At 54.5% G+C, this 114,770-nt stretch carries 109 protein-coding genes, 4 tRNA genes and 1 other annotated feature (1 of these 114 running past the window's edge); of the genes, 66 read left to right on the top strand and 47 right to left on the bottom strand.

Annotated elements, in window-relative coordinates; all coding sequences use genetic code 11:
- From BH714_RS10845 to ugd, 3 genes are all read left to right on the top strand, one after another.
- On the top strand, nt 1-1,148 hold the 3' portion of the coding sequence (locus BH714_RS10845) for a glycoside hydrolase family 1 protein (protein WP_080765208.1). It extends 325 nt beyond the left edge of the window; only the last 1,148 of its 1,473 coding nucleotides appear in the window; its start codon lies off the left edge, out of view; its stop codon occupies nt 1,146-1,148.
- A 148-nt stretch (nt 1,149-1,296) separates the two neighbouring features.
- Entirely contained in the window at nt 1,297-2,703 is a 1,407-nt protein-coding gene (gene gndA / locus BH714_RS10840) for an NADP-dependent phosphogluconate dehydrogenase (RefSeq protein WP_040017938.1), read from the top strand.
- A 227-nt stretch (nt 2,704-2,930) separates the two neighbouring features.
- Complete coding sequence (ugd, locus tag BH714_RS10835; RefSeq protein WP_040017937.1) at nt 2,931-4,097, top strand: UDP-glucose 6-dehydrogenase; 1,167 nt, start codon at nt 2,931-2,933, stop codon at nt 4,095-4,097.
- 53 nt (nt 4,098-4,150) lie between these two features.
- On the opposite strand, the gene BH714_RS10830 is transcribed toward ugd, so the two are convergent.
- Entirely contained in the window at nt 4,151-5,155 is a 1,005-nt protein-coding gene (locus BH714_RS10830) for an NAD-dependent epimerase (RefSeq protein WP_040017935.1), read from the bottom strand.
- Between the two features lie 193 nt (nt 5,156-5,348).
- On the opposite strand from BH714_RS10830, the gene wzzB reads away from it, so the two are divergent.
- Nucleotides 5,349-6,329 (top strand): LPS O-antigen chain length determinant protein WzzB, encoded by a 981-nt coding sequence (gene wzzB / locus BH714_RS10825; RefSeq protein WP_040017934.1) that lies wholly within the window; start codon nt 5,349-5,351, stop codon nt 6,327-6,329.
- Nucleotides 6,330-6,370: 41 nt separating this feature from the next.
- Here wzzB and hisIE read toward each other — a convergent pair whose 3' ends face one another.
- From hisIE to hisL, 9 genes are all read right to left on the bottom strand, one after another.
- A complete protein-coding gene (gene hisIE / locus BH714_RS10820; RefSeq protein WP_014170795.1) occupies nt 6,371-6,982 on the bottom strand; it encodes a bifunctional phosphoribosyl-AMP cyclohydrolase/phosphoribosyl-ATP diphosphatase HisIE in 612 nt (203 codons plus the stop codon).
- A complete protein-coding gene (hisF, locus tag BH714_RS10815; protein WP_014170794.1) occupies nt 6,976-7,752 on the bottom strand; it encodes an imidazole glycerol phosphate synthase subunit HisF in 777 nt (258 codons plus the stop codon). Before hisF ends, hisIE begins: the two co-directional genes overlap by 7 nt.
- Complete coding sequence (gene hisA / locus BH714_RS10810) at nt 7,734-8,471, bottom strand: 1-(5-phosphoribosyl)-5-[(5-phosphoribosylamino)methylideneamino]imidazole-4-carboxamide isomerase (RefSeq protein WP_032678506.1); 738 nt, start codon at nt 8,469-8,471, stop codon at nt 7,734-7,736. Before hisA ends, hisF begins: the two co-directional genes overlap by 19 nt.
- Nucleotides 8,471-9,061, bottom strand: a complete 591-nt coding sequence (gene hisH, locus BH714_RS10805) for an imidazole glycerol phosphate synthase subunit HisH (protein WP_020883288.1) — start codon at nt 9,059-9,061, stop codon at nt 8,471-8,473. Before hisH ends, hisA begins: the two co-directional genes overlap by 1 nt.
- Nucleotides 9,061-10,128, bottom strand: coding sequence for a bifunctional histidinol-phosphatase/imidazoleglycerol-phosphate dehydratase HisB (gene hisB / locus BH714_RS10800; protein WP_040017933.1), 1,068 nt, complete (start codon nt 10,126-10,128; stop codon nt 9,061-9,063). Before hisB ends, hisH begins: the two co-directional genes overlap by 1 nt.
- Entirely contained in the window at nt 10,125-11,186 is a 1,062-nt protein-coding gene (hisC, locus tag BH714_RS10795; RefSeq protein WP_040017932.1) for a histidinol-phosphate transaminase, read from the bottom strand. Before hisC ends, hisB begins: the two co-directional genes overlap by 4 nt.
- Nucleotides 11,183-12,487: a histidinol dehydrogenase gene (gene hisD, locus BH714_RS10790; protein WP_040019050.1), complete on the bottom strand. Its 1,305-nt coding sequence runs from the start codon at nt 12,485-12,487 to the stop codon at nt 11,183-11,185. Before hisD ends, hisC begins: the two co-directional genes overlap by 4 nt.
- 5 nt (nt 12,488-12,492) lie before the next feature.
- Nucleotides 12,493-13,392 (bottom strand): ATP phosphoribosyltransferase, encoded by a 900-nt coding sequence (gene hisG / locus BH714_RS10785; RefSeq protein WP_000886595.1) that lies wholly within the window; start codon nt 13,390-13,392, stop codon nt 12,493-12,495.
- A gap of 46 nt (nt 13,393-13,438) precedes the next feature.
- Nucleotides 13,439-13,562 (bottom strand) — a sequence feature (His leader region).
- Nucleotides 13,538-13,588, bottom strand: coding sequence for a his operon leader peptide (gene hisL, locus BH714_RS24070; RefSeq protein ID WP_001364200.1), 51 nt, complete (start codon nt 13,586-13,588; stop codon nt 13,538-13,540). It overlaps the preceding feature by 25 nt.
- A 174-nt stretch (nt 13,589-13,762) precedes the next feature.
- On the opposite strand from hisL, the gene BH714_RS10780 reads away from it, so the two are divergent.
- The 4 genes from BH714_RS10780 to plaP all read left to right on the top strand — a co-directional run bounded on the left by BH714_RS10780 (nt 13,763) and on the right by plaP (nt 17,187).
- Entirely contained in the window at nt 13,763-14,587 is an 825-nt protein-coding gene (locus tag BH714_RS10780; protein ID WP_014170788.1) for an SDR family oxidoreductase, read from the top strand.
- Nucleotides 14,588-14,628: 41 nt separating this feature from the next.
- Nucleotides 14,629-15,558 carry a LysR substrate-binding domain-containing protein gene (locus BH714_RS10775; protein ID WP_014170787.1) on the top strand — a complete coding sequence of 310 codons (930 nt, stop codon included), beginning with the start codon at nt 14,629-14,631 and terminating at the stop codon, nt 15,556-15,558.
- Nucleotides 15,559-15,776: 218 nt separating this feature from the next.
- The gene (gene yoeI / locus BH714_RS24065) at nt 15,777-15,839 is read left to right on the top strand and encodes a membrane protein YoeI (RefSeq protein ID WP_099458931.1); all 63 of its coding nucleotides are present in this window, start codon (nt 15,777-15,779) and stop codon (nt 15,837-15,839) included.
- Entirely contained in the window at nt 15,829-17,187 is a 1,359-nt protein-coding gene (gene plaP, locus BH714_RS10770) for a putrescine/proton symporter PlaP (protein WP_014170786.1), read from the top strand. The genes yoeI and plaP overlap by 11 nt, the downstream gene beginning before the upstream one ends.
- Before the next feature lie 58 nt (nt 17,188-17,245).
- Here the strand turns inward: plaP and sbcB are convergent, their stop codons facing one another.
- Nucleotides 17,246-18,682 carry an exodeoxyribonuclease I gene (gene sbcB / locus BH714_RS10765; protein WP_416436516.1) on the bottom strand — a complete coding sequence of 479 codons (1,437 nt, stop codon included), beginning with the start codon at nt 18,680-18,682 and terminating at the stop codon, nt 17,246-17,248.
- Nucleotides 18,683-18,880: 198 nt separating this feature from the next.
- Here sbcB and dacD point away from each other — a divergent pair, with 198 nt between their 5' ends.
- The 4 genes from dacD to BH714_RS10745 all read left to right on the top strand — a co-directional run bounded on the left by dacD (nt 18,881) and on the right by BH714_RS10745 (nt 22,307).
- The gene (gene dacD, locus BH714_RS10760) at nt 18,881-20,047 is read left to right on the top strand and encodes a serine-type D-Ala-D-Ala carboxypeptidase DacD (protein WP_014170783.1); all 1,167 of its coding nucleotides are present in this window, start codon (nt 18,881-18,883) and stop codon (nt 20,045-20,047) included.
- A 131-nt stretch (nt 20,048-20,178) separates the two neighbouring features.
- Nucleotides 20,179-20,652, top strand: a complete 474-nt coding sequence (gene sbmC, locus BH714_RS10755) for a DNA gyrase inhibitor SbmC (protein ID WP_040017929.1) — start codon at nt 20,179-20,181, stop codon at nt 20,650-20,652.
- A gap of 92 nt (nt 20,653-20,744) precedes the next feature.
- Nucleotides 20,745-21,803: an FUSC family protein gene (locus BH714_RS10750; protein ID WP_040017927.1), complete on the top strand. Its 1,059-nt coding sequence runs from the start codon at nt 20,745-20,747 to the stop codon at nt 21,801-21,803.
- Between the two features lie 168 nt (nt 21,804-21,971).
- The gene (locus BH714_RS10745) at nt 21,972-22,307 is read left to right on the top strand and encodes a DUF496 family protein (RefSeq protein WP_008499467.1); all 336 of its coding nucleotides are present in this window, start codon (nt 21,972-21,974) and stop codon (nt 22,305-22,307) included.
- 49 nt (nt 22,308-22,356) lie between these two features.
- On the opposite strand, the gene BH714_RS10740 is transcribed toward BH714_RS10745, so the two are convergent.
- Together BH714_RS10740 and BH714_RS10735 are read right to left on the bottom strand one after the other, a co-directional pair.
- Nucleotides 22,357-22,689 (bottom strand): gamma-glutamylcyclotransferase family protein, encoded by a 333-nt coding sequence (locus BH714_RS10740; RefSeq protein ID WP_014170780.1) that lies wholly within the window; start codon nt 22,687-22,689, stop codon nt 22,357-22,359.
- 53 nt (nt 22,690-22,742) lie between these two features.
- Nucleotides 22,743-22,818: transfer RNA gene (locus BH714_RS10735), tRNA-Asn, on the bottom strand.
- A gap of 190 nt (nt 22,819-23,008) precedes the next feature.
- On the opposite strand from BH714_RS10735, the gene emmdR reads away from it, so the two are divergent.
- Together emmdR and BH714_RS10725 are read left to right on the top strand one after the other, a co-directional pair.
- A complete protein-coding gene (gene emmdR, locus BH714_RS10730) occupies nt 23,009-24,487 on the top strand; it encodes a multidrug efflux MATE transporter EmmdR (RefSeq protein ID WP_425462589.1) in 1,479 nt (492 codons plus the stop codon).
- Nucleotides 24,488-24,567: 80 nt separating this feature from the next.
- Nucleotides 24,568-24,643, top strand: a tRNA-Asn gene (locus BH714_RS10725).
- Between the two features lie 119 nt (nt 24,644-24,762).
- Here the strand turns inward: BH714_RS10725 and BH714_RS10720 are convergent.
- The 3 genes from BH714_RS10720 to shiA all read right to left on the bottom strand — a co-directional run bounded on the left by BH714_RS10720 (nt 24,763) and on the right by shiA (nt 29,398).
- Nucleotides 24,763-26,535 (bottom strand): aminopeptidase P family protein, encoded by a 1,773-nt coding sequence (locus BH714_RS10720; protein ID WP_040017926.1) that lies wholly within the window; start codon nt 26,533-26,535, stop codon nt 24,763-24,765.
- 18 nt (nt 26,536-26,553) lie between these two features.
- On the bottom strand, nt 26,554-28,008 hold the full coding sequence (locus tag BH714_RS10715) for an AMP nucleosidase (RefSeq protein ID WP_014170778.1): 1,455 nt from the start codon (nt 28,006-28,008) through the stop codon (nt 26,554-26,556).
- A 73-nt stretch (nt 28,009-28,081) separates the two neighbouring features.
- A complete protein-coding gene (shiA, locus tag BH714_RS10710) occupies nt 28,082-29,398 on the bottom strand; it encodes a shikimate transporter (RefSeq protein WP_020883300.1) in 1,317 nt (438 codons plus the stop codon).
- A gap of 191 nt (nt 29,399-29,589) precedes the next feature.
- Here shiA and ldtA point away from each other — a divergent pair, with 191 nt between their 5' ends.
- Nucleotides 29,590-30,489 carry a L,D-transpeptidase gene (gene ldtA / locus BH714_RS10705; RefSeq protein ID WP_040017923.1) on the top strand — a complete coding sequence of 300 codons (900 nt, stop codon included), beginning with the start codon at nt 29,590-29,592 and terminating at the stop codon, nt 30,487-30,489.
- Nucleotides 30,490-30,550: 61 nt separating this feature from the next.
- On the opposite strand, the gene BH714_RS10700 is transcribed toward ldtA, so the two are convergent.
- Nucleotides 30,551-30,626 (bottom strand) — tRNA-Asn (locus tag BH714_RS10700).
- A 320-nt stretch (nt 30,627-30,946) separates the two neighbouring features.
- Between BH714_RS10700 and nac the strand changes: the two genes are divergently transcribed.
- Together nac and cbl are read left to right on the top strand one after the other, a co-directional pair.
- Nucleotides 30,947-31,864 (top strand): nitrogen assimilation transcriptional regulator NAC, encoded by a 918-nt coding sequence (gene nac / locus BH714_RS10695; RefSeq protein WP_014170773.1) that lies wholly within the window; start codon nt 30,947-30,949, stop codon nt 31,862-31,864.
- Nucleotides 31,865-31,960: 96 nt separating this feature from the next.
- A complete protein-coding gene (gene cbl / locus BH714_RS10690) occupies nt 31,961-32,911 on the top strand; it encodes an HTH-type transcriptional regulator Cbl (protein ID WP_025203722.1) in 951 nt (316 codons plus the stop codon).
- Nucleotides 32,912-33,197: 286 nt separating this feature from the next.
- Here the strand turns inward: cbl and BH714_RS10685 are convergent, their stop codons facing one another.
- Nucleotides 33,198-33,806, bottom strand: a complete 609-nt coding sequence (locus tag BH714_RS10685; protein WP_040017921.1) for a glutathione S-transferase family protein — start codon at nt 33,804-33,806, stop codon at nt 33,198-33,200.
- Between the two features lie 170 nt (nt 33,807-33,976).
- Here BH714_RS10685 and BH714_RS10680 point away from each other — a divergent pair, with 170 nt between their 5' ends.
- Nucleotides 33,977-34,885 carry a LysR substrate-binding domain-containing protein gene (locus BH714_RS10680; protein WP_040017920.1) on the top strand — a complete coding sequence of 303 codons (909 nt, stop codon included), beginning with the start codon at nt 33,977-33,979 and terminating at the stop codon, nt 34,883-34,885.
- Nucleotides 34,886-34,928: 43 nt separating this feature from the next.
- Here BH714_RS10680 and BH714_RS10675 read toward each other — a convergent pair.
- The 6 genes from BH714_RS10675 to BH714_RS10650 form a co-directional block, all read right to left on the bottom strand.
- A tRNA-Asn gene (locus tag BH714_RS10675) sits at nt 34,929-35,004 on the bottom strand.
- 164 nt (nt 35,005-35,168) lie between these two features.
- Nucleotides 35,169-37,358, bottom strand: a complete 2,190-nt coding sequence (locus BH714_RS10670; protein WP_014170770.1) for a TonB-dependent siderophore receptor — start codon at nt 37,356-37,358, stop codon at nt 35,169-35,171.
- 26 nt (nt 37,359-37,384) lie between these two features.
- Complete coding sequence (locus BH714_RS10665; protein WP_020883310.1) at nt 37,385-38,710, bottom strand: lysine N(6)-hydroxylase/L-ornithine N(5)-oxygenase family protein; 1,326 nt, start codon at nt 38,708-38,710, stop codon at nt 37,385-37,387.
- Nucleotides 38,707-40,449, bottom strand: a complete 1,743-nt coding sequence (gene iucC, locus BH714_RS10660; RefSeq protein WP_040017918.1) for an IucA/IucC family protein — start codon at nt 40,447-40,449, stop codon at nt 38,707-38,709. Before iucC ends, BH714_RS10665 begins: the two co-directional genes overlap by 4 nt.
- Nucleotides 40,446-41,393 carry a GNAT family N-acetyltransferase gene (locus tag BH714_RS10655; protein ID WP_040017917.1) on the bottom strand — a complete coding sequence of 316 codons (948 nt, stop codon included), beginning with the start codon at nt 41,391-41,393 and terminating at the stop codon, nt 40,446-40,448. The genes iucC and BH714_RS10655 overlap by 4 nt, the downstream gene beginning before the upstream one ends.
- The gene (locus tag BH714_RS10650) at nt 41,393-43,135 is read right to left on the bottom strand and encodes an IucA/IucC family protein (RefSeq protein WP_040017916.1); all 1,743 of its coding nucleotides are present in this window, start codon (nt 43,133-43,135) and stop codon (nt 41,393-41,395) included. Before BH714_RS10650 ends, BH714_RS10655 begins: the two co-directional genes overlap by 1 nt.
- Before the next feature lie 138 nt (nt 43,136-43,273).
- On the opposite strand from BH714_RS10650, the gene BH714_RS10645 reads away from it, so the two are divergent.
- Nucleotides 43,274-44,485: an MFS transporter gene (locus BH714_RS10645; RefSeq protein ID WP_040017915.1), complete on the top strand. Its 1,212-nt coding sequence runs from the start codon at nt 43,274-43,276 to the stop codon at nt 44,483-44,485.
- On the opposite strand, the gene mtfA is transcribed toward BH714_RS10645, so the two are convergent.
- Entirely contained in the window at nt 44,482-45,279 is a 798-nt protein-coding gene (mtfA, locus tag BH714_RS10640; protein ID WP_014170764.1) for a DgsA anti-repressor MtfA, read from the bottom strand. The two genes, BH714_RS10645 and mtfA, sit on opposite strands and share 4 nt — an antisense overlap.
- Nucleotides 45,280-45,855: 576 nt before the next feature.
- Here mtfA and BH714_RS10635 point away from each other — a divergent pair.
- The 3 genes from BH714_RS10635 (at nt 45,856) to BH714_RS10625 (ending at nt 48,543) form a co-directional block, all read left to right on the top strand.
- A complete protein-coding gene (locus BH714_RS10635; protein WP_025203729.1) occupies nt 45,856-46,236 on the top strand; it encodes a tail fiber domain-containing protein in 381 nt (126 codons plus the stop codon).
- A 340-nt stretch (nt 46,237-46,576) separates the two neighbouring features.
- Nucleotides 46,577-47,782: a conjugal transfer protein TraF gene (locus BH714_RS10630; protein ID WP_040017913.1), complete on the top strand. Its 1,206-nt coding sequence runs from the start codon at nt 46,577-46,579 to the stop codon at nt 47,780-47,782.
- 89 nt (nt 47,783-47,871) lie between these two features.
- A complete protein-coding gene (locus BH714_RS10625; RefSeq protein WP_040017912.1) occupies nt 47,872-48,543 on the top strand; it encodes a class I SAM-dependent methyltransferase in 672 nt (223 codons plus the stop codon).
- A 131-nt stretch (nt 48,544-48,674) separates the two neighbouring features.
- On the opposite strand, the gene BH714_RS10620 is transcribed toward BH714_RS10625, so the two are convergent.
- Genes BH714_RS10620 through fliE form a run of 8 tightly spaced genes read right to left on the bottom strand, consistent with a single transcriptional unit; the run spans nt 48,675 to nt 55,628 of the window.
- Nucleotides 48,675-49,085, bottom strand: a complete 411-nt coding sequence (locus tag BH714_RS10620; protein WP_040017911.1) for a flagellar protein FlhE — start codon at nt 49,083-49,085, stop codon at nt 48,675-48,677.
- On the bottom strand, nt 49,082-51,175 hold the full coding sequence (flhA, locus tag BH714_RS10615) for a flagellar biosynthesis protein FlhA (protein WP_040017909.1): 2,094 nt from the start codon (nt 51,173-51,175) through the stop codon (nt 49,082-49,084). The genes BH714_RS10620 and flhA overlap by 4 nt, the downstream gene beginning before the upstream one ends.
- Nucleotides 51,175-52,320: a flagellar biosynthesis protein FlhB gene (flhB, locus tag BH714_RS10610; protein ID WP_040017908.1), complete on the bottom strand. Its 1,146-nt coding sequence runs from the start codon at nt 52,318-52,320 to the stop codon at nt 51,175-51,177. The genes flhA and flhB overlap by 1 nt, the downstream gene beginning before the upstream one ends.
- Nucleotides 52,321-52,338: 18 nt before the next feature.
- Nucleotides 52,339-52,980: a protein phosphatase CheZ gene (gene cheZ / locus BH714_RS10605; protein ID WP_040017906.1), complete on the bottom strand. Its 642-nt coding sequence runs from the start codon at nt 52,978-52,980 to the stop codon at nt 52,339-52,341.
- Between the two features lie 2 nt (nt 52,981-52,982).
- Nucleotides 52,983-53,369, bottom strand: a complete 387-nt coding sequence (gene cheY, locus BH714_RS10600; RefSeq protein ID WP_025203737.1) for a chemotaxis response regulator CheY — start codon at nt 53,367-53,369, stop codon at nt 52,983-52,985.
- A gap of 12 nt (nt 53,370-53,381) precedes the next feature.
- Nucleotides 53,382-54,437, bottom strand: coding sequence for a protein-glutamate methylesterase/protein-glutamine glutaminase (locus BH714_RS10595; protein ID WP_025203738.1), 1,056 nt, complete (start codon nt 54,435-54,437; stop codon nt 53,382-53,384).
- On the bottom strand, nt 54,434-55,288 hold the full coding sequence (locus BH714_RS10590) for a CheR family methyltransferase (protein ID WP_025203739.1): 855 nt from the start codon (nt 55,286-55,288) through the stop codon (nt 54,434-54,436). Before BH714_RS10590 ends, BH714_RS10595 begins: the two co-directional genes overlap by 4 nt.
- Before the next feature lie 16 nt (nt 55,289-55,304).
- Nucleotides 55,305-55,628 carry a flagellar hook-basal body complex protein FliE gene (fliE, locus tag BH714_RS10585; protein ID WP_040017905.1) on the bottom strand — a complete coding sequence of 108 codons (324 nt, stop codon included), beginning with the start codon at nt 55,626-55,628 and terminating at the stop codon, nt 55,305-55,307.
- Nucleotides 55,629-55,892: 264 nt separating this feature from the next.
- On the opposite strand from fliE, the gene fliF reads away from it, so the two are divergent.
- The 13 genes from fliF to fliR all read left to right on the top strand — a co-directional run bounded on the left by fliF (nt 55,893) and on the right by fliR (nt 66,310).
- Nucleotides 55,893-57,572 carry a flagellar basal-body MS-ring/collar protein FliF gene (gene fliF, locus BH714_RS10580; RefSeq protein WP_040017904.1) on the top strand — a complete coding sequence of 560 codons (1,680 nt, stop codon included), beginning with the start codon at nt 55,893-55,895 and terminating at the stop codon, nt 57,570-57,572.
- Nucleotides 57,572-58,558 carry a flagellar motor switch protein FliG gene (gene fliG / locus BH714_RS10575; RefSeq protein WP_025203742.1) on the top strand — a complete coding sequence of 329 codons (987 nt, stop codon included), beginning with the start codon at nt 57,572-57,574 and terminating at the stop codon, nt 58,556-58,558. Before fliF ends, fliG begins: the two co-directional genes overlap by 1 nt.
- Nucleotides 58,545-59,249, top strand: a complete 705-nt coding sequence (locus BH714_RS10570; RefSeq protein ID WP_040017901.1) for a flagellar assembly protein FliH — start codon at nt 58,545-58,547, stop codon at nt 59,247-59,249. The genes fliG and BH714_RS10570 overlap by 14 nt, the downstream gene beginning before the upstream one ends.
- Nucleotides 59,246-60,610 carry a flagellar protein export ATPase FliI gene (gene fliI / locus BH714_RS10565; RefSeq protein ID WP_040017900.1) on the top strand — a complete coding sequence of 455 codons (1,365 nt, stop codon included), beginning with the start codon at nt 59,246-59,248 and terminating at the stop codon, nt 60,608-60,610. Before BH714_RS10570 ends, fliI begins: the two co-directional genes overlap by 4 nt.
- 13 nt (nt 60,611-60,623) lie before the next feature.
- Nucleotides 60,624-61,073 (top strand): flagellar export protein FliJ, encoded by a 450-nt coding sequence (gene fliJ, locus BH714_RS10560; protein ID WP_040017899.1) that lies wholly within the window; start codon nt 60,624-60,626, stop codon nt 61,071-61,073.
- The gene (locus BH714_RS10555; protein ID WP_040017898.1) at nt 61,070-62,119 is read left to right on the top strand and encodes a flagellar hook-length control protein FliK; all 1,050 of its coding nucleotides are present in this window, start codon (nt 61,070-61,072) and stop codon (nt 62,117-62,119) included. The genes fliJ and BH714_RS10555 overlap by 4 nt, the downstream gene beginning before the upstream one ends.
- 129 nt (nt 62,120-62,248) lie before the next feature.
- Nucleotides 62,249-62,755, top strand: a complete 507-nt coding sequence (locus tag BH714_RS10550) for a flagellar basal body-associated FliL family protein (RefSeq protein ID WP_025203747.1) — start codon at nt 62,249-62,251, stop codon at nt 62,753-62,755.
- Between the two features lie 5 nt (nt 62,756-62,760).
- Nucleotides 62,761-63,753 (top strand): flagellar motor switch protein FliM, encoded by a 993-nt coding sequence (fliM, locus tag BH714_RS10545; protein WP_040017897.1) that lies wholly within the window; start codon nt 62,761-62,763, stop codon nt 63,751-63,753.
- A 7-nt stretch (nt 63,754-63,760) separates the two neighbouring features.
- Nucleotides 63,761-64,144: a flagellar motor switch protein FliN gene (gene fliN / locus BH714_RS10540; RefSeq protein WP_025203749.1), complete on the top strand. Its 384-nt coding sequence runs from the start codon at nt 63,761-63,763 to the stop codon at nt 64,142-64,144.
- Nucleotides 64,144-64,515: a flagellar biosynthetic protein FliO gene (fliO, locus tag BH714_RS10535; protein ID WP_040017895.1), complete on the top strand. Its 372-nt coding sequence runs from the start codon at nt 64,144-64,146 to the stop codon at nt 64,513-64,515. The genes fliN and fliO overlap by 1 nt, the downstream gene beginning before the upstream one ends.
- Nucleotides 64,512-65,252 carry a flagellar type III secretion system pore protein FliP gene (gene fliP, locus BH714_RS10530; RefSeq protein ID WP_040017894.1) on the top strand — a complete coding sequence of 247 codons (741 nt, stop codon included), beginning with the start codon at nt 64,512-64,514 and terminating at the stop codon, nt 65,250-65,252. Before fliO ends, fliP begins: the two co-directional genes overlap by 4 nt.
- Before the next feature lie 9 nt (nt 65,253-65,261).
- Entirely contained in the window at nt 65,262-65,531 is a 270-nt protein-coding gene (gene fliQ, locus BH714_RS10525) for a flagellar biosynthesis protein FliQ (RefSeq protein WP_025203752.1), read from the top strand.
- Nucleotides 65,531-66,310, top strand: coding sequence for a flagellar biosynthetic protein FliR (fliR, locus tag BH714_RS10520; RefSeq protein ID WP_040017892.1), 780 nt, complete (start codon nt 65,531-65,533; stop codon nt 66,308-66,310). Before fliQ ends, fliR begins: the two co-directional genes overlap by 1 nt.
- 5 nt (nt 66,311-66,315) lie before the next feature.
- Here the strand turns inward: fliR and BH714_RS10515 are convergent, their stop codons facing one another.
- Both BH714_RS10515 and BH714_RS10510 read right to left on the bottom strand, forming a co-directional pair.
- A complete protein-coding gene (locus BH714_RS10515) occupies nt 66,316-66,840 on the bottom strand; it encodes a hypothetical protein (protein ID WP_049866880.1) in 525 nt (174 codons plus the stop codon).
- Nucleotides 66,806-67,612 (bottom strand): winged helix-turn-helix domain-containing protein, encoded by an 807-nt coding sequence (locus BH714_RS10510; RefSeq protein WP_040017891.1) that lies wholly within the window; start codon nt 67,610-67,612, stop codon nt 66,806-66,808. The genes BH714_RS10515 and BH714_RS10510 overlap by 35 nt, the downstream gene beginning before the upstream one ends.
- Nucleotides 67,613-68,063: 451 nt before the next feature.
- Here BH714_RS10510 and BH714_RS10505 point away from each other — a divergent pair, with 451 nt between their 5' ends.
- The 4 genes from BH714_RS10505 to BH714_RS10490 all read left to right on the top strand — a co-directional run bounded on the left by BH714_RS10505 (nt 68,064) and on the right by BH714_RS10490 (nt 72,484).
- Nucleotides 68,064-68,555: a DoxX family protein gene (locus BH714_RS10505; protein WP_040017889.1), complete on the top strand. Its 492-nt coding sequence runs from the start codon at nt 68,064-68,066 to the stop codon at nt 68,553-68,555.
- 113 nt (nt 68,556-68,668) lie between these two features.
- Complete coding sequence (locus tag BH714_RS10500) at nt 68,669-69,832, top strand: PDC sensor domain-containing protein (RefSeq protein ID WP_040017887.1); 1,164 nt, start codon at nt 68,669-68,671, stop codon at nt 69,830-69,832.
- A gap of 52 nt (nt 69,833-69,884) precedes the next feature.
- Nucleotides 69,885-71,780, top strand: a complete 1,896-nt coding sequence (locus tag BH714_RS10495; RefSeq protein ID WP_040017886.1) for a methyl-accepting chemotaxis protein — start codon at nt 69,885-69,887, stop codon at nt 71,778-71,780.
- Nucleotides 71,781-72,166: 386 nt separating this feature from the next.
- Complete coding sequence (locus BH714_RS10490) at nt 72,167-72,484, top strand: hypothetical protein (RefSeq protein WP_418251704.1); 318 nt, start codon at nt 72,167-72,169, stop codon at nt 72,482-72,484.
- Between the two features lie 188 nt (nt 72,485-72,672).
- Here BH714_RS10490 and BH714_RS10485 read toward each other — a convergent pair whose 3' ends face one another.
- Complete coding sequence (locus BH714_RS10485; protein WP_040017885.1) at nt 72,673-74,181, bottom strand: flagellin N-terminal helical domain-containing protein; 1,509 nt, start codon at nt 74,179-74,181, stop codon at nt 72,673-72,675.
- A gap of 303 nt (nt 74,182-74,484) precedes the next feature.
- Between BH714_RS10485 and fliD the strand changes: the two genes are divergently transcribed.
- The 3 genes from fliD to BH714_RS10470 are packed head-to-tail and all read left to right on the top strand — an operon-like array spanning nt 74,485 to nt 76,720.
- Nucleotides 74,485-75,954, top strand: coding sequence for a flagellar filament capping protein FliD (fliD, locus tag BH714_RS10480; protein WP_040017884.1), 1,470 nt, complete (start codon nt 74,485-74,487; stop codon nt 75,952-75,954).
- A 45-nt stretch (nt 75,955-75,999) separates the two neighbouring features.
- Nucleotides 76,000-76,407, top strand: a complete 408-nt coding sequence (fliS, locus tag BH714_RS10475; protein ID WP_025203762.1) for a flagellar export chaperone FliS — start codon at nt 76,000-76,002, stop codon at nt 76,405-76,407.
- Nucleotides 76,400-76,720, top strand: a complete 321-nt coding sequence (locus BH714_RS10470) for a flagellar protein FliT (RefSeq protein ID WP_040017882.1) — start codon at nt 76,400-76,402, stop codon at nt 76,718-76,720. The genes fliS and BH714_RS10470 overlap by 8 nt, the downstream gene beginning before the upstream one ends.
- Before the next feature lie 132 nt (nt 76,721-76,852).
- Here the strand turns inward: BH714_RS10470 and BH714_RS10465 are convergent, their stop codons facing one another.
- From BH714_RS10465 to flgA, 3 genes are all read right to left on the bottom strand, one after another.
- Nucleotides 76,853-77,296, bottom strand: a complete 444-nt coding sequence (locus BH714_RS10465; protein WP_040017880.1) for a flagella synthesis protein FlgN — start codon at nt 77,294-77,296, stop codon at nt 76,853-76,855.
- 17 nt (nt 77,297-77,313) lie between these two features.
- The gene (gene flgM, locus BH714_RS10460) at nt 77,314-77,613 is read right to left on the bottom strand and encodes a flagellar biosynthesis anti-sigma factor FlgM (RefSeq protein WP_025203765.1); all 300 of its coding nucleotides are present in this window, start codon (nt 77,611-77,613) and stop codon (nt 77,314-77,316) included.
- A gap of 72 nt (nt 77,614-77,685) precedes the next feature.
- On the bottom strand, nt 77,686-78,384 hold the full coding sequence (gene flgA / locus BH714_RS10455; protein ID WP_040017879.1) for a flagellar basal body P-ring formation chaperone FlgA: 699 nt from the start codon (nt 78,382-78,384) through the stop codon (nt 77,686-77,688).
- 225 nt (nt 78,385-78,609) lie between these two features.
- Between flgA and flgB the strand changes: the two genes are divergently transcribed.
- From flgB to psrA, 20 genes are all read left to right on the top strand, one after another.
- Nucleotides 78,610-79,044 carry a flagellar basal body rod protein FlgB gene (gene flgB / locus BH714_RS10450; protein WP_040017877.1) on the top strand — a complete coding sequence of 145 codons (435 nt, stop codon included), beginning with the start codon at nt 78,610-78,612 and terminating at the stop codon, nt 79,042-79,044.
- Between the two features lie 6 nt (nt 79,045-79,050).
- Nucleotides 79,051-79,455, top strand: coding sequence for a flagellar basal body rod protein FlgC (gene flgC, locus BH714_RS10445; RefSeq protein WP_040017872.1), 405 nt, complete (start codon nt 79,051-79,053; stop codon nt 79,453-79,455).
- An 8-nt stretch (nt 79,456-79,463) separates the two neighbouring features.
- Nucleotides 79,464-80,171, top strand: coding sequence for a flagellar hook assembly protein FlgD (locus tag BH714_RS10440; protein WP_040017870.1), 708 nt, complete (start codon nt 79,464-79,466; stop codon nt 80,169-80,171).
- Between the two features lie 23 nt (nt 80,172-80,194).
- Nucleotides 80,195-81,397 carry a flagellar hook protein FlgE gene (gene flgE, locus BH714_RS10435; protein ID WP_040017868.1) on the top strand — a complete coding sequence of 401 codons (1,203 nt, stop codon included), beginning with the start codon at nt 80,195-80,197 and terminating at the stop codon, nt 81,395-81,397.
- A 9-nt stretch (nt 81,398-81,406) separates the two neighbouring features.
- Complete coding sequence (locus tag BH714_RS10430; protein ID WP_040017867.1) at nt 81,407-82,144, top strand: flagellar basal body rod protein FlgF; 738 nt, start codon at nt 81,407-81,409, stop codon at nt 82,142-82,144.
- Nucleotides 82,145-82,165: 21 nt separating this feature from the next.
- Nucleotides 82,166-82,948: a flagellar basal-body rod protein FlgG gene (gene flgG, locus BH714_RS10425; protein WP_040017866.1), complete on the top strand. Its 783-nt coding sequence runs from the start codon at nt 82,166-82,168 to the stop codon at nt 82,946-82,948.
- A 49-nt stretch (nt 82,949-82,997) separates the two neighbouring features.
- Complete coding sequence (locus BH714_RS10420; RefSeq protein WP_025203773.1) at nt 82,998-83,711, top strand: flagellar basal body L-ring protein FlgH; 714 nt, start codon at nt 82,998-83,000, stop codon at nt 83,709-83,711.
- A 7-nt stretch (nt 83,712-83,718) separates the two neighbouring features.
- Nucleotides 83,719-84,840, top strand: coding sequence for a flagellar basal body P-ring protein FlgI (locus BH714_RS10415; protein WP_025203774.1), 1,122 nt, complete (start codon nt 83,719-83,721; stop codon nt 84,838-84,840).
- Nucleotides 84,840-85,760, top strand: a complete 921-nt coding sequence (gene flgJ, locus BH714_RS10410; RefSeq protein WP_040017863.1) for a flagellar assembly peptidoglycan hydrolase FlgJ — start codon at nt 84,840-84,842, stop codon at nt 85,758-85,760. The genes BH714_RS10415 and flgJ overlap by 1 nt, the downstream gene beginning before the upstream one ends.
- A gap of 108 nt (nt 85,761-85,868) precedes the next feature.
- Nucleotides 85,869-87,512 (top strand): flagellar hook-associated protein FlgK, encoded by a 1,644-nt coding sequence (flgK, locus tag BH714_RS10405; protein WP_040017861.1) that lies wholly within the window; start codon nt 85,869-85,871, stop codon nt 87,510-87,512.
- Between the two features lie 10 nt (nt 87,513-87,522).
- Nucleotides 87,523-88,416 (top strand): flagellar hook-associated protein FlgL, encoded by an 894-nt coding sequence (gene flgL, locus BH714_RS10400; protein WP_040017860.1) that lies wholly within the window; start codon nt 87,523-87,525, stop codon nt 88,414-88,416.
- Nucleotides 88,417-88,491: 75 nt separating this feature from the next.
- On the top strand, nt 88,492-90,120 hold the full coding sequence (locus BH714_RS10395) for a methyl-accepting chemotaxis protein (RefSeq protein ID WP_040017858.1): 1,629 nt from the start codon (nt 88,492-88,494) through the stop codon (nt 90,118-90,120).
- 158 nt (nt 90,121-90,278) lie between these two features.
- Nucleotides 90,279-91,004 carry an RNA polymerase sigma factor FliA gene (fliA, locus tag BH714_RS10390; protein WP_040017857.1) on the top strand — a complete coding sequence of 242 codons (726 nt, stop codon included), beginning with the start codon at nt 90,279-90,281 and terminating at the stop codon, nt 91,002-91,004.
- Between the two features lie 359 nt (nt 91,005-91,363).
- On the top strand, nt 91,364-91,714 hold the full coding sequence (flhD, locus tag BH714_RS10385; RefSeq protein WP_025203780.1) for a flagellar transcriptional regulator FlhD: 351 nt from the start codon (nt 91,364-91,366) through the stop codon (nt 91,712-91,714).
- Between the two features lies 1 nt (nt 91,715).
- Complete coding sequence (flhC, locus tag BH714_RS10380; RefSeq protein WP_025203781.1) at nt 91,716-92,291, top strand: flagellar transcriptional regulator FlhC; 576 nt, start codon at nt 91,716-91,718, stop codon at nt 92,289-92,291.
- A gap of 84 nt (nt 92,292-92,375) precedes the next feature.
- The gene (motA, locus tag BH714_RS10375) at nt 92,376-93,272 is read left to right on the top strand and encodes a flagellar motor stator protein MotA (protein WP_025203782.1); all 897 of its coding nucleotides are present in this window, start codon (nt 92,376-92,378) and stop codon (nt 93,270-93,272) included.
- A complete protein-coding gene (gene motB / locus BH714_RS10370) occupies nt 93,269-94,174 on the top strand; it encodes a flagellar motor protein MotB (RefSeq protein WP_040017855.1) in 906 nt (301 codons plus the stop codon). Before motA ends, motB begins: the two co-directional genes overlap by 4 nt.
- On the top strand, nt 94,161-96,095 hold the full coding sequence (cheA, locus tag BH714_RS10365) for a chemotaxis protein CheA (protein WP_040017853.1): 1,935 nt from the start codon (nt 94,161-94,163) through the stop codon (nt 96,093-96,095). The genes motB and cheA overlap by 14 nt, the downstream gene beginning before the upstream one ends.
- Nucleotides 96,092-96,598, top strand: coding sequence for a chemotaxis protein CheW (locus BH714_RS10360; RefSeq protein ID WP_025203785.1), 507 nt, complete (start codon nt 96,092-96,094; stop codon nt 96,596-96,598). Before cheA ends, BH714_RS10360 begins: the two co-directional genes overlap by 4 nt.
- Before the next feature lie 134 nt (nt 96,599-96,732).
- Nucleotides 96,733-97,632 (top strand): L-proline-binding transcription factor PsrA, encoded by a 900-nt coding sequence (gene psrA, locus BH714_RS10355; protein WP_040017852.1) that lies wholly within the window; start codon nt 96,733-96,735, stop codon nt 97,630-97,632.
- Here the strand turns inward: psrA and BH714_RS10350 are convergent.
- The 3 genes from BH714_RS10350 to BH714_RS10340 all read right to left on the bottom strand — a co-directional run bounded on the left by BH714_RS10350 (nt 97,607) and on the right by BH714_RS10340 (nt 101,308).
- On the bottom strand, nt 97,607-98,395 hold the full coding sequence (locus BH714_RS10350) for a substrate-binding domain-containing protein (RefSeq protein WP_040017851.1): 789 nt from the start codon (nt 98,393-98,395) through the stop codon (nt 97,607-97,609). The two genes, psrA and BH714_RS10350, sit on opposite strands and share 26 nt — an antisense overlap.
- A complete protein-coding gene (gene tcuC, locus BH714_RS10345; RefSeq protein WP_032680672.1) occupies nt 98,392-99,705 on the bottom strand; it encodes an MFS transporter in 1,314 nt (437 codons plus the stop codon). Before tcuC ends, BH714_RS10350 begins: the two co-directional genes overlap by 4 nt.
- A gap of 295 nt (nt 99,706-100,000) precedes the next feature.
- On the bottom strand, nt 100,001-101,308 hold the full coding sequence (locus BH714_RS10340) for a serine hydrolase domain-containing protein (protein ID WP_040019048.1): 1,308 nt from the start codon (nt 101,306-101,308) through the stop codon (nt 100,001-100,003).
- Between the two features lie 95 nt (nt 101,309-101,403).
- On the opposite strand from BH714_RS10340, the gene BH714_RS10335 reads away from it, so the two are divergent.
- A complete protein-coding gene (locus BH714_RS10335; RefSeq protein WP_040017849.1) occupies nt 101,404-102,309 on the top strand; it encodes a LysR family transcriptional regulator in 906 nt (301 codons plus the stop codon).
- On the opposite strand, the gene fumA is transcribed toward BH714_RS10335, so the two are convergent.
- Together fumA and BH714_RS10325 are read right to left on the bottom strand one after the other, a co-directional pair.
- Complete coding sequence (fumA, locus tag BH714_RS10330) at nt 102,298-103,947, bottom strand: class I fumarate hydratase FumA (protein WP_025203790.1); 1,650 nt, start codon at nt 103,945-103,947, stop codon at nt 102,298-102,300. The genes BH714_RS10335 and fumA overlap by 12 nt on opposite strands.
- Nucleotides 103,948-104,002: 55 nt before the next feature.
- A complete protein-coding gene (locus tag BH714_RS10325; protein ID WP_080765207.1) occupies nt 104,003-105,511 on the bottom strand; it encodes an anion permease in 1,509 nt (502 codons plus the stop codon).
- A gap of 611 nt (nt 105,512-106,122) precedes the next feature.
- Here BH714_RS10325 and BH714_RS10320 point away from each other — a divergent pair.
- Together BH714_RS10320 and BH714_RS10315 are read left to right on the top strand one after the other, a co-directional pair.
- Entirely contained in the window at nt 106,123-108,903 is a 2,781-nt protein-coding gene (locus tag BH714_RS10320) for a flavocytochrome c (RefSeq protein WP_040017846.1), read from the top strand.
- Between the two features lie 65 nt (nt 108,904-108,968).
- On the top strand, nt 108,969-109,931 hold the full coding sequence (locus tag BH714_RS10315) for an FAD:protein FMN transferase (RefSeq protein WP_040017845.1): 963 nt from the start codon (nt 108,969-108,971) through the stop codon (nt 109,929-109,931).
- Here BH714_RS10315 and dcuR read toward each other — a convergent pair.
- Together dcuR and BH714_RS10305 are read right to left on the bottom strand one after the other, a co-directional pair.
- Complete coding sequence (dcuR, locus tag BH714_RS10310) at nt 109,912-110,631, bottom strand: two-component system response regulator DcuR (RefSeq protein ID WP_020883322.1); 720 nt, start codon at nt 110,629-110,631, stop codon at nt 109,912-109,914. The genes BH714_RS10315 and dcuR overlap by 20 nt on opposite strands.
- The gene (locus BH714_RS10305) at nt 110,628-112,244 is read right to left on the bottom strand and encodes a sensor histidine kinase (RefSeq protein WP_040017843.1); all 1,617 of its coding nucleotides are present in this window, start codon (nt 112,242-112,244) and stop codon (nt 110,628-110,630) included. The genes dcuR and BH714_RS10305 overlap by 4 nt, the downstream gene beginning before the upstream one ends.
- A 164-nt stretch (nt 112,245-112,408) precedes the next feature.
- Here BH714_RS10305 and BH714_RS10300 point away from each other — a divergent pair, with 164 nt between their 5' ends.
- Nucleotides 112,409-113,272: an N-acetylmuramic acid 6-phosphate etherase gene (locus BH714_RS10300; protein WP_020883324.1), complete on the top strand. Its 864-nt coding sequence runs from the start codon at nt 112,409-112,411 to the stop codon at nt 113,270-113,272.
- A gap of 57 nt (nt 113,273-113,329) precedes the next feature.
- Here BH714_RS10300 and ompC read toward each other — a convergent pair whose 3' ends face one another.
- On the bottom strand, nt 113,330-114,496 hold the full coding sequence (gene ompC, locus BH714_RS10295) for a porin OmpC (protein WP_040017840.1): 1,167 nt from the start codon (nt 114,494-114,496) through the stop codon (nt 113,330-113,332).
- Nucleotides 114,497-114,770: the final 274 nt, after the last annotated feature.

The raw sequence follows: 114,770 nt of genomic DNA, 5'->3' as shown, positions 1-114,770 counted from the left end.
CAGATGGAGTTACAGTAAATCAGAAGGGGTTGGCTTATTATAATCAACTGATTGCTGATTTAAAAGATGCCAATATTGAGCCTGTCATTACACTTTACCACTGGGATATGCCACTAGCGCTGTATGAAAAAGGTAGTTGGTCTAATCCTGAATCACCTGTCTGGTTCGAAAAATATGCTGAAGTAATTTTTAAAAACTTTGGTAATAAAGCTCATGATTTCATCACCTTTAATGAGCCTGAAGGTTATGTTTTTACTCTGGAACCTCTTGCTGAGAATCTCATTGCAAAAAAAACGGACGGATATCGTGACGTTTTGTCTGCAGCTTCACGCGGAAAGCAAGCGGTAGCACTGCATAATCTTTTGATTGCGAATGCGTTAGTGGTACGTAATTACCATAAGGCGAAATATGATGGTCGCGTTGGTATTGCTTTAAACTTATCTCCATGCATCGACAGTGGTCAACCAAACAGTCCTACTGAACAGTTATGTAACGATCTCCATAATAACTGGATCCTGGATGCGCTTTATAAGGGGAAATATCCAGATACAGTATTGAAAATGTATCAGTCTGCATATCCTCAATTCAAGCCTACCTCTCAGGATATGCAACTTATTACCCAAGGCAAACCAGATTTTATCGGCGTAAATTATTATGGCCCTACGTTGGTCAAGCATGATAAAACTGAAGCGTTTGAAATAGGGAATGTTCCTAATCCTGATAAAAAACCCTCTGTCAACGGTCCGGTTTATCCAGAAGCACTGGTTACGATGATGGAAAAGATCGATGCTAAATACGCCCATCCTACCTTTATTATTACTGAGAATGGGGCTGGTTTTGGTCCAGATGATGAAAAACTTAAAGACGGCGTCATTTCTGATAAGTTGAGAGCCGACTATCTCGTTAGACATGTGTCTGCAATTATGGAAGCAAAAAAGGATGGCCTGGATATCCAGGGCTATCTTTTCTGGAGTTTACTCGATAATTTCGAATGGCTCTGGGGCTACAAAAATAGGTTTGGCATAATTGGTGTTGATTTTGAAGATAAGACATTAAGACGAACGCCAAAGTTAAGTTATTATAATTATCAAGAAATCATTAAAGAATATAAAAATAAAAACTCATGTGTCTCATCGACGAAAAAATAATCGCACGTTAAAGCCTTGCTTTTGGTATGGCTTAAATGGATTAATGACCATAAATACCTACCTCTGCTCTCGTTTTCTGAGTTAAGATAATTCAATATTATATCCGCCGGGAAGTACCCGGCGGGACCACACCTGACAGGAGTATGTAATGTCCAAGCAACAGATCGGCGTTGTCGGTATGGCAGTGATGGGGCGCAACCTGGCGCTCAACATCGAAAGCCGTGGTTATACCGTCTCCGTTTTCAACCGCTCCCGTGATAAGACCGAAGAAGTGATTGCCGAAAACCCGGGCAAAAAACTGGTTCCGTTCTATACGGTGAAAGAATTTGTTGAGTCCCTGGAAACGCCTCGTCGTATCCTGTTAATGGTGAAAGCGGGCGCGGGTACTGATGCAGCTATCGACTCCCTGAAGCCTTACCTCGAAAAAGGTGACATCATCATTGATGGCGGTAACACCTTCTTCCAGGACACCATTCGTCGTAACCGTGAGCTTTCTGCTGAAGGTTTCAACTTCATCGGTACCGGTGTTTCCGGTGGTGAAGAGGGCGCACTGAAAGGCCCATCTATCATGCCTGGTGGTCAGAAAGAGGCATACGAACTGGTTGCGCCAATCTTGACCAAAATCGCTGCTGTTGCGGAAGATGGCGAGCCGTGTGTGACCTATATTGGTCCAGACGGTGCAGGCCATTACGTGAAGATGGTTCACAATGGCATCGAATACGGCGACATGCAGCTGATCGCGGAGGCTTACTCTCTGCTGAAAGGCGGCCTGAAACTCTCTAACGAAGAGCTGGCAGAAACCTTTACCGAGTGGAACAAAGGCGAACTGAACAGCTACCTCATTGACATCACCAAAGATATCTTCACTAAGAAAGATGAAGAGGGTAAATACCTGGTCGATGTGATCCTGGATGAAGCAGCGAACAAAGGCACCGGTAAATGGACCAGCCAGAGTTCTCTGGATCTGGGTGAACCGCTGTCTCTGATCACCGAATCCGTATTTGCGCGTTACATCTCTTCCCTGAAGGAGCAGCGCGTTGCGGCATCCAAAGTGCTGTCTGGCCCACAGGCTAAACCCGCGGGTGACAAAGCTGAATTCGTCGAGAAAGTTCGCCGCGCTCTGTACCTGGGTAAAATCGTCTCCTACGCGCAGGGCTTCTCTCAGCTGCGTGCCGCGTCAGACGAGAACAACTGGGATCTGAACTACGGTGAGATCGCGAAGATCTTCCGCGCAGGTTGCATCATTCGTGCACAATTCCTGCAGAAAATCACCGATGCTTATGCGGAAAACGCGGGTATTGCTAACCTTCTGCTGGCGCCATACTTCAAGAAGATTGCCGACGAATACCAGCAGGCGCTGCGTGACGTTGTGGCCTACGCTGTGCAGAACGGTATTCCTGTTCCGACCTTCTCCGCAGCAGTGGCGTACTACGACAGCTACCGTGCTGCCGTTCTGCCTGCGAACCTGATTCAGGCACAGCGCGACTATTTTGGTGCGCATACCTATAAGCGTACTGATAAAGAAGGTGTATTCCATACCGAATGGATGGAATAAGTTAAATAACGCGTTGTAATTAAGGCCCGGAGCTCGTCTCCGGGTTTTTTTTACGCAAAATTTGGCTCGCGATACTCGAAGTAGTCTGAATGTCATCCTGCGAGCAGGGATTACTCCTGGTTTGCCTTGACAGTTCTGTTGGCCAGGAGGTACAAAGCCCAACAGTCAGGTTTATCGCGATGGTCAGGCGGCCATCAGTACAGTTAACTCACAGAAGTCATTAGCGAATGAAAATAACAATCTCCGGAACAGGCTATGTCGGTCTCTCAAACGGCATTCTGATTGCCCAGAACCATGAAGTGGTTGCGCTGGACATCGTACAGTCCAAAGTGGATATGCTGAATCAGAAGAAATCGCCGATTGTAGACAAAGAAATCCAGGATTACCTTTCGAACAAACCGCTGAATTTCCGTGCTACCACCGATAAAGACGATGCTTATCGTGATGCGGACTTTGTCATCATTGCGACCCCAACAGACTACGATCCAAAAACCAACTATTTCAACACTTCGACGGTTGAAGCGGTGATCAAAGACGTTATCGCGATTAACCCGAATGCAGTGATGATCATTAAGTCGACCATTCCGGTCGGTTTCACTAAATCAATCAAAGAAGAGTTGGGTATTGATAATGTCTTCTTCTCGCCAGAGTTTCTGCGCGAGGGCAGGGCGTTATACGATAACCTGCACCCATCCCGTATCGTGATCGGTGAGCGCTCTGAGCGTGCGGAGCGTTTTGCTGCTCTCCTTCAGGAAGGCGCAATCAAGAAAGATATCCCGGTGCTGTTTACCGATTCCACTGAAGCCGAAGCGATCAAGCTGTTCGCGAATACCTACCTGGCAATGCGCGTGGCTTACTTCAACGAGCTGGACAGCTATGCCGAGAGTCTGGGCCTGAACACCCGTCAGATCATCGAAGGTGTTTGCCTTGACCCGCGTATCGGTAACCATTACAACAACCCGTCGTTTGGTTACGGCGGCTATTGCCTGCCTAAAGATACGAAACAGTTGCTGGCGAACTATCAGGCTGTGCCAAACAATTTGATTTCAGCGATTGTTGATGCAAACCGTACGCGTAAAGACTTCATTTCTGATTCCATTCTCGCGCGTCAGCCGAAAGTGGTGGGTGTATATCGCCTGATCATGAAGAGCGGTTCTGATAACTTCCGCGCCTCTTCCATTCAGGGGATCATGAAGCGTATTAAGGCCAAAGGCGTTCAGGTAATTATTTATGAGCCAGCGATGCAGGAGGATGAATTCTTCCATTCTCGTGTGATTCGTGACTTGGATGCGTTCAAGCAGGAAGCGGATGTGATTATCTCTAACCGTATGGCGGAAGAACTGGCCGACGTGGCGGATAAAGTGTATACCCGCGATTTGTTTGGTAGCGACTGAGTCTCTGCTTAAGGGGCATAAAAAAACCGGCCAAGTGCCGGTTTTTTTTGTTTTTATACTTTGTAGAAGTCGCGATACCAGTCAACAAAATTCTTCACGCCTTTTTTAACGGAAGTCTGCGGTTTGAAGCCAATAACCTCATACAGCGCTTTAGTATCTGCGCTGGTTTCTAGTACGTCACCCGGCTGGATTGGCATCATATTCTTCTCTGCCTCTGTCCCGAGCGCCTCTTCAAGAGCCGTAATGTAATCCATCAGTTCAACCGGAGAGCTGTTTCCGATGTTATAGACGCGATAAGGCGCAGAGCTGGTTGCCGGTGAACCGGTTTCAACGGTCCAGTTTGCATCGGCCTGAGGGATAACATCCTGCAGACGGATAATGGCTTCGGCGATATCATCAATGTAAGTGAAGTCGCGCTTCATCTTACCGTAGTTGTAGACATCAATGCTTTTGCCTTCAATCATCGCTTTGGTGAATTTAAACAGCGCCATATCCGGACGACCCCACGGACCGTACACGGTAAAGAAACGCAGGCCCGTCGTGGGCAGGTTGTACAGGTGGGAATAGGTATGCGACATCAGTTCATTGGCTTTTTTGGTCGCGGCATAAAGTGAGACAGGGTGATCGACCGAATCGTCAGTCGAAAAAGGCATCTTGCGATTCAGACCGTAAACGGAGCTGGAAGATGCATACAGAAGATGTTGTACCTTGTGATGGCGACAGCCTTCCAGCACGTTGAGGTGCCCTACCAGGTTGGCATCTGCATAGGCGTGAGGGTTTTCAAGCGAGTAGCGTACACCTGCCTGTGCGGCCAGGTGGATGACGCGATCAAATTTCTCACGGGCGAACAGTGTGGCCATGCCTTCACGGTCGGCCAGGTCCAGCTTGTGGAAGGCGAAACTGTCAGATGTCAGCAGATCCAGACGTGCCAGCTTAAGATTGACATCATAGTAGTCATTCAGGTTATCAATACCGACGACCTGATGACCGGCATCCAGGAGCCGTTTGCTGACATTTGCGCCGATAAAGCCTGCTGCACCCGTTACCAGAAATTTCATATCTTCCCTCATAAACATGTGTTCTTACTGATGCCATCACGCATCACATTGCGTCTATCATAGCGCGGCGGATGCCAGTTACATAACCCATCTTTCCGATTTAACTCATCGGATTCTTATAGAAAAATCTGTAGCAACAGATACACTATGCAAACACAATTGTTTTTGCCCTTTTTCATCTGTTAGGGATTGTATGACGCAGAACAACTATAGCCAGGTCAACCGAAGCAATGACCCGGAGCAAATTGATTTAATTGATTTAGTGTTGCAAGTATGGCGTGGGAAGTGGACTGTGGTAGCTTTTGTCGCTCTGTTTGTCGTGCTTGCGGGTGTTTATATTACGGTTGCAAAAGAGAAATGGACATCATCCGCCATCATCGCTCAACCTGATGCGGCTCAGATTGCTACTTACTCAAATGCATTAAATATCCTTTATGGCAGCGCAGCCCCTGCTATGCTCGATATCCAAACGCGAGCAATTGGACGTTTTAATTCCTCATTCTCAGCCTTAGCACAGGCTCTGGGAAATCAGGAACAACCTGAGAAACTGTCCATCGGGCCTACAGTCAAAAATCAAGAATTGCCCCTGACTGTGACTTATGTCGCGGAGTCCGCTGAAGCTGCTCAAAAGCAACTAGCACAGTACATCCAGCAGGTTGATGAGCAAACTGCAAAAGAACTTTCCGTTGATCTTAAAGACAATATCAAAGAGCAGATTAAAACCCTGAACGACTCTCTAGAGAACCAGGAGAAGGTCGCTCAAGAGCAAAAAGATCTGCGCATTAAACAGATTACGGAAGCGCTGAAGAACGCAGAGGCAGCGAAAATCACCTCTCCGCAAATTCAGCAAACTCAGGACGTGACGCAGGAAACTATGTTCCTGCTTGGCAGCGAAGCGCTGAAGTCAATGATTGAAAACGAAGCGTCTCGTCCGTTGGTGTTCTCAGGTGCGTACTATCAAACTAAGCAAAATTTGCTGGATATCGAAAAACTGAATGTCAACCCTGACACAATCCACGTATATCGCTATGTTATGAAACCGGATCTTCCAGTCCGACGTGACAGCCCGAAAAAGGCAATTATTTTAACTTTGGCAGTCCTGCTTGGCGGGATTATTGGTTCGGGTGTGGTTCTCGGCCGCAACGCATTGCGGAACTACAAACCAAAAGCGTGATTCTCATCAGATAAAAAAACCGGGGACATTCCCCGGTTTTTTTATTTATGTCTCTTACGTAGATTCTCAATCACCGCCGTCAAATCAAGCTCCTGATCCTGCAGCAGCACCAGCAGGTGATACATCAAATCCGACGCCTCGTTCGTCAGCTCCTCGCGGTCATGCACGGTCGCGGCCAGCGCTGTCTCAACGCCTTCTTCCCCCACCTTTTGCGCGATACGTTTGGTTCCGCTGGCGTAGAGTTTCGCCGTATACGAACTTTCAGGATCCGCCGTTTTACGCTCAGCGAGTAACTGTTCCAGCTGATACAGGAACAGCCACTGGTGGCTTGCGTCGCCGAAGCAGCTGCTGGTGCCCTTGTGGCAGGTTGGGCCGATCGGATTCGCCAGTACCAGAAGCGTATCGTTATCGCAGTCCGGCGTAATGCTGACTACATTCAGGAAATGGCCAGAGGTTTCCCCTTTGGTCCACAAGCGTTGTTTGGTACGCGAGAAAAAGGTGACCTTGCCGCTGTCGATGGTTTTGGTTAGTGCATCCTGGTTCATATATCCCAGCATCAGCACTTCACCTGAGACGGCATGCTGTACAACCACCGGCAGTAATCCGTCAGTTTTTTCCCAGTCCAGTTGTGCCTGTTGTTGCTCTGTTAACATACCCTGATCTCCACGCCCTGGTCGGCCAGGTACGTTTTTAACTCACCAATATTGATAATCTGTTTGTGGAACACAGAGGCCGCCAGCGCGCCGTCAACGTTTGCATCGCGGAAGGCTTCAAGGAAGTGTTCCATGGTGCCTGCACCGCCGGAAGCAATCAGCGGTACGTGGCAGACCGCGCGGACTTTTTTCAGCTGCTCAAGGTCATAGCCGTTACGCACGCCGTCCTGGTTCATCATGTTCAGCACAATTTCGCCTGCGCCACGTTTCTGGACTTCCTGCACCCAGTCCAGCGTCTCCCATTGGGTTACACGGGTCCGGCTTTCATCGCCGGTGTACTGGTTGACATGGTATTTACCCGTTGCGGCGTCATACCAGGTGTCAATCCCCACGACAATACACTGTACCCCAAAGCGATCGGCCAGACGGGTAATCAGCTCCGGGTCTGCCAAAGCAGGGGAGTTAATGGAAATCTTATCGGCACCAAAGGAGAGGATTTTTGCCGCGTCTTCCGCAGATTTAATCCCACCTGCCACGCAGAAGGGAATATCAATCACTTCTGCCACGCGCGCCACCCAGCTTTTATCCACGACGCGGCCATCGCTGGAGGCGGTGATATCGTAAAATACCAGTTCATCTGCGCCTTCTTCAGCGTAGCGTTTTGCCAGCGGGACGATATCGCCAATGATTTCGTGGTTGCGGAACTGCACGCCTTTCACTACCTGGCCGTCACGTACGTCCAGGCAAGGGATTATCCGTTTTGCCAGCATTGAATCGCCTCCGTCACAGTAAATTTACCTTCCAGCAGGGCCCGGCCCACAATCACGCCCTGTACACCCGTTCCGCGCAGCGCGGCAATATCAGCGATATCACCAATACCCCCCGATGACTGGAAGGCCACCTGCGGATAACGCGCACAGACTTCTTGGTATAAAGAAACGTTAGAGCCTGCCAGCGTGCCGTCGCGGGAGATATCGGTGCACAGCACGTGCTTCAGGCCAACGGGCAGATACCTCTCGACCAGCTCTTCCAGCGTCACCCCGGAATTTTCCTGCCAGCCGCTGACTGCAACCTGCTTGTTACCCTGTTCGTCGATACGAACATCCAGCGCCAGCACCAGCGCGTCAGCGCCAAAGCGGCGGAACCAGGCTTTAACCTTTTCAGGATCGTTAACGGCAGTCGAGCCGACGACCACCCGCGCCACGCCAGCGTCCAGCAGCGCCGCAACGTCATCTTCCGTACGCACGCCACCGCCTACCTGGACCGGCACATCTACGCCGGCCACCAGTTTTTTAAGAAGTGGGATTTGACGTTTTGTCGGATCTTTTGCGCCAGTCAAATCCACCAGGTGCAGCACCTGCGCGCCCTGGGCAGCATAATCCTGCAGACGTGGCAAGGGGTCGTTACCGTAGTCGCGTTGCTGCCCGTAATCGCCCTGATGGAGACGGACAACCGTGCCGTCGATTAAATCTAAAGCGGGAATAATCATTACATCTCCAGGAAGTTTTTCAGCAACTGTGCGCCTGCGGCACCCGAACGTTCCGGGTGAAACTGCACGCCGAAGAAGTTATCTTTCTGCACCGCCGCGGTAAATGCTTCGCCGTAATTGCACTGGGCAATGGTGTACGGATTTACCGGCATGGCGTAGCTGTGCACGAAGTAAAAATAGGCCCCGTCTTCAATGCCGCGAAACAGTCTGTCACCGGCTTTGGCATAAACACGGTTCCAGCCCATGTGCGGCAGAGGCAGACCGTGATCGGTCATTTTCGGCACGTCTTCGTCAATAATCCCGAGCAGATCAACGCCGTTGCTCTCTTCACTGCGTCGGCCCAAGAGCTGCATGCCGAGACAAATTCCCAGCACCGGTTGAGTACAGGCTTTGATGAGACTCACCAGCTCGCGCTCGTGGATCTGATCCATCGCCGCCTGCGCTGTCCCTACGCCGGGCAGAAAAAGCTTATCGGCGCGCAGTACGACGTCAGGGTCGCGACTCACGTCCGGCGCATAGCCGTGACGGGCAATTGCCGATTTTACGGAGTTCAGGTTGGCGCATCCGGTATCCAGAATCACCACATTCATTACAGCACTCCTTTCGATGAGGGCAGGGCGTCACCTTCCACACGAATCGCCTGGCGGAGGGTACGGCCAAAGGCTTTGAACAGGCTTTCCACGCGGTGGTGGTCGTTCTTGCCCTTGGTCTTGAGGTGCAACGTCAGGCCCATGGTGTAGGACAATGAACGGAAGAAGTGTTCAACCATTTCGGTGCTGAGGTCGCCCACGCGCTGGTAGGTGAAATCCGCTTTGTATTCCAGGTGTGGGCGCCCGGAGATATCCATTGCGCAGCGCGCCAGGCACTCGTCCATCGGCAGCACAAAACCAAAACGGTTGATGCCGCGTTTGTCGCCGAGTGCCAGCTTCAGCGCTTCACCCAGCGCCAGGCCGGTATCTTCCACGGTGTGGTGATCGTCGATATACAAATCGCCTTTCACGGCGATCTCCATGCGGAAACCACCATGGGTCGCGATCTGGTCCAGCATATGGTCAAAGAAACCCACACCGGTGTGGATCTTGCTGCCGCCTTCACGATCCAACCAGACCTTAACGTCGATTTGCGTCTCTTTGGTGTTGCGCTCAACGTGCGAGTAGCGGTCACGCTGGGTCAACTGCTCACCAATTTTTGCCCAGTTAAGGGTGGAACGGTCATAGCGCAGCCCGGAGATACCCATGTTCTCCGCCAGTGTAATATCGGTCATGCGATCGCCAATGACATAGCTATTGGCTTTATCCAGCACGTCATCCGTCAGGTAGCGTTCGACCAGCTTTACCTTCGGCTTGCGGCAGTCACATTCATCGGCAGGCAGGTGTGGGCAGATCAGCACCTCATCAAATTCAACGCCCTGAGACGTCAGCACCTGCATCATCAGGTTATGCGGGCCGTCAAAATCCGCCTGCGGGAAACTGTCGGTACCTAGCCCGTCCTGGTTAGTGATCATCACCAGCTTATAGCCGGCTTTCTGCAGCTTGAGCAGCACCGGGATTACATCGGGTTCAAAAGCCAGTTTGTCGAAACGATCGACCTGAAAATCGGTTGGCGGCTCCGAAATAAGGGTACCGTCACGATCGATAAAGAGGGTCTTCTGGCTCATACTTTCTCCGCTTTCAGGGCGTCAATCACGCGCTGACTCTCTGCACGGGTGCCTACGGTAATACGCAAACAGCCGCTTAAGGATGGTTGTTTATTTTGGTCTCGTAAGATAATGCCCTGATCCCATAAAGATTTAAATACGGCACTCGACGCGGTAAAGCGTACCAGGATGTAGTTGGTTTCAGAGTCGAATACCTGCTCCACGCAGGGAATATCTTTCAGGGCAGTGACCAGATACTGCCGTTCTTCAAGGATTTGTGCCACGCGTTCGCGCATCGCCTTGATCCCCTGAGGGGCCAAAGCCTGCGCCGCAATGTCGGCAACCGGCGTAGAGAGTGGATATGGCGCAATCACTTTCATCAGCAGGTCGATGACTTCTTTATTGGCCAGCGTAAAGCCGCAGCGCAGGCCAGCGAGAGCGAAAGCTTTTGACAGCGTACGCAGTACAACCAGGTGCGGGTACTCCTCGAGCCAGCCTGTCAGCGTCGCCTGCGGGCAGAACTCAATATAGGCTTCGTCAGCCACCACCAGCGCTTTACCGCGCGTCATCTCCAGCAGGGTTCGAATGTCCTGCGGGTTGATAATCTGCCCGGTCGGGTTATTTGGACTGCAGACGAACACCACTTTCACGCCGTCAAGATTGTCGGCAATCCCCTGCAGATCGAGCTGCCAGTCTTCCAGCGAAAGCACGTTACGGCACGCCACGCCAAAAGTTTCTGCGCTGACGCTGTACATTCCGTAGGTTGGCTGGCAGTACATCACCGCGTCTTTACCCGGTTCGCAGAAGGCTCGGATCAGCAGTTCAATGCCTTCATCTGCACCCCGGCTGACCAGCACCTGCTCAGGCTTTACGCCTGCGTACCGGGCGTAATTTTCGATAACCGCTTTCGGCTGGCATTCCGGATAGCGGTTCAGCGTTTGCTGCGATAGCTCGAACTGTACGGCCGTCGGGTATTCGTTAGCGTTCAGCCAGACATCACCGTTGCCACCCAGACGACGAGCAGACTGATAAGGCGTCAGGCGACGGACATTTTCGCGGGCTAATTCTTCAATGCTCATGCTTGCTCCTTCAGGGCTGCAACGCGCAGCGTAACGGCGTTTTTGTGGGCGGTCAGACGTTCGGCGGCGGCCAGGGTCTCAATGGTGGAGGCCAGAGAGGCAAACCCCTCGCGGGACAGCTCCTGTACGGTCATGCGTTTCTGGAAATCCGCCAGCCCGAGGCTCGAACAGGTTGATGTATAGCCGTAGGTTGGCAGAACGTGGTTGGTGCCGGAAGCGTAATCGCCGGCGGATTCCGGTGACCAGTCGCCAAGGAAGACCGAACCTGCGCTGGTAATGCTGTCAACCAGATCGCGCGCATTGCGGGTCTGGATAATCAGGTGTTCCGGGCCGTACTGGTTGGAGATGGCAATGCACTGCGCCAGATCGCGCGCCACAATCAGGCGGCTTGCTGAGAGTGCCTGGCGTGCCGTGTCGGCGCGCGGCAGGTCGGCAAGCTGACGTTCAACGGCTTCACCCACGCGTTTTGCCATATCCGCATCCGGCGTCAGCAAAATAACCTGTGAGTCCGGGCCATGTTCTGCCTGGGATAACAGATCGGAGGCGACGAAGTCCGGCGTTGCACCGCTGTCGGCAATCACCAGCACCTCAGAAGGACCGGCAGGCATATCAATCGCGGCACCGTCCAGACGCTGGCTGACCTGACGCTTTGCTTCGGTCACATACGCGTTGCCCGGGCCAAAAATTTTATCCACTTTAGGAATGGATTCGGTACCAAACGCCAGCGCGGAAATTGCCTGTGCACCCCCCACTTTATACACCGCCTGTACGCCACACAGTTTTGCCGCATAGAGAATTTCATCGGCAATCGGAGGCGGCGAGCACAGTACTACTTTCTGACAACCGGCGATGCGTGCCGGGGTTGCCAGCATTAATACGGTAGAGAACAGCGGGGCGGAACCACCGGGGATGTAAAGCCCCACCGACGCAACCGGACGCGTGACCTGCTGGCAGCGTACGCCGGGCACGGTTTCCACATCGACCGCCTGCAATATCTGCGCGGTGTGGAAGGTATCAATGTTTTTCACCGCGACGGCCATCGCCTGTTTGATCTCGTCACCGAGGCGGCTTTCCGCGTCCGTGATTTCCTGTTCAGTTACCTTTAAAGCGTCAACCTCGGTTTTATCAAATTTTGCGCTGTATTCCCGCAGCGCATTGTCGCCACGGGCTTTGACGTTATCAAGGATCTCGGCCACGGTGCGGGTAATGCTTTCTGAGGCGGAAATCGCCGGACGCATCAGCAGCGCGCGCTGTTGTTCTTGCGAACAATCGTTCCAGTTGATGATTGTGTTAAAGCTCATGGCCATCACTCCATCATCTTCTCAATTGGCAGCACCAGAATTGAGCTTGCGCCCAGCGCTTTCAGTTTTTCCATGGTTTCCCAGAACAGGGTTTCGCTACTGACCATGTGCATGGCGACGCGCTGCTGGTCACCGGCCAGAGGCAGGATGGTCGGGCGCTCTGCGCCTGGCAGTAGGGCAATGACCTCATCAAGACGTTCGGTTGGCGCGTGCATCATGATGTATTTCGATTCACGGGCCTGAATCACGCCCTGAATACGGGTCAGCAGTTTGTCGATCAGCTGTTGTTTCGCATCGGCCATTTCGCCGTCGCGCTGGATAAGGCACGCTTTGGAGCGGTAAATCACTTCCACTTCGCGCAGACCGTTCGCTTCCAGCGTGGCGCCCGTAGAGACGAGGTCACAGATGGCGTCAGCCAGACCCGCGCGCGGTGCCACCTCAACAGAGCCGTTCAGCAGGCAGGATTTAAACTGCACGCCTTTCTGATCCAGGTAACGTTTTAACAGGTGAGGGTAGGAGGTGGCGATACGCTTGCCGTTCAGCGCGGCCGGGCCGTCCCAGGCTTCATCGACAGGCGTGGCCAGCGACAGGCGGCAGCCGCCGAAGTCCAGACGACGCAGGGTAAAATAGCGTGGATCTTCACCCTGGGCACGGCGGGTCAGGAGCTCTTCTTCCAGCACGTTTTCACCGATGATGCCGAGGTCAACAACGCCATCCATCACGAGGCCGGGAATATCGTCATCACGCACGCGCAGAATGTCGATGGGCATATTTTCAGCCAGGGCAATCAGGCGCTGGGTGTGCAGGTTGATTTTAATCCCGCAGCGGGCGAGCAGTTCGCGTGAATCATCACTCAAACGGCCTGATTTTTGAATAGCTATGCGTAAACGTGAGTTATCTAACATTCTGTTTTCCTCGTTAACCTGTTTTAACCTGTCTGAATTTGGTCCAAAAAAAAAGCCCCCGGAAGAAGATCTTCCGGGGGCTTTTTCATGCGTTCATGCACCACTGGAAGATCCAAACGTCTTCCAGCACACATCGCCTGAAAGACTAGTCAGGATGATGGTGATGATGGTGGTGTTTAAATTGAACGCGTGTCATAAAATTCTCGATGAATGCTTATTCATTTGATGTCTTTTAACCTAAACCAGTTGTATGACTGATTGCAAGGGCTTTTTTTGATCATTAATTCATTTCATATTGACGCTATGAATTGTGTGTTCTGTCGGGCTGGCGTAGCCTTAAGAAAGACGAGTAAAAGTCAGGAGAATTCGCATGAAAAAGGTCGCGATTGTCGGTTTAGGTTGGCTGGGAATGCCGCTGGCGATGTCATTGGCCGCAAAAGGCTGGCAGGTGACCGGAAGCAAAACCACGGCGGATGGGGTAGAAGCGGCGCGCATGTGCGGTATTGACGGCGTCGAGCTGCGTCTGGAACCTGAACTGGTGTGTGATGCTGACGATCTGGATACGCTGATGAACGTTGATGCGCTGGTGATTACGTTACCGGCACGGCGCAGTGGCCCGGGCGAATCATTTTATCTGCAGGCGATGCAGGAGATTGTCGACAGCGCGCTGGCGCATCACGTCCCACGCATTATTTTTACCAGCTCAACCTCGGTCTACGGCGATGTTGACGGCGTGGTGAAAGAGACCTCTGAGCGTCATCCCGTTACCGCGAGCGGTAAAGTGCTGAAAGAGCTGGAAGACTGGCTGCATCATCTTCCCGGCACCCAGGTCGATATCGTACGGCTGGCAGGTCTTGTTGGCCCCGGGCGACATCCAGGGCGCTTCTTCGCGGGAAAATCCGCGCCAGACGGACAACATGGCGTCAATCTTGTGCATCTTGATGACGTAATTGCCGCAATAGAACTACTCTTACAGGCTCCAAAAGGTGGGCACATCTATAATATATGTGCGCCTTCTCATCCAGCGCGTAGCACGTTTTACCCGCTGATGGCACGCCAGCTGGGTCTGGTTCCGCCTGTTTTTGGTGAAGCAAAGGACGAAAGTAAAGGCAAAATTGTTGATGGCAATCGCATTTGTCATGAGCTGGGGTTTGAGTATCAATATCCCGATCCGCTGGTGATGCCGATGGAATAAGTTTCTCAGCGGAAACGATCGCACACCGGAAGGGGGCGAACATGAAACCGCTGCTGGATGTTCTTATTATTCTGGATGCACTGGAAAAAGAGGGGAGCTTTGCCGCTGCTTCGGCAAAGCTCTTCAAAACCCCGTCGGCGCTGAGCTATACCGTTCATAAACTGGAAAGCGATCTTAATATCCAGATCCTCGATCGCTCTGGTCACCGCGCCCGTTTTACCCGTACCGGGCAGATGCTGCTGGAGAAGGGGCGCGACGTCCTGCATACCGTTCGCGAACTGGAAAAACAGGCCGTCAAACTGCACCAGGGATGGGAGAACGAACTGGTCATCGGCGTTGATGATACTTTTCCGTTTTCTCTTCTGACGCCGCTGATTGAGGCGTTCTATCAGCACCACAGCGTAACCCGGTTAATCTTCATTAATGGCGTGCTGGGCGATTCATGGGATGCCTTAACTCAGGGCAGGGCAGATATTTTTGTCGGTGCGCTGCATGAACCGCCCCAGTTAAGCGATTTCGGTTTCGCCCGGCTGGGTGTGCTGGAGCAGGTTTTCGCCGTCGCGCCACACCATCCGCTCGCGCAGGAGCCGGAACCCCTTAACCGGCGCACGATTAAAGGCTACCGCGCCATTGTGGTCGGTGACAGCTCGCGTCCCGACTGTGCGGCCTCCACGCAGTTGCTTGATGAGCAGGAGGCGATCACGGTGTTCGACTATAAAACCAAGCTAGAGCTGCAAATCAGTGGCCTGGGGTGCGGCTATTTACCCCGCTATCTGGCGCAGCGGTTTTTAGACAGCGGTGCGCTTGTTGAAAAACAGGTGCTTGCACAAAGCAGCAATGAATCGGTGTGGGTCGGCTGGAATGAACAAACTGCGGGGCTGGCAAGCGCCTGGTGGCGGGACGAAATTTTAGCAAATAGTGCTATTGCTGCCGTTTACTCGCAAAGCAGCGTCGAGAAATCAGCCAGTTAGAAAAAAGAAAATCGCCCCGGGCGTTGCAAAGTATTGCCTTTTGTATCCGATGTGAGGCAAAATGCGCCGCTGCAACCAAATGAATAATCGACGATATAAAAGGCGTCGGTTATTTTTTTTTGCACGTATGAAACGAAACTAAAAACCAAGAGGCCGGGCTTCGTACCGGATAGATATTTACTAAAATCCGACAGTTGTTGTCGCTGAGGAATACAGAAATGGGGCAATTTTTCGCTTACGTGGCGGTTATCACCGTAAAGGAGAATAACTATGTCGCATAACGCAACTCCAAACACCTCTCGCGTGGAATTACGTAAAACCCTTACGTTAGTTCCGGTTGTTATGATGGGCCTTGCCTATATGCAGCCAATGACGCTGTTCGATACATTCGGTATCGTATCAGGCCTCACAGACGGTCATGTGCCGACGGCTTACGCCTTCGCGCTGATTGCGATCCTCTTTACCGCGCTGAGCTACGGTAAACTGGTCCGTCGCTATCCGTCTGCCGGTTCCGCCTACACCTACGCCCAGAAATCCATCAGCCCGACCGTTGGCTTTATGGTGGGCTGGTCTTCGCTGCTCGACTATCTGTTCGCGCCGATGATCAACATTCTGCTGGCTAAAATTTATTTTGAAGCACTTGTGCCGTCGATCCCTTCGTGGATGTTCGTCGTGGCGCTGGTGGCCTTTATGACGGCGTTCAACCTGCGCAGCATCAAGTCCGTTGCGAACTTTAACTCCGTTATTGTTGTGCTTCAGGTCATCCTGATTGCCGTGATTCTGGGCATGGTTATCTTTGGTGTCTTCCACGGTGAAGGCGCAGGTACCCTGGCGAGCAGCAAGCCGTTCTGGTCTGGTGATGCGCATGTGATCCCGATGATTACCGGCGCAACCATTCTGTGCTTCTCCTTTACCGGTTTTGACGGTATCAGCAACCTGTCTGAAGAGACCAAGGACGCAGAGCGTGTTATCCCGCGTGCTATCTTCCTGACGGCGCTGATTGGTGGTCTGATCTTTATCTTTGCGACCTACTTCCTGCAGCTGTACTTCCCGGATATCTCTCGCTTTAAGGATCCGGATGCCTCTCAGCCAGAAATTATGCTCTACGTGGCGGGTAAAGCGTTCCAGGTTGGCGCGTTGATCTTCTCCACCATCACGGTACTGGCATCCGGCATGGCCGCGCACGCAGGCGTTGCACGTCTGATGTACGTAATGGGTCGTGACGGCGTATTCCCGAAAAGCTTCTTCGGCTACGTTCACCCAACCTGGCGTACGCCGGCGATGAACATCATCCTGGTCGGCGCTATTGCTCTGCTGGCGATTAACTTTGACCTGGTGATGGCAACTGCGCTGATTAACTTCGGTGCGCTGGTGGCGTTCACCTTTGTTAACCTGTCGGTTATTTCTCAGTTCTGGATCCGTGAAAAGCGTAATAAAACGCTGAAAGACCACTTCCAGTATCTGTTCCTGCCGATGTGTGGTGCGCTGACCGTGGGTGCGCTGTGGGTTAACCTGGAAGAGAGCTCCATGGTGCTTGGCCTGATTTGGGCGGGTATCGGCCTGGTTTACCTGGCGTGCGTCACGAAGAGCTTCCGTAACCCGGTTCCTCAGTACGAAGACGTTGCGTAAGAGCTAAGTAAAAAAAACCGGAGACCATCGCCTCCGGTTTTTTTTCGCCCAAAATCTGTCAGACGATTTCCTGCGCATACTGATACAGCGCTTTTAACAGCGCCTGCTTTTCAGCATTTCCTTCATACTGGCTATACAGCATCTCCAGCTCCTGCGCGTAGCTCTGCAGAAACTCCGGTGTAAACACATGACGACGATGCTGAAGCCAGCGCGCCTGTTCTGTTTCATCCAGCGTGCCCGGATAATTGCGCGCGCGGTAATTAAACATCAGTTTTTCGATACGTGCGTCCGCGAAGGTAATATCCAGCGCGGGTAAGTTACGCGGTTCGGTTTGCAGAACAATATTCATTGCCGCACGGTCTGCGTCGCTGAAAAAGCCGTTGTACAATTGTGCATCGACGTTGTCTGACGGAACAAAGGGTTCGGCTTCGGCAAAGATCGCCACCGCTTTCTCACGTACCTGCGGGTTTTCACGCAGCACCTTGAGGTTATCCAGGCAACGCTGACGGTTAATCCCCAGCCTGTCGGCATCCTCCGCGCGCAGAGTATTGGCCTGGGCCAGGACCGGACATTTATTGATATGGACCAGTTTGACCGGCACCGCGGGCAGATCGCCGAGTTCATCTTTTGGGGTATAGAGCCGTTCGCGCAGCGTATCGCTGTCGAGATCGAGCAGCGGTGTAATATCACCGGCTAAATCCACCATAATCACGGCATTACGGTTATCCGGATGCCAGGCCAGCGGAGCGACCCAACTGGTGTTGCCGCGCCAGGCGCCAAACATACCGGAGATATGTACCAGCGGTTTCATCTGCGGCACATCAATCAGCGTGGTGAGTTTCTGCTTGCTGCGGTGGCTCAGCAGATAGTCAAACAGCCGTGGCTGAGCAGTTTTCACCAGCTTTGCCATAGCAATGGTGGCGTAGACATCGGCCATCGCATCGTGGGCATTACTGTGCTCAATACCGTTCGCGCGCGTCAGGTGTTCCAGTCTGAAGCTCGGCAGCCCTTCATCATTCTCAGGCCAGTTGATGCCTTCCGGGCGCAGTGCATAGCAGGCACGCATAATGTCGAGCAAATCCCAGCGCGAGTTGCGGTTCTGCCAGCTCCAGGCATAAGGATCGTAGAAGTTGCGGTAGAAGATATTGCGCGTCACTTCGTCATCGAAACGGATGTTGTTGTAACCGACCACGCAGGTATTCGGGACGGTGAAGAGGTCGTGAATGCGCCGGGCGAATGCGGCCTCGTTCACGCCTTTGTCCCGGGCTTCCTGTGGGGTGATCCCGGTGACCATTACCGCGCTGGGCTGGGGCAGGTAGTCATCGGCCGGCTTACAGTAAAAGACCTCAGGCTCGCCAATGATGTTGAATTCATCGTCGGTACGGATGGCCGCAAACTGTGCCGGTCTATCCAGCGCCGGGTGGGTGCCAAAGGTTTCGTAGTCGTGGAACAAAAATGTAGGGCGCGCGGCTGAATCAGACACCAGTAATACCATCCTGTTAAAAAATGACGTCTCTATGGTAAACGATCGTGAAGGTCAGTCCGAATAAAAAGCGCCATCACCGTGCAAATTTGCGAGGCCGCTTCAGCGTAAAATCTGCTTTCTGTCACATTTTTTTGCAATTAAGCCAGGTAACGACAACAGAACTCCCGTAAAAAGGTCATCGATTTTTAATGACCTGAGGATATACCGTTGAAACGCCGTCTGTTTATTGCTGTTTCTTTACTCGCTTCGAGTGTCTCTTCTGCCTTCGCGGCCGATCCGCTGGATTTTTCGCCGCAGCCTCCGGCCATTCAGGCGGGCTCCTGGGTGCTAATGGATTACACGACTGGTCAGATCTTAACGGCGGGCAACGAACATCAACAACGTAATCCGGCGAGCCTGACCAAGCTGATGACGGGCTACGTTGTCGATCGGGCCATCGACAGCCACCGCATTACCCCGGATGACATCGTTACCGTTGGCCGCGACGCGTGGGCAAAAGGAAACCCGGTGTTTGAAGGATCGTCGCTGATGTTCCTGAAAGAGGGCGATCGCGTCTCGGTGCGCGACCTGAGCCGTGGTCTGATTGTGGATTCCGGTAACGACGCCTGCGTGGCGCTGGCGGATCACGTAGCGGGTGGTCAGCCGCAGTTTGTGAAGATGATGAACGACTATGTACAAAAGCTGAACCTGCGCGATACCCACTTTGAAACCGTCCACGGTCTGGACGCGCCGGGCCAACACAGCTCTGCCTATGACCTGGCCGTGCTCTCCCGGGCTATCATTCACGGCGAGCCAGAGTTCTACCACATGTACAGCGAAAAGAGCCTTACCTGGAACGGGATCACCCAGCAAAACCGTAACGGCCTGCTGTGGGATAAAACCATGAACGTTGATGGCCTGAAAACAGGGCACACGTCGGGAGCGGGCTTTAACCTGATTGCGTCAGCGGTTGACGGTCAGCGTCGTTTAATCGCTGTGGTGATGGGCGCTGACAGCCCGAAAGGGCGTGAGGAACAGGCCCGGAAGCTGCTGCACTGGGGGCAGCAGAACTTTGATACGGTGCAGATCCTGCATAACGGCAAAAAAGTGGGAACAGAGCGTATCTGGTACGGCGATAAAGAGCAGGTGGAACTGGGCACCGACCAGGATTTCTGGCTGGCCTTGCCTAAAACAGAAGTTCCTAACATCAAAGCCAAGTACGTGCTGGATAAAAAAGAGCTGGAAGCGCCGATTGCGGCTCATCAGCGGGTAGGGGAGATCCAGCTTTACGACCGTGACAAAGTCGTGGCGCACTGGCCTCTGGTGACGCTCGAAGCGGTGAATAAAGGCGGCCTCTTCTCCCGTCTGAGCGATTATCTGCATCACACGCTGTAACGGCCTGCGTTAAAGCACATGAGCAGACTGGCGCGGTTGCGAGTCTGCTCACATAATAAACACTCCTCGTTTGCTGAACAGTTAAAACCTGCTTTATAGTGTATAAATATACAGTAATAAAAGGAGGCAGCATGGACTACAGCATCAAGCAGCAACAGAAACGTAAAATCGCCGGCTTTCATCTGGTCGGGCCGTGGGACAAAACGGTTAAACAGGGCTTCGAACAGTTAGTCATGTGGGTGGATGGACTTCACATTCAGCCGCTGGAGTGGGTTGCGGTTTACTACGATAATCCGGACGAGGTCCCGGCAGAAAAATTGCGCTGTGACACGGCCGTAACGGTCCCGGACGATTTTGTCATTCCTGAAAACAGCGAAGGCGTCATGATGACGGAAATCGCCGCTGGAGAGTATGCGGTGGCGACGGCGCGCGTTGAAAACCATGACTTCGCGACCCCATGGAACCAGTTCTTTAATTCCCTCTTGCAGGATAACAGCTACCAGATGGCCCCTAAACCCTGCTTCGAGCGCTACCTTAATGATGGTAACGCGGACGGTTACTGGGACATCGAAATGTATATTGGTGTAGAGCACAAAGCCGGTTAAGCCTGGTTATTACAGGGTTTTTCAGCTGGGTGTGATCCGCCCGGCTGAAAACACAGTACAATTGTGATTTGCCGTGTAGCTGGAGAGCGGGTGTGCGTCCCGACAAATCATTAACCCCTTTTGAAATTCGTCTGTACAAACACTACCGCGTGGTACATGGGTGCCGTATCGCGCTGGCCTTTGTGTTGACGTTTGTGCTGGTTCGTTTGCTGGATGTTCCTGAGGGAACATGGCCGCTTATCACGCTGGTGGTCGTGATGGGGCCTATTTCGTTCTGGGGGAACGTTGTTCCACGCGCCTTCGAGCGCATTGGCGGTACCGTTTTAGGCTCTGCCCTGGGGCTTATCGCGCTGAAGCTTGAGCTTATCTCGTTTCCGGTTATGTTGGTCTGGTGCGGTGCCGCGATGTTCCTTTGCGGTTGGCTGGCATTAGGCAAAAGGCCCTATCAGGCGCTGCTGATTGGTATCACGCTGTCGGTGGTGGTCGGTGCCCCGGCAGGGGATATGACGACCGCCCTGTGGCGAAGCGGGGACGTGATCCTCGGCTCATTGCTGGCTATGCTTTTTACCGGCATCTGGCCACAGCGTGCTTTTCTGCACTGGCGTATTCAGATGGCTAACTATGTCACCGCGTTCAACCGCGTCTATCAGGCCGGATTTTCCCCTAACCTGGTTGAGCGCCCCCGGCTGGAAAAACACCTGCAAACGATCCTCAACGATGTGGTCAGGATGCGCGGGCTGATTACTCCGGCCAGCAAAGAAACCCATATCCAGAAATCCATTTTTGAAGCCATTCAGACGGTTAGCCGCAATCTGGTATGCATGCTTGAGCTGCAAATCAACGCGCACTGGGCTTCTCGTCCCAGCCACCTTTTAATGCTCAACGCCCATACCTTAAAAGAGACGCAGCAGATGACGCAGCAAACGCTGCTCACCATCGCCCACGCGCTTTATGAAGGTAACCCGCAGCCCATCCTGGCGAACAGTGAACGTCTGAATGAGATCGTTGCGGAGCTGAAGCAGTTAATGAATGAGCGTCAGAGCGATAACGTCGCGGAAACGCCTATTCATGGTTATGTCTGGCTGAGCATGGAGCTGGCGCGGCAGCTGGAGCTACTGTCGCATCTCATTTGCCGGGCGCTGCGCAAATAAAGAGCAGCTATCTCCATATGTGACGCCTGCTGCTTCGATTCAGCATCAATTGGGGTTATGATAGCTTTAAACGATATACTCATTGTCATTCGCAGCCGCTGTCAGTAAGGTTATTGTTACAACGGTTGCTTTAACGAATCCGAATCTCACATTATCAGGGGTGTAAAAATGGAAACTACCAAGCCTTCGTTCCAGGATGTTCTGGAATTCGTCCGCCTGTTCCGCCGCAAAAACAAACTGCAGCGTGAAATCCAGGACGTTGAGAAGAAGATCCGTGACAACCAGAAACGTGTCCTGCTGCTCGATAACCTGAGCGACTACATCAAGCCAGGCATGAGCGTTGAGGCTATTCAGGGCATCATCGCCAGCATGAAGAGCGACTACGAAGACCGCGTTGATGACTACATCATCAAAAACGCTGAGCTGTCTAAAGAACGCCGTGATATCTCCAAGAAACTGAAAGTAATGGGCGAAATCAAAAACGGTGAAGCCAAAAGCGAGTAATCGCCGTTGAATACAAAAAAGGCTCTCTGGTGACAGAGAGCCTTTTTTATTACGCAGTACGCGGCTGTAGCTGATAAATCCAGGCGTTGATCTGTTTTCCATCCGGCGTGGTCACATTGACCTCAACCCGATCGTAGCCGTCTTCAAATTCGTCCAGCATTGGCCAGTGTGCACTCAGGCTATCAGAAATAAACAGAAAGCCCTCCACGCGTGGGCCGTCCGGGTGCAGCACTATCCCCGGAAAATCTGCCGCCGCGCCCCAGCCACGTTCGTAAAACGTCCCGGTGACAAAACCGGCCTGCCATTCGCCACCGATGTTTTCAAGAATATGTGCATTCGCGTGACCCGGGCGTAGCGTGCCGTAGACAAACAGAGCGTTCATTTTCCCTCACCAGCAAAGCAAAAAGCCTGCTATAAAAGCAGGCTTTTTAAATTTGGCTCCTCTGACTGGACTCGAACCAGTGACATACGGATTAACAGTCCGCCGTTCTACCGACTGAACTACAGAGGAATCGTTGTGGAGGCATATCTTAGCGGCGAAAAAAGTTTTGTCAAACCTGATCTTAGCGATTAGCAATCGATTGATGATTCTGTCGACAGTTTGTTGTAAATCCACACATCTTTTTATGGAAAATACTTTGCAGGTTTAGCATTTCTCCCCCATCATTTGAAATGGAGTTTCAACTTTCTCGTTAAGGTCCATTTTGAACGTCACTGCCCCCCTACGCCAGGCGATTATGCGCACGCCATGGTATGCAAAGCGTAAAAGCTATCGTGTTCTGTTCTGGCGTGAAATCACCCCCCTTGCCGTGCCTATTTTCCTGGAAAACACCTGCGTTCTGTTGATGGGGGTGCTGAGTACCTTCCTGGTCAGCTGGCTGGGTAAAGAGGCGATGGCCGGTGTCGGGCTGGCGGACAGCTTTAACATGGTGGTTATTTCGTTCTTTGCTGCCATTGACCTCGGGACGACGGTTGTCGTCGCCTTTAGCCTCGGCAAGCTCGATCCTAAACGTGCGCGCGAGGCTGCCCGACAGTCGCTGATGATCATGACCATTTTCTCGATCGTGCTGGCGGCGGTGATCCACTATTTCGGCAGGGAAATTATCGATTTTGTCGCCGGTGAGGCCACAAATGAAGTTAAAGACCTGGCGCTGACCTACCTGGAAATGACGGTCCTGAGTTATCCGGCTGCAGCCATCGCGCTGATTGGCAGCGGCGCGCTGCGCGGCGCGGGCAACACCAAAATTCCGTTGCTGATAAACGGCGGGATGAACATCCTGAATATTATTATCAGCAGCGTGCTGATCTACGGCGTCTTCTCCTGGGACGGGCTCGGGTTCGTGGGTGCCGGGCTGGGGTTAACGATTTCACGTTATATCGGTGCGGCCGCCATTCTCGGGGTGCTGATGGCGGGGATCACGCCGTCACTGCGCCTTACGCTGAAGAGCTATTTCCGCCCCTTTAACTTCGCCATTATCTGGGAAGTGATGGGAATTGGTATTCCCGCCAGTATTGAATCCGTGTTGTTTAACGGGGGCAAGCTGCTGACGCAAATGTTTGTCGCCGGGATGGGGACTGACGTTATCGCCGGTAACTTTATCGCCTTCTCCATTGCCTCCCTGATAAACCTGCCGGGCAACGCCCTCGGTTCGGCGTCGACCATCATCACCGGTAAACGGCTGGGAAAAGGGCAGATAGGGCAGGCGGAACGGCAGTTGCGGCACGTCTTCTGGCTGTCAACCATTGGCCTGACGCTGATCGCCTGGGGAAGCGCCCCCTTTGCCGGGCTTATGGCCTCTTTTTATACCCACGAAGATGATGTCAAAGAGGTCGTTAAGATCCTGATCTGGCTGAATGCGGCCTTTATGCCCATCTGGGCGGCTTCATGGGTTCTGCCTGCCGGGCTGAAAGGGGCACGCGATGCACGCTTCGCGATGTGGGTGTCGATGCTCGGCATGTGGGGTTGCCGTGTGGTGGTGGGTTACACGCTCGGGGTCATGCTTGGCATGGGGGTAGTCGGCGTCTGGCTGGGGATGTTCCTTGACTGGGCGGTGCGTGGGGCGTTGTTCTACTGGCGTATGGTCAGTGGGCGCTGGCTCTGGAAATACCCGCGAATAAAACAGGAGCCAACGACCACAGAATCAACAGAATGCCTGACAAATGCGCGAAGTGGAGAATAATTCGGCAAACAGTCAGAAATATGCATTCTGCCTTTGACATCATCGGGGAGCATCGATAATATGCGCCCCGTTCACACGATTCCTCTGTAGTTCAGTCGGTAGAACGGCGGACTGTTAATCCGTATGTCACTGGTTCGAGTCCAGTCAGAGGAGCCAAATTTAAAAAGCCTGCTTTTATAGCAGGCTTTTTGCTTTTCTGCGTTCTGAAAAGGCCCGATGCGACGGGCTTACAGCCGGGTCAGGCGAAACCGCCGCCCGGCACCCACCTGATATTTCTAGTGGTTAACCCCAACCGGCATCGTCGCCTCAAGCAACCAGTGCCGCGCGTCGCTATCGACCAACGGTAACAGGGCCTCACGCACCTGCTGATGATAATCATCCAGCCACTGTTTTTCCTGTTCGTTCAACAGCTGTAACTCGACCTGGCTCAGGTCGATCGGGATCAGCGTCAGTGAGGAAAACGTGCAGAATCCCGGACGGCTTTCGACAATCTCCACCTGGTTTTCAATGCGGATCCCATGGCTGTCCGCCAGATAATATCCAGGCTCGATAGTCATGATGGTGCCGGCCACCAGGGGCCACGGATTAACCTTTTTGGCGAGACGATGCGGGTTCTCATGGATAAGCAACTGATGTCCTACCCCATGCCCTGTCCCGTGATCGTAATCCAGCCCCATTTCCCACAGCGGGCGACGCGCGAAGGCATCAAGCTGATGGCCCTGGCTGCCGGAGGGAAACTGTAAGGTTATCAACGACAGGAACCCTCTCAGTACTGCGGTGTAGTGCAACTTCTGCTGTGGCGGCACGCTACCCCATGCCAGCGTACGCGTGGCGTCAGTGGTGCCGTTATGGTACTGACCGCCGGAATCATTAAGGTAAAAATGATGATGACCGATGGGCTTATTGCTGGCTTCGCTTGAGTGATAGTGGCACATCGCCGCATTACTGGAGGAGGCGGAGATGGTGGCAAAACTTTGCTCAATAAATCCAGGCTGCTGTTTACGGAACGCAAGCTGCTGCGCCTGCGCTTCCAGCTCCGTCAGCGGTTTTCCCGCCGCCTCACGCAGGGGGACTTCACGGCTTAGCCAGGCCAGGAAATTCACCCAGGCAGCACCGTCGTGGTGATGACACTCGCGGTACCCGGCAAGTTCGACCGGGTTTTTAGTGGCTTTCATCAGAGTGATGGGATCGGTTCGCCAGACTATTTCGCCCTCGGGCTCAATGGCAAAGCGCAGGGCGACCGGCGCGGAATCGGCATCAACCATCACCCGCTTACCTTGTGACAGTCGCTGGCAGCGTTCGATAAAGGCATCCTGTGGCGCAATCCTGAACGCGTTTCTCACGCTCTCGGGTAGCTCGCTGAGCTTATTGTCGTTAACAAACCACTCCACGCTACCGTCACGGTCAAGAAGGGCAAAGGAGAGGGGAACAGGACTGGATGGGATGTCGGCGCCACGCACGTTCAACAGCCAGGCGATGTTATCCGGCAGAGTCACGGCCAGATAATCGGCATCGTGTGCGGCCAGCACGGCGGCAACGCGCTGGCGTTTGGCGAGGCTGCTTTCGCCACTGACCTCCACCGGCATTTCTCGAATACGTCCCGCCGGCGCGGCAGGGCGATCGTGCCATAAGGTATCAAACGGCGACTGACTGAGCGGAACCAGTTCACAGGGTGTTGCAGACAGTTGCCCGAACTCCGTATTGGTCATCAGCAGTGCTTCAAACCCAATACGCATGCCGGCCCCGGCGTTGGCTGTGAGCCATTCGGCCAGCGGTTCATTGTGCAGATGGTGGATTTCAATTTCATCCATATTGACCTGAAGGCGAGCCTGAACCTGATAGCGGCCATCGACAAACAGCAGCGCTGTGTTTTTCAGTATCAGTGCCAGACCTGCGGAGCCATCAAAGCCCGTCAGCCAGGCCAGCTTTTCATCGTACGGCGCGCAATACTCACTCTGCCAGGCATCCGCGCGCGGCACGATCATGCCATCAAGATTGTTTTCCTGTAGCCACCGGCGCAGGGCCGATAAGCGTGATGGGGTGTGCATGGTGATTCCTTGTTCTGGTTAGCGGAATGGCGGCTCGTTGAAGGTACGTAATTTACGGGAATGCAGCCTGTCACCTTCCGCACGCAGCAAATCAATGGCGCGAATGCCGATTTGCAGATGTTCGGAGATTGCCCCTTCATAGAAACGGTTGGCCTGACCCGGAAGCTTAATTTCGCCGTGCAGCGGTTTGTCGGAGACGCACAGCAGCGTGCCGTAAGGGACGCGGAAGCGATATCCCTGTGCGGCGATGGTGGCGCTTTCCATATCAATCGCGACGGCACGGCTGAGGTTGAAACGCAGCGCGGAGGCGGAGTAACGCAGTTCCCAGTTGCGGTCATCCGTCGTCACTACCGTACCGGTACGCAGACGCTGTTTAACCTCTTCACCCGGCATACCGCTCACCTCTTTGGTGGCGTCATACAGCGCACGCTGCACTTCGGCGATGCTCGGGATAGGAATATCCGGTGGAAGCACAGCGTCAAGCACATGGTCATCACGCAGATAGGCGTGGGCCAGCACGTAGTCGCCAATCAGCTGGCTTTCACGCAGGCCGCCGCAGTGTCCAATCATCAGCCACACGTCCGGGCGCAATACCGCCAGATGGTCGCAGATGGTTTTGGCATTTGACGGACCAACCCCGATGTTAATCAAGGTGATCCCCTGGCCGTCAGCGGTGATCAGGTGCCAGGCAGGCATCTGGTGCTTTTTCCACGCCAGGTCGGAGATGGCCTGCTCGGGTGCCTCGGTTTCCGCGGTGATCCAGATCCCGCCGGCGCAGGACAGCGCGATGTAAGGGCTATCCGGGTCGAGGATCTGGCTACAGCCCCAACGGACAAACTCGTCGACATAGCGGGTGTAGTTGGTAAACAGTACAAAGGGCTGGAAATGGTCGACGGGCGTCCCGGTGTAGTGACGCAGGCGCGCCAGAGAGAAATCCACGCGGCGGGCATCAAAGTGCGACAGCGGTGAAAATTCTGCCGGGTGGTAGATACCATCCGCCGTCTCATCGCCAATCTGCGACAGCTCGGTGGTCGGGAAATGGCGCGTCAGTCCCGCGCTCATGGAGCGGTCAAGGGTTAATGCCGAACCGTCAATCACATACGGATACGGGATCTCATGCTGTGAAGGTTCAACGGCAATGTGCGCACCGTAATCCTGATACAACAGCGTGAGTTGCTCTTCAAGATAAGGACGGAACAGTGCAGGGCGGGTGACGGTGGTGCTGTAGCAGCCGGAGTGGGTAAAGCGTGCGTAGGCGCGCGTTTTCGGCGTGTTAGTCGCGCTGCCGTCCCAGGTGACGGAAAGCGATGGATAAACAAAAAGGCCCTTACTTCTGGCCTTTTCGTCGGGGAGTTTCCCTGTTTCGATATACTCACTGATGGCGCTGCGCAGCGCGTTGACGGACTGTTCATACAGTGCATCGAGTTTTTCCAGTGCCTGAGCCGGGGTCAGGCTGGAGCCCTTATTATTCATCTCTGTCTCCTTGTTCCACAGGTGTGCGACTCTACCCGATAGTATGTCACACGCCTGTGAAACAAAAGTGAGATCAGGTGTGGCTCGTCTCTTTCATCAAGAGCGCCGTCGCCGCTGACAGCAGGCAACCGGCCAGCAGATAAAGTGCCACACTATGCCAGTTGCCGCCGGAGAAGGTCACCAGCGCGGCGGCAATAAATGGCGTAAACCCGCCGCCGACCACGCTTGCCACCTGATAGCCTACGCCCGCGCCGCTGTAGCGATAGCTCGCCCCGAACAGTTCGGTAAACATGGGCTGCTGCACGCAGACCACCATATCGTGGGCGATGTTAGCGAGCATGATGGCAAAGAAGACAATCCAGAAGATCGACTGTGCCTCCAGCGCCATGAAGAACGGCCAGGCGCTGAGGGTGCCAATCAGCGCCCCGGTGATATAGACGCGACGGCGACCAAACCTGTCCGCCAGCCAGGCGAAGCTGGGGATAGTCAGGCAGCTGATCCCGCCGACCAGCAGGCCAATGTTCAGGAACAGCTCGCGGGGCAGACCGAGATTTTGCGTTGAATAATTGAGGGCAAATGCGGTCACGATATACATCGTCAGCAGTTCGCACAGGCGCAGGGCGATAATTTTCAGAAAAGCGCCAGGATGCCGGACAAGCGCTTCCATCACCGGCAGTCGTTTTCTGGCAACGGGCGGTTCTTGCCGCTGTTGTTCGAACTCAGCAGATTCCTCCATGCCGTTGCGGATCCACAGGGCAGCGACAACCAGCACGATGCTGAAGATAAACGGAATGCGCCAGCCCCAGCTCAGGAATTGTTCATCGGTGGTGAAGTGGCTCATCAGCGACACCAGCCCGGTGGAGAGCAGCAGACCTACGCCATAGCCCACCTGCACGCCGCTGCTGTAAAACGCTTTCTTATTCTTCGGGGCACTCTCAACGGATAACAGCGCCGCGCCACCCCATTCTCCGCCTACCGCGAAGCCCTGAATGGCGCGCAGCGTAACCAGCAGCACCGGCGCCCACCAGCCAATGGTGGAAAATGAAGGGAGAACGCCAATCAGCGCGGTGGCGATGCCCATCATCCAGACGGTGAGCATCAGCATGCGTTTGCGACCGAGACGGTCACCAAAGTGGCCGAAGATCACTCCGCCCAGTGGACGAAACAGGAAGCCGACGCCAAAGGTAGCAAACGCGGCGAGCGTACCCATTGCCGGGCTAATCTGGGGGAAGAATTCGCGGTTAAACACCAGCGCGGCAGTAATGCCGTAAAGCAGAAAATCATACCAGTCGACGACGGCACCCGCGAAGCTGCCGAGGGCTGCGCGGCGGGCACGATTGAGCGAAGGTGTCTCCTCGTTGGGATGTGTGGAGGTGAGAGTGGAGTCCATAGTTGTCCTGTCTGCACGTATTTCTAATTATTGGTATAAGAAAAGGTCACTCACATAGCCACCGTCATATAAACGGAACGTATGAGACTACCGCGCCAGGGCGCGTGTGCAAACTGATTTTATTTCCTGATGGGTAATGCAAAGCGGCTACGCTATGCTTAGCAAATCAAGGTGCGACTGAGGAAGGGAATATGTGTCGTATAAATGTGTTGAGTTGTCTTGCTGCATTACTTATCAGCCAGAGCGTTCAGGCGGTAAGTTATCCTTTACCGCCGACAGGCAGTCGGCTGGTGGGCACTTCGCAAACCATTACCGTGCCGGATCACAATACGCTACCGCTCGAAGCGTTTGCCGCGCAATACGGGCAGGGTCTGAGCAATATGCTGGAAGCGAACCCGGGCGTGGATCCTTTTTTGCCTAAATCCGGTACGCAACTGGTGATACCCCAGCAGCTGATTTTGCCTGACACCGTCCGCGAGGGAATTATCGTTAATGCGGCAGAGATGCGCCTCTACTATTACCCACCGGGCAGCAATACCGTTGAAGTGTTACCCATCGGCATTGGTCAGGCCGGGCGCGAAACCCCGCGAAACTGGGTCACGGCGGTAGAACGTAAGCAGGAAGGCCCCACCTGGTCTCCTACGCCGAATACGCGCCGTGCCTATGCGGCAGAGGGGAAAACGCTGCCTGCATTCGTGCCCGCCGGGCCCGATAACCCAATGGGCCTGTATGCGATTTATATTGGCAGGCTGTATGCCATTCACGGGACAAACTCCAATTTTGGCATCGGACTGCGGGTGAGCCAGGGGTGTATTCGTCTGCGCAATAACGACATTAAATATCTTTTCGATAACGTCCCGGTAGGCACCCGTGTGCAGCTTATCGATCAGCCCGTTAAAGTGACGACAGAGCCGGACGGCAGCCGCTGGGTAGAGGTACATGAACCGTTATCACGGAACCGGGCGGAATTTGAATCGACCCGGAAAGTGCCTTTGCCGATATCTGCCTCGCTGCGAACCGAGCTTGTCAACGAGGGGGCGGGCGCGGAACTGGAACGTCGGTCAGGGATGCCGGTTAAGCTCGGCAACTGAGGGCAATTTTACCTGCCCCAGAAAAGCAAAAAGCCTGCTATAAAAGCAGGCTTTTCAAATTTGGCTCCTCTGACTGGACTCGAACCAGTGACATACGGATTAACAGTCCGCCGTTCTACCGACTGAACTACAGAGGAATCGTGTGAACGGGGCGCATATTATCGACGTCAGCCGGCCTTGTCAAAGGGTGGATCAACGCCTTTTGATCGTTTGCTGACAAAATCAGCAAAATGGCGTTTTTGACGCCGGAATGCACCGTAATGGTGCGCACATACCTCTAATGGGGCAGATCATAAACTGCTGTTTCAGTAATAAAACCGCTGCTTATGATTAGCTTTCCTTATTTTCAGCCGCTTAGCGACAAATCAGACCTCTTCGTAAAACTGGCATTCATATTGCAAAACCCTATCAACAATGAAAAGCCAGTACCGGCACAGCATTTCGAACAGGGGGCAAAATGAACTTAAGACGACTGAAATACTTCGTAAAAATCGTCGATATCGGCAGCCTGACTCAAGCGGCGGAAGTGCTGCATATCGCGCAGCCTGCGCTGAGCCAGCAGGTGGCTACTCTGGAAGGCGAGATGGATCAGCAGCTGTTGATCCGCACCAAACGTGGCGTGACGCCAACGGAAGCAGGCAAAATCCTTTATACCCATGCGCGCACCATCCTTCGCCAGTGCGAACAGGCGCAGCTGGCGGTGAATAACGTGGGCCAGACGCTGAGCGGCCACGTATCCATTGGGCTGGCTCCTGGAACGGCCGCATCCTCTATTACCATGCCGCTGCTGCAGGCCGTCCGCGCAGAGCTGCCAGAAGTACTGGTTTACCTGCATGAGAACAGCGGTTCTGTGCTGAATGACAAACTTCTTAGCGGCCAGCTGGATATGGCGGTGCTGTACGACCGCTCACCGGTGGCCGGGATCACCAGCCAGCCGCTGCTGAAAGAAGATCTCTACCTTGTGGGCACCCGCGACTGTCCGGGGCAGAGCGTCGATCTGACGGCCGTAGCAGAAATGAATCTTTTCCTGCCACGTGACTACAGCGCGGTGCGCGTGCGTGTGGATGAAGCGTTCTCCCTGCGCCGCCTGACGGCAAAAATTATCGGTGAAATTGATTCCATCTCCACGCTAACCGCCGCTATAGCCAGCGGTATGGGTGTGACCGTCCTGCCTGAATCCGCAGCACGTTCGCTGTGCAGCGCGGCAAACGGCTGGATGGCGCGCATCACCACGCCTTCGATGAGCTTACCGCTGTCGCTGAATATGTCCGCGCGCGGATCGCTGTCACCTCAGGCGCAGGCGGTAAAAGAGATTCTGATGTCGCTGGTCAGCAAACCGTCTCTGGAGAACCGTGAGCTGCAGCTGGTGAGTTGATATTCCATAAAAGCATAAGATGCTGGTTTTTATTATTTGTTCTGCAGGTCGGCTGACTCTAACAATAGCGTTATGTCAGATGCGCCGGAGTGAATCGTGAATTTCCAGCAACTTAAAATTATCCGTGAGGCGGCCAGGCGGGACTACAACCTGACCGAGGTCGCCAATATGCTTTATACCTCTCAGTCCGGCGTCAGTCGCCATATCCGCGAGCTGGAAGAAGAACTGGGTATAGAGATTTTTATCCGTCGCGGCAAGCGTCTGCTTGGCATGACGGAGCCGGGAAAAGCCTTGTTGACCATCGCTGAGCGGATCCTCAACGAGGCCAGCAATGTGCGTCGCCTGGCGGATCTCTTTACCAATGACGCCTCGGGCGTCCTCACTATCGCCACCACCCACACCCAGGCGCGTTACAGCCTGCCGCCGGTGATTAAAGCCTTCCGTGAACTTTTCCCTGACGTCCGTCTGGAGCTTATCCAGGGCACACCGCAGGAAATTGACGTGCTGTTGCAAAACGGTGGGGCAGATATCGGCATTGCCAGTGAACGCCTGAGCAACGATCCGCTGCTGGTGGCTTTCCCGTGGTTTCGCTGGTACCACAGTCTGTTACTTCCCGTCGACCATCCGCTGAATCAGGTTACGCCCCTGACGCTGGAAGATATCGCGAAATGGCCGCTGATTACCTACCGGCAGGGTATTACCGGACGCTCGCGCATTGATGAAGCCTTTAACCGCAAAGGCTTAACGCCGGATGTGGTGCTGAGTGCACAGGACTCTGATGTAATCAAAACCTACGTCGAGCTGGGGCTGGGCATTGGTCTGGTGGCGGAACAGTCCGGTGGTGAACGCGAGACGGAGAACCTGGTACGACTGGATACGCGTCATCTCTTTGATGCCAATACCGTATGGCTCGGCCTGAAGCGTGGACAACTGCAGCGCAACTATGTGTGGCGCTTTATCGAACTCTGCAACGCCGGGCTGTCGGTAGATGAGATTAAACGTCAGGTGATGGAGCCAGAAGAAGTGGCGATTGATTATCAGATTTAAGCCCCTTATAGCACCCGTCGCCGTCGACAAGAAGCACAAGCCTGCAATTAAAGCAGGCTTTTTTATTGAAACCGTTTAATTTCCTGACCGCTGGTTCTCAAGAATACCCTGATGAATAACGATACCTTGTGACGTCATAAGATTGCTTTATATTGAAATGTTTCTCATATTTTTCATTGGGTTACATATAAGAATAAATAAAGAAATATGATTCTTTTAGATGAGGATAATATTCCCGTGCGGCAAAAAAAGGGCTGAAAAGCCCCATAACACGCCGAGCGAAGCGTTAACTAAAAGGGTATTTTTTAAATGCCGCCTGGTTTTCGAAAACGTCGGCTACCGCCTGAATTCTTTTAAAATCCCCGGCGTTAACGACGTGAGGGATCATTGACTGAATAAATGTCCAGATAACCGTACTGGTGACAGCAACCTGATCGGCCACCGCATTTTCCGGACGGGCTTCCAGCAGCGCGTTCCATTCCCGACAGGCAGCCAGCAGCTGGACGGTAATACGTTCTATCCACGGATTATGTTGTTTCTCCGCCGGGCGCAGGTTGTGTTCGTACACATTTTGCACAGCTTTCTCCGCGGCGGCGAGGATAAAGCCCTGCGTCTGGAGATCGTTCGCCAGTGCATCCGGCGTCACGGGCAGGAGTCTCCGTTCAGGCGCGGCCTGAGCCTCAAAATAATTCAGTATGAGAGACGAGTCCATCAGACGTGTTCCATTCTCCAGAACCAGCGTTGGCGCTTTTACCGCAGGGTTAATCCGGGAAAATTCCTCAAATGTGCTGAATACGGACAACGGCTGGCTTTCAAACGCAACGCCATAAAGTTCCAGGGAGACCGCCACGCGGCGTACATAAGGAGAATCCATCATGCCAATCAGCTTTATCATGATTCCCGTTTTCCTGTCTGTGTGAAAAAACGCTTCATTGAAGATGATAAACAGACATTACAATAAATTCGTTATGGCGAATATCATCAGTATCTTACGGCCTGAGTGAGTATTACTGACAGATTGGCCGGTTAGCGTTTATCAGATTCAGTGTATGAGGGCATGGTTTCATGTCGGATTTTCCACCTATCGCAAGTTTGCGTAGTTTTGAAGCTGTGGCTCGCCTTGGCAGCGTAACGCTTGCGGCGAAAGAGCTTCACGTTACCCATTCCGCCATCAGCCAGCAGATTAAAGTGCTGGAGGAAATGGTGGGGGTGAAGCTGTTTATCCGTTATGGGCGAGGGGTGCAGATCAACGAAGAGGGGCGTCTCTACGCGTTACAGGTGCGCGAAGCACTGAATCATATCGCAGATGCCACCCGGTTAGTGCAGGTGAAACCGAGAATACTGGAACTGACGCTGGCGATGGTGCCGTCTTTTGGTTGTCACTGGTTGTTGCCGCGTCTGGCGCGGTTTCGGGAAAAATATCCACACATCACGCTGCGGATCCAGGCCAGTCTGACGATCACCCGCATGCAGCAGGAAGGGATAGATGTGGCGATACGCATGGGGAAAGGTAATTGGGAAGGAAGCGACTGCCATTATCTTTTTTCAGATGAACTGATTGTGGTTGCAGCACCCGGTTATAACGGCGGCGTCCTCCCGGTAACGCCAACTGAGGTGGCGAAGAGTAAAATCATATTCTCCATGGAGTCGTGGAAAACCTGGTGTTTCAATGCGGGACTGGAAAAAGATATTGTGCCCGCCGGGTTATGCATTAACGACTCAAATTTAGTCCTTGAGGCTGTCAGACTCGGTAAAGGTATCGCGCTGGAGCGTCGCTCTCTGATACAGGATGCCATCACCCGGGGCGAGCTGGTCCAGCTTACCTCTTTCACTGCACCTTATCCCTGGCCTTACTGGCTGGTGACATCGCAGTTAACGGAAGCGAAACCGGAGGTGGCTCTCTTTAGTGAGTGGCTGGATGAGGAAGTGGCGGCCTGGCGTCAGTTGACAGGGGCTGTGGAAAGTAATGGCTAACAGAAAAGCAAAAAGCCTGCTTTAAAAGCAGGCTTTTCAAATTTGGCTCCTCTGACTGGACTCGAACCAGTGACATACGGATTAACAGTCCGCCGTTCTACCGACTGAACTACAGAGGAATCGTGTGAACGAGGCGCATAGTATCGACCTCAGTTCGTCTTGTCAAAGGGGGAAAACGCACTTTTCGTTCGTTTGCCGACAATTTCAGCAAATCGCTGATTTTATAGCAAATTCGCGCTGAAATTACACAGTAAATTGCGCCGCCCGCAGGCGGCGCGCAGGATTAGAACAGTACGGAGTAGTTCAGACCAAACGTACGGCCACGGCCTTTATAAGTATACAGACCTGGTGCACCGTAGGTTGGGCTATACAGCCCCGGCGCACGCTGACCCCAGGCGGTGGTGTAGTCTTTGTCCAGCACGTTTTCCACGCTGAAGCTCACTTTACCCACCGGCAGGTCGTAGCTGCCCAGGAAGTCGACCGTGTTATAGCCATCGATCTTCTTACCGTCGGCATCTGACACGTCAAAGGTCTGCGTACTCTGCACGCGCAGGGTCCAGTCGCCCGGTGCCCAGTTGACCCAGGCGCTGGCTTTCGACGGGCTGGCGCTGTCTACAGTCAGCTTCTCCCATTTACCGTTTTCGCGGGTTTCAGACTTAATGGCGTTAAAGTTCGCGCCGGTGCTCCAGTCGCTGTCGGTGAAGAAATAGTCCACCTGGCCTTCAATCCCGTAGATACGACGCTTGTCGTCTTCGAGGTTGATGGTCATGTCCGTCTTGTTGATGGTGATGGTTTTGTCCGAGAGCGAGTAATACGCCGCAACCTGCGTGCGCAGGTTATCGCCGGTGTAGCGCCAGCCCAGCTCATACGCGTTAACCTTAATGCCGTCCAGCGTCGAGTCGTTAACGTTCACGCTGTTCAGCAGGCGATAGTGCCCGTCGACAAGCTGGTAGGTACCGGAGCCGTAATACTTCGCCAGGTCCGGAATTTCGAAGCCCTGGGAGAAATTAAACCACAGCTGCTGCTGTTCGGTCAGACGGCCAAGGATCCCGGCGTTGAACAGGAAGTTGTTGTAATTGGTTTTCCCGCCCGGTACCGCATCAGCCGATGTGGCTTTCCCGTTAGCGATGGCCTGTTGCTGGGTATAACCAACGAAGTCATCCACCTTGTTTTCGGTGTACTGATAGCGCACGCCGCCGCTCAGGGTAATGGCATCAATGTCGTAGCTGGCCTGCAGGAACGGGGCGAGGTTGGTAATGCTGTAACCCGGGTAACGGCCCACGTTATAGGCGTTCTCCAGATCCATACCGCCGCTTGCTGCCGCTTTGTCCAGATTGAAGAACTGCTGGTTAGCGTCGAAGGTTTCGTGGTCAGCATCCACACCCCAGGTCAGCGTTAAATCATCCATCGGTTTGCTGTTCAGCGTCAGCTTGCCGCCGTAAAAATCGGTTTTCTGCTGCGACGCACCGATGCTGCTCACCACGCCTTTGGTCAGTGTCGGGAACGGGTAGTAGGTCAGGCTTTCGTCACGATAGTAAATCTGTGCGACCAGATCCTGGCCCCAGAAATCGGTGTTGGAGTACTGCAGGTTAATCAGATGCCGCTCTGTGCCCGGCAGGCGGTCAGAGTTCAGGTTGCCTTTATTGTAGGCTTTGGCATCACCCGTAACCGCGGAGAAGTTTTCCCCGAGGAACAGGCCGTGCTTCCCGTCAGACTCGCTCTTGTAGTATTGCGTCGTAAGCTGCAGCTGCTGGTGATCGTCGATGTTGAGGGTGCCTGTTCCCATCACATCCAGACGGTCGGAATATTGTAATCCGGTCTGGGTGTTATCAATAATCACCTCGTTGCCTTTGCCGTCGTACCAGCCGCCGTAGCGCTGATACGATACTGACAACCGGCCAGAGGCATTGTCGTTGCCGCCGCTCACCGCGGCTGACACGTTCTCATCGTGATCGTTATGGCTGTTAAAGCCACTCTTTGCTCCGGTCTGGAACTCCACTTCGGTATCAGGCTGGCCTTTTTTGGTCACGATATTCACCAGACCGCCGGTGCTGCCGCCGCCGTAGAGGGACGTGGCGCCGGAGATCACTTCGATACGGTCAATGTTGAACGGATCGATAGAGTCAAGCTGGCGGCTGTCGCTGCGGGACGAGTTAAGACGCACGCCATCCACCATCACCATCATCGAGCGGCCGCGCAGGTTCATACCGTAGTTGGTGCGGCCCTGGCTGCTGACGTCCATGCCCGGGATCAACTGCGCCAGCACCTCTTTAATCTCTTTTCCACCCTGAACCTGCTGTTCAATCTCAGCACGCTCAATAACCCAAGTAGTCTGCGCCATCTCCGCCACGCTGCGGTGCGCGCGGCTGGCGGAGACAACAATATTTTCTTCCTTTTGTTCTTCCGCCCACGCAGAGGTAGAAAGCATTGCAAGCAAGCAAGGATTTAAAACCCAAAGATGAGAACGTTTCATTGTTATGTAGTTCCTGAATGTGTGTGTCAGTACTCGGTGGTTCTTGCTAAAGATTGATAAACCTGGCTGCTGTCCGGGCGGGGAGTGCTTCGCCAGTGGATCACGCCAGGGGTGGTGGCCAGCTCAAACGGCTCGTCGTCGTGCGCGCGATTCAGAATTCGCGCGGCGCGCCAGGCCATCAGGCTGAGCTGGGGTTCGGCAATGCCAAGACGGTGCATCCCGGCATTCACGGCGAACAGGCGGTTGCTCTGCGGGCCGTCCCATTCAAGGGTGAAATCATTGTTGATGCAGAAGGTTTCGTCGGCGTCCAGACGCAGGCGATGGGAGAGCGGTGCCAGAAACGCAGGCTGCACGGTGCGATAGCCGGTCGCGAAAATCACCACGTCGGTATCAAGTTGTTCACGGCCACCGTCAAGGTGATGCTGTAACGTCAGGCGCTTGCCGTTCTCCTGCTGCGCGATCGCGGTGACCGAGCGAGAGGGCAGGAGGTGTGCCCACGGTTTTTCCCGCAGCACTTCGAAGCGGTGATACATGGCGCGATAAATCGCCAGCAGAGACTCCGTGGTGATGCCGTCGGAGGTCATCTTCTGTTCGTGCAGCATCTGACGACGCGCCTCTTCGCCAAGCGTGGAGAAGCTGTCTACATATTCCGGCGTGAAATACTCGTTGGCGAAAGCCGCTTCATCCAGCGCGTTATAATTGTTGCGTCGGGAAACCCAGTTCAGGCTCAGTGGCTGACCCCACTCCCCGCGGAAGATATTCAGAAACAGATCTGCACCACTCTGACCTCCGCCGACGACGGTGACGCGCTTGCCCGCTAAGTCCGGCGTGCGCAGCATCATCTCGCTGGCGTGGAAGCAGCTGTCATCCTGCGCCGGAGCGCAGTCAGGCAGGTTAATCTGTTTGCCAATTCCTACGCAGACGTGACGCGCCAGGAAGCGATCGCGCTGAGTCACCACGTCGAACAGACCGTTTTTTTCATCAAAACTGACCTGCTGTACCTGCTGGCTGAAGGACAGGTTAGTGAGATTTTCCGCGGCCCAGCACAGGTAATCGGCAAACTCTTCGCGAGAAACGGTACGCTGCTCGGTGGTCAGAAAACGATAGAACTTTTTACGCTGCACCAGATAGTTAAGAAAACTGTGGCGATTGGTGGGTTCCACGGCGCTCACCAGATCTTTCAGGAAGCTGGTTTGCATATGGCAGTCCGGCACCATCATGCCAGGGTGCCAGGAAAAATGCGGCTTGCGTTCAAGAAACAGTGAACTAAAACCGTCCAGTCCCTCAGCCAGTGCGGCGATGCTGAGGTTAAACGGGCCAATACCAATGCCGATGAAATCATACGTTTTCATTGCGCTGACTCCTGGGAGACCAGAAAAAGAGGGTTATCAAGATCGGTGACATAGTTCGGCAACATGCGGCTGCCGCCGTCGTGTTCGGAGAAGGTCAGTTTGACCGGGTTGAGGATCACGCGAATAATTTGCGGCTTAAACAGATCAAACTTCGCAAAGCGTTCGGCGAGATCGGGATGCGCGGCCATATAGCGGCGCAATACCTCGGCCAGGATCTGGTAGAAACGGGTTTCGCTGACGCCGCTTTGCAGGGTAAGGCGTGAAATAAACCGCAGCACCGTGACAAAGTTACCGGTTTGCAGATCGTGAATGATGTAATCCGCACTCAGGCGCGCCGTGACGGACTTCACCTGTTCAGGCAGGCTTGCTGCCTGCGGGAAATCTTCATCCACCAGGCGCATGTCCCCCTGGAAATCTTTCAGCAGGATGCGTTGCGGGATGGCGTCTTTCATCACCAGCGTCACGTTCTGGCCGTGGGCGATAAGCGCCACGCCATAGCGGCAGAGCAGGTGATAGAAAGGGATGACCGTCGCGTCAAAGAGCTTTTCCAGCCAGGCTTCAGCGGCAAAACCGGATTGGGCGATCCATGCGTCAATCAAGGGGCGTCCGGCGTTATCGCTCTCCATCAACGCAGCCATCAGCACCGCTTCTTCACCCTGCTGGAGATAACAGGACGGATTTTCGCGCCAGATAACCCCCAGCATCTCCTGATAGCGGTAAGGCGCTTTCGGCAGCGCGGCGTAACTCGGGTGGGAAAGATACCCGGCCGCGGGCTCGCCAAGCACCTGCGCGCCACAGCGAATAAGCGTGGCATCGCTGGCAAACTGCTGCTGTAACCAGCGTGAGGCCAGCGGGCCAGCGGCAATGTACTTACCCGGAATACCGCGATAGCAGGAGGTGTTGTAAATGGTCAGCGGCAGCTTGATGTCAAACGGCGCGCGGCGGCTGGCATTGGTGAGAGTACGCAACGATTGCTGCGCCAGGTACTCGTCGCCAAACTCGCCCAGCTCAACCATTTCGCCGCGCGCGAGTTGCGCCAGGAAATGGACAGCAATCTTTTGTTGCCACTGCCACGGATGCAGCGGCACGGGCAGCCAGTTATCATCAAGATCCAGCGCCTGCCAGCGGGCATCAAACCGGGCGCGCTCGGCGTTATCCATGGCGCTCGCCAGCAGGGTATTGATATCGCAATCAACATCGCTGCTCCAGACCAGGTGCGCACGTTGCACGGCGACCCAGTGCAGGCGAAAACGGCCACGGTATTCCGGGGCATACTGGCGTAGCGCATCCAGCCCCCAGCCGCGCCGCCCCTTGTTAAAGATAAACTTAGGATGGCCGCTCATCAGGCACTGTAATTCGTCCGGGTCGAGATGAATGAGCGCGTCAGCATCCAGCGTTTCGCGCGCCTGTAACAGCTGAATATCACCCCGCAGCGTGGCATAGAGATCTTCCAGATGCTCCGCGGTCTGCGCGTCGCTCATCTCCAATACCGTCGCAAGCTGCAGCAGTGCAGTTTCTGCGTCCACTGCGTTACCGCTGACGGTGGTCAGGCTCTCGGGGTCGATATGCAGCCAGCCCCAGATCCCGCGCGTGGCCTGGAACTGCCAGGTCTCCGCGCCCATGGTGATTTGCCAGCGATTGTCTGCCAGCTGCCGGGCGCTCAGGGTGCGTTCATATTCCAGCTCGGCGAGGATTTTCGCCACCATGTCGCGGTTCACTTTCTGCCAGTACACGTTCACAGTCCCACCTCGCTGAAGAAGCGGTGACGCTGGTTCATGATGAGGCGCGAGCGTTTATGCGGGAAGTCGAACTCTTTCACGGTTTCGAAACCGGCAGACGAAAGATGGCGGAACAGGCGCTGGTTGTCGAAACGCGGCTCGGCAACGATGCGTGTTGTGCGTGGCTCATCCAGCCACAGATAATGGCTCAGACCGCGCAGCCAGCTGCGGATATACTGCGCGCCGCGCCAGTTTTCTTCCCCAACCAGCATGTGCAGGCCGCGGTCAAACGGCTGCCAGCGATAGTGACGGCCAATACGGTCTTCCGCCGCCCAGTAAATTTCAAAGTAGCCGAACGGCTGGTCATCAAAGCAGCCGATAAGCGGATAACAATAGGTCGAGTCGAGCTGACGGCGCAGGTAATTTTCCTGCTCCGCCTGCGGGCCGGCCATCTCCCAGAAGGCGTTAACGCGCGGGGTGTTCATCCAGCGGGTGAAACGTTCGCCGTCCTGCGCCACATCGGCCACGCGGAAACTCAGGGTGCGTTTAATCTGCGGGTCGTAACGGCGATAGACTTCACCTTGCGGGCGGTGAGGGCGCAGCGGGAAGTAAAGCTGACGGCTTTCATCGAACTGCATGCCGCCGTGGTTCTGGGGCCGTTCTCCCTGCAGCCACAGAGGCAACTGCCAGAACGTTTCGCGCGCCAGATAATCCCCGCTGGCAAGCGTAAACAGCGCCTGCGCCTGCGGTTCATCCTGCCAGGCGGACCAGGGGAGCGTGACGCCGGTCAGTGCCGGCGCGGCGATAAATAGCTGATCCAGCGCGTCGACTAACCAACCTTCCGGGATACCACCCACGCGCTCAAGCACTGCGCTGCCGTCGAGACCTAACGTCAGGGGCAGAGTGTTCTCCGTTGCGGTGCAGCGAAAGCCATAGCCAGAATGGACGATATTCGCGTTTGCCATCACGCCTTCTCCTTGTAAAACGGGTTGCTAAAGTCGAAATAGATCACTGCCGGATCGGCGATGGTGTTTTCGTTGCGATCGTGCAGATAGCAGAAAAAGTTGCCTTTACAGTTCCAGGTTGGGCTGTCGAGCACGTAGTCGAGGCAGCGGGTCTGTTTCGCTGTTTTGCGTAATTCGGCCAGTGCGTCACGCACCTGCGCCATCAGGCTCTCTTCGCTGTCGAAACCGGCGGCGGCGAGGGCGGCAGTCACGGCAAGCGTTGAGTTCAGCAGCAGGTAGTAGGGGAAGTAGCGCAGCAGCTGGCTTTCGCCAAAACGGTTTTCCACATCATGTTCACCCGCCTCTTTTAGCCATTCATCGGCCCCTTCAGTCCAGGCGCTGCCCTGACAATCGCGGTAGATCAGCCCGACGGGGAAATCCTGCTGCATCTCAACGAGGATATTTTGCTGGTGCGCCAGCAGAACCAGGCCGTAATCCGCTTCCGCGCTAAACAGCGGAAGTAAGACGCGATCGCAATACGCCTGCACCCAGCAGCGCGCAGCCTCGGCGAGGGGTAAATCCAGGCGCTGGCTCAGACGACGTACCGCCGCAACCAGCAGACTGTCACCTCCGTCCGGTGCCGCCTGCGTCAGGCTCACCAGTACGTTGGTCTGGCTGTCTGGCGTCTCAAACAGCAGGTTAACGCGCAGGGCCATCAGGCTCTCTTCCTGGATGACGCCATTTTCATCACGCAGCCCCGCCCAGCCGTCTTCCTGCATAACACGCAGGGTCGGGTAGCGTGCCTGTAAGGTCTGCCAGCGCGCTGTCTTAGCCAGACGCGCCAGGCGCATACCGCGTTTAACCTCTTTCACCGACAGCGTGCGCACGGAGTTGGTCAGGCGCACGCTGAGGGAAAACTTGATCATGTCGCTGTTGGTTTCGCTGTACAGCGAGCGCGAGGAGCTGGTGGGCAGCCACTGCGCGCCCGCTTCGCCCAAATCCTGCAGGTCGCCGTTAGCCACAAGACGCTGGCACCAGGCCTGACCCAGCAGATGCTCGGCCTGCCACGGATGCATCGGCAGCAGCCAGCAGGTATCGGTGAAGTGACCGAGGAGCTCAGGGGCACTCTGCGCTGCGAAGCGCAGCAGGCGTTCGCGAAGAGAGACGGCCAGGCAGTCGCCGGCAATCAATTCACGCTTAACCGCAAACCAGCGCAGCGGGAAGCGGGAGGCAAAATCAGGCAAATAGCGGCGCGCTTCACTTTCGTTAAACGGCTCGTGAGATTTGGGGGCCGGGTGAAACGCATGTCCCACCAGCAGCGCCTGTTCTGCTTGGGCAAAATTCAGCGGTTTGTCACGCAGGTTTGCCCAGTTGTGGCGCAAATCTATGGCCTGCCAGGTGTGGGCATGGCTTTCAAGGGCGCGTTGCTTAAAGCGAGCCAGCGTCTCGGTATCGAGTGAGCCTTTAACTGAAGGCTTTTCCAGAATTAAGTCAATCAGTTGCGTGAAAGTGACGGCGTCACCGCTGTCGCTGTCGCGCTGGATAAGCGTCGCCGGAAAGTGATACTGATGATGCTGAGTTGAAGAGAAATAGCGTACCGGAACCCGAATGGCCTGGGTTGAAGAGAGCGGAATATGAATCTGCGATAGCTCATCCGCAACGGTAGCGGGGAGATAGCGCCAGTCCTTCGTTTCACGCAACAGGGCGTTCAAAAAACACTGGGCCGCAACGTCTGTACCGGCGGAGCGGGGCAGAGTACGCATAGGTGTACCTCATTCCATGATTGATAATAATTATCGTTATGATATGCATTCTGTTTACAGTCGCAACTATTTTTGCAATATTTGTTTTCATAAACTTCATGATTTCCACACATTTATTGACACTATGTTCACATTCTCATGCGCACTTACCCTGAAACACTGACGGAAAACCTCACCCCGAAAGCGAACTGGCCACTGGCGTTATGCGCCGGATTGTTAGGTATTGGGCAAAACGGTTTGCTGGTCATGCTGCCGCAACTGGTCACCCTGACCGGGTTATCGCTTTCCGTCTGGGCGGGGCTGTTAATGTTCGGCTCCATGCTCTTTTTACCCGCATCGCCGTGGTGGGGACGCCAGAGCGAGCGACACGGCTGCAAGGTCGTGATGCTGGCCTCGCTAAGTGGCTATCTGGCAAGTTTCGTCGTGATGGCGCTGGTGGTCTGGGCGATGGCAAGCGGGATGATGAGTGCTGTCTGGGGGCTGGCGGGCCTGATCCTCTCGCGTACGCTGTACGGCCTGACCGTCTCAGGGCTGGTGCCCGCGGCTCAGACATGGGCCATCCAGCGCGCGGGTCTGGATAAACGCATGGCCGCGCTGGCGACCATTAGCTCCGGCCTCAGCTGCGGTCGTCTGCTGGGGCCGCCGCTGGCGGCGATGATGCTTAGCGTCAATCCGGTGGCACCCCTCTGGTTGATGGCGATTGCACCGTTTATTGCTCTCCTGCTGGTCCTTCGAGAGGTCGCCGATCCGCCGCTGCCGCCGGTCGCGCATCAGGCGACGCGTGTGCAGGTTTCAATGCTGCCGTACCTTGTGCTGGCGTTGCTTCTGGCCGCACTGGTGAGCCTGATGCAGCTTGGCCTGTCACCGCATCTCAGCCCTCTGCTGGAGGGTAACCCGCGAGAGGTGAGTCATCATGTCGCGCTGCTGCTGAGTCTGGCCGCGCTGGCAACGCTCGCTGCACAATTTCTGGTGGTCCGTCCGCAGCATTTCAGCCCGGTGACATTGCTCTGCCTGGCCGCGGTACTGATGGTGACGGGACTGGGGCTAATGTGTATTGCCGGTCTGGTGTTGTTCTACGTGGGAATTGTCATGACGTCGCTGGGAGCCGCCATGGCGACGCCGGGATACCAGCTGCTGCTGAATGAACGGCTGACCACCGGAAAAGGGGCGGGAGTGATTGCCACCAGCCACACGCTGGGCTACGGCCTGAGTGCGCTGCTGGTGCCTGTCGTCACGCGTTTATTTGGCGAGGTATTTTTAACGCAGGCCGCCTGGGTGATGGCGCTGATGTTTCTGGTGATGAGCTTATGGGTACGGGCGGTCAATCGTACCCATGTCGACCCGTCTTAATGGAGCTGGTGAGATGAATTGCCGGCAGGATCCTCATTTTGCCGCAGACGCAGCAGAGGGTCTTGCTGATAAAACTGACAGAACCGTTGCCACAGGGCCGGGAAACGGGGGGCGAAAAGCTCAGGCGCGCTAAAGAAATATTCTGACAGCACCGCAAAGCACTCCGCAGGATCGGTTGCCGCATAGGCATCGATGCTGGCGGCACTTTCGCCCACCAGATCTATCTCATCCTGGATATTATCCATTGCCGCATGCAGATCGTGTTCCCAACCTGCAACCTCACGAAGCGGGATCAGCGGTACACCGCTGGCACGATCGCCGTTGCGGGTATCCAGCTTATGCGCCACTTCGTGAATGATCAGGTTAAAGCCTGATGCGTCGAACGAGTCCTGAATATCAAGCCAGTTCAGGATGATCGGTCCTTGCTGCCAGCTTTGCCCGGACTGCACCACCCGCTGGTTATGCACCAGGCCGAAATCGTCCTGCCATTCATCGTCCACCACGAACGGTGCAGGGTAGATGAGTACTTCATGGAAGCCATCCAGCCACTCAATACCGAGTTCCAGTACCGGCAGACAGAAAAGCAGGGCGATACGTGCGTTTTTCAGGGGATCCAGCTCGAAGCCCTGCAGCGGAACCAGACGTTTTTGCTGCAAAAAGCGATCCGCCAGTTGAACCAGTTTTGATTGTTCATCCGGCTGAAGATTAGCCAGAACAGGGATCGCCAGCGCTTCATCCCACGGCAGCGCCATATTTCGGCCAGCGTCATTCGTTTTCCAGGGCCACTTAATCATCGCTTTGCTCGCAAACTCGTCACTTGAACAAAAGGGGAAGGTAAGGTTCTGTTAAAATGCCAGACATTCTGCCACCAGGGCAACTCCAAACAGGAGAGATGTGGAGGGGATCCTACACCTTTTCTGCATGCACGTTATCATTTAGGTCACGGAGTGGGTAGTGCTTTGAAAAACTGACGTTCGTTTTGTGACTCTGGTCGTCAAGCGTAAGCGCAATGAACGTTCTCTGCGCCTGTCGTTGCCTTTACTTTGTCTCACAGGTGAGACGCTTTCCTCTGAAGCACGGTCAATGCTAAAGAGGTTTATTATTATTTGTGTAAGTATTTAGCAGGCAATTTTATTCTACGGAAACTCTTATTGATTCATCGTAAATACACAAAACGTCCTCTATTTAAGGCTTCACTATAACGTATTAAAAGCCGTCATTTATGTACGCTTAAAGGAATATTGATGCTATAGAGTGGCGGCATTTTTATTGCTATGGTTTGACGGTCAGCAAAACGATGTTGTTGATACCCATTATTTCTACCTGATAATTCACGGTGCTAACGCGCTACGTATATTAATGGAGAATATATGCTGTTCAGAAAAATCGCTTTCGTTGCTGTTCCTTTACTTTTTTCCTCCGTTGCATGGGCTGATGTTGGTGCGCCATGTTGCCCTTTCAGCGATGAAAATCTGAAAGAAAATATCAAGCCACTGGATCATTCTCTGGAAAAAATCCTCAAACTGAAAGGCGTTTCTTATACCTGGAAAGAGGATAAAACAGGGGATGTCGGCTTAATTGCTCAGGATGTAGAGAAGGTGTATCCGGAGCTGGTTAAAACTAAAGGTGAAATAAAACAGGTTGATTATCAAAAGCTTGTCGCGCCATTGATTGAAGCCGTACGTGAGCAGCAGAATGAAATCAACGCGCTGAAAGCAGACGTCGCCCAATGTGCACGTAAAGCAAACTAGTCGGTTTTTGGTGTACGCCCGCCGTGTAACCATTGCGGGCATTTCTTGTGTTGCGTAAAAAAGACAGTCTTTTGATGAGTAACAGGGTGAATGCCGGAAAAAGCCGACAGATCTGAGTGTGTTATAAGAGATAGAATTTATTCCTCTTTTAATTTCCGGAAGCGACCTATTACGTGCATTAGTTTTATCTTATTGCCCATTTGAAATAATGAACTTATTGATATTCTGAAAAAGACCCATTTTGTCTCGCCAGGAGAGTCATCTCTTTCACCAAATTATCGACCTCGTCGAATGATGACATCCTGAACGCTATATTGATAAGATTATTTCTCTGGGAATTATGGATAATAAATTACTCACACAGTCTCTCATTGCCGCAGGTCTGATTGCGGCAATTCCTTACGCCAGCGCGTCCAGCAATGGTTTTGACGCACGTAGCTCCGCCATGGGCGGGGTCGGTGTTGCATCGGCACACTTCGGTGCTGCCCCTCTGACCAACCCGGCGCTGCTGGCGACCTCTCGCGAGCAGGATAAAATAAGCCTGATTGCACCGTCAATCGGTGCGCAGGCCAGCGATCCGGCGAATCTGATTGATGGTTTTGATGACGTAACGACGGCATGGGATAACCTGGAAAACGCACTAGGCAGTGGCAATGAGGCGGAAGCTGCTGGCAAACTGGCTGATACCGTAGCGGGCCTGGCGGGTGAACATGCCTATGCGAGCCTGGGGTTAAGCATGGTGCTGGCGGTGCCGGATGACGAATTACCGGTGGCCTTATCCGTCAACAGCTGGGCGAAAGGGCATGCACGCGCCCTGGTCAGCCAGTCTGATTTGGATTATCTGGATGATGTCGCCAAAGGTATTATCATTCCGGGAAAAGATGACCTTGATAAACTCACTTCCCGTGCGGAAGGCATGGCGGCGCTGGTGACGGAATATGGCGTGACGGTTGCGCATCCTTTTACGCTCGGCGAACTGCCGGTGGGTGTTGGGATCACGCCTAAAATCCAGCGTATTGAAACCTGGAACTATAACGTCGCCATTAATAATTATGATTCATCGGATCTGCGCGACGGCAACTGGCAGCATCAAACGATGAGCGCCAATATTGACGCAGGCTTTTTTGCCTCCGTCACGCCAGAGTGGATGGTAGCCCTTTCCGCGCAGAACCTGTTTGAAAACAAAGTGAAAACGCGTGAAATCAACGGTTATCAGCCGGCGTTTATCATTCGTCCCGAGCTGACGGCTGGTACGGCCTGGAATAACGAGCGCGTAACCCTGAGTGCAGATATCGACCTCACCCCGGTGAGCAATTTCCAGTATGTCGATAAAAACCAGTATGCAGCCTTTGGGGCAGAACTGCGTGCGGCGGACTGGGTGCAATTGCGGGCGGGCTACCGGCTGGATATGCGCGGTAACGATCGTCGTGTTGTCACCGGTGGGGTTGGCTTATCCGCCGGAGAGGCCATGCAGTTTGATTTAACGGCTATGGCCGGGCGAGATCGCACGATTGGCGGTGTTGCACAATTTACGTTCCATTTCTGATCGAATAAAGGCCACGGGAGTGGCCTTTTTTCAGCTGTCATCATCATGATTTACCCTACTTCTGCCATTTATTATTTCAGGTGGTTTACGTGAAAAAAGAAACAAATGATGGAATAAAAGTTTATACACCGCTCGCATTGAAATTCTATGACTGGTGGGTGTTAAACATATCAAATCGCTACGCCTGGAAATGCGCCACAGAGCGTCATCTTATTCCGTATTTCAGAAACAACATGAGAAATCATCATCTGGATATCGGGGTGGGAACGGGGTTCTACCTGAATTATGCCCCGTCCCTTTGCACTGTATCTTTGTTGGATTTAAACAGAGCAAGTCTCGATGCGGCAAATACTCGCGTGGGCAGAGACAGGATCAAAGAATCTATTCTTCATGATGTTTTCAATCCTTTTCCATCTCATCTGCATGACCAGTTTGATTCTGTTTCTCTGTTTTATCTGCTTCATTGCCTGCCCGGCACGATGAAAGATAAATCCCCGGTTATCCGCAACGCTGCCACTGCATTAACCGATGAAGGCTGCCTGTTTGGCGCGACCATCCTCGGCGACGATATCGGCCATAACGCTTTCGGGCGTAAACTGATGACCGTTTATAACAAAAAAGGCATATTTTCTAACAGAACCGACAATATCGAGGAGTTGCAGACGATCCTGTCAGAGGCTTTTCATCAGGTTGACATTAAAGTAGAAGGTAAAGTCGCCCTGTTTAAGGCTGCGAATAAAAAACAGGCCGCATACCGGTGAATTAATTTCAGTGAATTGTCTTTTTACCGATAAAAGATATGCGTGGATACCATTATATTAAGGGGAACGTTGGTTTCCGCGTCGCGTTCTAAACGGACAAAGGCTTTACCGGCTCGCCGGTAAAGCCTTTTTTAATGGCTGGAGTGATAATTCACCGTCAACTGATTGCTCAGTATGGTCAACGGGGAACGAAGCGTCCCTGCTTCAGAGGCATGATATTCAAACCGAAACGGTCCTTCTGGCGCAATCCCGGCCGGGAGGGGCATTTCTCCCGCCCACCCGGCTAATCTCACACAGCGTGCCGCGTTGCACAGTCGAATACGCAATCCTGAAGGCGTAAGGCCATCCGTTTTTATCTTCCAGTGAACAGTCGTCGCGCGTGCCTCAGGAGGAAGGGGAGAAGGGCTATGGAGCGGTTTACTTTTTACGGACTGTTGGCCGCGCGTCATCGTACCGCCAAAGCTCTCGCTGCTCCAGCTGCCGCTGGCGGCCAGCGCCCACGGCGAGATCAGAAGGAGTCCCGCCAGATACGGTTTACTCATCCTTTGCCTCCAATCAGGTAGGTCATACGCACGTTACGCTGGGTATTGATCTCCTGACTGGAGAGCACCGCCAGTTGAGGGAAGATGCGGCGCAGATAACGCGACAGCATCAGCCGCAATGCGGGGTTCACCAGCAGTACCGGCGGTGCGCCTAATCCTTCCTGATGCAGCAGCGCTTTTTCTGTCTGTTTCATCAGGTTTTCGGCAATCCCCGGCTCGATGGCGCTGCCGCTCTGGGTGGCCTGTATCAACAACTGCTCCAGCGAGAGATCAAGGCCAATCAGCTGAATATCGTCCTCGCCGGGGAACCATTGCTGCGTAATGGCACGAGAGAGGCGCGCACGTACGCGGGCGGTCAACTCATCAGCATCGCTTTGCGCGGTGGCAAACTCGGCCAGCGTATCAATAATGGTGCGCATGTCGCGGATTGGCACACGCTCTGAAAGCAGGTTCTGCAGCACTTTATGCAGGGTGGTGAGGCTAATGACCGCCGGGATCAGATCCTCAATCAGCTTCGGCGACTGTCTGGCGATTTGGTCGAGCAGCTGTTGCGCCTCCTGACGACCAAACAGCTCGTCGGTATGGGTGCTGATCAGATGGTTGAGGTGCGTCGCCACGACTGAACTCGGGTCGACGACCGTGTAGCCCAGCGTCTGCGCCAGTTCGCGATGGACTTCGTCAATCCACAGCGCCGGGAGGCCAAAGGTCGGCTCCGTGCACGGCGTGCCAGGCACTTCACCCTCGGCACAGCCTGGGTTGATCGCCATCCAGCGGTCTGGTTGTACCTCGCCGTGGCCAATATTGACCCCTTTGAGCAGAATGCGGTAATGCGTCGGGGCCAAATCCAGGTTATCGCGAATATGCACGGCAGGAGGCAAGAAGCCCATCTGCTGGGCAAATTTCTTGCGGATCCCACGCACACGTGTCAGCAACTGGCCCTGCTGCTCATGATCCACCATTGGAATCAGTCGGTAACCGACTTCCAGACCCAGCATGTCTTCCATTTGTACGTCGGACCACGTGGCTTCGTTCACCTGGGCCACCTCGGCGTCGGTAATGTCTGAATTTGCCTGCGCCGTGCTGGATTTTTTCGTCTCACCTTCGCGGCCACGCAACCACCAGGCGATGGCCAGTAACGTCACGGTAAACAGCAGGAAGACAAAATTCGGCATTCCGGGGATCATGCCCAGCATTCCAATGACGCCTGCGGCGAGAACAATCACGCGCGGAGAGGTAAACAGCTGGCCAACCATCTGCTCACCCACGTCCTGATCGTTTGCCACGCGGGTCACCACCACCCCTGCGGCGGTAGAAATCACCAGCCCGGGGATCTGCGCCACCAGCCCATCGCCAATGGTCAGCAGGGTGTAGGTTTCACCTGCCAGACCCACGGTCATATCATGTTGCATGACGCCGATCACCAGTCCGCCGATGATGTTGATCGCCATAATCAACAGTCCCGCGATGGCATCACCGCGCACAAACTTGCTGGCACCGTCCATCGAGCCGTAGAAATCAGCTTCCTGTGTGACCTCTTTACGACGGCGTTTGGCTTCGTCTTCTCCAATCAATCCGGCATTAAGATCGGCGTCAATTGCCATCTGTTTACCCGGCATTCCGTCCAGTGAGAAACGAGCACCAACTTCTGCGATACGTCCTGCACCTTTCGTGATGACCATAAAGTTAATGATGATCAGGATGACAAAGACGATGATCCCGATGGCGAAGTTGCCGCCCACCAGGAAGTGACCAAAGGCCTCCACTACCTGGCCTGCCGCTTCGGAACCGGTATGACCGTTCATCAGGATCACACGCGTGGAGGCCACGTTTAGCGCCAGGCGCAGCAAGGTCGAGAACAGCAGGACCGTAGGAAAAGCGGAAAACTCCAGCGTGTTCTGGGTAAACATGGCGACCAGCAAAATCATGATCGCCAGGACGATATTGAAGGTAAACAGCAGGTCCAGCACAAAGGTGGGCAGCGGCAGGATCATCATCGCCAGGATGGTCATGATCAATACCGGCCCGGCCAGCACTTGCCACTGGGTTTCCTTCATGTTGGGTAATCGTAACTTGGTGGCGATATTGGCCATCACTCTCTACTCTCTTGTACAAAATCCATCGTCGCGGGGACGGGAAGATCTTTAGGTGTCAGCGGACGTGAGCCATAGCCTTTACGCCAGCGCTTCAGGCCATAAACCCAGGCCAGCACTTCGGCCACCGCGCTATACAGCTCGGCGGGAACCGGCGTGCCCGGGTCACAATGGCGATACAGGGCGCGCGCCAGTGGCGGTGCCTCCAGCATGGGAACCCGGTTCTCTTCGGCCAGCTCGCGAATACGCAGGGCAATCAGCCCACTGCCGCTGGCAACCACCATCGGGGCGCCCATTGCTCCCTCCTGGTACTTCAGGGCCACCGAATAGTGGGTCGGGTTGTTCACCACCACATCGGCGGTGGGAACATCGGTCATCATTCTTTGCTGCGCCATCTGACGTTGCAGCTGGCGGACTCGTGCTTTGATCTGCGGGTCGCCTTCCTGATTTTTGAATTCGTCTTTGATCTCTTTGAGGCTCATGCGCAGCTTCTTGAAGTTGCTCCAGAGCTGGTAAATCACGTCGAAGGCCACCATCGGGATAAGCGATAAAATAATGACCAGCATGCAGCCAATCAGCAGGGCGCTGATATCCGCAAGCGCCATGCCCAAAGGTTCAAAAATCAGGTTGATAAACTTCGCTTTGTTCAACCACAAAAACAGCCCGCCACCGATCCCCGCCAGCAAAACCTTCAGAATGCTCTTCACCATTTCCGACACCATTTGGCCGGAGAACAGACGCTTAATGCCGCTCAGGGGGTTGAGCTTCTTAAGGTTAAATTTGATGGCTTTGGCACTCATATTCAGGCCGCCAATAATTGACGGCGTGACGAGGGCAGTAATAAACAGCCCGCCGACGAACGGCAGGATCGCCAGAAACGCCATTCCCAGTAACGCGGCCGCATGGTGCAACATATGCTGAGGATCGCTGACCAGCAGCCGGTCGAACGTTAAGCCGTTATGCAGCAAATGCTGCAGTTGCGTTGCCAGGTAATTTCCGCCCACGAGCAGCAACCCCCATCCTGCCAGCAGCATGGAAAGGCTTGTCAGCTCGCGCGAGCGGGGAACCTGGCCCTCTTCACGCGCTTTTTGCTTTCGGTGGGGTGTGGGGTCTTCTGTTTTTTCGCTGTCGTTTTCTTCTGACATGGCATAAGCCCGGCGTGATTAGAAGCCGAGTGACTCCAGCAAATCGTCCACCTGCTCCTGCGAGGCGACAATACCTTCCACGCTGGTATCAATCTGTGGACCGTTTTTCAGATGATCGTCACCGTTTTCAGCATCGGCATCGCGCTCGGTCATGTTCTCAACCAGAACGCTGATAAGCTCTTTTTCTACCGTCTCGATAACCTGCATCAGGCTTTGCAGTACCTGGCCGGTCAGATCCTGGAAATCCTGAGCCATCATGATTTCGGTTAACTGACGGTTGGTCTGCTGAGTGATATCCGGCACGGTGTGCAAGAACGTACGGGTCGCTTTTACCAGTTCACGGGCCTCGTCAAGCGGCTGTGGCTCCTCGAACCATGCATCCCAGCGTTCGGTCAGTTGTGACGCGTTCTCGCTTAACCCTTCCTGAAGTGGACGCGCCACTTCTACGCTGGTGAGGGCACGATCGGCGGCCTGAGAGGTTTTACCTACCACGTAGTTCAGGCGGTCGCGTGTGTTAGGGAACGCGTCAGCCACCTCCATGATAGCCTGCTCCAGCCCGAGGTTGGCCATGCTGTCGCGCAGCAGGCGGGTCAGTTGTCCGATACGTAAAAAGATATCTTTGGCGTTATCCGCCTGCATATTTAACGGGGTGCTCATCATCGTTACCCGAGTTTTTCAAAGATTTTGCCCAGCTTTTCTTCCAGCGTAACGGCGGTGAAAGGCTTGACGATGTAACCATTCGCACCCGCCTGAGCGGCCGCGATAATGTTCTCTTTTTTCGCTTCAGCGGTGACCATGAGCACGGGCAGTTTTGCCATGCCGGCATCGGCGCGAATGGTTTTAAGCAGCTCGAGTCCGTCGACGTTCGGCATGTTCCAGTCGCTTACTACGAAATCGAAATTGCTGGCACGCAGTTTGTTGAGCGCATCCTGACCGTCTTCGGCCTCATCAATGTGCTTGTAGCCCAGATCCTGCAGCAGGTTACGTACGATGCGTCGCATAGTGGCGAAATCGTCCACCACCAGAAAACGCAGGTTTTTATCTGACATGGGTGAAACTCCTTAACGTCTGACATCCTTTGTGGATGCATTTTTATAATGAAAACTGTCCAGCAGGCACTGGCTGATATCGTCAAGGTCGACGACCTTTTTCGCGCCGCCGAGGGCGATAGCTTCGCGGGGCATACCGAAGACCACACAGGTTGCTTCGCTTTGCGCCAGCGTAAACGCACCGGTTTGCCGCAAATGCAGCAGACCACGCGCGCCATCGGCGCCCATGCCGGTCAGGAGCGCGGCGCTGGCATGTTTGCTGGCCTGACGGGCCACTGAATCAAACAGAACATCCACCGACGGACGGTGGCGGTTGACCGCGGGCGCATCGCTGAGCCTCACCCGATAGCCATTGTCCTGGCCGATGATTTCCATATGCCGATCGCCTGGCGCTATCAGGGCCGTGCCGGGCAAGACGGGCTCACCGTCCTGCGCTTCGCGCACGGCAATCTGGCACAAGGAGTCAAGGCGTTGGGCAAACGAGTGAGTAAACCCTGATGGCATATGCTGGGCGATAACGATCCCCGGGGTGCTGACGGGAAGCGGCATCAAAACCTGACGCAGGGCTTCGGTACCGCCCGTTGATGAGCCTATTGCAATAATGCTTTGCTGGCGGACAGGTATTCCGGCCAGTATGGGACGAGTGCGCTGACTGCGCAGGTTCAGCTTTGCGCGAGCGGCAATGCGGATCTTCTCGACCACCTGTTGGCCCCAGCTCTCAATGTTTTCTGCGGCGCGATGTTCCGGCTTAGGCAGAAAGTCGACCGCACCGTGTTCAAGCGCGCTCAGGGTGGCCTTTGAGCCTCGCGTGGTCAGGGAGGAGATCATAATGACCGGCATGGGGCGCAGGCGCATCAGGCGGGAGAGAAACTCCAGCCCATCCATACGCGGCATGTCAATATCCAGCGTCAGCACATCCGGATTCAGCTGTTTGATCAGCTCACGTGCAATAAACGCATCCGGCGCTGTTCCTGCCATTTCCATATCAGGCTGCTGATTCACTACCGCGCTTAGCATGTTACGCATCAGGGCTGAATCATCGACCGCCAGCACGCGAATTGGGCTCACCGTATTGTCTCCGTCAGTTCATATACCGACTGCCCGCGCAGGCGCAGCGGAATATGTGAATGCGTAAAGTGTTCTGAATGGCCCACAAACAGCAGACCGCCCGGCTTAAGTAAGCGGGCAAAACGCTGCAACAGACGCTGCTGGGTCGTCGCGTCGAAATAAATCATGACGTTGCGGCAAAAAATGGCGTCAAAGGGACCCGGTACGGACCACGTCTCATCCAGCAAATTAAGTTGCTGATAATGGATAGCCGACAGCAGTTCCCGCTTCGCTTTGACCCACTCACTGTTATCCCCTGCGCCACGCAGAAAATAGTGGCGCTTTTGCGCCAGCGTCAGGGAATCCAGATCGCTCAGGCGATAGACACCGGCTTCCGCTTTGGTCAGCACGTCAGTGTCGATATCCGACGCCCACACGCGCGGCCCGCCGATGGCGGCCCCCAGTTTCTCATCCAGCGTTATGGCGATAGAGCAAGGTTCTTCGCCGGTAGACGCGGCGGTACACCAGACGCGATAGCCGTTGCCTCGTGTGCGCGCATGTTCCGCCAGAATCGGAAAGTGATAGGATTCGCGGAAAAAGGAGGTCAGATTAGTGGTGAGCGCATTAATAAAGTTTTGCCACTCCGGATGTTCTGAATGCGATTCAAGCAGGCCGATGTACTCGCTGAAGCTGGTGAACGCCAGCGTACGGACGCGACGCGAGAGACGATTAAAAATCATCTCTCGCTTTTGGGCGTTGACGACAATTCCCGCGCGCTTATAAATTAATTTGCCGACACGCTGTAATTCGCTGTCAGATAAAGAGAGCGTATTAAGGGATAAGCGTGCAGGAATGCTGTTAATTTCACTCATAGAAAGTGGATTGGCCTTAAACCGGGGTGTTCATTATTTCCTGATAGGCGCCGATCATTTTATTCCGCGCCTGCATGCCAAAACTGAATGAAATAGAAGATTTCTGCATTGCCAGCATTACATCATTCAGGCCGATATCGCTACTTCCGGACATCCATTGCTGTGTTTTGGTTTTCGCATCGACCTGCGTTTTATTTATTTCATTAATGCTGTTAAATAACGCATCAGAAAACGAGGGCATGTCGCCGTGCGAGGTTTTACGCAGGTTCGACGGGCCACTGACCTGCTGCGTCTGCGTCTGAATTTGATCGAGTACGCCACGCATTAAAGTTGCTGACATTGTTCAATTCCTGATTGAAGAGATAAAAAACGGGTGTTGGTTGCACATCTTTTAAACGTCGACAGCTTAACACGTGAATAAAAACGTCAGAAAATCCAATAAGCCGACAGAACTTTGAGCTTATTTATCCTTAAAAAAAATGCCTTTCAGACGATAATGCCCGCCTGAAAATTCTTATATTTTTGAAATCGTCGACATCACTCTCGCGAATTACGTGAGCTGACGCGCATCGCTGATGCGTGCTATTTCATACAGGAATACGGCATGAGTGCCACACTAAATGAATTAACGAATAATCCCGCAGAGCGAATTAAATCGATGCTGAGCGCATTGCGCGGCAGCCCGAAACTCTTGCTGGTGATTTGCGGCGCCGCGGCGCTTTCCGTCATCATCGCCCTGATGTTCTGGGCAAAAGAGCCGGATTACCGGGTGCTGTTTAGCAACATCAGTGATGAAGAGGGCGGTGCGATTGTCGCGCAGTTAACGCAGCTCAATATCCCTTACCGAATTGACACGCCGGGTGGCGTCATCATGGTACCGGGATCGCAGGTGCATGAGGTGCGCATGAAGCTGGCCCAGCAGGGGTTGCCAAAAGGCGGCTCGGTAGGCTTTGAATTGCTGGATCAGGAAAAGTTTGGCATCAGCCAGTTTACCGAGCAGGTGAACTATCAGCGTGCGCTGGAAGGAGAACTGGCTCGCACTATTGAGAACCTCGGACCCATTCAGAGTGCTCGCGTCCATCTGGCGACGCCGAAGCCGTCGATGTTTGTGCGCGAACAGAAAAAACCGACCGCATCGGTCACCGTCAATCTGCTCCAGGGACGTACTCTGGATGATGCCCAGGTGGTCGCCATTACCCATCTTATTTCCAGCGCGGTTACCGGGCTGGCCGCCGAGAGCGTCACCATTGTCGATCAGCGCGGCAATCTTCTGACCCAGAGCGGCTTGCGCGGTCTGCAAACGGCGCATCTTAAATACACCAATGAAATTGAGAGCGACTATCAGCAGCGTATCCAGCGCATTCTTGCACCGCTGGTGGGGGATGAAAACATTCGGGCACAGGTGACGGCGCAGATTGATTTCACCGAGCAGGAGCAGACGCAGGAGCAGTATCAGCCAAATGCCGATCCGCAAAAGATGGCAATCCGCAGCCGCCAGGCAAGCCTCGCAGAACAAGGTAACCGCCGTGGCGCAGGAGGCGTGCCGGGAGCGTTGAGTAATACGCCGCCCGCCCCGGCCACCGCGCCGATCACGCAGCCGCTCAACACACCCGCGGATGACAAAACAGAGAAAGCCGCAGGCACCGGGAGCAGCAATGAACCCGCGCAGCCTTATAACAACCGCAGTGATGAAACGACGAACTTTGAGGTGGATCGCACGCTGACCCACACCAAATCCAATGCCGGACGTATCCAGCGTCTCTCGGTCGCGGTGGTTATCAACCATTTACCGCAGGGCGAAGAGGGCAAGCCGGGACCGATCGGCGAGGCGGAGCTCACCCGCATTAATGCGCTGGTGAAAGAGGCGATTGGCTATAACGCCACGCGCGGTGACAGCGTCAACATTCTCAACTCAGCCTTTAATGGCGTGGTGGAAGAGCCAGTACCGCCATTCTGGGAGCAGGAAAGTTTCTACACGCTGCTTATGGCGATTGCCCGTTACCTGGTAATTGCGATTATCGCCTGGATTATGTGGCGCAAGCTGGTGCAGCCGGCCTGGATCCGTCATCAGGAAACGACGATTCGCCGTCTGGAGATGGAGAAAGAGGCCCGCGAAGAGCAACAGGCAGCGAAAAAGCGTGCTGCCGAAAAAGAGATGCGCGACCGCGCGCAGCAGCGGGTGGATACCGAACTCAATGGTCAACAGCTGCGTGAGCTGGCGGAGCAGGAGCCACGCGTGATCGCCCTGGTTATTCGTCAGTGGATGAGTAAGGAGCCAAAATAATGAATGCCTCAGAAAAAAGCGCCATCGTCATGCTGACGCTGGGAGATGTCCTCGCTGCGGAGGTGTTTAAACACCTCAACGCCCACGAGGTAAAGCAGATCAGCGCCTCCATGGTCAATATTGCGGGCTTTACCCACGATCAGATGGCTGCGGTGCTGGAAGAGTTTAAGAACGATTCCAGTGAGTATGCCGCGCTGAGCCTTAACACCAACGACTATCTGCGCAGCGTGCTGGTGAAGGCGCTGGGCGAAGAGCGCGCCTCGTCGCTGCTCGAAGATCTGCTGGATACCCATCAGGGAACCAACGGTATTGAGACACTGAACTTTATGGATCCGCAGGCGGTGTTCGATCTTATTCGCGAGGAGCACCCGCAGATTATCGCCACCATTCTGGTGCACCTTAAACGTAATCAGGCTGCGGATGTGCTGGGCAAGTTCGACGATCGTGAGCGTAACGACATTATGCTGCGTATCGCGACCTTCGGTGGTGTACAGCCTGCCGCGTTGCAGGAGCTGACAGAGGTGCTGAATAACCTGCTGCATGGGCAAAACCTCAAACGCAGCAAGATGGGCGGCGTACGTCCGGCAGCCGAAATTCTCAACCTGATGAAATCTCAGCAGGAAGAGGCTGCTATTGAAGCGGTGCGCGAATTCGACGGCGAGCTGGCGCAGAAAATCATCGACGAGATGTTCCTGTTCGAAAACCTGGTGGATGTGGAAGACCGAAGCATTCAGCGTCTGCTGCAGGAAATCGAAAGCGAGACGCTTATCGTGGCGCTGAAAGGGGCAGACGAACCGCTGCGTATGAAGTTCTTCCGCAACATGTCCCGTCGGCAGGCCGAGCTGATGACCGACGATCTGGCCTCTCGCGGGCCGGTGCGTCTGTCTCAGGTCGAGGCCGAACAGAAGACGATCCTCAACGTGGTGCGTCGTCTGGCCGAGTCCGGCGAGATCCTGATTGGAGGCAGCGACGATGCCTACGTTTAATGATAACAACGCTCAGGGATGGCGCAGCTGGCAGCCGGAGAACCTGCTCGGTGATATTGCCGAGCCCCCCCTGCCAACGCTGGATAACACCCAGTCGGATGCACAGCTGAAGGCAGAACTGGCGCGCCTGCGTAAGCAGGCGGAGCAGCAAGGATTTGCTCAGGGACAACAGCAGGGGCAGGAAGAGGGCCGCAAACAAGGCTATGAAGTTGGGCTAAAAGAGGGCCGTGACGCTGGATTTGCACAGGGAGTCGAACAGGCGCGCGTCGAGCAGCAGGCGCTGCTGCGCCAGGCCGGGGAGTGGGTGAGCAACCTCAAACTGTCGCTGGAAAACCTCGACAGCCTGATCCCGGGTCGCCTCGTCCAGCTGTCACTGACGGCAGTACAGCAGCTGTATGGCTCGATCCGTGTTGCGGATAACCACGCGCTGGTTACCCAAATCCGCACCCTCATGAAGCAGGATCCGCTGCTGAATGGCACGTTCCAGCTGTACGTCAGCCCGGAAGAGTTTCCGGCGGTTGAACAGGCGCTGGGCGAGACGCTCACGGCGATGGGCTGGACGCTTCATCGTGACGCGCAGCTGGCAGCCGGCGGTTGTCGGGTTGTTTCACCGGATGTTGAAGTGGATGCCAGCATGGAAACACGCTGGCAGGCGCTCTGTCAGCTGGCGCGAGAGGAACTCTCGCAATGAGCCAGCAGTTAAAAACATGGTTATCAACGCTTGATCGGGTCGAGGAGAGACTGACTCAGGTACCCGATTACCGTCAGTACGGCAAGTTAACGCGTGCCACCGGGCTGGTGATGGAGGCCGTAGGGCTGAAGCTGCCCATCGGTGCGCTCTGTATTGTCGAGCGGCAGACTGAGAAAGGCATCATTGCGGTAGAAAGCGAGGTGGTGGGCTTTAACGGCGAGACGCTCTATCTGATGCCGCTTGAACATGTCGACGGCATTTTGCCGGGGGCACGCATCTACGCGCTGCAGACAGACAGCCATACCGGCAAGCAACTGCCCGTGGGCCCGCACCTCCTTGGTCGCGTGCTGGATGCACAGGGCCGGCCGCTGGATGGTCGTCCGGCACCGGGTAAACCGACCGCCGGGCTTTTTACGCCCACGTTAAACCCGCTGCATCGCGACCCGATTAAAACGGTGCTCGATGTAGGCGTACGCGCAATCAATGGCCTCTTAACGGTCGGACGGGGCCAGCGTATGGGGCTTTTCGCCGGTTCCGGCGTGGGCAAAAGCGTGTTGCTCGGCATGATGGCACGTTTCACCACCGCGGATGTCATCGTGGTCGGACTGATTGGCGAGCGTGGCCGTGAGGTAAAAGATTTTATTGAGAACATCCTGGGCGAGCAGGGGCTGTTGCGGGCGGTTGTGGTGGCGGCACCGGCCGATGTATCACCGATCCTGCGCATGCAGGGCGCCGTCTATGCCACCCGCATTGCGGAAGATTTTCGTGAACGCGGCCTGAACGTGCTGCTGATTATGGATTCTCTGACGCGTTATGCCATGGCGCAGCGTGAGGTGGCGCTGGCGATTGGTGAGCCACCCGCGACGAAAGGCTATCCGCCGTCCGTCTTTGCCCGTCTGCCCGCGCTGGTGGAACGTACCGGTAATGGGGTGAAGGGGGGCGGGTCTATCACCGCGTTCTACACCGTACTGACGGAAGGGGACGACCAGCAGGATCCGATTGCCGACTCAGCGCGTGCGATCCTCGACGGTCATATTGTCTTGTCACGTCGTCTGGCCGAGGCGGGGCACTATCCGGCTATCGATATTGAAGCCTCCATCAGCCGCGCCATGACCGAGCTGATCCCGCACGCGCAGTACCGCCAGGTGCAGCGCTTCAAGCAGCTGCTCTCTGCCTGGCAACGTAACCGCGATCTGGTGAGCGTGGGGGCTTACGTGAAAGGAAGCGACGCTTTACTCGATCAGGCTATCGAGCGCTACCCCTCTCTGGAGGCGTTTCTCCACCAGGCGATCCACGAGCGCAGCGGCTATGAAGAGGCGGTCCGCGCCCTCAGCGGGCTTTTTCCCAACCTAAACGCGTAATCGTGGAGAGCGAATGAACGTTAATAATCCCATGGCTCTGCTGCGCGACATGGCGCAAGAGACGCTGACGGAAACCACCCGCGCGTTGGGTGGCGTTCAGCAGCAGCTACAGCAAGCGGTGGTTCAGCATGAGCAATTGCAGAATTACGAGCGGGAATACCAGCAATCCCTGCGCCAGGGAATGATGGGCAACGGCATGTCGGTGGCGGATCTGGTGAATCATCAGTCGTTTATTTTATCGCTGAAACAGGTCGTCAGACAGCAGGAAGGTCACGTTAACGCCTGTGAAAAGGCGGTGGACCAGGTCAAACAGAACTGGATGCAAAACAAACAACGTCTGAACGCATTTGAAACCCTTATTGACCGTCGCGCGACGGCGCAGGCGCTTGTTGAAAGCCGGCATGAACAAAAGCTGATGGATGAATTTGCCCAGCGTGCCGGACAGAAAAGAGAGAGACTATGAATATTGATATCGCCACCCTGCTATTGGGTGGAACGCAGGGTAAACCAAAGGCGGGAAGGGTTGCTGATGAAGGTTTTAGCCTTGCGATGGATGACAAACTGACGGAACTGATCCAGGTATTTCCCGGTCTCGATCCTCAGGCGCTGGCGGCAGCGTTACCGGTAGAAGGACAGTTGCAGGAGACGCTCAGGCAGACAATGACCGACCTCCCCGCAGTCGACGGTGAGTTACTGGCAGCGAACCCACAGATAACAGACGTTCTGGCGGGTGCGATGTCGGGTGATGGCGAGAGCGAAGAGAATCCATTGTGGCAGTTACAGCAACTGGTTATGCGCAGTGTGAGCGGGAGTGAGATGCCCGCGCGGCCTGATTCAGCTAAACCGGTGGCGACGGTGTCCGGTGATAAGCCCGCTGCACAAAGTGCTGCTGCGCCGACAGCGCTGGTGGCTACTGACAAAACGCCAGCCGCAAACAGTGCTGCGCCGCTTTCACAACCCATTCCCGTTACGAATGACGTTGCGGTAGCGCCTGAGTTCGCGTCTGTTCCCAACGCTGCACCGCTCCCTGCCGCAGTGCGTACCAGTGTCGCCCATGCGCCACAGCAGGTGGTGACCGTCAACCATCCACCCGAGACGCCAGAGTGGAAGCAGTCTGTTAGCCAGCATATTGCGCTGTTTAGTCGCAACGGCCTGCACAGTGCGGAGATCCGTCTGCATCCGGAAGAACTGGGCGCGCTGCATATTTCATTACGTATGCAGCACGACCAGGCGCAGATCCATATCGTCAGCGATCATGCGCATGTTCGTCAGGCGATGGAGCAGGCCATGCCGCAACTGCGTGCAGCCATGGCGGATTCGGGTATCCAGCTGGGCCAGGCAAACGTCAGCGCGGACGGCCAGGGCGCGACAGGTGAACGCGGCGAGACGGCGCAGGGTGAGCATGCACATCAGCATGAAGGCGAAGATGAGCAGGCTGATACCGAAATCGTCCCAACACTGTTAACAACCACACCGGGCAATATATACGGAATAAATACTTTCGCCTGAAGTGTTGAATTACGTTCATGAATGAAATTTTATCGCCTGATTATCAGGGTGATCAAATGGACTACAATAACGGCCATATTGAACTGAGGGTAGCGAGCTACCTTCTCTTATTTATCAGGTGTACGTTCGATGAGTAATAAAAATAAAAAGGTCGCCAGCGGCGGAGGTTCTCGTTCGCTTCTGATGACGTTCCTGTTTTTGACTGCCGTTGCGGCGTGCGGAATTTCCGGCTACCTGTTCTGGGAAATGAAATTCGCGAAACCCGCAGATGTGGCAGTGGAAGGCGCGGTTAAAGAGCCGCCAGCACCAGTGCCCGTTGAGCCTCTGTATGCCTCGATGAATACCTTTACCGTGAGCCTGAAACCGACGGCAAACGAATCGGATCGTGTTTTATATCTGGGGCTGTCTATTCGTGTGGCAGAACAGAAGTCGCTTACTGTGCTGGAAAAATATTTACCGGAATACCGTAGCCGAATATTTATGTTGCTGACCCATCAGACGTATGAAGATTTAGCCACGGATGAAGGAAAACGCCATCTGATTACAACGATTCAAAACGAGCTAAATAAACCGCTGGCGTTTAACCAGTCCATTCGCGTCACTGACGTGCTCATTAATGAATTTATTCTGCGGTAATTATTATGGCTGACAGCTTTTTATCCCAGGATGAGATCGACCGGCTGCTGAACGCAGATGCAGAGAGCAGCAGTGAGCTGCATAACAGCCGGAGCGATGGCGGCATAAAACCGTACGATCCGCATACCCAGCGTCGTGTTATTCGTGAACGTCTGCATTCGCTGGAAATTATAAACGAACGTTTTGCCCGTCAGTTTCGGATGGGGTTGTTTAATTTGCTGCGCCGTAGCCCGGATATTACGGCGGGAAATATCAAGATTCAGCCGTATCACGAGTTTGCCCGTAACCTGCCGGTGCCGACAAACCTGAACCTGCTGCACCTTAACCCGCTGCGCGGAACCTCGCTGATGGCATTTTCACCGGGCCTGGTGTTTATGGCCGTGGATAACCTGTTTGGTGGCGACGGACGCTTTCCAACAAAAGCGGATGGACGCGAATTCACCCCCACCGAGCAGCGCGTGATCCACCGCATGTTGTCGATGGCGCGTGAGGCGTATGAATTTGCCTGGAGCTCTATCTATAAAATCAAAACGGAATATATCCGTTCTGAAATTCAGGTGAAATTCACCAATATCACCTCATCGCCAAACGATGTGGTGGTGACCACGCCGTTTTCAGTGGAGATTGGCTCGCACCGGGGGGAGTTCAATATCTGTATTCCCTTCAGCACCATCGAGCCGCTGCGCGAGCTGCTGAGTAATCCGCCGATGGACAATTCCCGGCATGAAGATACCCACTGGCGCGGCATGCTCGCAAGCCAGATGCGCGAAACGGAGCTCGAACTTGCGGCGCGCTTCGCGGATATCGGCACCCGGCTGTCGAACGTCATGCAGATGAAGAAAGGCGACATCATCGGCCTGGATAAACAGGAGCTGATCGAAGCCAGCGTGGGTGGCGTGCCGGTCTTCACGGCTAGATACGGTGCCGTAAATAATCAATATGCCCTGAAGGTCGAGCAGATGATTCAGCCTTCATTACTATCATTAAACAAGGAGTAATTTCCCCATGAGCGACATGAACACCTCATCGGGTTCTGACGATCAGTCCATTGATAATCTTTGGGGTGAGGCCATGACCGAACAGCACGCTGCGGGAATTACCGACACAATGGGTGCACCACAATTTTCTGATGAGATGAACCTGATCCTGGATATCCCGGTAAAAATGACCGTTGAGCTGGGACGCACCAAGATGACCATCAAAGAGCTGCTGCGCTTAAGCCAGGGCTCGGTGGTCTCGCTGGACGGGCTGGCGGGTGAACCGCTGGATATCTTGATCAACGGTTATCTGATTGCGCAGGGTGAAGTGGTGGTGGTTTCCGATAAATTCGGTATCCGTATCACGGATATTATAACCCCGTCTGAGCGCATGCATCGCCTGAGCCGCTAATGAACGCAACAGATTCCCTCCCGGCCACTGGCTCGGTACTGATGACGGTAACCGGCGCGCTGGCCCTGATTGTCCTGCTGATGGTCGTACTGGCCTGGGCCGTCCGCCGCAGTGGACTGACGCGTCGTCTGAACCCGGCTCAGGGCACGATAACTCTGGTGGCAACGCAGTCGCTGGGGCCGCGAGAGCGGCTGGTCGTGGTGGATGTGGGCGAGCAGCGCCTGGTGCTGGGCGTTACCGCCTCGCAGATTGCGTGTCTCACGACGCAGCCGCGTCCGGAAAATGCTCCGCAGACAACGGCGCCGGCGGCAACATTTCCGCTGATGCTGGAAAAGCTGCGCCAGACGTATCGTCAGGGAGGTGATCGGTGAATCCCGTTGCGTTACGCCTGTTGCTGGCTACCGGTCTGCTACTGCCCGCTGCCTGTGCGACGGCGGCCAATGCCGATATCACCCTTGGTCAACCCACGGGTGAGGGCGGCTGGACGCTGCCGGTGCAAACCCTTCTGCTGCTGAGCGGCTTTACCTTTATCCCGGCTGTCCTGCTGATGATGACCGGCTTTACCCGCATCATCATCGTACTGGGATTAATGCGCAGCGCCCTCGGCACCCCCACCGCACCGCCAAACCAGGTGCTGGTGGGGCTATCGCTCTTTTTGACCTTCTTTGTGATGTCGCCTGTGTTTAGCCAGATCTATGAAAAGGCCTGGCAGCCGCTGCAGGAAAACAAAATCACCATGGAGGTGGCGCTGACGGAAGGGGTTAAGCCGCTGAAGGCCTTTATGCTCGATCAGACCCGTGAAAGCGATCTGGCGATGTTTGCCCGGATTGCGAAAGCACCGGACATCGCTTCCCCTGAAGAGGTGCCGTTGAGCATTCTGATCCCGGCGTTTATCACCAGCGAGCTAAAAACGGCATTTCAGATAGGCTTCACCATTTTTATTCCGTTCCTGATTATCGATCTGGTGGTCGCCAGCATTCTGATGGCGCTGGGGATGATGATGGTTCCGCCGACCACGATTGCGCTGCCGTTCAAGCTGATGCTGTTTGTGCTGGTGGATGGCTGGCAGCTGCTGGTGGGATCGCTTGCCCAGAGCTTTTACAGTTAGGAGACCCAGATGACCCCTGAAAGTGTCATGGTGATTGGCATGCAGGCCATCAAGGTGGGGCTGATGGTATCAGGCCCGTTGCTGGTCGCGGCGCTGGTCACCGGCCTGATTATCAGCATTTTGCAGGCCGCGACGCAGGTCAATGAAATGACCATGACGTTCATTCCGAAAATCCTGATGATTGTCGGGATCGCGGTGGCGCTCGGCCCGTGGATGATGAAAATCTTTATTGAATATACCCGCGCAGTGTTCGCCAGCATTCCTTATGTGATCGGCTGATGGCCTTTGGACTTCCCCTCGATCAGCTTTACGGGCTGGTCAGCCACTACTTTTTTATCATGGTGCGCATTGGTGCGCTGCTGCACGTTGCGCCAGTATTCAGCGAAAAAGCGATCAGCGCGCGGCTGCGTGCGTGTCTGGCACTGCTGATTGCCATCCTGATCGGGGGGGCGCTGCCCGATGCGCAGGTGGGTCTGTACTCCTGGGAAGGCGTGTGGGTGCTGGCAAAGCAGGTGATTATTGGTGCCGCAATGGGGCTCACGCTTCAGCTGCTGTTCGCTGCCGTACGCATGTCGGGTGAAATCATCGGTATGCAAATGGGCTTATCGTTCGCCACCTTCTTTGATCCCGGAGCGGGGAACAGCCCGGTTATTTCGCGCTTTCTCAATTTACTGGTGACGCTGCTGTTTCTGGTCTTTAACGGTCATCTCTGGCTTTTGGCGATGCTCGCCGAAACGTTCGAGACCCTGCCAGTCAACGCCACGCCACTGCACGCCGGGGGTTTTCTGTACCTGGTGACGCACGCCGGGCTGATCTTCAGCCAGGGGCTGATGCTCGGCCTGCCGATCGTTTCGCTGCTGCTGTGCATCAACTTCGTTCTCGGGCTATTAAACCGCCTGACGCCGCAACTCTCCATTTTTGTGATTGGCTTCCCGCTAACGCTGACCTTCGGCATGCTGGCGCTGTTTTTACTCGCGCAAACCCTGGCACCGTTCTTTGAGCGTCTGATGGCGACAGGGTTTGAGCACGTGGCACAGCTGATTCAGGCGCTGGTGTAGCGGCGTCAGTTGGTGCAGACGATACGGGCAACGGATTCGGTACCACTGGCCAGCACTTTATTATCCAGCATATAGATGGTGCTGGTTGCAACCTCTCCCCGGTCTATATGCGGGTAGACATAGTCTTTGACTTCCCGATCGCTACTCTGATCCCCCAGCTTGCGGTGCTGGCTCGTGACCGTCAGGTGGATGCGTTTCCCTTCCACATCCGTGTCAAAACGCACTTCACGGTGTATCGCCGTGGGTCGTCCTGCCAGCTTACCCTCCTTAAAGTGGCTAAGACTGCCAATATAGGTGGTGTGCCCGCTAAAGAGACTGTCGCGATACGAACGATATATCCCGCGTACCAGTGTCGCATTGTTAGCGTCCTCAATGGTGTAATAGGAGGTTGGCGCGACGCACGTGGATTTAAACGGCGAATAATAAATCCCGTAAAATACTTTCCCGCCAAGTCCCACTAACGCGCCAGCGGTGAACAGCAGCGCGAGCCTGAATTTAGTAGAGGCGAAAATAGAACGATTCACAGTCATTCCCTGAGTCCTTTAAGCGTTGTTGACAGGCAATCAGCCCCTGGAACTTGCTCATTTTTTCTGAGCCGGTCGTGACGTAAAGCACCGGGGCAGATTGTTCATCTGCGCGTCTGTCCAGCACGTGTTGCTTATAGGTTTGCAGCGTGGCTTCAATAAGCGCTTGTTTGTTCTGGTCGCTCTGCTGAACCAGCACTTCCGCACCAGGCGGTATGCCGGGTCCATTCCACGGGACAAAATGCACAGGGATTGGGCTAAAGAAGAAAAGGTTTCGCAGTAAAATAGCCAGGCCCACGCCCGCGAACAGACCGGCGAGGGTGACACCCACAGCAAGCGTAATGGATTGACGTGCGCGCGGTAGGGCAGGGGTAACGGTTGGGGGTGTTGTCGTGTCTGTTTCGGCGAGCAGCACAGGTGACTTCGCGTCTGGTGCAGGTTGTTCCGCACCGTTTTCCCGTACGACCAGCCGGTAACCGCTGCGCGTCACGGCGACGAGGGTGACTGTTTCGTGCACCTCAAGCTGGGCAAATGCGCGGCGAAGTTTTGTTATCATCACTCGCACACTGTTTTCTGTGACTTCCACGCCAGCGCTGCGCCAGCCTATATCCATCAGCTGTTCCTGAGACAGCACCTCGCCCTGTGCTTCCGCCATGGCGGCGAGGCACAGGCAGGCGCTTTGGGGGAGCGTGACGTTGGCTTCCCGGTCCGTGCGGGCAAGCGTGCGCGTCTGAAGATCCAGCGTCACGCCTGTTCCAATCGCGATGTAATTGAGCATAGTTATTTGATTCTTCTGGTGTAATGGGTATCGCTGTTGGCTATTGTAATTAATAGTAATGATTCCACTTTATTGCTAGCGAGTGGTCAGAGCGACATGCTTTTTATGTCGTACTTCATTTTTTTGCAACCACTAAGTAATAACAGCCATACCCACTTTAAGGTTATTAATCGGTGGTAAAATAACCTTGCTAATTGTCTGGTGAAGTGAATTTAATTTTAATCATATTAAAACCAATTGCTTACCTTTGGTGCGCTCAGGCCGCCAGGCGCAAGGCTTAGCTGGAGAGAGGTAATAAATGTCTTGAGTTAATAAAAATTAATATGACAAAGATTATTAATTGTAGGGAAGAGTGTATGGGAATGGTTGCGCAAGAAGACCATCAATTTATACTGTTGTAAACACATGTCATTGAATTTATTAAACAGTAAATATTTTACAAGGAAGGCTAATGTTCACTCTCACGCGTTGTTTACAGACGTCAGATACCTCTGCGATGTTGCCGGTCTTTATTTGCCGCCTGGTGATGGGGGTCTTTTTCTTTACGGCCGGGTTTAATAAGTTATTTGTTCCTGAGAACCAGTTGCTGATGCTGGATACCCTGCACGATGCCGGTATTCCTTTTCCTGCGGTGATGGCGGTGGTCGTGGCATTTCTTGAATGTTTTATGGGGTTGCTGTTAACGCTGGGTTTATTCACCCGTTTTAGTGCACTGACGCTGATGATAATCAGCAGCGTCGCACTGGTCACGATTGGTATTTACACTATTCCACCGGGGCTTAACCTGATAGCCTGGCTGAGCTGGCTCTTTTACCTGCCAGAAGCGCTTTATATCGTTCTGGGGCTGGTACTGATGAGCCTGGGCGGAACCTGCTATAGCGTCGATGGCTGGCTGGTTAAGCGCTGGCAGAGTGTGCGCAAAATTATTTTTATCGATGGATAACAGGAATGCGCTGTTATCAACGGTTTGAAGAGCATATTTCCTGACCCCCGCATAATAAAATAGCCCTGTTGAGGCAGCGTCGTGCTGCCGTTTAACGTACAGGCGCTAAATACATGGTTTTCACAGTCATACTGATCATTATCTTTATTACACTCCTGATTCTGGTGCAGACCGGCATTATGCCCTGGTTTATCCGCACCGAAGGGCAGCGCCTGCGCACGCAGGTTGATACCCTCGCGACCCAGTTACGTGAACAGCTCGATCGTGTTGAAGCACAGCAGCGCACGGTGACCGAAAGTGTCGTGACCCTGAAAAGCTTCGCCATGGACAAGGGGCCTCCGGGGGAAACCGACGTGGCGGAAGAGGCGGGGAGCCATCGTCAGTTCTTCAATGCGCTGGTTAAAGAGATGGGCGAGCGTCTGGGGGGCCGGGCCTGGATGGTGGAGGATACGGGACGCATTATTGGTGATGCCGCAGGGGCGCCCAATGTGCAATCCCTTAACGATACCGACCTGCCGATGGCAGTGCCGCTACGTTCGCTTCTGGCTCAGTCCGGAGAGGGGTTGCGACATACCCGTTTTCGTAGCGCCAGCGGTGAACATACGCTGGTGGTCGTGCCAATTGCTGATACGCCGTGGCAGCTGGCCATTGACGTACCCACCCGTCGCATGGGGGAACGACCTGGGATTCTCCTGCACAAGCCCTGGCCGCTGGCGGCCCTGCTGCTGGTGTCTACGCTTACGCTGCTGCGAAGCCTCAACCTTCATCTTTCTCGTCTGAATGAAGAACTCCCCGCACAGTTAAAAAGCGATCAGGGAGCGCATTTACCACCGCTGATGAAAGATATCGGCGAGCAGGTGAATGTGATTGCACGCGCTGCCATGACCATTGCCCAGGAAAATGAGCGTTTGCTGCGGGTCCCTGAGGCCAATGCGAATACCCTGGCAACGCTGAGCGAAAGTGCGACCCATGTCGTCCAGGCGATGGGGGCGTTGAATGATGCTGCTCTGAACATTGCCAACAGCAGCGGCACGCTGGTACAGCTTGCCAGCCGGGCCTACAGCTACTCGATGGATAATGAAGAGAGTGTTTTTGCTGTGGAGTCACGCAATCTAGCCAGCCGTTGCGCGCGCTCTTCGAAAGAGCTCAGAGCCTTAATTGACGATGCGATGATGCAGGCACAAAGCGGTGTGCCATCCGTTGCGCATAACAACAGCGTGTTGATTGAAGAAGTGTATACGGTGGCGAATGCGTTAACGCAGCGGGTGAAGGGCTAATCCTCGCCATCAATAATTCCACCTTAAATTTTTTCTTTTAGAGTTGTTATTTATGTTTACGTCACTTCAAAGTAGAGCCTTCTTACTGGTCTCTGCTTTCTTTTTATTGCTTACGGCACTCACCGTCTGGGTCGTGCTGAATTTTGTCGCCCCCCAATTGCTGAAAAACGAATACCGGCGCGTCCACCATGAGATTGGTGAGCAGGCTGCCGCCATTACGCAACTGATGTCTCGCGTAGAGGCGCAGCAGCGCACTATTACTGAAGCCGTCTCGCGGCTGGATAGCGCGGATATCGATCGTTTGCTCCCTGCGCTGGTTGATCAGTACGGCGATGCCACTCTCTTTGGCGGCGGCGTGTGGCCGCTGCCGGGGAAGCGAGAGCCTGGTGTCGAAAAGTACAGCACCTTCTTTGCCCGCGACGCGCAAAAAACGCTGCGTCTGAATACCACCTGGAATCAGCCTGATGCCCCGGCCTACTGGCAGCAGCCGTGGTTTAAGGCGGGGATGCGCGCGGCGAAAGGACAATGCGCCTGGGCTGAGGCCTATATGGATGCGGCGAGTCCTCAGCCGCGCACCAACTGCGCGATGCCCATTTATCGTGATGGCCAGCTATGGGGAGTGGCGACGCTTGACGTCACGCTGGGCTTCTTCAATCAGCTTGCCCGTAAAATGGCTGAACCTCTGGAAGGTGGCGTGCTGATTGTAGAGGCCAGCGGCAAAATTGTGGCTTACAGCCGTGCAACGGATAATACGCCGGCGCTGAAAAACATCAGCGAGATCCCCGGCAAAGAGATTGCCCTGCTGCAGGCGATGTTAAGCCGGCAGGTGGACGGTCACAGTGAGCAAACCTATGACGCTGAGGATGGCGAACACACCATCTTTCTCTATCCGATTGCCGGCAGTCCGTGGTTTGTGGCGACCGATACCCGGAGCAGCGTGCTAAGCAAGCAGACCCGCGATATTTTAGTGCGTCTGGCGATGGTGCAGATCCCGCTTCTGCTTCTGCTGGCTGGCGTACTGCTCCTGAGCGTTCGCATCCTGATGCGTAATCTTCAGGGGGTGGGAGAGCGTCTCGCTGCGCTCTCTGCTGGCGGTGCCGATTTGACGCGCCGTCTTCCTGAGAGCGGTACACAGGAGCTGAACGCGATTGCCACCCACGTGAACACGTTTATGAATTATCTCCAGGGACTTTTGCAACAGGTCGGGGCCAGCACTCGGACCATTGCCGCGGCGTCGCACCAGATTGCCGACGGCAACCTGTCGCTTTCGTCGCGTACCGAAGAGCAGTCTGCTTCGCTCACGCAAACGGCAGCGTCGATGGAGGAGATAGCCGGTATCGTGGCCAACAATGCGGATAACGCGGAGCATGCCGACAGGCTGGCGACGCAGGCGGCAGGAATTGCCCGGCGCGGCGCAGCGCTAATGAACGCGGCGGTGGACAAAATGGGCCATATTGAATCGTCTTCAGCGCGGGTGGCGGATATTGTCGGCGTGATTGACGGTATCGCCTACCAGACCAATATTCTGGCGCTGAATGCGGCGGTGGAGGCCGCGCGTGCCGGTGAGCAGGGACGCGGGTTTGCCGTGGTGGCAACAGAAGTCCGTAACCTCGCCTTACGTTCCTCCAGCTCCGCGAAGGAGATCCGCGAGCTGATCAACGAGGCCGTGAGCGGCGTACAGGACGGCAGTCGCCTGGTGCAGGATGCCGGAGAGACGATGAATGCGCTGGTAACGTCCGTGGGGGAGGTCTCCACCCTGATGGAAGAGGTCAAGACCGCCAGCCGCGAACAGCGTGCGGGTATCGAACAGGTCAACGTCGCGGTTTGCCAGCTCGAAGGGGCGACCCAGCAGAATACGACACTGGTAGCGGAACTGTCGTCGGCGGCGAAAGCGATGGAAGAGCAGTCCATGGAGCTGGAAAGCGTGGTGAAGCGGTTTAACGTTTAATTTTCGTTTTTGCCGGGCGGCGCTGCGCTTGCCCGGCCGACGAACTGCACCGAATACCCCCTCTCCCTTGGGGGGGGAAGTACACCCTGGCACAGACTCCCCCTCTCCCTTGGGGGGGAAGTACAGCCTGGCACAGATTACTCCCTCTCCCTTGAGGGAGAGGGCTGGGGTGAGGGGGAAAATACAGCGCCAGACTTCATGCTTTTCATCCCATTTTTTCGCTTTTCTCAAGACGCCTCGCAAGATTAAATTTCTCCCTAATGACCCTCTGTTCATCCCTTATCGCCGGGCGTAAGGTGTGCTCACGTCAGCCACAACTGGCGTCGGGATTGACCTCCTGAAAAATGCACTGGGGACAACGCATACTGTTTTCTGGAGGTTACGCTATGGCTTTACATCATCTCTTCACCACCCCGTTCGACCACCACACCGATTTCACCGATCTTGCCGACCACTGCGAGCGCTTTTGCGATGCGCTGTTGGAAGAGCGCGATCCCGTCGTAAAAGCAGCATTATGCGGTCGCTTAGGCGCCTGTCTGGCCCTACTTAAACCGACGCTAACCGATCCGGTTCCGCCCCATCTGGTAGACTTTTTGACTGTAGACAGTGAACCCGTAACGTACCCGGAATTTAACCCGGAAACCGATCAGCTTTGCCACTACTGCGAAGTGATTACCCAACAGCTGCTGGGGGGGGCTCTCTGACAATAGCGCACGGGTGATGATGGATTTACTCTATGACCTGACCGGCTATTTTGCCGAACGACTGAAGTTCCCGCGCTGGATACGCACGCAAGAAGGCGTAGCGTTTATAGAATAAAAAAAGCCCTCCACCAGGGAGGGCAACCGCGCATGGAGGAGATGCGCGTAAGTGTTTGAGGTGGTTACGCAGATTAACGCAGCAGGGACAGTACGTTCTGCGGAACCTGGTTGGCCTGGGCCAGTACGGACACGCCAGCCTGCTGCAGGATGTTGGCACGGCTCATGGCGGACACTTCCACGGAGAAGTCAGCGTCCTGAATACGAGAACGCGCTTCGGTGGTGTTAATGATGTTGGTGTTCAGGTTCGCAATGATGGAGCTAAAGCGGTTTTGAACGGCACCCAGGTCGGCACGGAAGTCGGCAACCTGAGTCAGAGAATCATCGAGGCGTTCCAGCAGGTCTTCAGCAGCCAGACGGCTAGATTCTTTGGTGATGAACTCGGCATCAGCAGGACGGGCGTCCGTAACAGCGCCAGTTACAACACCTGCCGCATCAAGAGCAAACTGTTTAACTTCGCCTGCGCTATTGATAGCATAGAATGTATCTGGCGGTGCTCCAGCCACGGAATACATACGCATTCCCGCAGTTTTGGCATCGTCACCAAACGCGGCAACAGAAATTGCATCCAGTGCAGCAGCATCGAGGGTAACAGGATTTCCGCCTACGTTGACAGAATCACCCGCTTTAATGCGTTTGGTGTCAGTGTCTTTCAGTGCTGTTGGGCCGAACTCCAGCATGTCGGCATCTGCAGCGCTGAGCTTATCCCCAGCTGCAGGAGTGGAAGCGAATTCAACTTTATCAGGCGTCCCTGTAGTGACCTTGAAGCTGGTCGTAATTTCTTGTATCCCGTCAGCGCCTTTCACGAAGAAACGCGTGTTACCGTCTTCCTGGTACGTCAATACTGTTGCTGTAGTTTTATCACCAACCTGATCTGCTGCTGCGATAATGGCATCGCGATCGGCTGTGACCAGTTTATAATCTGGAGCTGTTGGATCAAGACCCAAATCGGCGGCTTTAAATGTCTTGTCTACCGGAGCTAGGGCACCTTTTTCTTTAAACTGACTACTTAGCGTACCAGCACCATTCACGGTAATACCAATACCCGCAAAGTCGTCCAGGAACTCGTCCAGACCCAGAGTTTCCATGTCCAGTTTGTTCAGTTTAATGTCGATGGTATCAGCATCTTTATCACCGATCTGGATGGTGATTTTTTCTTTAGAACCGTCAAACACTTTCACGCCGTTGAAGTTGGTCACGTCTGCCACACGGCTGATCTCTTCCAGACGGGTACCGATCTCTTTCTTGATGGAGTCCAGGTCGCTGGCGGAGTTGGTACCGTTTTTCGCCTGCACGGTCAGTTCGCGGATACGCTGCATGTTTTCGGTCACTTCTTCCAGCGCGCCTTCGGTGGTCTGCGCCAGGGAGATACCGTCGTTGGCGTTACGCGCCGCCTGAGTCATACCGCGGATGGAAGAGGTGAAGCGGTTAGAAATCGCCAGGCCTGCCGCATCGTCTTTTGCGCTGTTGATACGCATACCGGAAGAGAGGCGCTGAATAGCGGTGCCCAGAGAAGACTGGGATTTGTTCAGGTTGTTCTGAGCCATCAGGCTCAATGCGTTGGTATTAATGACCTGTGCCATTGTTTATATCCTTTTAAGTGATAATAACTGTATGTGCTATGCGTTCGTTGATGCGCATACTGAATTCATCGGGGGAAATAAAAATGACTAAATTATTTTTTTAGATTTTTTATAAACCAAAGAAATGCACGCATATCTGTTTCCAATTACACAAATAGCTCAACGCAATGGCGTAATAAGCCCGCACTTCTGTTCTGGGGAAGGGTAATCATTGTTGACGTATAAATGAAAAATTAAACTTACGTCTCTATTACCCGATAGGAATAGTGACAGGCTAACCTATTTCAAGAGGAACATTTTATTATGGCATCAACCAATTTCTTAGGCGTTGGTTCTAACCTGCCGTTCGACCAGTGGCTGGCGGTGGAGCGTGAGGGTATTAGCCAAAAGCTGAACCCCTATTTGCAAAAGCAAAGCACCTTTCAGGGGCAGATTTCCGCCTGGGGGTCTATCTCCAGCGCGTTGAGTACGATGAAGGACAATCTCGGCAAGCTTGAGGACGAAGGGTTCAACGGCGTCAGCGTCAGCGACAATAAAACCTTTAAGGCCACGGCAGGCAGCGGGGCGATCCCTAACAGCTATTCTGTTGCCGTAAAACAGCTGGCGAAAGCGCATCAGTTGGCGGTTGAGAATGACACGCGTGATAAACCGATGGGTAAGGCGAGTGCGAAGGTGACAATCACCCTGAACGAGGGTGAAAAACCGCTGGAGGTGGATTTAGCGCAGGATGAAACCTCTCTCGACCAGATTGCAAAAAAAATTAATGAGCAGAAAGGTGATGTGGTTGCGGAAGTAATCACCCTCGAGGACGGGAAGCATAAGCTGGTGCTGACCTCGAAAAAAACCGGTGAGGCCGGTGATATGACTATCAACGTGACGAGCACTGATATTGATTTTAAGAAGAAGCTCGAAGGTGCGGACGTTGAAACCGAATCGCAGAATGCCGAACTTGTTCTGAACGGAAAACTCGTTACCCGCAGTTCAAACACCATCAACGATATGATCACCGGTGTGACGCTGGAACTACGAGAAGTCTCCGAATTGAAGGACCCTGGACTCCCCGCAGACGACCCGCAGAGCTACAAAACCGAATCTCTCACCATCACCGAAGACACCTCAAAAGTGAAAACGCTGATTGAGGAGTTCGTAAAGAATTACAACAGCTACCTCAGCACCGTCGCCAGTGCCACCAAATATACCGCCCCGGATCGCGACAGCCAGTCAACGGCTCCCGCAACTACCAACGGCGCGCTCTTCAGCGATGGCTCGCTTCGCCGCCTCACCAGCCAGCTTAAAGCGACCGTGGGGGGGAACTATCCCGATGCCGATGCCGTTATACAGTCGCTCGGCAGTATCGGTATTACCGTGAAGTTTGATGGCAAGATTGGCGACGAGCGTGGCGGGAATCTGGGGGAGTTGTCGATTGATACCAAAAAGCTGGATGCGGCGCTGAAAGACAACCCTAAAGCGGTGGAAGCGCTGTTCCTGGGCAAAGACGGAAAAGAGGGTATCAAAGATCGCATGGAGGGTATTTTTGATACCTACCTCGGGGATAAAGACGCCATCACCAAAAAAGAGGGCGTGATCGAAACCGCCCTTGAGTCGCTGCGAGAGCAGGATAAACGTATCGGCAAACAAATCACGGCTATGGAACGGCGTATTGAAGAGGCTATGGCGCGCAAGGAAAAAGAGTTTCAGCGTCTCGACAAGGTGATAAGCGATATGAACAACATGAGCAGTCAGCTACAGGGTTCGCTGGCAGGGTTGATTTAATTTTTATCATAATCCGGGCAGCGCGCTGCCCGGCAGGATTTTACGATGTACACCAATAATGGCTATAACGCCTATACCGCTGTCTCGCTGGACAGCCAGATTGCGGGCGCCACACCGCATCAACTGATTGTCTTGCTGTATGACGGTGCCATCAACGCCATGCGCCGGGCGGAAATCTACTTTCAGTCCGGCAATATTGCTCGCCGTGGGGAGATGATCTCCCGCGCGATTAACATTATCGACAACGGCCTGCGTGCCGGGCTGGACCACGAAAAGGGCGGGCAGATTGCCGCCGAGCTGGAGAGCCTGTACGAATATATTTCGCGCACGCTGCTGGAGGCGAATCTCAACAAATCCGGTGAAAATCTGCCGCATCTGATTTCGCTGATGACGGAGATGCAGGAAACCTGGCAGGCCATCAACCCGGAAAACAAGCAGGTGAAACATGGATAACGCAGTACTGTCACTTATTGAGCAGATGCTGGTGAGCAATGCGACGCTCCTGCGACAGGCCGAAGACGGTGAGTGGGACGCATTTGTAGAGGAGTCGGCGGCCTATTCCATCGGCATGAGAACGCTGTGTGAAATCGATTTGACCCAGCTGGCACAACACAATAAACAGCAGGTGGTGGGGCAGCTGGGGCAGTTGCTGGATGTCGATGCACGCCTCTCGCGTGCCATTCAGGACCGCCTCTCCACGCTTGGCACCGAACTGTCCACCATGCGTAAATCCAGCGCCTCGGCGAAAGCGTATACCGCGGTTTAATTCCTCTCTTTGTTTCAAAAAACATGCACGGATGGCCTTCCCCTCCTTTGGGGGAGGGTCATCTGTTCCTGCTTCCCGGATAAAAAAAAGCTCGCCAGAGGCGAGCAAAGAGGACAACGCAGACAGAATGGGTCAGATGCTTATGTTGTATTTGTGGCCGCCAGAAACCTGGCTGGATTCCCCCGCCGGGCCGTAAAGCGAACTGCTGCGCCCTACGTGGTCAATCGCTTTTTGAATGTGCTGGTTTTTCTTCATATGACTCTGCAGCAGCGATTCCACCTGTTGATTGAGCGCTTTCGTGTTGCGCACTTTTTCATTGACCTGCTGCCAGCTCGAGAACAGTTTTCCGTGGCCAGGGTAGGGGGCCTGCGTGGCACTGTGCTGCTCCTGCTGGCGGCGCATGTCGTCATAATATTGAATGGTCGTCAGAAGCTGATTTTTATTATCTGCCAGCACCTGCAGAGAAACCGGGTTTATCTGCGCACGGTTGAGCTGATTGACCTCTTCAATCATGATCGCCTCCAGTTCATCCAGAGACGTTTTCATTTGCGTGAGAATGGGATAAAGCTTGTCCATAACGGTCCTGCTTGCGGTTAAAACTGAAAGATATCCTGCACCATGGCCTGCGCAATTTTCTCAGGCTCTATGCGCAGCGACCCTGTCGCCAGCGCGGTGCGGATCGCCTCGACGCGCGCGTAGTCAATATCGCGGCTGTCATCGTTCTGGATCTTTTTCGTCAGTGTGGTCAGGGTGACGTCGGTTTTGTCATCCTGACGCGGCTGCGTCACGTTAGCTGACACGTCGCCGTCCTGAGGGTGAATGCGCGCGCGCAAATCCTGAGTGGGCGCGATTTTCGTAATCGGCGCAGTGTTCTGGCTGCTGGAGATGCTCATAATTGTCCTCACAGATAATGATTTTATGTGACTGATACTTCTTTCATCGGTGATTCACAAAAAACCTAAAATTTATTGTTGTGAAATAATGATGACCTGTCCTGACGAATCGACTTTTCCGCTCACGGTGCGCCCGCCAGCTGTTTTCACTTTCAGCGTCTCATCCACCGCCGCGTTGTTTAACGCCTTTCCCTGGCTGCGAATACGAAAGCCGGAGCCGGTGGTGACCAGGTCTACCGTTTGCCCGGCGCGCAGCCGCCATTGCTGTCGGAGCTGGCTTTCCAGCAGCGGTTTGCCGGCGACAACAGCGCGCGTCAGGCGCTGGCCCACGATCTCATCGGGATTGAAGATCAGGCCGGCGGGCTGGTGGTCAAGATTGCCAGTGACGGGCTCAATATCGCTGCGCTGAACAATGGCCCCGCCTGGCAGACTCTGACTGGCAATCCACCATGTGCCCTGAGCACTGAGGCGCACGGGAAGGAAGTGGCGACGAGGCCCACACTGCGCCAGCACGGTGCGTTTGCCGGTAAGGCGACTGTCACGCCCGACCAGGCTCAGTTCCGGGTTATCGCAGACGGCCTCCAGCTGCGCGGGGGTGGCGAGCAGCGAAACCGTGCGGACGATATCAGGCCCCGATTCGGGTTGCTGAATCAAGGCATCTAGCTTGAGCAACAGGCGCTGTTTTGCCGTTTGGGTTGACGGAACGCTGGCGAGGGCGGAGGCCGAACACAGTAAAACGGCTACTGTCGGGCTGAATAATCGCAACTTCATCGTATTGCCTTTATAGAGCGGGATGATAATAAAAAAGTGGATAAATTATATACGTTCCGCGAGGGGTTTTATTGAATTAAATAGTGACATCTTTGGCGGTAATTAAATTAATCATTGTTTTAACTTTTCTCTGGCTCGTTCTATTTCCCTAAATGCGCCTATTTGTGTCGGGTCTTTGCAGTGTGATATTTCACCCACGGTGACTACACTAACGCAGTTTAAATAATGCGAAGCAGGAACTCTATCGTTATGAATAAACTCGATGACGCCTTTCGCTTTCAGCAGCAGGCATTAGGTTTGCTGTCGCGCCGTCAGGATATTCTGGCGTCGAATATTGCAAATGCGGATACGCCAGGCTATCAGGCGCGAGATATCGATTTTACCGGGCAGTTAAAACAGGCCATGGAAAATAATTCGATGGCCAAATCACCGGTCTCACTTTCGTTGACGTCTCAGCGGCATATTGAAGCGAAAGCAAAGCCTTTTGATGACAGTCAACTGCTTTATCGCGTGCCGGATCAGCCGAGCGCCGATGGTAATACCGTGGATATGGATCGTGAGCGTGTGAATTTCGCGGATAACGCCATGAAATACCAGTCGAGCCTGACCTTCCTGGGCGCGGATATTAAGAAAATGATGACAGTATTAAGTCAGGGGTAATAAACGATGTCGCTTTTTAGCGTATTTGATATTTCGGGATCGGCAATGGCTGCCCAGTCCCGACGCCTCAACGTCAGCGCCAGTAACATGGCGAACGCTGACAGCGTGGCGGGGCCAGACGGCCAGCCGTATCGCGCCCGTCAGGTGGTTTTCCGTGTCGACAACGCTGTCGGGCAGGAGATCGGCGGCGTTGAGGTGAGTGACGTGGTGGAAAGCAGCGCACCGGATCGTCTGGTCTACGAGCCGGGCAATCCGCTGGCCGACGAGCAGGGCTATGTCCGCATGCCGAACGTTAACGTCATGAACGAGATGGTCAACACCATTTCGGCTTCCCGCAGCTACCAGGCCAACGTGGAAGTGATGAACTCCGCCAAAAGTCTGCTGCTGAAAACATTAACTCTTGGTCAGTAAGGACGCATATGGCGGTCTCTTCAATTAACAACAACGACGGCTCAAGTGGCATTGGTAGCGGCAACAGCGCGGCAGATCTGTCGAATCAGTTTATGACCCTGCTGGTCGCGCAGATGAAAAATCAGGATCCCACCAACCCGATGGATAACAACCAGCTCACCTCGCAGCTGGCGCAGATCAACATGACTGCGGGTGTGGAGAAACTTAACAGCTCCGTGGCGGGTGTGCAGGCGATGATGGTTCAGCTCGGTAGCATGAGCGCCTCCTCCTGGGTAGGGCGCAGCGTGCTGATTGAAGGGGAGGCGAAGGTCTCCTTCGGCGAGCCAGAGGGCATTGGTATTCATCAGGTCGGTGCGGATCGTCCTGGCGGCTCGGACGACTTCCACTTCGTATTAGCGGGTGATGCCGAAACGGTGACCGTCACCCTGCACGACGGCGACAAGGCGTATACCGCAGAGCTGAAAAATGTGAAGAAGGGGATTAATACCTACAACCTCGACGACCTGGAAAACTTCAAGCCGGAGCCGGGGCCGCCGCATGACAGGGAATACACCCTCTCCTTTGAAGCCAGCAACCCTGAGGGGGAAAAACCGGAAGTGGTTGGTCTGGTACCGGACCAGGTGCAGGGCGTCACGATGGATCCGAACGGGCCGATTCTGCATCTGGTGAACAACGATCCGATCGGCATGGGCCAGGTTGTTGTCATTCAAAAATAGTCATTACTTTCTGGAAATTAATTATGGGTTTTTCACAAGGTCTTAGCGGTCTGAGTGCCGCAGCAAAAGCGCTGGATGTCGTGGGTAACAATATTGCCAACTCCCAGACCGTAGGGTTTAAAGCAGGCTCCGTCTCCTTCGCCGATATCTTTGCCGGTTCGACCGGGATGGGGGTGCAGGTTGCGGGCGTCAACCAGAATATGGGCGACGGCGGGCTAATGAACGGCGCCTCCCCGCTGGATATGGGGATTTCCGGTCGCGGCTTTTTCCGCATGGTCGATCAGGCGGGCAGCGTGTTCTATGGCCGTAACGGTCAGTTTGAGCAAGACCAGAATGGCTTTATCGTCAACAAAACCAACGGGATGTTTTTAACCGGCTACCAGGCGACGGACGGGGTGATCAACCCGGGCGCGCAGGTGGGGCCGATCCGCATTCCAAAGGACGACATGCCGCCAGCAGCGTCAACCGCAGGCTCCGTGACCGGCAACCTGAAGTCTGATGATAAAATTATCCCCGCGACACCGGTCTTTGATCCTGACAATGCAGACACCTACAACTATGTCAGTGAAGTCACCGCCACCGACAGCCTGGGTAATAAGCATGCAATTAAGGTCTACTACGTGCATACCGCGGAAGGTGAGTGGCAGGCACATGCCCAGGATTCTACCGCACCGGGCGCGGGGGCGGAGGAGTGGAGTGTGCAGACGCTTAGGTTTGGGACCGATGGCAAACTTACCGCGCCGGTGACATTGAACGTCAAAGGGGCGGCTTACAACGGCTCAGCGGCGCTGGATCTGACGCTTGATCTGGATATTACCCAAAACGCCAGCGATACCCAGGTGATGCTTGACGAAATTGACGGTCAGGCTCCGGGTAAATTTAATACTTATCAGGTCAGTGACACGGGCGAAGTGATTGCCATCTACGGTAACGGCAAGCGTCAGACCGTCGCGCAGGTGGTGCTGGCAGACTTTGCTAACGCGGGCGGCCTTGAGCAGCAGGGCAACAACCTGTGGGCGGAAACCGTGCAGTCCGGCCAGCCGTTTCTGGGAACATCGGGCACCGGCAGCTTCGGAGATATCGATGGCGGTATGCTGGAGTCCTCCAACGTGAACCTGGGCGACGAGATGGTCAACATGATCGTCTACCAGCGTAACTACCAGTCCAACTCGCAAACCATCAAAACCCAGTCTGAGATCCTGCAGACGCTGGTTAACCTGCGTTAAGGCTGAGTGATGGATCGCGCTATCTATACCGCCATGAGTGCCGCCAACGCGGCGCTCAACCGCCAGGCGGTCACCTCAAATAATCTGGCGAACAGCTCTACCGCCGGTTTCCGCTCTCAGCTTGCCGCGTTTCGCTCGGTACCCATCGAAGGCGAAACCCTGCGTACGCGCGCGCTGGTGGCGGAATCCACCCCCTTTCACGACACCACCATGGGGCCCATCACCCATACCGGACGCAGCCTGGACGTGGCACTGCCGCAAAATGGCTGGCTGGCGGTGGCGCTGGATGACGGCAGCGAAGGTTATACCCGCAACGGCGCAATCGAGGTGGATCAAGACGGAGCGCTCAGCGTCAACGGCCGTCCGCTAATGGGTGATGGCGGCCCGCTGGAAGTGCCGCCGCAGTCACATATCACTATCGGTACGGACGGCACCGTCTCCGCGCTCGGTATGGGCGATGACCCCACGGCTCTGGTCCCTGTCGGGCGCATTAAGCTGGTCAACGCGGAAATCAATGCCCTGCAGCACGGCGACGACGGTCTGTTTCGGTCAGCCGCGGGCGATGTGCTGGCACAGGATGAAACCCTGCGCCTGACGCCGGAAGCCATCGAAGGCAGCAACGTCAGTCCGGTGCACGCGATGACCCAGATGATCGCCAACTCCCGTGGCTTTGACATGAACATGAAGGTCATCCGCACCGCCGACGAAAATGCCCAGAAGGCTAACCAGCTATTAAGCGTGAGCTAAATTCGCGCAAGGAGTCACAACATGATTCGTTCTTTATGGATCGCGAAAACCGGGCTGGAAGCACAGCAGCTCAATATGGACGTTATTTCCAACAACCTGGCGAACGTCAATACCAACGGCTTTAAGCGCCAGCGCGCCGTGTTCCAGGATCTGCTCTATCAGAACATGCGCCAGCCTGGCGCCCAGTCCACCGAGCAGAACACCCTGCCGAGTGGTCTGCAACTGGGTACCGGCGTGCGTCCTGTTTCCACCCAGCGGGTACACACTCAGGGGGGAATGAACTCGACCGGTGACGAGTATGACGTGGCTATCGAAGGGGAAGGTTTCTTCCAGGTGCAGATGCCAGACGGCAGCACCGCCTACACCCGCGATGGGCATTTTGGCAAAAGCCCTGACGGGCAGTTAACGAATGCAGAAGGTTATCCGATCCAGCCGGGCATCGTTATTCCTCAGGATGCGCAAAAGCTAACGATTGGCAGCGACGGTATCGTCAGCGTGAAAGTGCCCGGTCAGGCTGAAGAGCAACAGATCGGCCAGCTGACGCTGACCACCTTCGTCAACAACGCGGGGCTCGAAAGCATCGGCGGCAATCTCTACAAAGAGACCCAGTCTTCCGGCGCGCCGAATGAACTAAACCCAGGCATGGAAAGCGCGGGCACGCTGAAGCAGAGCTATGTGGAAACCTCCAACGTCAACGTGGCGGAAGAGCTGGTGACGATGATTCAGGTGCAGCGCGCCTACGAAATCAACAGCAAAGCGGTTTCAGCATCGGACCAGATGCTGCAGCGTCTTTCCCAGCTGTAATGTCCTCTTTCTGGCCGCGCGAGCGGCCAGATATTTTATCGACACTGAAATGAAAACACTCTTAATGAATACCCCTGTCGTCGCGCGTCGTTGCGCACTGGCGGCGAGCGTGCTGCTGTTGAGCGGCTGCGCGCACATTATGCAAAACAAGCTCGTTGAAGGTCCGACGACGGCAACACCATTACCGATGGCACCGGCAGCGACCGGCGGCTCGCTGTTTCAGGCGGGGCAGGGCATGAACTACGGCTATCAGCCGATGTTCGAAGACCGTCGCCCGCGTAACGTAGGCGATACGCTGACGATCCTGCTGCAGGAGAACGTGAGCGCCAGCAAAAGTTCCTCCGCCAGTGCCAACCGTAATGGATCGGCCGGGATGGGGCTTATCGCGGTACCCACAAAGCTCAACAGCTGGCTGGGTGACGGCAAAGCGGATTTTGAAGCCGAAGGCAAAAATGATTTTTCCGGCAAGGGCGGCGCCGCGGCGCGAAACACCTTTACCGGGACGATCACCGTGACCGTAAACGAGCTTCTGCCTAACGGTAACCTGCGTGTGGTGGGCGAAAAGCAGATCGCCATTAACCAGGGCACGGAATTTATCCGTTTTTCCGGCGTGGTGAATCCGCGGTTTATCAGTGGCGGGAATACCGTGCCCTCCACCCAGGTGGCGGACGCGCGGATCGAGTATGTCGGCAACGGCTACATCAACGAAGCGCAGAACATGGGCTGGCTGCAGCGCCTGTTCCTGAACCTTTCTCCATTCTGATAAGACCATGAAAAAAGAATCTATCCTGTTTTTCCTCAGCATCCTGCTCTACGGCATGATGCTGGTCGTGCCCAAAACCGCCAGCGCGGAGCGCATTCGCGATCTGGCGACGGTGCAGGGCGTGCGCTCCAACTCCCTGATGGGCTATGGCCTGATCGTGGGTCTGGACGGCACGGGCGACCAGACCATGCAGGCACCGTTTACCGGGCAAAGCCTCAACAATATGCTCTCGCAGCTGGGGATCACCGTGCCGGCGGGCACCAACATGCAGCTGAAAAATATCGCGGCGGTGATGGTCACCGCCGAGCTGCCGCCGTTTGCCCGTCCCGGCGACAAGCTGGACATCGTGGTCTCCTCGGTCGGTAACGCCAAAAGCCTGCGCGGCGGCACGCTGCTGATGACCCCGCTGAAAGGTGCGGATAACCAGATCTACGCCATTGCCCAGGGCAACATCCTGATTTCCGGCGCAGGCGCGCAGGCGGGCGGCAGTCGCGTGCAGGTCAACCAGCTCAACGGCGGGCGTATCAGCGGCGGGGCGACCGTCGAGCGCGAGGTGCCGAACGATTTTGCCACCCAGAGCATTGTCCGGTTGCAGCTTAACGAGAGCGATTTCTCGCTGGCACAGCAGATCAGCGACGCCATTAATCAGCGCTACAGCGGCGGGGCGGCTATCCCGGAAGATGCGCGTACCGTGCGCCTCTTTGCACCGCCGGATGGCCCCTCGCGCGTGCGTTTTCTGGCGAACATCCAGGACATTCCCCTGCGGGTGAATGTGCAGGATGCGAAAGTCATCGTGAATTCCCGAACCGGATCGGTGGTAATGAACCGCCACGTGTCGCTGGACTCCTGCGCGGTGGCGCACGGCTCGCTGACGGTAGAAGTGATGCAGAACAACATTATCAGCCAGCCGGATACACCGTTTGGTGGCGGTGAAACGGTGGTGGTGCCGCAGACGGACATCTCCGTGCGCGACAGCGGCGGTTCGCTGCAGCACGTGCGCAGCAGCACCGATCTGAACGCGGTGATTCGCGCCCTGAACAGCCTGGGTGCCACGCCAAACGAACTGATGTCGGTTCTGCAGGCGATGAAAAACGCCGGTTGCCTGCGTGCGAAGCTGGAGGTGAACTAATGAACGCCTTCGATAAGTTCGACCATCCCGCCTTTGACGTCCGTTCGCTGGACCACCTGAAACGGGAGGCCGGGCGGCAATCGCCCGGCGCACTGAAGGCGGCGGCGAAGCAGATGGAGGGGATCTTCGTGCAGATGATGATGAAAAGCATGCGCGACGCCACCTTTAAGGACGAACTGATGAACAGCCAGTCCGCCGAGATGTATACCGCCATGCACGATCAGCAGGTTGCACAAAATATTGCCGGGAGTGGTCAGCTCGGCTTTGCCGATCTTATCGTCCGTCAACTGGGTGGCGAGAGCGATGCGCCTGTCGTAAGCACGCCGGGACGCGATTTTTCACGTCCAGGACTTTCTTCTGCTCCGGCTACCGGGCCGCTGCGCTTGCCTGCCCCGGTATCGTTCGCGAAGCCAGTTGAAGGCGCGCATCCGTTTATCTCGCGCCTGTTGCGCCCGGCACAGGAGGCGGCAGCCCAGAGCGGGCTGCACCCGCATCTGATTCTGGCCCAGGCAGCGCTGGAGTCCGGCTGGGGGAAACGTGAAATTCCGGCCGCCGACGGCTCCCCGAGCCACAACCTGTTCGGCATAAAGGCCACCGGCGACTGGCGCGGAAAAACCACCGAGATTACCACGACGGAATACATCAACGGCGTGAAGCAGAAGGTGAAGGCGGCATTCCGCGTCTATGACTCCTATGAGCATGCGCTGAAAGACTACGCGGCACTGTTGACCAAAAATCCTCGCTATCGCGGTGTGGCGCAGTCTGCTTCACCGGAGCAGGGAGCGAAAGCGCTGCAGGCGGGGGGCTATGCGACAGACCCGGCCTACGCCAAAAAGCTCATCACCATTATTCAGAAGGTGAAAGGCGATATTCAGCAGGGCGTAAATGCCTATAAAAACGATATCGACAAAATTTTCTGAAAAAGATGTTTTAGAGATTTTTTGAATCACCGATGAAATAAACAGAGCCATGAACTTTCTGGCCCGGATGCGAATGCCGGGCCCGCAATCAGGGAATATCCAGAACGTATGAATAACCTATTTAATTTAGCCAGAAACGGCATCAGCGTGGCGCAGGCTGCGATCCGGGTGACCGGCGATAACCTGACCAACGGTATGTCTACCCACTACAGTCGTCGCAACCTGATTATCGGTGAGCTCGGCGGCATGTCGACCGCGCAGGGCTTTTATGGCTATGGCGCCCGTGCCAGCGGTGTCGAGCGTGCCTATGATGCGTTCGCCAACAATCAACTGCGGGATTCGCTGTCCGGCTACGCCTCCCTGACCGGACGGATGGAGCAGCTGGCGGATATCGACAACATGCTGGCGGACGAGTCGGATAACGTCTCTGTTTCACTGGGCAAGCTGTTTAAGGATATGGCGACGCTGAGCGGCGATCCGGCGGATGGCCCGGCGCGTGCGGCGGTATTTACTTCCCTCGACGTGCTGGCGAACCGCTATAACGCCAGCGCCAAGCGCCTGTCCGGCCTTGAAAAAAGCACCAATACCCAGATTGAGCGCAGCGCCAAGGAGATTAACAGCTTCACCGAACAGCTGGCAGAGATCAACAAACAGCTGGAGCGCGTACAGGGAAATGGCACGCCGCCCGCCGATCTGCTTGACCAGCGTGACGCGCTGCTGGAAGGGCTGAGCGAGCATCTGGGTATTACCGTCACCGAGGATCATGTTTCTGGCCGCGTGAGCGTCACGCTGGCTGATGGGCGTCCACTGGTCTCTGGCGGCACCGCGTATAAACTGCAAACCTCGCCGTCGGATGCCGATCCCAACAAGACCATTGTCTCCTACGTGGATGCTAACGGCAAAGCATCGCCGCTGGATGAAAACACCATTACCAAAGGGCGTCTGGGTGGGCTGTTCAAATTCCGCAATGAGGATCTTACCGTCGCGCGTCAGGATCTGGATCAGATCGCCTTTATGATGGCGCACCGGATGAACGAGCAGAACCGCGCAGGATTCACCCCAGAAGGTGAGGCGGGTGGCGATCTCTTCTCTCTGCCGGATATCAAAGCCATCGCGAACGCCAAAAACAGGGGTACTGATGCGCTGGATAATATCAGGGTCACTGATTTCAAAGAGGTGAAGTCGGAAAATTATGACATCAGTTTCGATGGTACAGACTGGGTCGTGAAAGGAGCCGATGGTCGTATCATCCCTCTCGATCCCGCCGCGCCATTAGGGGTGCTAAAGTTTGAGGGCATCGAAATTACCCTTCCCACCCCTTCAACTGCCGAAGCGGGGGATAAATTCACTCTTAATCCTATGGCCGGGGCCGCCGAAGGCATCAGCCGTAAGATAACCAATGGTCAGGAGTTTGCGGCATCTGACAACGCGACGGACGGGCCGGGAAATAACAAAAACCTCCAGGAAATGCTGAAAATCCAGGAGGAGGCGCTGATCGGCAACGACACGCTGAGTGCGGCCTATGCGAGCCTGGCGGGCAAGATCGGTGAAAGCGCCCGCGAGGTGAAATCCTATGCCAGCAGCGCATATACCGAGCTGGAGACCAAATATAACACCAAACAGGCGCTCTCAGGGGTCAACATGGACGAGGAATATATCAACCTGGACATGTTCCGTCAGTACTACAACGGCAACGCGCAGCTGCTGAAAACGGCGACCGCCATGTTTGATGCCCTGCTGGCCATCCGATAAGGAAAAGATGATGCGATTAAGTACGCTTTATATGTACAAGCAAAGTTCGGAGTCGATGACAAAGCGCATGAGTCAGAGTAACGACGCTTATCTGCGGATGTCAGCAGGTAAAACGCTACTCAAAGCCTCAGACGACCCGACCGCCGCAACCGATGCGGTAAAACATCAGGACGCGCTGGCGAAGCTTGAGATGTACAGCAGCGTGCGCTCCCGCGCGCGCAGCGCACTGGAGTTTCAGGACAATATTCTGAACGGTGTCGGTAATCTTATGACAACCACCCTGAAAGAAAAAATCATTGCGGCAAAAAGCGATACCTATTCTGATGAAGATCGTCGGGCACTGGGTGAAGAGATAAAAGGGATCCGCGAAAATCTGCTGGATTTAGCAAACAGTCGTGACAGTAGCGGCCGCTATATTTTCTCCGGATTTAAAACCGATACGCCTGCTTTTGATGAAGTCGGTAATTATCGTGGCGGTAATGAAGCGCGTACACAGACCGTTGCCGATGGAACGGAAATGCAAACGGGCCATCTCGGCGATGAGATATTTGATGATATTTTTAGGGTATTGAACGATGCCGTCGCCGCATTAACGATGGAGCCGATTGATGACGCCATGCTGGATGCGGCACTTAGCGCGGCCAGCAACGCCATCGATGCGGGTATTGACCGCCTTGGCAAAGCCCAGGCCGAACTGGGGACGAACCTGCAGCAACTTGACGCGCTGGATCTCACCGGAGACGTGTTGATTAACGACACCATTGTCAAAGTGCAGGATGCCATCGGCGCCGATACCAGCATGCTGGTGACGCTGGTGTCGGAGTCACAGATGTCCGAGCTCGCCTTTAATGCCTCTATGTACGTCTACAAAAATATGCAGAAGATGAATCTGTTTAATATGTGAGTACATAACTGTTTAATTCACTTTTCTTCAGGCGTCGCCGCGTACGATGAATTCGTGCGCGGCAGGTGAAAATCTATGTTAACGAAACTTAAAATCTATACCGCGGTCAGCCTTATTATTGGGCTGTTTGCTGCCTTGCTGTTTGGTATTACCGTCTATTCAGTTTATGACGCCGTCAAAAATAACAATAATTTTAAACGTATTGTTGTCGCCTCTGAAAATAACGATCAGATGCGTGATGCGGTCTATAACATCAGCGCCGTAATGGCCAACACCAACGGCTTAATGCTCCAGGCTGCGATGGGTAATCCGGTCTCGCAGAACGTGACGACACACACGCAAAATGTCGTGAAATTTGCTCGCCGGAATATGGATGACTTTATGGCATCGCCGTTCAATACGCCGGAGGAGAGTCGTCTTGCGGCGGAAGTGAATGCGGCGTTTAACGAAGTCTACAAAGCGGCAGAAGCGAAGCTTGGCTACCTGAACAATCCGACAGGCTATACCGGCTCACTGGAGCACGACATGAACCTGCGCACGGAGCTGCGTAATAAGGTTGAGCAGTATACGGATGCCAGTGCCCGCCTGAATGAAAGTTATATTCATGAATCAGAGCGTGGCTACAAGATTATGCTCGGCGTTGGGCTGGTCGTGATTCTGCTCGGTGTGGGAATGCTGTTTGCCGTTCGCTTCTGGCTGCGCAATACCCTGGTCCGTCGTATGGAAACCACGGTGGAGACGCTGCGTCGCGTGGCAGCGGGCGATCTGAGTCAGGCGATCGAAAGCGGAAGCCAGAATGAAATTGGCAGCATGCTGTCCGAGCTGGAAACGATGCGCACTTCCCTGACCAGCACCATTCTGGGCATTCGTGAAAGCGTGCAGCGCATTCACAGTAACGCCCAGGAAATTGCCCACGGTAATAACGATCTCTCTTCCCGTACGGAAGAGCAGGCGGCCGCGCTGCAGGAGACAGCGGCCAGCATGGAGCAGATCAAAACTACCGTGCGTCAGAATGCCGATAACGCGCATGCGGCCCGTGAGCTGGCGGAAAGCGCCAGTACCAATGCCCATAACGGTGGCGAAGTCATGCACAGTCTTGAGCAAATCATGGCGCAGATCACCACCAGTTCCCGACAGATCGCCGACATTAACGGCGTAATCGACAGCATTGCGAACCAGACCAATATTCTTGCCCTGAACGCGGCGGTAGAAGCAGCACGCGCCGGTGAACAGGGGCGTGGTTTTGCCGTGGTTGCAGAAGAGGTGCGTAATCTGGCTAAACGCAGCGCGGACGCTGCCAAAGAGATTAATCAGCTCATCAATACCAGCGTCAATAATATTGATACCGGTTCACGCCAGGTCGGGCAGGCCAGTAACGTGATGCAGGAAATTGTGACATCGGTGGCGCAGGTGACCCAAATTATGGGCGAGATCACCTCTGCATCTGATGAACAGAGCGCGGGGATTAATCAGATTTCGCAAGCGGTAAATGAAATGGATTTGGTGACGCAGCAAAACGCCGCGATGGTTGAAGAGGCGGCCCTCGCCGCCGGTGATCTTGAAGCACAATCTGATTCCCTGGAAAAACTGGTCTCACAATTCAGGCTGAATGAAGGCAGTGCCGCTGCAAAAGTATTGCCTGTATCCAGTAGACCACAGCGTCAAAAAGATGATTCTGCTCTTGCGCAGTGGGAAACCTTTTAAACAGGTGAAATACCGCCAGTATTAACGCCTTATTCATTGTCTGGGCGTGATATTAAATGAAGTAACGGAATGCGCATTTTTATAAAGGCTTATTGCACTATTTGAATGATTAATTTCACCGGATAATTCTCTGAGAGAATAGCGGGTGGAATGCAATCGTGGATGGTATATATACAGCCGAAGGGCTGGAAGACAAAACAGTCGTCTGGTCAAAATATCATTATCTTGTGCGGCAGGAAGCATTGCGTCTACATAAGCGGCTTCCTGCCAGCGTGGAGCTGGATGATTTGATTCAGGCAGGTTCGATGGGTTTTTTAAACGCGGTAGAAACCTTCGATCCGAAAAAAGGAATAGCGCTCAGCGCGTGGATAACACAACGCGTAAAATGGGCATTGTTAGATGAGTTGAGAGAAAGTGACTGGGTCCCGCGACGGGTAAGAACGCATACGCGAGAAATTGTCAGTATTATTCAACAAATCGAGCAGGAAAAAGGGGGGGAGGCCACCGAAGCGGATATTGCCGGGCGTATGGGCGTGTCGCTAAAAGAGTTTCAGCAAATGCTGGCGGATAATAACAACAGCCAAATGTATTCTATCGATGAGTTACAGGAGAATTTTTCCGACAGCTGGGAGTCCTGCGACGATGAAAATGAGTCGCTTAATCCTGTCCATCATGCTGTCAGGCAAAATTTAATTGAGCAAATTACAGAACATTTGCAGTACATACCTGAACGAGAGCAGGTCTTACTTCAGCTTTATTATCTTCAGGATATGAACATGAAAGAGATTGGGCTGGTGTTCGGCATCACGGAAACGCGTGTGAGTCAGTTGCACAGTCTGGCACTCAAAAGATTGAGAAGCCGGATGGAATCGTCTTCAAGATAAAGGTGTATTTGAGTATTCACAGTTTTAATATGTTAAAGCCAGCGGGATGAGCAGTGATTATCAGGTTTAATAACGTTTAACAAAGGTATTAATTTTATGTTAATCATGTAGTTAACATCAATTCGATGATTTGTGGCGATTTCTGTCGCTTGTTCGAAAAATACTTAATGTTTATGATTTTGCCAGTTTTGTGATGCAGCCTCCTTTGGCATTGACAAGGTAATAACGCATTTTCTGAAGAACACAGATTTACTTCAGTGAATATCAATACCAAAAGACTCTCTGCATCAGTTCGGTAGTTTTATATCTCTAAACTGACATGCCATTTATTGGCTGGATAACATTGGGAGTTTTCACCTGTGTCCAATTTCGACGAGTATCTGCAGAATATCCATGATATCAACCTGTCCTATTTACTGCTGGCGCAGCAGCTTATTCGCCAGGATAAATTTGCGGCCGGTTTTCGCCTCGGACTGTCCGAGGGAACCATTGACAATCTTAAAGAGCTTTCGTTGCCGCAGTTAATGAAACTGGCAACAACGAACCAGCTTATTTGTCGTCTGCGCGTGGACGATGAAGTTGTCATTGAAAATCTCACCAAAGATTCTCGTATTGAAGCGCTACAACAGATTCACACGGGCATTATTTTGTCGACCAATCTTCTGAATGGGCTTAGCGAAGAAACTGCGGCTGCAGCGGAGGAGGCATAATATGTGTGGTGAAAAAAGTCTGCTGCAGGAAATTGACGAAATCAACATCGCGATGGGGTTAATTTCACTCGGCGCAAGAATGCAGGTACTGGAATCTGAAACGTCGCTGAGCCGCCGTCGTCTTTTACGATTATATAAAGAGTTGCGTGGTTGTCCGCCGCCGAAAGGTATGCTGCCCTTTTCGGAAGACTGGTTTATGTCCTGGGAACAGAATATCCACTCATCCATGTTCTACAACATTTATCTGTATCTGAAAAAGACCGAGCAGGGCCGTTCAATTGAAATGCTGATGAAGACCTATCGTCTTTATCTTGAGCAATGTAGCACCTGTGCTGATGAGAAGCCGGTCCTGGGGCTGACGCGTGCCTGGACATTATTACGTTTTATCGACTGCGGCATTATTTCCCGCAAAGCCTGCAGTACGTGTGGCGGCGGTTTTATCGTTACCACGGAATTTATTAAAAATCCATTTACCTGCAGTTTGTGCAGCCCGCCATCGCGTGCGCTTAAAAAATCCCAGGTGAGCCATTCCGGGTTGCGTGGAACCTTTGCCGCCCCGGAAATCATGACGGCGTAAACCTGAACGGCGGCTATGCGCAAGATGGCGTTTACCTGATGCCGGGATGACCGGCATCGGTCGAATAAAGTTAAAGGAGAGAGTGTGTTAGTTATTGTTGGCTATCTTGTTGTCATACTGACCGTTTTTGGTGGTTTTATCCTTTCCGGCGGCAATATTATGTCGCTGTTCCAGCCGCTGGAGCTGCTGATTATCGGCGGTGCCGGGGTCGGTGCCTTTATCGTCGGCAACAACGTCAAATCACTCAAAGCCACCGGCAAAGCGCTGGTGAAATTGTTTGTCGGTAAACGGTACAACAAAGCGGTCTATATGGACCTGATGGCGTTAATGTTCCTGCTGCTGTCGCAAAGCCGTGTTCACGGGCTGATGTCACTTGAGAAGGACATTGAAGATCCGCAGAACAGCGACATTTTTAATGCTTATCCGCGCCTGATGAGCGACCCGATGCTCAGCAACTTTATCCTCGACTATTTCCGCCTGATGATTGGCGGCAGCATGAATTCACACGAAATCGAAGCCTTAATGGATGAAGAGATCGAAACCTGTGAAGAGGAGCTGGAAGTTCCGGCGCACAGCCTGAATACCGTGGGCGACGCGTTTCCGGCGTTTGGGATTGTCGCAGCGGTGATGGGGGTGGTGAACGCCCTGGGGTCCGCCGATCGCCCTGCCGCAGAGCTGGGAATGTTGATTGGCCATGCGCTGGTGGGTACCTTCCTCGGCATTCTGATTGCCTATGGCTTTGTGTTACCGCTGGCAACGCTGCTGCGCCAGAAGAGCTCCGATCAGGTCAAGATTTTACAGTGTATTAAAGTGACGTTGCTTTCCAGCCTGAACGGCTATGCCCCGCAAATTGCTGTGGAATTCGGCCGTAAGACCATTTTTACCAGTGAACGTCCGTCGTTTGAGGAGCTGGAGGAGCACGTTCGTGAGGTGAAATCCAACGCCACGCTGAAAACTAAATCGGCGGACAACGCAGCATGAAAAACGTCACGCCTGTCATCATTTCACGTAAGCGCAAAAAGAAAAAACACGCGCACCACGGCGGGACGTGGAAGATTGCCTATGCGGACTTTATGACCGCCATGATGGCCTTCTTTCTGGTGATGTGGCTGCTGGCGCAGTCCACGGACATGGAGAGAGAGCTGATTGCCGATTATTTCCGTATGCCGATCAAGCCCTCCATGTCCAATGGCAATAAAACCAGCCTGAGCGACAGCGTCATCCCCGGCGGCGGGGATGACATCCTCAAGCAGCAGGGGGACGTGTTTAAAAGCCAGATCAATGCCCTCGATAAGCATAAGCGCTTTGAAAGTCTTCAGCAGGCCAAAGATAAGCTACAGCGGATGATTGAAACGGATCCGCGGCTTAACAATTTCAAGTCAAATATCCTGCTGAACCTCACCAACGACGGGCTGTTGATTCAGATTACGGACTCGCAGGATCGCCCTATGTTCCGTGTGGGAAGCGAGCTGCCAGAATCCTATATGAACGGGATCCTGCAGGCGCTGGTGCCGCTGCTTCAGGAGTTGCCCAATGCGCTCAGCCTGACGGGACATACCGACTCGCTGCCGTATGCCGGCGGTGAGGGAGGATACAGTAACTGGGAACTCTCCGCCGGACGTGCTAACGCGGCCAGGCGCGTGCTGGTTCGCGCCGGGTTGAATGACGAGCGATTTCTGCGCGTCATTGGTACCGCCAGCCGCATGCCGCTGGAAAATACGTCTCCTGACAGTGCGGTGAACCGCCGAATCAGCATCCTGATCCTCAGTCGTTCAAAAGAGCAGGCGATCCGTCTGGAAGATACGCAGTCACAGCGTGCAGAAAGCGTGCTGAGCGACGTGAATCTGCAAAACGTGCAGGGTTATACCGATGGACATGAATGATTTCTCGCAGATCTTCTTTACCGAAGCAGAAGAACTGCTTGCCGAAATGGAACAGGAGCTTTTACAGCTCGATGTTGCTTCTCCCGACCAGGAGCAACTGAACGCCATTTTTCGCGCCGCGCACTCACTGAAAGGGGGCGCAGCCACCTTCGGTTTTAGCGCATTACAGGAGACAACGCACCTTCTCGAGAACTTGCTCGATCAGGCGAGGGCCGGTGAGCGCGCGTTGAGCCGGACGATCGTTAACCTTTTTCTGGAATGTAAGGACATTATGCAAGCGCAGCTGGAAGCCTATCAGTCTTCGCAGGAGCCTGATGAAGCAAGCTTTCGCTATATTTGCGAGGCTTTAAGAGAGATCGCGCTGGACAGTAAAGCATCCGTTGCGCCAGCCCCGGAACCCGTCCCGCAGGTGGGGGCAGACGAAGACGTCGCGCTACTGATAACGCTCAGTAACGTGGATGCCCACGAGCAGGCGATGTTACGTGAAGAGCTAACCCATATAGGGGAGCTGGTGGCCGCGGAGGCCAGCGCGGACAGCCTGACGGTAACGCTGATGACCAGTGCGTCGGCCGACGACATCACTGCCGTGCTTTGCTTTGTGCTGGAGGCTGAACAGATTAAGGTCACACCAGCCGCTCAGACGCAAGCCATTGCGTCGCCGCCTGTTGCGGAAAAACCTACGCCCGCCCCGGTGGCCAGAAAAATCGCCGCGGCGCCTCGTGCGGCAAATCAGGAGTCGGGTAGCATTCGTGTGGCGGTCAGTAAGGTCGATCAGATTATTAATCAGGTCGGCGAACTGATCATCACACAGGCCATGCTCTCGCAGCTATCGCGAACGCTCGACCCGGCCAGCTACGATCTGCTTTCCGGCTGTGTTGCGCAGATGGAGCGCAATACCCGCGAGCTGCAGGAGTCGGTGATGTCAATCCGTATGATGCCCATGGATTATGTCTTTAGCCGCTTCCCGCGCCTGGTGCATGACCTCGGGTCCCGCCTGAATAAACAGGTTGAACTGACGCTCAAGGGCGGCTCCGCCGAGCTGGATAAAAGCCTGATTGAACGCATCATCGACCCGCTCACGCATCTGGTACGTAACAGCCTGGACCATGGCATCGAAGAGAAAGAGATGCGCGTGGCAAAAGGGAAATCTGAGGTCGGGAATCTGACGCTGTCGGCTGAGCACCATGGTGGCAACATCGTGATTGAAGTCAGCGACGACGGCGCAGGACTTAATCGCGAGAAAATTCTCGCCAAAGCACGAGCCCAGGGGATGACGCTCAGCGACTCAATGAGCGATGAAGACGTGTGGATGCTGATTTTTGCCGCCGGTTTCTCGACCGCAGAAAGCGTGACGGACGTCTCCGGACGCGGCGTCGGCATGGACGTGGTACGACGAAATATTCTGGCGATGGGCGGGCACGTCGATGTGCTTTCCACGCCGGGCACGGGCACCACCATTCGCATTATTCTGCCGCTGACGCTGGCAATTCTCGACGGCATGCTGGTGAAAGTGGGCGACGAGATTTATGTCCTGCCGCTGGGCGCGGTAATGGAATCGCTCCGTCCGAACGAAGAGATGCTGTGCCGCTTTGTCGGTGAGGAACGGTTGTTGCAGGTGCGCGGTGAGTATCTGCCACTCGTTCTGCTGCGCCAGCGGCTCAGCGTGGCGGGAGAGGTACCCGCCGATGACGGCATTGTTGTGATCGTACAAAGCGCGGGCTGCCGCTATGCGCTGTGGGTTGACCAGCTTATTGGTCAGCAGCAGGTCGTGGTGAAAAATCTTGAACAGAACTACCGCAAAGTTCCGGGCGTCTCAGCGGCAACCATCCTTGGCGATGGCAGCGTGGCGCTGATCCTTGACGTGGTTGAACTCTCAACGCTCAACGTTCCACAACCCCGAAGGGAGGGGGTAAAAGCATGACCGTAGCAACCGCCACAAAACCGACCAGTACCGATGCCATTGCTCAGGAGTACCTGGTATTCCGCCTGGGAGACGAAGAATATGGCATCGATATTTTGAAAGTGCAGGAGATCCGCGGCTGCGATCGCCTGACGCGAATTCCAAACGCGCCAAACTTCATTACCGGTGTAACCAATCTGCGCGGCGTGATTGTCCCGATCGTCGATTTGCGCGTGCGGTTTGATCTGCCCGACCCCTCGCAGGATGAAAGTACGGTCGTGATTGTGCTTAATCTCAACGATAGGGTGGTGGGCATTGTTGTCGACGGCGTGGTTGATGTTCTGTCGATGGGCGTCGAGCAGATTAAACCGACGCCGGACGTGGCCTCGGTGCTGTCCGGACGCTATCTGCTTGGGCTGGGCGTACTCGATACCCGCATGATTATTCTCGTCAATATCGAAATGCTCCTGAGCCGGGAAGAGATGGAACTTGTCGACGCCGTCACTGAGTCGTTTGCCGGGTGAAGTCCCTGACGCAAAACGCCAGAGAACAGCCTGGCGTTTTGCCGCTGTACGTTAGGTTGAAACGTTAAGGGCCTGTTAAAATGTGCGTCAACCCGTCATGATGATCGTCATCAAAACGGAGAAACGTCGATACTATGCCCGTAAATTTTGACCTTAACGATCTTTATGCTTTCAGAGCGTTAGTGGAATACGGCAACTTTCGGGTTGCTGCTGAATCTATCTGTTTGTCCCCGTCAGCACTGAGCCGCAGGATTGAAAAACTGGAGGCGGCGCTGGGCGCGAAGCTGTTTGACCGGACCACCCGCCACGTGGCTCTGACACTGTACGGACAGAACTTTGCTGAACGTTCAGCGCAGTTGCTCGATAACGTTGAGTCCATGCTGGCTGATATTGATAAAGTGAGTGAAGAGCGGACCGGGCTGATTACCGTCGCTACGGTACCGTCTGCGGCCTATTACTTTATGCCGGATGTCATTCGTCGCTTTCAGTCCCGTTATCCGCGTGTCCGGATTAAGCTCATCGACAGTAGCGCGGGGAATGTCATTGATGCGGTTGCCCGTAGCCAGGCGGATTTCGGGATCTGTTTCGCCGGGAGTTTGCCCTCTGAAATCGAGTTTTTCCCCCTTGTGGAAGATAGCTATGTCGCCGCGTGCAGGCGCGATCACCCTCTGGCAAAAAAGACTCACCTGACGTGGCAGGCGTTTTATCAGCAGGACTATATCATCCTCGACAAAACGTCAGGCAACCGTAACCTGCTCGACCGGATGCTGGGGGATATCGTGCCTGAGCGTCCCAGCGTTTGCGAAACGCGCCATGTGACCACGATGCTCGGTATGGTAGAGGCGGGCATCGGCATTGCTGCCGTGCCCGCCATGTCGATGCCGACGTCAGAGCACTCGCTACTGACGTCTGTCCCGCTCGTGGCACCGGAGGTGAAACGCACTGTGGGGTTGATTCGACGCCGGGGGCGTATCCAGTCTTACATTGCGGCTGAACTGGAAAAACACATTACTGAGCAGTACCGCGGGACGTGACGGGGCTCATCCCCGTGTCGCGAATCACGGCGCTGGACTGTGTCGAGGAAAGGTAATCCAGCAGCGCTTTCCCTTCGCCAGGATGGTCGGCGTGGCGGGTCACGGCACCAGCAAAGCGGGTGATGTATTGCAGGTTGTCCGGGAGTTTGCCAACAAACGTCACCCCTGGAATCGGCAGCAGTTCGCTGACCTGCTGGAAACCTACCGCATATTTCCCTTTCGCCACTTCTTCGGCGACGGGGATGCGCTCAACCTTCGTTGCTTTACCCATTACCTCTTTTTCAATCCCCAGCGTTTTGAACAGCGTCTGGCTGACGTATCTGCCGCTGGCGCTGTCGGAGTAGGCGATGGACTCCGCCTGAAGCAGCGTATGGCGAAGTTTCGCCTCGTTACTGATATCCGGGACGTCAGCGCCTTTTTTTACCACCATACCGACAGGGGAGTCCGCAAGTTCCGTGCGCGAGCCAGGCTGAGTCAGGTTGTCCTTTTCAAGTGTTGCCAGCGCATCGCCCACCATGATCACCACGTCGGCTTTTTCCCCGCGCGCAAGCCGGTTAGGAATTGCCTGCGGAGTCGTTCCCATAGACGGGCCGGGAATGAGCACAATATTATCTCCGGTCTGGCGTTCATATTCCGTTGCCAGCTTTTCAAGGGCGGCTTTAAAACCGCCTGAGATCATGACCGTCACCTCTTTCGCTGAGGCACTGAAGCTCAGGACGGTCAGTATCAACGCGCTGGTGGTCAGTCGAGGAATCAGTCTCATGCCGCCCCCTCTGATTTCACGGTATTTTGCAGCGTCACTGCACGACGACGGTACAGGTAGAGTGTTGCCAGCAGGGCACACACCGCGGCGAAACTCATCCAGTAGCCGGGAGAGGCTTTATCCCCGGTATATTCAATCAGCGCGGTAGACATTACCGGCGTGAACCCTCCAAATACCGCCGTTGCCAGACTGTAGGCCAGAGAGAACCCCGCCACCCGAACTTCAGAAGGCATGATCTCCGTGAGCGCCGGGATCATCGCACCGTTGTACAGGCCATAGAGGAAAGAGAGCCACAGCAGGACGCTCAGCATCATTGAGAAGCTCGGTGCCTGCGCCAGCAGCGTCAGTGCCGGGTAGCTCGTCGCCAGAGCCAGCAGCGTCATGGCGATAAGCACCGGTTTACGCCCAAAGCGGTCCGACAACGCACCGCCTACCGGCAGCCAGATAAAGTTGGAAATTGCCACCAGAAGCGTAACCAGCAGGCTGTCCGAAGCGCTGAGCATCAGCACTTTTTTCCCGAAAGTCGGCGCGTAAACGGTGATCAGATAAAAGGCCGTGGTGGTCATTGCCACCATCAGCATGCCGGCAATGACCACCTGCCAGTTACCGAGCAGGGTTTTAAAGACCTGATGCATCTCCAGATGATGGCGGCGTGCGTTGAACTCCTCTGTCTCTTCCAGCTTGCGGCGCAGGAAAAAGATAAACGGTACGATTAAACAGCCGACCAGGAACGGGATACGCCAGCCCCATTCACGAATGGCGCTCTCTGCCATCAGCGCATTCAGCGCAAACCCCATGGCTGCCGCAACCATAATCGCGACCTGCTGGCTGCCAGACTGCCAGCTGGTGTAAAAACCTTTGCGGCCGGGCGTGGCAATTTCGGCCAGATAGACCGATACGCCACCCAGCTCCGCTCCGGCAGAAAACCCCTGCAACAGTCGGCCAGTCAGTACCAGTAACGGTGCCCACAGACCTATGCTGTGATAAGACGGAATAAGCACGATCAGGAAGGTACCCGCCGCCATAATCGACAGGGTCACGATGAGTCCTTTTCTGCGCCCAACCTTGTCGATATAGGCACCCAGTACGATTGCCCCGATGGGGCGCATTAAAAATCCTGCGCCGAAGACGGCAAACGTCATCATCAGGGAAGCAAATTCACTGCTCGCCGGGAAAAAGGTATGCGCGATGTAGGTCGCATAAAAGCCGAAGAGAAAGAAGTCGAATTGCTCGAGAAAGTTGCCGGACGTCACGCGAAGTATCGCGCCCGCTTTCGAGCGAACGGTTGCAGGTGAGGTTGAGGAAAACATGGTTATCTCCAGTTTATTGTTGACGTTTTGCTCGTCTGTTTCTGAAAACTGGATCAAGAACCCCAAATTTATAAGCGCAATTAATACATGGACTGATGCATTTAACGCATCAATAGCGCGTGGTCGATCTGGAGTGATTGTCGTAACAACAACTTAACAATTAATTGATTTTTTATTCACCAGTTTGGGTAAGTCACTGATATTGCCGTTTTGTGACATCGCGCAGACGCACCCTTGTTTGCAGCGAATACAAAAGCCAGGCGATGCCTGGCTGTTAACGATGACTTACCGCGACTTACCGCAACGCGTTGGCAATCGCACTGAACATCAGTGAGGCTTCCAGCGGCTGTGCGCTAAACGACGGTTCGGCCTGCGGCCAGGTGGACCACTGAACGATCACCAGATTTTCCGCCTGGTTTACCATGATCATCTGCCCAAAGATCCCCAGCGCCCAGAGCGAGCCTTTCAGCGACTCATTTGCCGCGGGCACCACCTTCGTGGCCGTGACGGGCACTTCGTTGTTCCACCACTGATAGCCGTACAAGCCGGTCGGGTGTGCGTCAGAGACAGAGCCATCAGCCTGCGTCCAGCGTGAGGCGTCTTTCACCCAGTTGTCGGGCAGGATCTGTTTGCCGTTCGGTAGTGTGCCGTTATGCAGGATAAATTCCCCGAAGCGTCCCCAGTCTTCCAACGTGGCGTTAAAGCCATGCGCGCCGACATCATGCTGACCTTTACGGTAGGCATGCCATACACCGTCGCTCGCCATGCCGTACGGCTGCCAGATGCTCTTCTCAAGATAGGCGGCCAGGGTCATGCCCGTTGCACGCTCAAGCACGTCACCCAACAGCCAGGCGCCACCGGAGGAGTAAGACCAGTGCTGGCCTGCCGGGTGTTCGCGTTTCAGCCCGGACACCAGTTTACGCACGCAGTCATAGGTGCCTGGTTTCGCTTCACACTCGGTGAGCTGCGCGAAATCGGAGGCGGGATTGGTGTAGTCTTCGTTCCATGCCACGCCGGAGGTGTGGGTGATCAGCTGTTTTAACGTCACGCCGTCCCAGGCGGTTCCTTTCAGGTCTGGCTCGTATTGCGTGACCAGGTCGTCGAGTGAGCGAATTTTTCCCTCTTTGAGAGCCACGCCAACCAGCGTTGAGACCACGGATTTCCCGACCGAACGGGAGGTCCAGAACGTCGTATCCGTATTGCCTTCGCCGAGATATTTCCACGCGATTTTGCCGTCTTTCAGTACCAGCATGCCGCTCACGTTCTGACGTTTCAGGTAGTCCTGCAGGTTATAGGTCTTGCCGTTGACCTGATAGCGGGCGTCAGTGAGCGGTTTCTCTGTGCTGAGCAGCGGCGTGGCGTTGCCGTGATGGAACACATCTCCCGCGTAGTTGCGGTAGTCATTTCGAAAGCCGACCACGCGATCCGCCTGGCTCCAGGTGAGCATCTTGTGCGTGTCAGGAAGCTGTTTGTCGAACGGAGCAGGGCAGGTGTCCAGGTCAGTACCGTCGCAGGCAGCCAGCGCGACAGGCGCAAACAGACCGCTGCACAGGCTAATTACAACGCCCGCCAGCAGCGTGCGGTTCAGTGAAGGATAATTCATCATTTTTCTCGCTGTGATTAGGAACGCCTTCAGTTTAAGAACCCGCGACTTATAATAAAAAACGCGTAATGGGGGAAATTCCCCCCGAAAACTGAATGGAGAGTGGCGTGTCGACGGTAATTTATTCCTTTGCCCAACTGGAAGCGTTTACCGCCGTGGTGGAATACGGTGGCCTGGCAAAAGCGGCGATGAAGCTCGGGAAAGATCGTACGACGCTGCGCGACCTGATTGATTTTCTCGAAGATGGATTAGGGTACAGGCTGTTTATGCGTGAAGGACGCACGCTGCGTCTGACCCCTGAGGGCGAGCAGCTGCAGCGGCAGGCGCACCTGCTGATGCGCCAGGTGAAAGCCTTTGAGGCATTTGCCAGCGCGGTACCGGAGCGTGCTACGCAGGACATCACGCTGGTTTACGATCCCTTTACCTCAAGGCCATTTTTGCAGGCGCTGATTGGCGAGATGGCGAAGCGACATTTACGTCTGAGCCTGGTCAGCGCCTCCCGGGATGAGGCTGAAGCGATGCTGGCCAGCGGGCAGGCGGATCTGGGCATTTGCCAGGCACGTAATCGCAGTGTGGGTAATGAAATGGAGTGGCGGGCGCTCGGGGCGATCGATATGGATTTCTACGCCTGCAACACGCTGTTCGCTGAAGCCACGCAGCCGCTGTCGCTGCTTGAGTTGTCGCTAGTGCCGCAGGTGATTATGCACGCCGCCTCGGATGAGCCGGTGGCGCGTCGTCTGCAGATTTCGGGGCACACCCTTTTCACCAATGAGCTGGAGATGTTGCGGGGCCTGCTGGAGCAGGGATGCGGCTGGGGATTCTTACCGACGCATTTCCAGCCGACCGGGTGGAAAAAGGTAAAAAGGCTGCACACCGAAGTGGGCAGCCAGGGGATAAGTCAGACGATGGTGACCATCTGGAAGCCGGGAAGCAACAAGCGAGAGAGGATCGCTGAAACGCTGTCGCTGTTACCGGCGTTGTGGAAAAACTCAGCGCTGTGAACACCCATTGCACTGCTGATTCTGGATCTGCTGGAAGAAGTCGTTACCTTTGTCATCCACCAGGATAAACGCCGGGAAGTTTTCCACTTCGATTTTCCAGATGGCTTCCATACCCAGCTCAGGATAGGCCACGCACTCCAGACGCTTGATGCTGTTTTGTGCCAGTACCGCCGCCGGGCCGCCGATGCTGCCGAGGTAGAAACCGCCGTGCTTATGACAGGCATCGGTCACCTGCTGGCTACGGTTGCCTTTCGCCAGCATGATCATGCTCGCACCGTGAGACTGCAGCAGGTCGACGTACGAATCCATCCGTCCAGCCGTGGTTGGGCCGAGAGAGCCTGATGCATAGCCTTCCGGAGTCTTGGCCGGGCCTGCGTAGTAGATTGGATGGTCTTTGACGTACTGCGGCAGTTCTTCACCGTTGTCGAGCAGCTCTTTCAGCTTCGCGTGGGCAATGTCGCGCGCCACGATGATGGTGCCGTTCAGCGACAGGCGGGTAGAAACCGGGTGCGCGGAAAGCTGGGCCAGGATCTCCTTCATCGGCTTATTCAGATTGATGCTGACCACGTCGCCTTCACCCTGTTGACGCAGGGATTCTGGAATATACTGGCCCGGATTGTGCTCCAGTTTTTCAATCCAGATACCGTCGCGGTTGATTTTGGCTTTGATGTTGCGGTCAGCGGAGCAGGAGACGCCCATGCCAATGGGGCAGGAGGCACCGTGGCGCGGCAGACGGATCACGCGAATATCATGGGCGAAGTATTTCCCGCCAAACTGTGCGCCCAGGCCGAGGTTCTGTGCTTCCTGAAGCAGTTCCTGTTCGAGCTGAACATCACGGAACGCCTGACCGTGTTCGTTGCCTTCGGTGGGCAGCGCGTCGTAATAGCGCGTTGAGGCGAGCTTAACGGTTTTCAGCGTCGCTTCAGCCGACGTTCCCCCAATCACGAAGGCAATATGGTAAGGCGGGCAGGCCGCGGTACCCAGGGTACGCATTTTCTCAACCAGGTAGTTTTTCAGCTTCGCCGGGGTAATCAGCGCTTTGGTTTCCTGATAGAGGTAGGTTTTATTCGCGGAACCGCCGCCTTTTGCCATGCACAGGAATTTATACTCGTCCCCGTCGACGCTGTAGAGATCGATCTGCGCAGGCAGGTTAGTGCCGGTATTGACCTCTTTATACATATCCAGCGCGGCATTCTGGGAATAACGCAGGTTATCTTCGATGTAGGTGTTATAGACACCCTGACTCAGCGCGGCTTCGTCACCGCCACCGGTCCAGACGCGCTGGCCTTTTTTACCCATGATGATCGCCGTGCCGGTATCCTGGCAGGTGGGCAGCACGCCTTTGGCCGCGATTTCAGAGTTGCGCAGGAACTGCAGGGCAACGTATTTATCATTTTCGCTGGCTTGTGGGTCGTTAAGAATCGCGGCAACCTGTTTCTGATGCGAAGGGCGCAGCATAAAGGCGGCGTCGTGGAAAGCCTGCTGTGCCAGCAGCGTCAGCGCTTCGGGTTCCACTTTCAGGATCTCCTGACCCTCAAATTCGGCAACAGAGACGTGTTCTTTGGTCAGCAGATAGTATTCGGTATCGTCGTGTGCGAGAGGGAAGGGGTTCTGGTAGTAAAACGGTTTGTTTGACATAGCGTATTGCTCCAAAAAAATAAAACCGCCGGAGGGGTAGTCCGGCGGTCAGGGATCAGAACATCATGGACATCCACGGATAACCAATCAGCAGCAGGGCCGCCAGGAAGATGGCACCAAAGATGGTGCCGAGGCGCCAGTAGTCTTTGGTTGGCAGGTAGCCGCTACCGTAGTAGATAGGGCTAGGGCCGGTACCGTAAGGGGTGATAATCCCCATGACACCCAGGGAGGTCACCATCAGCAGGACGAACACCTCCATATTCATGCCCGGAATGGTAGAGGCGATGGTCAGCATCGCTGGCAGCAGCGCTGTTGTGTGTGCGGTGGTGCTGGCAAACAGGTAGTGCAGCAGGTAGAACGCCAGCAGCAGTACGATGGTGGCAACACCCGGCGAGATACCGCTCATCAGCAGACCGCCTTCTTTACCCAGCCAGCTAATGAAGCCCGTGGAGGAGAGGCCATCCGCCAGTGCAACCAGGGTGGCGAACCAGACGAAGGTGTTCCAGGCGGCTTTATTCCCGGTGATATCGTTCCACTCCAGCACCCCGGTCCACAGCATCAGACCCACGATTAACAGTGCAGCCATTGCCGGTTCAATCCACGCGGCGGCGAAGATCCACATCAGCAGCGCACAGCAGACGAAAATCAGCAGCAGGATTTCGTTACGGGACAGTTTGCCCAGTTTTTCCAGTTCACGGGTCGCCCACAGTGGCACTTCGTTGTTCACTTTAACTTCAGGCGGGTAGAACCAGTAGGCCAGCAGCGGCATGGTCAGAATCAGCAGCACGCCCAGCGGCAGGAATGCGATAAACCAGGTGCCCCAGGAGATGTCGATCCCCACGGTGCTTTTCACCAGCGCCAGCGCCAGCAGGTTCGGCGCGAGGGCAGACAGGAACATTGAGCTGGTAATACAGGCCGCGGTGATCGCCACCCACATCAGGTAAGAACCAATTTTACGCGCGCTTGGATCGTTCGGTTTCGAACCATACAGCGGCGGCAGGTTAGCGATAATCGGATAGATGGTCCCGCCGCTACGCGCGGTGTTGGAAGGTGTAAACGGTGCCAGCAGCAGGTCCGCGAAGGTGATAGCGTAACCGAGCGTCAGGCTGCGACGACCCAGATATTTCACCAGAATCAGCGCCAGACGGCGGCCGAAGCGGGTTTTGTCATAGCCTGCGGCAAACATGAAGGCACCGAAAATCAGCCATACGGTAGAGTTACCAAAACCGCTCACGGCCCATTTAAAGGAGGCACCCGCCAGTTTGAATTTCGGGTCAGCCAATTGTTCCGGGCTGAACAACACCCACTGGCTGCAGAGCGCAATCGCCACGACGCCGGTCAGGCCAATGACCGCGCCTGGCAGCGGTTCGAAGATCAAACCGACAATCACGCCGACAAAGATAGCGAAGTAGTGCCACGCGTAAGGAGGAAGCCCTTCCGGGACCGGAACAAACAGTAACAGCACGGCAACGACAACGGGCAATGACATCATTAGCAGACGTTTTGCCTTTCCGTTGGATGCTTGACTCGCCACAGGGGGCGTTACAGCAGTTTTTGTATTCATAGTTTCGCGTCTTAAGTTGTCAGGAATTCGGTTATGCGCTGAAATATTCATTTGCTTTCTTTAGTTTGTTTTTATTTTATTTAGTTACTAAAGGTGCGCATTTGCTATTTCAGTAATAGCGATTTAACGCATTTTTGATGCGCTAAATTAAAAATTGATGATATTTATATATTGCGCCTTTGACTGTCTCGATGCTTGATCGTGATCAAAAAAATAGAATTGCGGGGGTGTTTTTGTTCAGTTGATAATAACCACTCTGGCGTATGTGGGTATTATTTATTTTGATATGGATTTTACTCAATGTTGTTAACATTTCAAATAGCCATTTTCATATAACTCTTTGTTTTTAATGGTTTGTCTTTGTCTCTTGGGATCGTGAAAAGTTCATTGATACGTTAACAGTGTTTAAAGGATTGTGAATAGAGTAATTAATATTGCTAACACCAATGTGTTATTAATGTTATTGAAGGGATTAAATAGTTTTTTAACTAACGTAATAGCTTTAGAAACTAAAAAAATCATTATATTAGTATTATGACATCGGAGTAAAAAATCGAAATAAAACTGAGCCCGATAACGAATTCTTAATTTTAAAGTTTGGAGTTTCTATTATGAGCACTAACGAACGTATTCTAAGCCCCTTCACATTACCGAATGGTACCGAACTGAAAAACCGTTTGTTAATGGCCCCTATGACGACCTGTACCGGTTATTACGACGGTACGGTGACCAGCGAGCTGGTTGAGTACTATCGTGCCCGCTCAGGCAGTATTGGTACCATTATTGTTGAGTGCTGCTTTGTTGACGATCTCGGTCTCGCCTTCCCGGGGGCGATTGGCATTGATAACGACGAGAAAATCGCCGGGCTGGCGAAGATCGCTGAGGCGATTAAGTCCAAAGGATCTAAAGCGCTGCTGCAGATCTACCACGGCGGCCGCATGGTTGATCCGAAACTGATAGGTGGCCGCACCCCGGTGGGGCCAAGTGCCGTTGCCGCGCCACGTGACGGCGCCGCCACGCCGGTTGCCCTGACGGGGGAAGAAGTCGAAGGGATGATCGGTAAGTTCGGTGAAGCAGTACGCCGTGCGATTCAGGCGGGTTTCGATGGCGTTGAAATCCATGGGGCCAACACCTATTTGATTCAGCAGTTCTACTCTCCAAACTCTAACCAGCGTGACGACGAGTGGGGTGGCAGCCGCGATAACCGCGCGAAATTCCCGCTGGCCGTGCTCGACATCACCCATAAAATGGTGCGCCAGTACGCCGATGACGCCTTTATCATCGGCTATCGCTTCTCCCCTGAAGAGCTGGAAGAGCCGGGCATCCGCTTTGAAGACACCATGTACCTGCTGGAAAAGCTGGCCGCGCGCGGTGTGGATTATCTGCACTTCTCCGTTGGCGCAACCCTGCGTCCTTCTATTGTCGACACGCAGGATCCGACCCCGCTTATCGAAAAATACCGCGCAATGCGTTCTGACACGCTGGCGCAGGTGCCGGTCATGGGCGTCGGTGGCGTGGTCAATGCCGCGGATGCGAACGAGGCGCTGGAACATGGCTACGATCTTATCGCCGTAGGCCGCGCCACCATCGCCTATCCGGACTGGACAGACCGCATCGCGGCGGGAGAAACGCTGGAACTGTTTATGGACAGCACCCGACGCGAAGCGCTAAGCATCCCTGGGCCGCTGTGGCGTTTCTCGCTGGTGGAGGCGATGATCCGCGATATGAGCATGGGTGAATCGAAATTTAAACCGGGCATGTTTATTGAGAATGTTCGGGACGATAGCAACGAACTGGTGATTAACGTCAGCCTGGAGACCGACCGCATCGCCGACATTGAACTGGCTTCTGGCCCGACCCAGGACGTTGAGTTTGTCACCAGCTTCGAAGAGATCCGCACCCGTATTCTGGATGCAAACACCCCGCACGTGGATGCCATTACCGGTGCAACCAGCCAGAGTGAAGCGGTCAAAAAAGCGGTGTCCAAAGCCATGCTGAAATCCAGCAAAGCGCTGGCAGCCGAAGAGGGTGTCGACCCGAACGAGACCCGAAGCGTTGACGTTGTGGTGGTCGGTAGCGGTGGCGCGGGTCTGGCCGCAGCAATCCAGGCGCATGACGAAGGCGCAAGCGTGCTGATTGTTGAGAAAATGCCCTCCATCGGCGGTAACACCATTAAAGCGTCTGCGGGGATGAACGCCGCGGAAACACGCTTCCAGCGGGTGAAAGGAATTCAGGACAGCAAAGAGCTGTTCTATCAGGAAAGCCTGAAAGGCGGTAAAAACAAGAACAACCCGGAACTGTTGCGCCGCTTTGTTGAAAATGCCCCGCAGGCGATCGAGTGGCTGGCGACCCGCGGCATTATGCTCAACGACATCACCACCACCGGCGGGATGAGCATCGACCGTACTCACCGTCCAAAAGACGGTTCTGCGGTGGGCGGCTATCTGATTAGCGGCCTGGTGCGTAACGTCAACAAACGCAACATCGAGGTCATGCTCGATACGTCGGTCAGCGACATTCTCTTCGAGAACGGCGAAGTCACCGGCGTACGTCTGACCACGGAAGAAAACGAAACCCTTACCGTAGCAACCAAAAGCGTCATTGTGGCTACCGGTGGTTTCAGCGCCAATAGCCAGATGGTGGTGAAGTACCGTCCTGACCTGGAAGGTTTCGTGACCACCAACCACAAAGGGGCGACAGGGGGCGGTATCGCGCTGCTGGAGCGTATTGGCGCCGGTACGGTCGATATGGGTGAAATCCAGATCCACCCAACCGTTGAGCAGAAAACCTCGTACCTGATTTCCGAATCCATCCGCGGTGGCGGGGCGATTCTGGTGAACCAGCAGGGGAACCGTTTCTTCAACGAGATGGAAACCCGCGATAAAGTCTCTGCACAGATTATCGCCCTGCCGGAGAAATACGCTTACATCGTCTTTGATGAGCATGTCCGCGCCAAAAACAAAGCGGCAGATGAGTACATCGCCAAAGGGTTTGTCACCAGCGCCAGCTCACCTAAAGCGCTGGCTGAAGCCCTGGGTATGGATTACCACGCTTTCCTGGCGACCCTGGAGCGTTACAACGGCTTTGTTGAAAAACAGCACGATGACGATTTTGGCCGTACGACCGCGCTGCGTGCGCCAATCAACGAAGGGCCATTCTATGCCATTCAGATTGCGCCGGGCGTGCACCACACCATGGGCGGTGTGACCATTAACACCGAAACCTGCGTACTGGACAGCAACCACAACGTGCTGCCAGGGGCATTTGCGGCCGGTGAAGTGGTCGGTGGTATCCACGGTGGTAACCGCATCGGGGGTAACGCGGTGGCAGATATCATTATTTTTGGTACGCTTGCCGGACATCAGGCGGCGATGCGCGCGAAAAGGGCGTAAGTCAGCCGTAAGGGTATGCCGGATACGCGCCGTGTATCCGGCATTTCAACCAGGGAGCTTGCACCATGTCTTCTGACCACCGCGTCTACAGTTACTCCGCCGTTCTGATGGGATCGCCCATTCTCCTGAAGCTTTTCTCTCATGATGAAGCCCTCGCTTCTCGCGTTTTTAGACTGATTAAACAGTATGAAGACCTGCTGACCGTCAACCGTGCCAGCTCGCAGGTGATGGATATCAACCATGCTGCCGGTCAGCATCCTGTCACCGTCAGTCGCCCGGTTTTTGAGCTTATCCGCTGTGCGAAAGCGGCAAGCCAGCTCAAGGACAGCGCATTTAACCTGGCCATCGGCCCGCTGGTGAAACGCTGGAAAATCGGTTTTCGGGGAGATAGCGTTCCGCCTGCCGATGAAATCGCGTCGTTGCTCGCCATTACCCATCCTGAGGATGTGGTCCTTGATGAGGCCAGCAGCAGCGTGTTCCTGACCCGGGCGGGCATGGAGATTGATCTGGGGGCCATCGCCAAAGGCTATATCGCCGACAGAGTGCGCGATTACCTGCGTAAAGAGGGCGCTCAACTGGGGCTTATTAATCTTGGCGGTAATATCCAGACGCTGGGTTCACCTGAAGGGGGCTGGAGCGTGGGGCTCAAAAAACCGTTCGCCGGGGAGGCGCTGATCGGTACGATGACCGTAGAGAACATGTCGGTGGTGACATCGGGTACCTACGAACGCTTTTTTGAGCAAAATGGCAGGCGTTATCACCACATACTTGACCCGCGTACCGGCTATCCGCTGGATAACGAACTGGACAGCGTCACCATCATTTCGAAAAACTCCATTGACGGTGATATCTGGACCACGCTGATGTACGGCATGGGCGTCAGTAAAGGCTGTTCAGCGCTGCGTGCACGACCCGACATTGAAGCAATCTTCGTGACCAAAACAAAAGAAGTGGTGCTCTCTTCAGCGCACCACTTCCATTTTACCTTGCTGGATAACAGCTACCGCGTTACTGACAGTACTGCTTGAGCAGTGCCGTCTGTTCGGGCTGCAGGCGATAGCGATACACTGGCCGGCCGGTGGCACCGTAATGAATGCTGGTGAACAGAATGTTGATTTGCGCCAGCCAGATCAGGTATTTGCGACAGGACACGCGCGAGATATTAACCGCGTTTGCCAGATCATCGGTGGAAAACTCCGTCTCCGGGTGCGCATCAATCCACTGACAAATCGTACGCAGCGTTTGCGGCGTTAACCCTTTCGGCAGTTTTTTACTGTCCGCCAGTTCCGGCGCACCGCCGTGGATCAATCTGTCGACGTCGGCCTGCTCATAGTACTGATGCGATCCCATCAGGCTGTGCTTTGCCTTCCAGCCGTTCAGCGCCTCTTCAAAACGCGGGAACTGGAACGGTTTAATCAGATAATCCACCACACCGTAATGGATGGAGGTCTGGATGGTGGCGGCATCGGCGGCGGAGGAGATCATAATGACATCGATCGGCCGGCCTGAGGCACGGATGACGGGAAGGAGATCCAGCCCGTTATCCTGCTGCATATAGACATCCAGCAGCACCAGATCGACAGGCTGGCCGGGGTCGTTAATGATGGCCCTGGCCTGGTTGAGCGTGGAGGCGACGCCGCAGCAGCTAAAGCCTTCAACACGGTTGACATACAGACGGTTGAGGTCGGCCACCATGGCGTCATCATCGACAATTAACACATTTATCACGCGATATTCCTCTCGCTATCCCAGGGGATGTGAACAAAAAATTGGGTAAATACACCAGGCTCAGACTCGACGGTAATGTCTCCGCCCAGGTTCTGGATCTGCTGACGAGCAAGGAACAGCCCAACGCCGCGATTTTCGCCTTTGGTTGAGAAGCCCTTTGTAAAAACAGCCTCGAGCTGAGCCGGATCAATACCGGGGCCATCGTCGCTGACTTCGCAACTGAGCCAGCCATTCTGATAATGTAGCAGCAGGCCAATTTCGCCTTCCTGCTGTCCTTCCATCGCGTCGAGCGCGTTTTCAATGAGGTTACCCAGCACGGTAATCAGCACCGCAACCTGCTCTTCGTTGGCGGTATCCGGTATCTGGCACTCATCGGCCAGCGTCAGGGCGATCCCTGCTTCCTTAGCCCGGTTGATTTTACCCAGCAGGAACCCGGCTATCACCGGAGATTTAACTTTGCTCTGAATGGTACCAATATCGGTCTGATAATTATGCGCCGTCTGGATGATGTACTCTTCAAGTTTGTCGTAGCGCTTCATATGCAGCAGACCGAGGATCACGTGCAGTTTGTTCATAAACTCGTGCGTATGGGAGCGCAGGGCATCGACATAATTGACCATGCCATCGATGCGCTGCATCAGCTGGCTGATTTCCGTTTTATCGCGAAAAGTGGTGATGGCACCAATAACCCGCTCCTGGCTTTTAACAGGCACCATGTTGCACAGCAAGAGTCGCCCGTTGCAGCTGATCTCCTGATCCTTGCGCGCAATGCCGCTCTTCGAGACTTCCCGCAGGCTTGCCAGCAGGGGAGCACTGACATTTTCGGTCTGTTTGCCGGAAGGCAGAAGCAATATTTCTCTGGCGGTGTGGTTAATCATCGTCACCCGCCCCTGAATATCCACGGCCAGTACCCCTTCGCGAAGCGACTGCAGCATCGCCTGCCGCTGTTCGAACAGCGCCGAGATCTCATACGGCTCAAGGCCGAACAGGATACGTTTGAGCACGCGAACCAGACCCCAGATGGCCAGCGAGCTCATCAATATACTGAATAATATGGTCCAGACGGCGTTAAGCCGCCCGCGGGCAATCTGATCTTCCACTTTTTTAAGGGAGATACCGACCACCACTACGCCGATCTGCTCGTGCTGGCTATCAAAGACGGGAGTGAAGACGCGAAGCGCTTCCGCGAGGGCACCCCGGTTAACGGCGACATGCTCCTTTCCTTCCAGCGCGGGCGTCAGGTCATCGCCGATAAAGTGCAGACCTAGCAGGGCTTCGTTCGGGTGCGAGTAACGAATACCGCGCATGTCGGTGACGACGGTGAAGAGCAGGTCGTTGCGCCTGGTGACCGCCTGGGCGATGGGCTGAATAATATCCGCCTGGGGAGCCTGCATCAGACCGCGTTGAATTTCGGGACTGTCGGCCAGCGTTCGCGCGATCCCAAGGGCCGTATCCTTAACATCATCGCGGGTGGCACGGGTGATTTGGACGGAATAGAGCGCAAATACCAACAGCAGCACAGAACCGATAATCGCGCACACCATTAACGTGACCAGGGTGTTCAGTTTCATGGGGCGCTTGCGCGTCAGGGGGAAGGGCTGCAAATCGCTCATCAAAACTCCGCGATGATTAAGAAAGGGGTAATTATCGCCGATGACGCGCGTTTCTTAAAGCCATGTAAAGGCATGGATTCGGTCCTCTTTTCGTGACCCTCCTCGCAGGTCACCTGTCTAAAACACTTTATAGTGTAGGGGTACTCATAATAAGGAGGTTGTTTATGAGCATTACGCTTACCGGTTCGGTCAAGGAAAGACGGCACGCCAGCACGATGAATATCGATAGATTGTCCACGCTGGACATGCTGAAAGTCATTCACCAGGATGATGCCCTCATCTCCGCTGCAATAACCCCATGTTTAACAACGATCGCCCGCGTGGTGGATAACGCCGCTGCGACCCTGAGTCACGGTGGTCGTCTGGTCATTGTTGGCGCCGGCCCGTCAGGCCGTGTCGCGCAGCAGGCAGCCGATGAGTATGCCCCGGGAAAAACGCCTGTCATCGCCATAACGGCGGGAGAGGAGGCGGGCAGCTACGAGCGCGGTGTCGCCGACCTGCAGGCCATCAAATTTGGTGAACAGGATATGATGCTGGCGGTCACCGTCAGCGGCAAAACACCGTGGGTCTGGGGCGCGATGCGCCATGCGTGGTCGTTGGGTTCCCCGGTCGCGGCTATTACGGATGACGCGCAAAGTGAAGCCGCGCAGCTGGCGAGCATGGTGATTGCCCCGGAGCTTGGCGCGGACGCGATCGCGGGTTATATCAATACCAAAGCCGGGATCGCACAAAAAATGATCCTGACCATGATAACCACCGGCCTGGCGGTTCGAACCGGACGCGTGTTCAGCAACCTGCGCGTGGATCTGGACGCCAGCAACACCAAATGGTCTGAACGACAAATTGCCATCGTCATGGAAGCGGGGGGATGCACCCGGTCAGCGGCGAAAGCCGCGCTGGAGAGCTGCAACCATAACTGTAAAACAGCGGTGCTGATGGTGCTGACAGGGCTGGATGCCTGGAAGGCGCATGAACTGCTGGCGCAGAACAACGGCTTTATTCGTCTGGCACTGCAGGAAGCTCCGTAACATTTCTCTGTTGAATAAAAAAAAGCCCGCGATGCGGGCTTTTATCATAGTGGGAAGTTAGAACTGGTACGTCATACCTACGCCAACGATGTCATCTGTAGAGATGCCGTTTGCTTCGTAGAAGCTTTCGTCGTTGTCCAGCATGTTGATTTTGTAATCAACATAGGTGGAGAAGTTTTTGTTAAAGTTGTAGGTCATACCGACGTCGATATAGTTAACCAGATCCATGTCGCCATGCTGGCCCTGTGGGTTACCCGCATTGCCAGGATAAGTCATGTCCTTGCCTTTGGAGTAAACCCATGCCAGGGACGGACGCAGGCCGAAGTCGAACTGGTATTGCGCTACGGCTTCAAAGTTCTGCGTCTCATCCGCAATCCCGGTATCGCCATATGGCGTCATATTACGGGTTTGCGCATACATCATCGCCAGATAAACGCTGTTGGCATCATATTTCGCGCCAACGGTCCACGCTTCCGCAGTCTTACCGCCGGCGAAACGTGCGCTGTCTTGTATACCCTTCGCTTCCTGCTCATTGGTACGGTCAGAAGAGGAGTAGGCCGCGCCTAAGGTCAGGCCAGACAGATCGCCGGAGAAATCATAGCTAGTGGACATACCGAAGCCGTCACCGTTCTGGAAACGCACGTCGTCATGACCGTTCTTGGTCCCTTCCTGATCTTCTGTTGCGTCCTGACCTTCGTTTGCCCCCTGATACTGCAGCGCAAAATTCAGACCCTCAACCAGGCCGAAGAAATCGGCATTACGGTAGGTCGCCACACCGTTTGCACGGCCGACCATGAAGTTGTCGGTCCATGTATAAGAATCGCCCCCAAATACGGGCAGCATATCGGTCCAGGCTTCAACATCATACACGACGCCGTAATTACGACCGTAATCGAACGAACCGTATTCGCCATATTTCAGGCCAGCGTACGCCAGACGGTTAAAAGAAGTATCACCGGCGTCTTCGGTGTTATTGGCGTAGGTTTTATATTCCCACTGGCCATAACCAATAACATCGTTAGTGATTTGTGTTTCGCCTTTGAAACCAATTTGTACATAGGTTTCATCGCCATCATCCCCAGGGTGATCAGAGAAGGTATGACGCGCATCGATCTTACCGTACAGATCAACTTTATTGCCGTTTTTGTTATACATTTCAGCTGCATGTGCTGCGCCAGCCATTAATAACGCGGGTACGAGAATTGCCAGAACTTTTCTTTTCATTATATATTCCCTTTAAAGATAATTAATATGAATATATGTAATCACTCTCTGTCATTACAGAATTGATACTATTCTACGCAATGTCATTTTGGTTCAAAAATAAATGTAATTAAAATCGTAGAAATATTGCAAAACATTTCTATTTGTCGCTTTATTTTTCTGGTGAATTAGAGTTTAGGATATATAGAAATAAATTATCATTAAGTATTTAGCGGCAATATTATTTAATATCTCCAATTGATATTAAATATATTTCCTCGGGAATGCAGGGTAC

The sequence above is a fragment of the Enterobacter ludwigii genome (assembly GCF_001750725.1).
GTDB lineage: Bacteria > Pseudomonadota > Gammaproteobacteria > Enterobacterales > Enterobacteriaceae > Enterobacter > Enterobacter ludwigii.
Note: the sequence above shows the minus strand (reverse complement) of the source record. Positions and strands in the feature narration are given on the sequence as shown.

Excerpts from the sequence above, each read along its gene's own strand:
- gndA (WP_040017938.1), top strand. The coding sequence starts at position 1,297 with ATGTCCAAGCAACAGATCGGCGTTGTCGGTATGGCAGTGATGGGGCGC.
- ugd (WP_040017937.1), top strand. The coding sequence starts at position 2,931 with ATGAAAATAACAATCTCCGGAACAGGCTATGTCGGTCTCTCAAACGGC.
- BH714_RS10830 (WP_040017935.1), bottom strand. The coding sequence starts at position 5,155 with ATGAAATTTCTGGTAACGGGTGCAGCAGGCTTTATCGGCGCAAATGTC.
- wzzB (WP_040017934.1), top strand. The coding sequence starts at position 5,349 with ATGACGCAGAACAACTATAGCCAGGTCAACCGAAGCAATGACCCGGAG.
- hisIE (WP_014170795.1), bottom strand. The coding sequence starts at position 6,982 with ATGTTAACAGAGCAACAACAGGCACAACTGGACTGGGAAAAAACTGAC.
- hisF (WP_014170794.1), bottom strand. The coding sequence starts at position 7,752 with ATGCTGGCAAAACGGATAATCCCTTGCCTGGACGTACGTGACGGCCAG.
- hisA (WP_032678506.1), bottom strand. The coding sequence starts at position 8,471 with ATGATTATTCCCGCTTTAGATTTAATCGACGGCACGGTTGTCCGTCTC.
- hisH (WP_020883288.1), bottom strand. The coding sequence starts at position 9,061 with ATGAATGTGGTGATTCTGGATACCGGATGCGCCAACCTGAACTCCGTA.
- hisB (WP_040017933.1), bottom strand. The coding sequence starts at position 10,128 with ATGAGCCAGAAGACCCTCTTTATCGATCGTGACGGTACCCTTATTTCG.
- hisC (WP_040017932.1), bottom strand. The coding sequence starts at position 11,186 with ATGAGCATTGAAGAATTAGCCCGCGAAAATGTCCGTCGCCTGACGCCT.
- hisD (WP_040019050.1), bottom strand. The coding sequence starts at position 12,487 with ATGAGCTTTAACACAATCATCAACTGGAACGATTGTTCGCAAGAACAA.
- hisG (WP_000886595.1), bottom strand. The coding sequence starts at position 13,392 with ATGTTAGATAACTCACGTTTACGCATAGCTATTCAAAAATCAGGCCGT.
- BH714_RS10780 (WP_014170788.1), top strand. The coding sequence starts at position 13,763 with ATGAAAAAGGTCGCGATTGTCGGTTTAGGTTGGCTGGGAATGCCGCTG.
- BH714_RS10775 (WP_014170787.1), top strand. The coding sequence starts at position 14,629 with ATGAAACCGCTGCTGGATGTTCTTATTATTCTGGATGCACTGGAAAAA.
- plaP (WP_014170786.1), top strand. The coding sequence starts at position 15,829 with ATGTCGCATAACGCAACTCCAAACACCTCTCGCGTGGAATTACGTAAA.
- sbcB (WP_416436516.1), bottom strand. The coding sequence starts at position 18,682 with ATGGTATTACTGGTGTCTGATTCAGCCGCGCGCCCTACATTTTTGTTC.
- sbmC (WP_040017929.1), top strand. The coding sequence starts at position 20,179 with ATGGACTACAGCATCAAGCAGCAACAGAAACGTAAAATCGCCGGCTTT.
- BH714_RS10745 (WP_008499467.1), top strand. The coding sequence starts at position 21,972 with ATGGAAACTACCAAGCCTTCGTTCCAGGATGTTCTGGAATTCGTCCGC.
- BH714_RS10740 (WP_014170780.1), bottom strand. The coding sequence starts at position 22,689 with ATGAACGCTCTGTTTGTCTACGGCACGCTACGCCCGGGTCACGCGAAT.
- BH714_RS10720 (WP_040017926.1), bottom strand. The coding sequence starts at position 26,535 with ATGCACACCCCATCACGCTTATCGGCCCTGCGCCGGTGGCTACAGGAA.
- BH714_RS10715 (WP_014170778.1), bottom strand. The coding sequence starts at position 28,008 with ATGAATAATAAGGGCTCCAGCCTGACCCCGGCTCAGGCACTGGAAAAA.
- shiA (WP_020883300.1), bottom strand. The coding sequence starts at position 29,398 with ATGGACTCCACTCTCACCTCCACACATCCCAACGAGGAGACACCTTCG.
- ldtA (WP_040017923.1), top strand. The coding sequence starts at position 29,590 with ATGTGTCGTATAAATGTGTTGAGTTGTCTTGCTGCATTACTTATCAGC.
- nac (WP_014170773.1), top strand. The coding sequence starts at position 30,947 with ATGAACTTAAGACGACTGAAATACTTCGTAAAAATCGTCGATATCGGC.
- BH714_RS10685 (WP_040017921.1), bottom strand. The coding sequence starts at position 33,806 with ATGATAAAGCTGATTGGCATGATGGATTCTCCTTATGTACGCCGCGTG.
- BH714_RS10680 (WP_040017920.1), top strand. The coding sequence starts at position 33,977 with ATGTCGGATTTTCCACCTATCGCAAGTTTGCGTAGTTTTGAAGCTGTG.
- BH714_RS10670 (WP_014170770.1), bottom strand. The coding sequence starts at position 37,358 with ATGAAACGTTCTCATCTTTGGGTTTTAAATCCTTGCTTGCTTGCAATG.
- BH714_RS10665 (WP_020883310.1), bottom strand. The coding sequence starts at position 38,710 with ATGAAAACGTATGATTTCATCGGCATTGGTATTGGCCCGTTTAACCTC.
- BH714_RS10655 (WP_040017917.1), bottom strand. The coding sequence starts at position 41,393 with ATGGCAAACGCGAATATCGTCCATTCTGGCTATGGCTTTCGCTGCACC.
- BH714_RS10650 (WP_040017916.1), bottom strand. The coding sequence starts at position 43,135 with ATGCGTACTCTGCCCCGCTCCGCCGGTACAGACGTTGCGGCCCAGTGT.
- BH714_RS10645 (WP_040017915.1), top strand. The coding sequence starts at position 43,274 with ATGCGCACTTACCCTGAAACACTGACGGAAAACCTCACCCCGAAAGCG.
- mtfA (WP_014170764.1), bottom strand. The coding sequence starts at position 45,279 with ATGATTAAGTGGCCCTGGAAAACGAATGACGCTGGCCGAAATATGGCG.
- BH714_RS10635 (WP_025203729.1), top strand. The coding sequence starts at position 45,856 with ATGCTGTTCAGAAAAATCGCTTTCGTTGCTGTTCCTTTACTTTTTTCC.
- BH714_RS10630 (WP_040017913.1), top strand. The coding sequence starts at position 46,577 with ATGGATAATAAATTACTCACACAGTCTCTCATTGCCGCAGGTCTGATT.
- BH714_RS10620 (WP_040017911.1), bottom strand. The coding sequence starts at position 49,085 with ATGAGTAAACCGTATCTGGCGGGACTCCTTCTGATCTCGCCGTGGGCG.
- flhA (WP_040017909.1), bottom strand. The coding sequence starts at position 51,175 with ATGGCCAATATCGCCACCAAGTTACGATTACCCAACATGAAGGAAACC.
- flhB (WP_040017908.1), bottom strand. The coding sequence starts at position 52,320 with ATGTCAGAAGAAAACGACAGCGAAAAAACAGAAGACCCCACACCCCAC.
- cheZ (WP_040017906.1), bottom strand. The coding sequence starts at position 52,980 with ATGATGAGCACCCCGTTAAATATGCAGGCGGATAACGCCAAAGATATC.
- cheY (WP_025203737.1), bottom strand. The coding sequence starts at position 53,369 with ATGTCAGATAAAAACCTGCGTTTTCTGGTGGTGGACGATTTCGCCACT.
- BH714_RS10590 (WP_025203739.1), bottom strand. The coding sequence starts at position 55,288 with ATGAGTGAAATTAACAGCATTCCTGCACGCTTATCCCTTAATACGCTC.
- fliE (WP_040017905.1), bottom strand. The coding sequence starts at position 55,628 with ATGTCAGCAACTTTAATGCGTGGCGTACTCGATCAAATTCAGACGCAG.
- fliF (WP_040017904.1), top strand. The coding sequence starts at position 55,893 with ATGAGTGCCACACTAAATGAATTAACGAATAATCCCGCAGAGCGAATT.
- fliG (WP_025203742.1), top strand. The coding sequence starts at position 57,572 with ATGAATGCCTCAGAAAAAAGCGCCATCGTCATGCTGACGCTGGGAGAT.
- BH714_RS10570 (WP_040017901.1), top strand. The coding sequence starts at position 58,545 with ATGCCTACGTTTAATGATAACAACGCTCAGGGATGGCGCAGCTGGCAG.
- fliI (WP_040017900.1), top strand. The coding sequence starts at position 59,246 with ATGAGCCAGCAGTTAAAAACATGGTTATCAACGCTTGATCGGGTCGAG.
- fliJ (WP_040017899.1), top strand. The coding sequence starts at position 60,624 with ATGAACGTTAATAATCCCATGGCTCTGCTGCGCGACATGGCGCAAGAG.
- BH714_RS10555 (WP_040017898.1), top strand. The coding sequence starts at position 61,070 with ATGAATATTGATATCGCCACCCTGCTATTGGGTGGAACGCAGGGTAAA.
- BH714_RS10550 (WP_025203747.1), top strand. The coding sequence starts at position 62,249 with ATGAGTAATAAAAATAAAAAGGTCGCCAGCGGCGGAGGTTCTCGTTCG.
- fliM (WP_040017897.1), top strand. The coding sequence starts at position 62,761 with ATGGCTGACAGCTTTTTATCCCAGGATGAGATCGACCGGCTGCTGAAC.
- fliN (WP_025203749.1), top strand. The coding sequence starts at position 63,761 with ATGAGCGACATGAACACCTCATCGGGTTCTGACGATCAGTCCATTGAT.
- fliO (WP_040017895.1), top strand. The coding sequence starts at position 64,144 with ATGAACGCAACAGATTCCCTCCCGGCCACTGGCTCGGTACTGATGACG.
- fliQ (WP_025203752.1), top strand. The coding sequence starts at position 65,262 with ATGACCCCTGAAAGTGTCATGGTGATTGGCATGCAGGCCATCAAGGTG.
- fliR (WP_040017892.1), top strand. The coding sequence starts at position 65,531 with ATGGCCTTTGGACTTCCCCTCGATCAGCTTTACGGGCTGGTCAGCCAC.
- BH714_RS10515 (WP_049866880.1), bottom strand. The coding sequence starts at position 66,840 with ATGACTGTGAATCGTTCTATTTTCGCCTCTACTAAATTCAGGCTCGCG.
- BH714_RS10510 (WP_040017891.1), bottom strand. The coding sequence starts at position 67,612 with ATGCTCAATTACATCGCGATTGGAACAGGCGTGACGCTGGATCTTCAG.
- BH714_RS10505 (WP_040017889.1), top strand. The coding sequence starts at position 68,064 with ATGTTCACTCTCACGCGTTGTTTACAGACGTCAGATACCTCTGCGATG.
- BH714_RS10500 (WP_040017887.1), top strand. The coding sequence starts at position 68,669 with ATGGTTTTCACAGTCATACTGATCATTATCTTTATTACACTCCTGATT.
- BH714_RS10495 (WP_040017886.1), top strand. The coding sequence starts at position 69,885 with ATGTTTACGTCACTTCAAAGTAGAGCCTTCTTACTGGTCTCTGCTTTC.
- BH714_RS10490 (WP_418251704.1), top strand. The coding sequence starts at position 72,167 with ATGGCTTTACATCATCTCTTCACCACCCCGTTCGACCACCACACCGAT.
- BH714_RS10485 (WP_040017885.1), bottom strand. The coding sequence starts at position 74,181 with ATGGCACAGGTCATTAATACCAACGCATTGAGCCTGATGGCTCAGAAC.
- fliD (WP_040017884.1), top strand. The coding sequence starts at position 74,485 with ATGGCATCAACCAATTTCTTAGGCGTTGGTTCTAACCTGCCGTTCGAC.
- fliS (WP_025203762.1), top strand. The coding sequence starts at position 76,000 with ATGTACACCAATAATGGCTATAACGCCTATACCGCTGTCTCGCTGGAC.
- BH714_RS10470 (WP_040017882.1), top strand. The coding sequence starts at position 76,400 with ATGGATAACGCAGTACTGTCACTTATTGAGCAGATGCTGGTGAGCAAT.
- BH714_RS10465 (WP_040017880.1), bottom strand. The coding sequence starts at position 77,296 with ATGGACAAGCTTTATCCCATTCTCACGCAAATGAAAACGTCTCTGGAT.
- flgM (WP_025203765.1), bottom strand. The coding sequence starts at position 77,613 with ATGAGCATCTCCAGCAGCCAGAACACTGCGCCGATTACGAAAATCGCG.
- flgA (WP_040017879.1), bottom strand. The coding sequence starts at position 78,384 with ATGAAGTTGCGATTATTCAGCCCGACAGTAGCCGTTTTACTGTGTTCG.
- flgB (WP_040017877.1), top strand. The coding sequence starts at position 78,610 with ATGCGAAGCAGGAACTCTATCGTTATGAATAAACTCGATGACGCCTTT.
- flgC (WP_040017872.1), top strand. The coding sequence starts at position 79,051 with ATGTCGCTTTTTAGCGTATTTGATATTTCGGGATCGGCAATGGCTGCC.
- BH714_RS10440 (WP_040017870.1), top strand. The coding sequence starts at position 79,464 with ATGGCGGTCTCTTCAATTAACAACAACGACGGCTCAAGTGGCATTGGT.
- flgE (WP_040017868.1), top strand. The coding sequence starts at position 80,195 with ATGGGTTTTTCACAAGGTCTTAGCGGTCTGAGTGCCGCAGCAAAAGCG.
- BH714_RS10430 (WP_040017867.1), top strand. The coding sequence starts at position 81,407 with ATGGATCGCGCTATCTATACCGCCATGAGTGCCGCCAACGCGGCGCTC.
- flgG (WP_040017866.1), top strand. The coding sequence starts at position 82,166 with ATGATTCGTTCTTTATGGATCGCGAAAACCGGGCTGGAAGCACAGCAG.
- BH714_RS10420 (WP_025203773.1), top strand. The coding sequence starts at position 82,998 with ATGAAAACACTCTTAATGAATACCCCTGTCGTCGCGCGTCGTTGCGCA.
- BH714_RS10415 (WP_025203774.1), top strand. The coding sequence starts at position 83,719 with ATGAAAAAAGAATCTATCCTGTTTTTCCTCAGCATCCTGCTCTACGGC.
- flgJ (WP_040017863.1), top strand. The coding sequence starts at position 84,840 with ATGAACGCCTTCGATAAGTTCGACCATCCCGCCTTTGACGTCCGTTCG.
- flgK (WP_040017861.1), top strand. The coding sequence starts at position 85,869 with ATGAATAACCTATTTAATTTAGCCAGAAACGGCATCAGCGTGGCGCAG.
- flgL (WP_040017860.1), top strand. The coding sequence starts at position 87,523 with ATGCGATTAAGTACGCTTTATATGTACAAGCAAAGTTCGGAGTCGATG.
- BH714_RS10395 (WP_040017858.1), top strand. The coding sequence starts at position 88,492 with ATGTTAACGAAACTTAAAATCTATACCGCGGTCAGCCTTATTATTGGG.
- flhC (WP_025203781.1), top strand. The coding sequence starts at position 91,716 with ATGTGTGGTGAAAAAAGTCTGCTGCAGGAAATTGACGAAATCAACATC.
- motB (WP_040017855.1), top strand. The coding sequence starts at position 93,269 with ATGAAAAACGTCACGCCTGTCATCATTTCACGTAAGCGCAAAAAGAAA.
- cheA (WP_040017853.1), top strand. The coding sequence starts at position 94,161 with ATGGACATGAATGATTTCTCGCAGATCTTCTTTACCGAAGCAGAAGAA.
- BH714_RS10360 (WP_025203785.1), top strand. The coding sequence starts at position 96,092 with ATGACCGTAGCAACCGCCACAAAACCGACCAGTACCGATGCCATTGCT.
- psrA (WP_040017852.1), top strand. The coding sequence starts at position 96,733 with ATGCCCGTAAATTTTGACCTTAACGATCTTTATGCTTTCAGAGCGTTA.
- BH714_RS10350 (WP_040017851.1), bottom strand. The coding sequence starts at position 98,395 with ATGAGACTGATTCCTCGACTGACCACCAGCGCGTTGATACTGACCGTC.
- tcuC (WP_032680672.1), bottom strand. The coding sequence starts at position 99,705 with ATGTTTTCCTCAACCTCACCTGCAACCGTTCGCTCGAAAGCGGGCGCG.
- BH714_RS10340 (WP_040019048.1), bottom strand. The coding sequence starts at position 101,308 with ATGAATTATCCTTCACTGAACCGCACGCTGCTGGCGGGCGTTGTAATT.
- BH714_RS10335 (WP_040017849.1), top strand. The coding sequence starts at position 101,404 with ATGGAGAGTGGCGTGTCGACGGTAATTTATTCCTTTGCCCAACTGGAA.
- fumA (WP_025203790.1), bottom strand. The coding sequence starts at position 103,947 with ATGTCAAACAAACCGTTTTACTACCAGAACCCCTTCCCTCTCGCACAC.
- BH714_RS10325 (WP_080765207.1), bottom strand. The coding sequence starts at position 105,511 with ATGAATACAAAAACTGCTGTAACGCCCCCTGTGGCGAGTCAAGCATCC.
- BH714_RS10320 (WP_040017846.1), top strand. The coding sequence starts at position 106,123 with ATGAGCACTAACGAACGTATTCTAAGCCCCTTCACATTACCGAATGGT.
- BH714_RS10315 (WP_040017845.1), top strand. The coding sequence starts at position 108,969 with ATGTCTTCTGACCACCGCGTCTACAGTTACTCCGCCGTTCTGATGGGA.
- BH714_RS10305 (WP_040017843.1), bottom strand. The coding sequence starts at position 112,244 with ATGAGCGATTTGCAGCCCTTCCCCCTGACGCGCAAGCGCCCCATGAAA.
- BH714_RS10300 (WP_020883324.1), top strand. The coding sequence starts at position 112,409 with ATGAGCATTACGCTTACCGGTTCGGTCAAGGAAAGACGGCACGCCAGC.
- ompC (WP_040017840.1), bottom strand. The coding sequence starts at position 114,496 with ATGAAAAGAAAAGTTCTGGCAATTCTCGTACCCGCGTTATTAATGGCT.